This window comes from Gimesia algae, assembly GCF_007746795.1.
GTDB lineage: Bacteria > Planctomycetota > Planctomycetia > Planctomycetales > Planctomycetaceae > Gimesia > Gimesia algae.
On the sequence record NZ_CP036343.1, the window covers coordinates 5,917,171 to 6,032,513 of the forward strand.

Below are 115,343 nucleotides of genomic sequence, written 5' to 3' on the forward strand. Positions count from 1 at the left end.
ATTCTGTTCGTCGGCGGCCAGGCAAATGCTCAGGTTCTTCCTGGTACAGGAACCCGCATCGATGGCGCCTGGGATGACTTTGAAGATGAATCCTGGGAATACATTACCAATCTCCCTAAGAGTAGTACCAACGTCGATAAGGATACACGTTATCCACTGGGACAGTCTTCTAATGGCGTCTGGACTGAGAGCGCAAAACGCGGCCAGCCCGATGTGGTACAACGCGTTCCCACTCCGGAAGGGGGCCTGCCCGGCAGTAAAAGTTCTCTACTGCTGAAATCGCTGCATACCGGTGTTCCCGGACAAGGCAGCCGAGGCTCAAATCAGGATGACCTGATCATGTCGGGAAGCATGGTTTCTGTTGCATACTCCCCCAGCATTATCACGCGCGTCTATCTGCCTCCCTTCGAAGAATGGGAAGATAAAACCGGTACTTCATTCGGTTTTCGTGCCGCTGTCAAAGCGCCCATGAAGTCCAGCTCCAGATCACGCCGACGGTTCTTCCGCAGCAGCCCTTCGACCAAAATAGAGACCATCTACCTGGGTATGTTCATTCAGTTTAACAGCAAAACCGACAGCCCCAATGGTGAAGATTCCGCCATGTTCGTAGTTCGTGCAGACAGCTCAGGTCAGGATTTCATAGGTCCCGAAATCAAACAGACCGGCTGGTGGACATTAGGCATGTCGTTTACTCCCGATGGACGAACCCACTACTACGCGAAACCAGGCGTTGGTCCACTGACTCAGGCCGACCGCTTTGCTTCACATTATCCTTATGGAACCCAGATCCAGTCATTCCACACGGCATTCTTTAATGTCTGCAATCAAGATAACGGAAGGACCTGGTCTACTGAGTGGATCATTGATGATCCGGCAATGTACTACATCAGCCGCTAGTCAAACAGAAGGATCTCAAACAGAAGTTCGTTTGAAACAAATCAGAATATTTCAGCAACGGCATACTCCCTCAGGGTATGCCGTTGCTGTTTTTACGTTTATGATATTTTACGTTCGCCACGGCGTCTGATACCCGTTTAATCTCATCTTTTGTTTTGGATCTGCTGATGTTCGAAAATAAAATCAAAACACTGACTGCTCAAGGTGATGTCGCTTTGGGAGTGGGTATGCCTGACGCTTCAGAAATTCTGGCGAAACTTTCCGTCGACACAGGCGTCGATTTTTTGTGGATTGACCTTGAACATCGTCCCTACGGCATCAATGAAGTCAAGAATCTCCCACTGATTGCCCGTAGAAAAGGTTGCATGCCCATGATCCGCGTACCGGGTCTGGATCCGATGTACTTCAAAAAAGCACTGGATATTGGTGCCAACACCATCATGGTTCCGCAAATCAATAACGCGGAAGAAGCAAAGCTGGCTGTGCAATATGCCAAATACCCTCCTGAAGGCACACGTGGAGTTTCGCCTGACTGGGTCATGTTCCTGGATTACACTTTTGATGATTACCTGCCTTACGCCAATCAGGAAACCACCATCGTCGCTCAAATTGAGTCCCCGGAAGGCATCGAAAATATCGAAGCCATTGCTGCGGTAGACGGGATTGATGTGGTCTTTGCCGGTCCGATGGACCTGTCTGCGTCACTGGGGATCATCGGTCAGATTCATCATCCGGAACTGCAGAAACTATTGGCCGATTTTCCCAAACGGGTTGCCAAAGCAAATAAACCTGCAGGAATCACCTTTGGTGACCTGGACCGTTGTCGGCAGGCCATCGATGAAGGTTATCGATTCGTGAATATCGGCTCAATCGCTTCACTCGGCGCAAATGGAATTAAATCCGTCCTGCCTGAACTGCGAGAACGAGCCCGAAAATAATCGGGGGAACTGCCCTGACTCCTCTGGAACACATAAACACAAGTTGATACAATTGTCTCGAACCACTTGAAGTCTTATGAGGTTTTGCAGGAGAGAGAACGGCATGTTGACGCTCTTGGGACAGGATCACGGTGACGGATCTTTCTGTGATCGATTATCGCGACGCAACTTTCTACAAATCGGCAGCTTGGGGCTTACTGGCCTGACGCTGCCTCGTTTGTTACAGGCCGAAACAGGAAAAACCGCTAAGAAGCGACAGAAGTCGGTCATTATGATCTACCTGGTCGGTGGCCCACCCCACCAGGATATGATCGATCTCAAACCGGAAGCGCCGAAAGAAATTGCCGGTCCCTGGCGACCTATCTCCACGAATGTTCCCGGGATTGAAATCTGTGAAGCATTCCCGCGACTGGCACAATCCATGGATAAGCTGGTTCTTGTCCGTTCGATTGTCGGTTCACAAAGTGGCCACGATGCCATCCAATGCTTCAACGGGCATGACCCCCGCAAACTGACTCCGCAGGGTGGCTGGCCTCAATTTGGTTCCACAGTCGCAAAACTGCAGGGCCCGCATATCGAATCGGCGCCCCCGTTCATCAGCCTCTGCTACCCTTGCACTCACGGTCCTTATAATGAACCGGGACCTGGTTTCCTGGGACTGTCACAATCCCCCTTCCGTCCGATGGGTCCGACCCGTCATGACATGGTTCTGAATGGGATTTCACTGGAACGACTGGCTGCGCGCAAACAACTGCTGCAGAGCATCGATAATTTCAAACGCGAAGCAGATGCATCGGGAATGATGACGGGCCTCGACACATTCACCGAACAGGCCATGGGAGTGCTCACCTCATCTCAACTGGCAGAAGCCCTGGATCTCTCAAAGGAAAATCCCCAGACAGTCGCGCGTTACGGGACGGGTGATCCCACCAAATTCATCGACAGTAACGGCGCTCCCCGTGTCCCGCAGAGTATGCTTGTCGCTCGTCGATTGATTGAAGCTGGTGCCCGGGTGGTCACGCTCAATTACAGTAAATGGGACTGGCACGGCGGCAAAAACAATTCCATCTTCAAACGCGAAGCAGAAGACTTCCCTGTCTTTGACCAGTGTGTGAGTGCGCTGCTGGAAGACCTGCATCAGCGCGGACTGGATCAGGATTGTACAGTCGCCATCTGGGGGGAATTCGGTCGGACCCCCAAAATCAGCTCACGAGTCGGCCGCGATCACTGGCCGCGCGTCAATTCGGCCATTCTGTTTGGTGGCGGCATGAAAACCGGACAGGTCATTGGTGCAACAGACAGACTGGGAGGCGAAGCCGTCGACCGACCAGTCACATTCCCCGAACTGTTTGCCACTCTCTATCACAATCTCGGTATCGAAACACAGCATACGACTGTCGATGACTTCAGTGGACGCCCGCAATATCTGGTCGAAGGAGATGCCAGACCATTACCCGAGCTCATCTGATGTATCTGGCCTGAATCCGATCCACTGGGGCTGTACAGCCGATTAAAACTTGAATCACTGTCTGCGATAACGTTAGAATGGCAGATAGTGCTCTTTCGAGAATACTCCCTCCATTGAAGTGAGGCACAGCGTATACCACAGTGTCTCGACAGGCTTCAGCCAGATCATTACTTGAACACCGTATAAGAAACCAGCGCATGAAGCAGTTTATTCGTATCACATCTCTGGTTTTACTCTTGATCGGTTTGAGTCGTTTTTCGAACTCTGCGGAAAAAGCAAACGAAACAGCGGCTGCAGTCCCCCGCTTTACGAGTGAACAACTCGAATTTTTTGAAAAATCGATTCGCCCTTTACTCTCCGAACATTGTTACGAATGCCACAGCAGCCAGGCCAAACGTCTGGAAGGTGGTTTGAGACTGGATGCCCGTTCGCTGCTGTTGAAGGGAGGCGACTCAGGACCGGCGGCGGAACTGAAACAACCACACGACAGTCTGTTGCTGCAGGCGGTCCGCTATGAATCGTATGAAATGCCACCCGATACACGACTGCAGCCCGAGCAGATCGCGGCGTTATCCCGCTGGGTTGAAATGGGACTTCCCTGGCCTGACGAAAAAACGCCCGCCACGTCTGCAGCGGCGAAAGTATTCGATCTGCAAAAACGCAAACAGGAACACTGGGCCTGGCAGCCTGTGAAGGATCTGAAACCTCCCACAGTCCAACAGAAAAACTGGTCGGCGCATCCCGTCGATCAATTCATCCTGGCGCAACTGGAAGAAAAGCAGCTGCACCCGAGTCAGCCAGCAGACAAAAGAACGGTTCTCCGTCGTCTCTCTTTCGATCTGACTGGACTGCCTCCCACTCCCGAGCAGATTCACAATTACCTTGCGGATTCGTCTCCGAATGCGACGGAGAAAGTCGTCGACCGGTTACTGGCTTCTCCCCGGTTTGGCGAACGCTGGGCACGACACTGGCTCGACCTGATGCGTTATGCAGAATCCCGAGGTCACGAGTTCGATAACGATGCCCCCAATGCCCATCAGTATCGAGACTATGTCATTCGCGCCTTCAACGCTGACCTGCCCTATGATCAGTTTGTCACAGAACACATTGCCGGCGATCTCCTTGAGCAGCCTCGTCTCAATCCTGAATCACAGTTTGATGAATCCGTGCTGGCCACTGCTTTCTGGTACCTCGGTGAATGGGTGCACTCGCCTGTCGATATTCGCAAAGACGAAACAGACCGCTTCGATAACGCGATTGACGTGATGACCAAATCGTTTCTGGGCTTGACGGTTTCGTGTGCCCGATGCCACGATCATAAATTCGATGCGATCTCCACAAAAGATTACTACGCTCTGTACGGTTATCTCCAAAGCAGTAATTACCACCAGGTCAGATTCGAATCAAAGGCACACAATCAGAAAATTGCGAAACAGGTTGAACAACTCGATCAACGGCAACAGGAACTTCTCAAAGCAAAAATCAAACCGGCCTTCAGCGAAGGCATTCAAAACTTCTCGAAATACTACTGGGAAGCCAAAGCGCTGGCAGAGAAAGATCCTGCAGAAAAAACAGCCACCCTGGAAGCGGAACTGCAACAGCAGGCGGTTCAGGGAACACTCTCGCCTCAAATTCTGAAAAGCTGGGTCCGCTTTCTAAAATCAAACCCGGATCAGGGTCAGCTGATGTCAGTCCGTTTTATGCTGGACTCAGGCAATGAGTCAACATTGACGCCCCCTTCACCGTTAGCAAAAAATCAATCCGACAAAACAGATCAACGCGCCATCATCGATTATTCGCAGTCTGCTCCTGAAGAATTCATTACGGATGGATTTATCTTTGGCATGGCACCTCGCTCGCAAGGAACGCTGGTCCTGGATTCGTCTGGTACGCTTCCGGTGCTACTTGCACAAACCGAAGGTGCCGCCCGGCGTGATCCACTCTGGAACGATCTGGTTGACACGAAATCGCCTCAACTGAACCAGAAAAACAAACTGCGGTCCTACCCCCGCGCCGGTAGAACACTCCGTACTCCCACATTCGAAGTCCAGGGAGCAGTCAATTATCGCGTGAAAGGAGACTGCTGGGTTTACGCCTGCGTCGATTCCCATCGACTGCTGTTTGGTCCTTTGCATGGTTCCACACTCAAAAAAGTGCAAGCCAGCCCCCATGGCAAGCCGGTCTGGATCACGCACGATCTGTCCCGCTACAAAGGACATCGCGTCCATCTCGAATTCACTCCCATCGATCAGTCCCCCCTGGAAGTGTATCAGGTCAGACAGGGAGCGTCTTTTCCTGAACCTGACCTGACGACTGTGAGTCTAGCGGGACCCCAGGTGCCGCTAGACTTGGAAACCGCTTTTGACGAATTTGTTTCCGGTAAGTCTGATCCAACATCTCAGTCAGTGGCTCTGGTCAACTGGGTGCTGACACATCCTGATCTGTTCTCTGAACCTCAAAGTCCGGCACGACAAGATCTCAAAGCAGGAATCGATGACTGGCAGCAGCAGCGGAATGCGTTGAAAAAGTCGGTCCGGACCGCATCCCAGACCGCGATGGCAATCATGGATGGCAGCGCCGAAAATGATCATGTCCTGATTCGAGGCAGCCATCAGAATACAGGTCCCCTGGTGGAACGTCGTTTCCTTGAAGCGCTGGGGGGCGCTGCACCCGGGAGCAAAGCAGGCAGCGGTCGCCTGGAACTGGCTGCAGCAATCAATGACCCTGCGAATCCATTAACGCATCGTGTGATCATAAATCGGATCTGGGCTCATCTGTTCGGTCGTGGCATCGTGCCCAGTGTTGATAATTTCGGCGTGCTAGGCGAACGTCCTTCGCATCCTGAACTCCTCGATTTCCTGGCGTTGAAGTTTGTTAAAGAGGGTCGCTCTCTTAAACAGATGATTAAATATCTGGTGCTGACTCAGACCTATCAGCAGTCAAGCAGTACCACTCAGGATATCGCAGACATTGATCCCGATAACATTTTGCTTTATAAAATGCCTTTAAAACGCCTGGAAGGGGAAGCGATCCGAGATGCGCTGCTGCAGATTTCGGGACGTCTTAACAAAACCCTGTATGGACCTTCGATCCCCGTTCATCTGACAAAATTCATGGATGGCCGAGGCAAACCTCCCGTCAACGGTCCTCTGGATGGCGCAGGCAGACGATCCATTTATATTCAGGTCCGCCGTAATTTTCTCTCACCCATGATGCTGGCTTACGATACCCCCAGCCCTTTCAGCACGATGGGCCGCCGCAATGTTTCTAATGTTCCCGCACAGGCGCTGATCATGATGAATGATCCGTTTGTACTTCAGCAGGCGGAACTATGGGGTAAGCGTGTTTTAACCCAATCCGGTTTGCAGACCACTGAGGACCGGATTCGCTGGATGTATGAATCAGCATTAGGCCGACTCCCCACGACGAAAGAACTGCAAACTGCGCAAGAATTTATTGAACAGCAGGCGAAAGTTAATCCTTCCGATTCAGATCAAGCGAGAATCTGGTCTGAACTGGGCCATGTGATCTTCAATCTCAAAGAGTTTATCTACATTTTTTAGACTGTGTCCAGTTTTGCTGTAGCGTCTCCAGGCCCATTTGGGTCGGGTATATTAGATTGACAGACGCTATGGTAAAATGTGAGGCGCTCCAGGTTTCAGAAAGTTGTCAGCATGCACTGTGGAAAGTTTCGACAGCAATATACGCGAAGAGAAATTCTCAAGCAGTGCGCGAACGGTTTCGGTGCAGCCGCGCTCACTGCCCTGCTGCAGGATCGCACCTTCGCCAGTGAAGCGACTGGAAAAACACACTTCCCACCTAAAGCAAAAAATGTAATCTTCCTGTATATGGATGGCGGCCCTTCGCAAGTCGACACCTTCGATCCCAAACCGATGCTGTCGAAATTTAATGGCAAAAGTCCCGGCGATTTTTTTAAAGTCGAAGCCACTCAGTTTGACAACGTCGGCAAAGTGCTGGAAAGTCCCTGGAAGTTCAAACCGTACGGTGAGAGTGGCATCCCGATCAGCGATCTCTTCCCTCACATTGGTACGTGCATTGATGACATGGCCGTCATTCGCTCTGTCGTCTCACAATTTCCCGAACATACATTTGCCAATTACTTCCTGCATACAGGCAGCGGCCTGCAGGGACGCCCCAGCATGGGGGCCTGGGTAAATTATGGACTCGGCAGTGAATGCCAGGACCTGCCCGGCTTTGTCGTGATCAATGGCGGTCTGATCCCTCCAGGGGGACTTGACTGCTTTAACAGTGGTTTTCTCCCCGCCAGCTATCAGGGCTCTGTCTTCAAACCGGGAGGCAGTGGCATTGCCAATGTGGAGCGACAGGAAAAATCCAGCCAAACCCAGATCCAGAAGCTTAAATTGATGCAGCAGCTGGATTTGCTCAAACAACAGCAGACCGGCGTCCATGATGAAATAGAATCCGCGATTTCGAATTATGAACTCGCTTATAAAATGCAGATGGCTATCCCCGACCTGATGACGTTTAACAGTGAAAGCAAAGCAACACTGGACCTGTATGGATTCAATTCCGAGTATGAGCCCACCCGTACTTATGGTGCGGAATGCCTGCTGGCGCGAAGACTGGTCGAACGCGGAGTCCGCTTCGTGGAACTGACGTGCCCGAATGTCAAAGGGGACCGTTGGGATCAGCACAGTAATCTGAAACGGGATCATGAAAATAATGCCCGCGCCGTCGATCAACCGATCGCCGGACTGCTGAAAGACCTGAAGCAGCGAGGACTGCTGGATTCAACACTGGTCATCTGGGGAGGCGAGTTCGGTAGAACTCCTTTCGCGCAAGGTAAGAACGGGCGGGATCATAATCCGTTCGGCTTTACCATGTGGATGGCCGGTGGTGGCGTCAAAGGGGGCATGACCTACGGAGCCACCGATGACTGGGGCTACAAAGTCGTCGAAAATCGTGTCGAAATTCATGACATTCATGCAACCATGCTGCACCTGCTGGGACTGGAACATACCAGATCTACGTTCCGTTTTGGAGGACGTGACATGCGACTGACTGACGTGCATGGTCATGTGATCCATGACGTCATCGCTTGAGCTGTCGACAATAAAATCGGTTGCCCATTATTGAGGAGGCGCTCACATGGTAAAACGCTGGCAAGTTCTCTGTTGTGTGTTCTCGATTTATGTGATCCTCTCTACAGGGCCGCTCCGCGCGGGAGACTGGCCCGCCTTTCGAGGACCACTGGGGAATGGCATCTCACAGGAAACCAAAGTCCCTCTCAAATGGGATGCGAAAGAAAATATTCTCTGGAAAGCACCGCTGCCTGCTTCCGGAAACAGCAGCCCCATCGTTTCGAACGGCAACGTCTTTGTCACCTGTGCTGAAAACGAGGGACGCAAACGCAGCCTGTACTGTTTCGACAGAACCAGCGGCAAGCAGCTCTGGGTTCGCACGGTGAACTATGACAAAGCGATGCAGACCCATAAGACCAATAACTATTGTGGTTCGACTCCTGCCGCTGACGGGAAGCGGGTTGTCGTCTGGCATTCTTCAGCCGGTTTATACTGTTATGACTTTGCAGGAAAAGAACTCTGGCATCGCAACCTGGGTGAATTTGAACATATCTGGGGCTACGGTGCTTCTCCTGTACTGCATGCAGGCAAGATTTTTCTGCATTGCGGACCGGGCAAACGGGTTTTCATGACCGCCCTTGATCTGGAAAGCGGAAAAACGCTCTGGGAAACCGATGAGCCGGTCGCCGGCGATGGTCAATTTAATGAGCAGCGGAAGTATATGGGATCCTGGAGTACTCCGGTCATCGCGAAAGTAAACGGCCGCGAACTGATCATCTGCAGTATGTCATTGCGCGTGAATGCCTATGATCCCGCATCCGGTAAAATTATCTGGAATTGTGCGGGGCTGCACGGAAAAAAAGGGGATCTCGCCTATACATCCCCCGTGCTGGCAAATGAGATTTGTGTGGCCATGGGGGGATTTAATGGTCCCGCGATCGGCTTCCGGATGCAAGGCAGCGGGGAGATTACAGGCTCTCAGCGATTATGGCAGAAAGAGCCAAATCCACAACGGATTTCAACCGGGATCTTTACGAAGGGGCATCTCTTCATGGCCAACGCCGGCCCGAATCTGTTTCAATGCCTGAATCCTGCTACAGGGGAAATCGTCTGGCAGGAGCGTTCCGGTGGAGCCGCCTGCTGGGGTTCCATGGTTTTAGCCAACGAGCATCTGTATGTCACGGACCAGAATGGAACGACTCACGTTTTCAAGCCGAGCACTGCCGGGCTGGAAAAAGTTGCTGAGAATCCGTTGAAGGAACGCAGCAATTCCACGCCCGCGTTTTCTGACGGGCAGGTTTTTATCAGAACGTTTCAGCATCTTTACTGCATCGGCCAGTAACCTGTTAAGAGACGGATTTATAGACAGACCATGCTGCAGCAGGTGGTTTGAACTCCGGGTTTACCAGAGTTCAATTTCCAGTTCGAGTTCGACACCGAACTTTTCTGCGACGGTATTCTGGGCCAGATTAATCAGATCGAGTACATTTTCGGTGGTCGCGTTCTCATCGTTAATAATGAAGTTAGCGTGTCGATCACTGATCTCTGCGCCACCAATCCGCGTCCCTTTCAAACCTGCCTGTTCAATCAATGCGCCAGCGTGCATGCCACGCGGATTCTTGAAGATGCAGCCGGCTGACTGGTGGGTCAAAGGCTGATTCGCCTTTTTCATGATCCAGTTCTTTTTCATCCGGTTCGTGACTTCTTCCGAATCATCGGCGGTCAGTTCGAACACCGCTTCAATAATCGCCAGTTCATTGATACTGCTCTCACGATAGCTGAAGCTCAGTTCATCAGCCGTCCGCACGAATTTTTCTCCTCGTGCGGTCAGAACCGTAACGGAAGTGGTAAACTGGCCTGTATCACCATTATGGCCACCAGCGTTGCCATGCAGTGCGCCGCCGACGGTTCCCGGAATTCCGACCAGGGACTCCAGGCCCGCCAGGCCAGCTTTGACCGTTTCTGAAACCAGATTTGAGAGTAAAGCCCCCGCGCCGGCAGTCACCGTTGTGCCTTCAATGCTGATTTTAGAAAAGTCGCCGGCATGGATGCGGATGACTGCTCCCTGCACGCCGGAATCTTTAATCAGGATATTTGAGGCACCGCCAAAGACGCGTACCGGAATTTCGTTCTCAACACAGCATTTAATCACAGCCTGCAGTTCGTCTGCATTCCGTGGTTCCAGAAAAAACTGTGCTGGCCCCCCTATTTTGAAATAGGAATACTTGGCCAGTGGTTCAGATAGTTTGAGAATCTCTTTGAAGTCTTCGATTGAACTCATGATGGATCCGATTTATTTCGCCCGCTCCCATAGTAATGATGATATCACCAGATTGAGCCTCAGTCTCTAAAGTTGAGAGCATCTGGTCAAGGGAACTGCTGAAACTGACCGAAGCATTATGCAGAAGAATTCGCCTAACCAGCTCTTTTGACGTGTCAACAGGCTCTTCATCGAGCTTTTCGCGGGCTGCATACACGGGCGCAATCAGAACGCGGTCGGCCAGCTGAAAGCTGCGGGCATAATAATCCATCAAAGCCTGTGTACGCGAAACCTGATGCGGTTCATACAGACACCAGATTCTGCGATCCGGATATTCCTGCCTCAACATCTTCAAAGTTGCCTGAATCGCTGTCGGATGATGGGCATAATCATCGAACAGCGTCATTCCTTTATAGGATCCCATCCGCTCATAGCGACGGTGAATCCCGGGAAATTCATAAATGCCATCCCGAATCTGTTCCGCATCGATCCCGGCGGTATGACAGAGAATGGCAGCAACCATCGCATTCGAAACGTTATGTTTTCCCTTTTTCTGTAGAGAAATCTCGGAAAAGTATTCCCCCTGGTGGAACAGTCGAAACCGTAAGCCGAACGCCGTCGATTTAATATCGGTAGCCCACCAGTCTGCCCCCCGCTCCAGTGAAAAAGTAGAGATTTTTGCTTTACAGGCTTCACGCAGTTTCTGTAACCCCATGCAGGTAGAGGGTAATACTAATGATCCCCCTTTGGGAATCCGTGCGACGAACTCGGCATAAGCGGTTGTCATGTCATCCTGATTTTTAAAATAATCAAAATGGTCCGGTTCGATATTTGTGATCGCTGCATAAAACGGGAATAAATTCAGAAAACTACGCTGATATTCACAACTCTCAGCGACAAACAATGAACCTGCGCCTGCCCAGCCATTCAGATTCTGGCTGCACAGTTCAGCACCAATCACCGCTGAAGGTGAAACACCGGCATTTTGCAGGACATACGCCGTTAACGCAGTGGTTGTGCTTTTCCCGTGCGTTCCCGCAATGCAGACTCCCTGCTTCTGACGCATTAGATGGCCCAGCATCTGTGCATAAGAAAACTGGGGAATTCCCATCCGTTGCGCAAATCGACGTTCCGGATTCGCCAGCCCGATCGCGGGGCTGTAAACAAGTGCACTCGTTCCTTCGGGAACAAACCGCTTGTCGTGCCCCAGATGCACCCGGTATCCGCCTGCTCGTAGTGCGGGTTCTGTAGCAAGAGAAGGGCTCAAGTCGGATCCTGTCACACGACAACCGGCACTTGCCAGATATTCCGCCAGGGCCTTCATTCCAGAACCGCAAATGCCAACCAGATGGGCCGAAGCAGGCAAGGCAGATGGCTCCAGTCGCAGTCCGTCTGTTGACTGACTTTGTTGATCAATGTTCGCTTTTGACAGGATCATAATCGCCTTAATGTATATCTGAAGTTCCCGATGATATTTCTCGCAGGGGTCTTCCCAGACAAGTGGCAGGTCTCGGCTGGATCGGTCCGAAATCCTACGTCTCTAACTATCGGGAATCAGCGCGTTCTGAATCCATTGGTTATGACTTTTGTTGCGACTGGATAAACATTATCGAATAGCAAGATCCTGTTGCATCAAGCCGGTCGGCTGGTGAAAATTGATAAGATAGGAAGACTTAATCCGATTTTTACCCGAATCAGTCTGAAATCATTGAGATCCTGCCAATTTTCGTAAGTTCTTATAATTCTTCTCCGGTTGCGATACAATGCATTATGCCTCGAAATGGAATCTGCCTGAAGATCAGTTTTCAGGCATCATTCCCACTCTAACTCGATTCGACAGAAATCTATTGTCAGGATAATCAGCATGCAAACCTCCGATTTTGATATGCAGACCGCCCATCGATTCTTCGCCGCTGATAGTTTCAATAAGACGTGGGAGTTTCTGGAAAAACAGGACCGGGCTCCTACAGAAAACCTGGAGATGATCTCCACCAGTCATGCTTCTTTGTGGCACTGGTCGCAATTTGAAGGACATACAGACGAAAATATTTCAATCGCCTACTGGTTGCTGTCCCGTGTCTACGCCGTCACGAATCAGCCCAGTAATGCATTCAGCTTTGCGATGCTCTGCCTCAAAATCACTCAAGACAAACATTTAAGCCCGTTCTGTCTGGCGTATGCCTATGAAGCACTGGCCCGTGCTGCATCCATATCCAATAAACCGGAAGAAATGTCAACTTACGTCGAACAGGCTAAAAAAATTGCAGAATCGGACCTGAAAGGCGATGAAAAACAGCAATTACTGGATGATCTGAATACAATATAGAAGTCGATTCGCTGCCGGTCTCTTCGATTCTGAGATTCTTTGCTTTCATATCACGATACATTTGCACAAATCTATGGATAAGCTGAAACAACTCCTGGAATCCTATTTCGAGATCCCCGTTGCGGGACCGGGCCAGGGTTCTGCCTGGAATTTACAGTGGAGTTCTCCCTGGCCTGGTTGGCTGCCAGACTGGGCTGTGCTCCTGCTGGGCAGCGGGATAGTTTTTCTATTGATCTATGCGTATCTGAAAGATACCGCTCATCTGAATTTAAAAAAGCGTATCGTCCTGATTGGGATGCGACTGACACTGTTTGCCATTGTCATTCTGTTCCTCACCCGGTTCACATTAACCATTCATAGAACCGGTTTGCCATTCGTTGCCGTCCTGATTGATGATTCTGCCAGTATGGGACTCGAAGATGACTACGCAGAATCCGCTTCCGCCAGCGTGAGCAAACCGTTCCAGCAAGAGAGTCGGGGGAAAAACCGACTGGAACTCGTCAAAGATCTCCTGCTGCAAAACGAAGCCCGGTTTTTGACGGAACTTCAGGATAAACACAAACTGCGACTTTATCATTTTTCCGAAGAATGCCTGCCCCTGGGTGCACAAGGCCTGATCGATCTCCAGGATTATCAGCGGACACAGGAACTCATAAAACAGCTGGAACCGGTGGGAAAAGAAACGCGTCCCTTTCATGCAGTACAAAAAGTTCTTAACGACTTTCGGGGGACTCCACCGACGGCCATCATTGTGCTTAGTGATGGTATATCCAGCACCGGTGACCTGGACCTCCTGTCAAGAGCGGGCGCACTTGCAAAATCCAAACTGGTTCCCATCTTTCCCGTTGGAGTCGGCAGCGAACAACCAGTCAAAGACCTGCAGTTGTATGACCTGCTGGTTGATGATGTCGCTTTTATCAACGACCCGATCACGGTGTCTGCCAAGGTCAAATTCTTCGGCATTCAGTCCGGTAACATGACTGTCAGTCTCAAAGAAGCGCGCACGGGTAGCCCGCTGGCGTCACGGCAGTTCCCGATCAATACCCAGAAAGATTCTCAGAAAATTGAACTGACCTTCACACCCACGAGACCCGGGTTACTCGAATATGTCATCCAGGTAGAACCTGTGAAAGGTGAAGTCAATCTCAAGAATAATCAGCAGACCGGTCAGCTATCTGTACTCGACCAGAAAATCCGTGTCCTGCTGGTCGATTCCGTTCCCCGTTATGAATACCGCTATCTCAAGCATCTGCTGGAACGGGATAAAACAATCGAACTTCGCAGTATACTGCAGGAATCGGATCTGGAATATTCATCAGAGGATGCCACCGCCCTCGATTATTTTCCCGTCAAAAAAGAAGACCTGTACCAATATGATGTCGTCATTGTGGGCGATGCCGATCCTGCCTACTTCAGCCAGGCAGTATTTGAGAACCTGGATCAGTTCGTTCGGGAAAAAGGGGGAGGACTGATCATGGTTGCCGGACCTCGTTTTTCTCCACACGCCTATACAAACACCAGTCTGGAAGAACTGCTTCCAGTCGAGATTTCCAAAAACAGGCAACCAACAGAATACAAACCGGTAATCGAAGGGTTTCAGCCCGAATTGACCACAGAAGGACAGTTCAGCACATCCATCTTTCGGTTTGCAGACAATGCCGAAGAAAGTCAGGCGATCTGGAATAACCTGCCGGAACTTTACTGGTTTTATCCAGCAGATGAGATCAAACCGGGCGCCTCCGTGTTTGCAGTGCATCCCACACAAAAAGGAAAAAATGGTCAGAGAATCCCCATCATCTCGACCCAGCGTGTCGGCGCCGGCAAAGTGATCTTTAATGCTACGGATGACCTGTGGAGGTGGCGGGACCTGGTGGGTGACCTGTACTATTCCCGATTCTGGGTTCAAACGATTCGCTATCTGAGCCGATCCAAACTCTTAAACCAGGAACAGGCTGTGGAACTGGCTCTGGACCGTAAAACTTATCAGCAAGGCGATACCGTACAGTTTCGTGTCAAATTTCTCGATGAGCAGTTAATCCCCTCTGATTCAAAAAAAGTGACGGTCATGCTCGAACGCCAGGGAGAGGCTTCGCGGCCCCTGCAGTTAACGCCTCTGGAAAAATCACCTGTAATTTTTGAGGGCAGCGTGTCAAATATCCAGGAAGGCGCCTACCACACCTGGGTCTCTCAACCCATTCTTCAGGGAAACCCGCCGTCGGTAGATTTTCGTGTCGAAATTTCTCAACGTGAACTGGTCAACCGGGATATGAATCAGAGTGATATGAAAAAAACGGCCCGGGAATCGCGTGGAAAATATTTCCCCATCTTTGCTGCCGAGCAGCTGCCTCAGTCCATACCGGCGGGTCATCCTGTTCCCCTGGAAAATGAAGAACCGATTCCTCTCTGGAACCGCTGGGAATTCCTGATTCTGTTTACTTTACTGATCTCAGCAGAATGGCTGTTAAGAAAACGTTTTCGCTTAGTATAATAAACCATCGTCATTTTTTTGCGTCCCGATGTTCTCCTGAAACCTTGATCATGCAACATTCCATACGCACACAACTGGAACAACTGCATCACAAAATCCGCCAGCTCATCTGGCTGAATGGTTTGTGCTGGGGACTGACGCTTTTTCTTGGACTGGCGGCATTAATCATCAGCCTGGACTGGATGCTGGATATTTCAGATCCCGCCAGCAGACTTTTACTCGGCCTCGCAGCAGGTTCAACAGTGATCTGGATCCTCTGGAAACATCTCATCGTCCCGTTAAAAACTCCGCTGACCGATTTAGACCTCGCACTGAAGATCGAACGTCGCTACCCAATCCTGCGGGACAGTTTTTCCAGCAGCATTCAGTTTGATCACCAGTCAAACACACAGTTTGCCGGCTCTACACAAATGCGTCAGGCTGTGATTGAAGATGCTTTCCAACGGGCCTCTCAGATTAATTTTCTGGAACTGATTGATACACACCCCCTCAGAAAGATTATGTTTTCGGCAACATTCCTCTGTCTCTTAACGGCTTTCTTAACCCTGCTGCATCCACAGGAAGTGATTCTGGGGCTCCATCGTCTGATACTCCCGTTCTCTGCACCGGATTGGCCACAAAGGGTTGAATTGCAGATTCTGGACGAAGACCTGGTCCCCATCGAAACCGGGCCTAATAATCCTTATCAGGTAGTCGAAGGACAGACCTTTCAGTTTTTCGTTGAAAACCGCAATGGGACACCTCCCGAAGATCTCCGTATCGAATATCAGACCCGTCAGAAACAACAGGCTGCAGGTAAAATCTATTCTGACCCCCTGCGAATTGTGTCGGTTCCCGATGCTTCGGGAGTTGCGCACGAACTGGGTACAGGGTCTTTAGTAGTTTCCAATAAACTACTCAAACTGCGCGCTGTTGGCGGTGATGATAAACATATGCCCTGGCTCAATATCGTCTCAGTCCCTCCCACCATGATTCAGCTGGAGCAGGTCAGACTCAGACCACCTGCTTACACTCAACTCTCCGAAGAAATACTTCCTGCCGGCATAGGCAACTTCAAAGTGCTGGTTGGCACACGTGTGGAGTTCAAAGCCAGTTCTAACAAACTATTGAAAACAGTAGCGCTACGAATCAAAAACAGCGAACCAGTCCCGCTTAAATTACAGCCGGATCGAAAACATTTTGCAGGCTCATTTGTTGTGAATGCGCCGGGAACTTATTCCTACTGGTTTGAAGCGGAAAATGATCAGGGCTTTAAGCCTCCCGCACCGGAACATTATGAAATCACAGCGACCAGCGATGGTGTTCCGGAAGTCTTTCTGGAAGTCCCCGATACCGATCTGCAGGTGACGCCCGCTGCTCAAATCCCCCTCATGGTCGTAGTCCATGATGACCTGGGGATTGAAAGTGTCCTCATCCGTTATCAGAAATCTTCCAGCCAGGAGTCACTCTCACGCGCATTGCGTACTGACCGCGAAAATTTTTCATTCCCCCTGCCATTCAGCTCAGAGTCTTCAGCAAACCAGCGGGAAAGCCAGTTGAAAGATCTGACACTGACAGACAACTGGAAACTCGCCGCACTGGCGCTCAAGGAAGGTGATCGGATTATTTTTCGAGCCGAAGCCCGTGATCTATTTCAGGACAGTACCTCAGCAAACTCGCAGGAAGGTCAACCTGTCGACTCCCATACAGGAACCAGTATTTCGCGTGTTTTGACGATTGTCAGCCCTCAGTTTAAAGCCAATGAACTGGCAAACCGCCAGGCAAACCTGCTGGAGGAGCTCGCTCGTATCCTGAAGGACCAGCGTCTGCTGCACACTGAAATCAAAGACGTCCAGCATCAGCTGCAACGGGTAGGCCAGGCACGTACCGAAGAAATCGATACGATTAAACAGGTGGAAATGGATCAGAAGCGAATTGCCTCTCAACTCCACAGCCCCCGTACAGGCCTGGAGCAACGCTCCAGTGAACTACTGCAGGAACTGGAATGGAACCGCATTGAAGACCCGGCCATGCAGCAGCGGCTCGCTGAACTCAACACGGAGCTTTCCCAGTTGAATCAGCAGGTTTTTCCTGAGATTCAGGAACAGATCACACAAGCTCGAAAAAAGATGCTGGCCAAAGTGGATGCCCGCGCTTCCCAGGATCCGGGTATCACATCGGAAAACAAAGAAACAAAGTCCGCTGATGCTGAAGAAAATAAGAGAACAGGAGCAGAGACGTCACCGCTGGAATCACTCACCGTCGCCGGGAAAGGGCAGCAACATGTGATCGAAAGACTGGATAATGTTTTAAAATCACTGGCGCAGTGGCAGAAAACAAGGGATCTGGTTTCCGAGCTGGATGAACAGATTGAGCAACAGCGAGACATTCAGAACCAGACCGAAAAGCTGGCCAGAAAAACCATCACCAAAGCATTTGGCAAACTGAAACTGCAGGAACAGGCAGACCTGGAAAAGCTGGCTCATCGCCAGGAACAACAGGCGGATCACTTCAAGGCGTTCCGCAACCTGCTTGACTCACTGAACGACCAGGATCAGGATATTTCAAATTCCGAACAGCAGCGAAATCAGGAAGGGATCGACTTCCTGCGGAAAAATTCTATTTCCGAAGTCATGAAGCAGACAGCCGACAAATTAAAACAAAATCAGGTAGGACAGGCTTTACAGGAACAGCAGCAACTTCAGGAGTCGATGCAGAAATTAAAAAACATCTTTGAAAATCAACCAGCCAGTTCGACTGGAGAGGTGCTAGACGAACTGATAAAAAGAGAGCAGGAATTAAACCTGATCAAACAGAAACAGGAGGACATATTACAAAAGCTGAAAAAAAGCGGGAATGCACTTAACAATAAAGAACAGCAGGCAGAACTGCTGAAGCTGAGAAAACAGGAACAGGAATTGAAACAGCAGATGCAACAGCTGCAACAGAAACTGCAGCGGCTCAGCCTCAATAAAGCGGCAGATTCGCTGCAGCGAAGTGGTCGGCGATCATCTCAGATCAATGAGGCATTACAGCAGGGTAAGACAGCAGAAGCGCAAGAGCAGCTCCAGGAATCACTTGATGATCTGGAGCAGGCCCAACGGGAACTGGCTGCCCGTCGCAACGAGATGGAGGAATCTCTTGCCTTTGAAGAATTTATCAAGCTGGAATCTGAAATCAAAGGACTGGTTGAACGGCAGAAGGCTGTCATTGAGGAAACCACGCGGCTGGAACAGGAACGCCTTTCACGTGGTCGCTGGTCACGGGGACAGTTAAAATCTCTCAAACTGCTACAGCAGACTGAACAGGACCTGCAACTCAAGTCAGAAAAAGTAGCAGAAAAACTCGCAAAAGCACCCGTTTTCAAACTGGCGATAGAAAAAGCAATCGATCACTTGAAAACGGCAGTCGACCGGCTGGACCAGAGGCTGACGGACGAACTGACACTTGACGCTGAACAGAATGCTGAATCCAGATTCAAAACTCTGTTGCAGGCGCTGAATGAAAAAACGGATCCAGAACAGACGGAAGAGCAGTCAGGCGCGAATCAGCAGATGAGGCCCTCCGATCAGATTCCCATCATTGCACAACTTCGTTTACTCAAGCTCCTGCAGCAGGATATTCTTGATCGGACGACCGCATTCAATGATGCGTTGACACCACAGAAAAATATAACGGCAAAACAGCTTGAATTAAGAAAACAACTTTCAAAAGAACAGGCTGATCTGGCAGAACTCTCACAGGAAATATTAGAACTATTTAATCAACTCCTGCCTGACGACCCGGAACAGAAACTTGAGATCCAATAATGCAGACGAGAAATAGAAAAACAACACGTTTCGTATTACTGCTGGCTATTAGTACGACCATCACTTTCTTTGACTCTGTACCGCCAGTGATAGCAGATGAAAATACCGAAACAAAAGAGCCCAGCAAGACGCAGGCAAAAAAAACAGAACCGGACGAACCTGCCGACAAAGACCAGTCGAACAAACAGATCGAAAAACTTAAAAAGTGGGCTCAAAAAAACCAATTACCCATTGAACCAATTATTAAAGAGATGGAACGCGCCGGGAAACTGATTGAAAATCAGGATACGGGTAAAGAGGTGCAACAGGTTCAGCAACAGGTCGTGAAAGACCTGGAAAAACTGATTCGCCTGGTCGAGCAGGCCCCTAAAACTTCGATGCGTCTGCAAAACCAGAATAACCCGCAGAACCAGGAACAACAGCAAAAGCGACAAGACCGTGAAGGGATGCAGAAGCAGAAAAACGAAAGTCAGCTCTCTCAGGGACCTGCACGGCAGTCGACCGATCGACAGAATGAAGGCCAGGCAACCACAGGCAATCTGAATGACAAACACAATTATGCAAAAGATGCCTGGGGACATCTGCCACCCGCGATGAGGCAGCAGCTATTGAACATCTACACCGAGAATTTTCTGCCCCAGTACGAAGATCAGGTGCGGCGTTACTATGAAGCCCTGGCAGAAAAGAAAAAACGTACTCCCTGACCGTTTCGGGAAAGTCAGAGAAGTACGTTGAGAGAGAGCATATTTGCTATTTGAAATATTTAACCGTGATCAGGGAGCAACAACGTTAAATGTGTCGCTGCGATAAATTGTGGTATCGTAGCTGTTTCCGCTATACAGACGCACGTAATTCCAGCGACGGGCTCCCCGTAATGCAAATCCGGGAGTGGTAGCCAGTTCGGGTGTGCGGTACGCAGAACGGCTTTCAGGACGCGGATAACGTGCAGCGACTTCAGGTGGCATATCATGGCTGTAGTAGGAACGGCTAAACGCCCAGTTCTCTGCTTCTGCACGCTGATTACCACTGCTGATGCTTAAAGCGGCTGTTACGATTCCAAGCATCACTAATCGTGTAGTAGACTTTCCGATTTTTGCAGATTTTTGGAATTTCATAAGACTCACCTCTTCAGAATTTGTTCAACACGTTGAATTTTTGCAACATGCTGATACTGTTTTGAAACGAATGTTGATTTGGATCAACATTCACTCTTCAATTCAGGGGACGAAGAAGTAAGACGCAGATAGTATGCCAGTCGCGAACCATTTCGATCAATCGAGCGGAATACCTGCTTTTTTATAAAGCTCTTCTTTTTTCTTATTATCCTGGAGCACCAGGATTGTTCCGGACTCAGCATCATACCCGTACATTTTGTATGGCGGAAGCTGAGCGAATTCGATGCGATTCTCTTTCATCATCTGCATATATTCCTCATAAGTGGGGAACCGGTCGTTCAGCGCTTTATGAGTTTTGATCGCCTGCTGCATTCCCAAAGTACTGACCTTGGATGCCATAGAGACATAAGCACTGCCTGCCTGAGTGAAGGGGTCGACTCCTTTGATTTTGCCATCCACAACTTCAATAGCCGGGTTTTCCATTGCCTGTTTTGCATCCACCACAACAGCAGTTGTCTTGTGAATAATACTTTTCTTATTGTCATTCGCATTGCCTGCCTGTTCGTCGGCAGCTGCATTTTCTGCTACCGGTTCTTGAGGCGCTTTGTTTTGCGGTTTTTCCTCGATTGTTTCACCCTGTTGACGGGCAATTTCATTAGGATCCTTACATCCATTTCCTGCCAGCATGACCAGCATGACTGCCGACAGCAGGCTCGTTCGCTCAAATATGCTTCGGGTCTTGTCTTTCATCGCTCACACTCGTCCATTTTTGTTCTAAGATCAGATTTCGAAAACGACATAATCCGAACTGAAAGAGTACCATAACCTGGTGAGAGTTTCATCTCGAGCGCATCACATTTAACCATAGCGTCTCGCAATCTATTATACTCGGTCCAAATAGTCCTGGAGTCGCTGTAGAAAAACTGGACACAGTCTCAATCCTGAAGATTCCATCATAGGAAACAACACGACTCCCCACATGGAAAACCCTATGATTCCCGGATTCCAGAGATGAATTCTCGATTTTCGCAATTTTGTATGGTAAATCTCAACGCTTTGAGAACAAGTTTCAATAGGCAATCAGAATTATTTACTTGAAAGAATACTAATCGTATGTATTGTGAATGACATAAGAATTGGCGAAGATTCCCGTTCCAAGGCAAAGTTTGCTTCAATTTAATTTTAATGATCAGCTGATTTCATTATGATTAAACAATTGCAGATTGCCAGAATTTCTTCTGAACGGAGTTCCCGACTTTTATGTCGACTTCCACATCGTCTTTACATTCAGATACCCGGGGGGTGTTTACATCTTTACTGAGTAAAGATCGTTTACGAATTTTCGGTTATATCCGAACACTCGTCCCCAATAATTCAGACGCGGAAGATGTTTATCAGCATGTCTGTTTAACACTTTGGAACAAGTTTGATGAATTCGATCAGGAACGGGATTTTTTCTCCTGGGCCTGTGGAGTCGCTTTTTTTACTGTATGCAATTATCGAAGAAGCATTGGAAGGGATCGACATTTTTTCAATCAGGAACTCATTGAAACAATGTCGCATGAACGGGAAGAACATTTAAACAACCACGACATTCGACTCGATTTTCTTCAGGACTGTCTGGAGAATTTGAGTACCTCAGACCAGCAGTTACTCAAAAATGCCGTATTTGAAAATCAATCGGTGAAAGACATCGCCAGGACTGCTGGAAAAACGATCCAAACTCTTTATAACCGCCTCTCACTACTCAGACGTGAACTGGCGGCTTGTATATCTCGTAAGCTACAAAGTGAGCGTCAGGCATAATGTCGGTACAGGACATCCCACCGAAATTCGAAAAACTGTTGAACCGGCTTCTGGATAGTCCGGAGGGAGAATTTTCAGCTTTAGAGTTCGAAGAATTTCAAACGATTCTGGAGAGCTGCCCGGAGGCGATGCTCCAGTATTTTGAATACATCGATATCAATACCGGTATCAAATCCGATTGTAGCGAACGGCTCAAATCTCTCGAACAGATTGTCACTCGCGAAACTCCTGATACGATTGATAGCCCTCCTCCCGTCACTCAGATCAGCAGGCAGAGTCCGCGACGCGCTTCTGCGATTCACTACGCGCTGGTGGCTGCCGCATCCATCATGTTATTTCTGTTCCTGGAATGGAGTATTACCGGCGGCGGCTTCTGGAATCGGCCCCAGATAGTGAATATCGAACCACAGGTCACAGACCTGCCTTACTTCGCCACACTCACGCGTGCTACCGATTGTGTCTGGGGTGGAGACTCTCCCCCCAAATTTTCCGGACAGAGACTGTTATCACAGGACCTCTTCCTGGAAGAAGGCTATGCAGAATTTCGCTTTGACACCGGAGTTCGCCTTGTGATTGAGGGCCCGACAATAATCAAGATAAATTCTGCCTGCTGTGCGACCGTTTCATCCGGGAAGGTGGTACTGCATGGCTATGAAGCGGCTCCGGAATTTGCATTAGTCACTCCAGAACTCACGTTCCACGATATTGGAACGGAATACGGCGCCAAAATCGACGCCGACGGTGAAGTCGATCTGCATGTGTTCGAAGGATCCGTACGCGTTGATCCCAACCAGGATAATAAACTGTTCGCTGAATCCGTCATCATTACCGAAGGTCAGGCGAAGCACCTCAAAGAGGACCGGATCGACGATATTCAGATCAAACCCGAAGATTTTAAACGGGAAGTCCCTACCAACCCCAAAAATCTTCAGGCGATTCGCGAGGAAACCAGGGCATACGACAGCTTTCATCCCGTCGTCATCAGTGACCCGGCAAGCTTTTCAGACTGGAGAAACGCCGGGATTGGCTGGAAGAACCCCTGGCGAAACAAGGTCAATGGTGGCGATCCCGCGCGGGGTGACAGCCAGCCTCTCAAATCACTGACTGGCTCCGAACTGGCTCAAGACCAATTGGGCCTCGTCGAACTGAGAAAAGGAAATACGGCCTGGCGCACCTTGGAAAGACCAGTCCGCCTGAATAAAGATGCCATCTACTATTTGAGTTTCTATATCCAGAAACAGAATTCAGGGAATGGCGCAGAAAAGCAATACGGCAACCTCTCCCTGCAAACTTCGAACCCGGAAAAATATCAGAGCAGAATTTTACTTGGTATCACTTCACACAATTACTCTACCCTGCAGGCCGGAATGGAAGTCATCGAAAACGCTCCGCCTTTACAGACCGGGAAAACCTATTTCTTTGTCGCGAAGATTGTCGCCAGCGAAAACGCTTCGGATCAGGTCTTCATGCGTGCCTTCGCACCAGAAGAAACGATCCCCAGCCATGAGCCCCCCGTCTGGACTTGTGCTACGGGCCCCTTCAGAGATTCCTTTGTGTATGATCAGGTCAGACTGCACGCCGCCCGTAATGCCGAATTTCTGTTTGACGAACTACGCATTGGCACAACATGGGATTCAGTAATCAATACGCAGTCCCCAGAAATGGCTCCCTGAGATTCAGCCTGACCCAGATTAACCTCGTATTTTTGCTGAACGTACCCCGGGAAGTTTGCCACACGCCCCAAGGTGAATCCCCATTCCCAAAGACACGGCATTAACCTCATATATCGCGATTTCACGATAAATTCATATTTCTGTGTTTTTTAATAGTAGAAAACGAGACTTGAATGACAATCACTCTACAGCAGGCGACCCTTGAATGTAAGCAGGCTTAATTCACCTGAGTAGTCAGGTATTTTATTCAACTAGTCCCTGAACGGTGGGGCTTGAGTTATTTGCTCAAGCCCCATTTTTATTGTTCCTGAGCTTCTGAAACAAGCCCCTGAAACTGCATCCGGATCATCACGCGGGCATGCTCAAGATCTCGATTGCGGATCGCTGCCGCCAGCTCTGAATGCTCCCAGATAATTCGCGCTTTCTGGCCTGAACTGGATTGACCGGTCTCAGAGATGTTTCGAAAATACTTCGCCAGAATCTGCTGCATCCCTGCTACATACATGGAATTTGTCATTTCCAGTACCAGAGAATGAAACGCCAGATCTAGTTCGATTTCCTTCTCCCAATCTTCTCGCTCAAGATATTGCTCCATCTCAACAACGATCTGATCCAGTCGATCCAGTTGATCCACAGTCGCATACTTGACCGCCAGCTCAATGGCACCAATTTCCAACACATAACGCAACATTCCCAACTCACGCTGCTCCTGCTGAGAAACAGCCAACAAGGGAATGCTGTCTGAGAGTAGCTGCATCAAGTCAGGACACTGCACGACCAGCCCTTTACGCTGCCTGACATCCAGAATCCCCAAGGCCCGTAAACGGCTGACCGCCTCTCTCACAATGGGCCTGGAAACCTGGTACTCCTCAGCCAGCTGCCCCTCAGTCATGAAAACATGGCCTTCAGGTAGCTGTTCCTTCATAATCCTCCGACGGATTTTCTCCGCTAAAACTGTCGCCATCGAATTTTGTAGTGGTTCAGCCATATTGCACTTATTATCATACATTTAAGTTATCCCTGTCAATTTCCAAAAGAGTGAATTCACAGCAAATAAACCGTATTAAAAGACTTTACCCAGCATTACCCAATAATTCCCCTATCACACTTGCGGACTTTATTATCATACAATAACGTAATATCCTGAAGTATTCACACTCCTCAATACAGAAACAGGAATGACTCGATGAGAGCCAGCCGTATCAAACACAAGCTCAGCCAGGACGAACCGGTACTGATTACTCAGTTACATCTGCTGGATCCCTCACTCTTCGAACTCACCAGCCTGATGGGCTTCGATGGCATCTGGATGGACATGGAGCACCATACTTATAGCCTGGAGACAGCCACACAACTCATGCGGGCAGCCCGCGTCGGCTCCTCCGATATTCTTGCCCGACCTGCTAATGGAGAATTCATGAGAATCGGTCGCATGCTCGAAGCGGGGGCGCAAGGCATCATGTATCCTCGCTGCAGTAATGCTGCTGAAGCAGCGGAAGTCGTGAAGTGGTCCAAGTTCGCCCCTCTGGGGAAACGAGGTTTCGACGGGTCCGGTGCGGACATGCCTTACTGCACCATGCCTGTCTCTGATTATGTAAACCAGGCCAACGAACACACTTTTATCACCATTCAACTCGAAGAACAGTCCGCCGTCGATCAGGCGGAAGAAATCGCTGCAGTCCCAGGCGTCGATGCCCTGATGCTGGGTCCTGCTGACTTCTCGATTCTTGAAGGTTTTCCCGGGCAGTTCAATCATCCACAAATGCAAGCTGCGATCGAGACGATTGCCACTGCCGCTGCCAATCAGGGTAAACACTGGGGCATGCCTACGTTTAATCTGGAACACGCCCAGGAATTGCTGCAGCGGGGCGCAAGAATGCTGTATCACATGGCTGATATCATCTTCGTCAAAAACGGCCTCGAACAGATGCAGCAGCAATTCAGCCAGATCGGTTTGACATTCGATAATCAGCTGACAGATTCAGCCACACACTACACGCAGGGAAAGAAATCATGACTGAGTTTTTACCCGATGATCAGGAACTGTTTGCCAGCCAGCTCAAAGACTTTGTCCCCCCCGACAGTTTTGATGCCCATGCCCACCTGTATCGGCCACAGGATGCCATTACCAGTCTGCCATCCGCCGCCGAAAACGAACAGGGCTTTTCAGGCTGGAATGAATTCTGTAAGAACCTGGAACTCTGGATGGGCCCCCTCCGCCCTTCTGCGGGACTGTTTTTTGCCATCCCCAAGCCAACCCTGGATCGCAAACCCGCCAATCAGTTCATTCTGAGTGAACTGGCAGATCAGCCCGGCTGTCGTGCACTCCTGCTTGTCACGCCTGAAGATTCACCGGAGGAAGTAGAAGCACAAATCCTCGCTGGCAAATACAGCGGCTTCAAAGTCTACCATGTCTACGCCAATCGAAAAGATACCCTGCAGGCAGAGCCTCAGGAATACATTCCGGAATGGGTCTGGGAACTCTCCCACCGATACAGCCTGGCCATTATGCTGCACATGGTCCGAGCGCGGGCCATCGCAGACCCCATCAATCAGACCTATATCCGCGAGCACTGTCTGCAGTACCCAGATGCGAAACTCATTCTCGCACATGCGGCCCGGGGTTTCTGTGGAAACCACACCACGGAAGGCATTGCATCCCTCCGCGGTCTGGACAACGTCTTCTTCGACACTTCTGCCGTCTGCGAGTCACAGCCTTTTGAAGCCATCTTGCGCGAATTTGGTACCAGTCGCCTGCTGTTCGGAACCGATTTTTCTGTCAGCGAAATTTATGGTCGCTGTGTGAGCATCGGCGACGGTTTCCTCTGGCTGGGCGAACAGAATGTGGAATGGGAATCGTCCACCTTCGCTAAGCCAGTTCGTGTGGGACTGGAATCACTGCTGGCAATCAAACAGGCCTGCCATACACTACGCCTGAATGATGCGGACGTCGAACGCATCTTCTGCCACAACGCCCGTGCCATGCTGGGAATTGAAACAAACTCAACCGCTAATATCACTCAGGACACCTATAAACGGGCCAAACAGTTAATTCCCGGTGGTACCCAGCTACTGAGCAAGCGGCCTGAAATGTTCGCCCCTGACTGCTGGCCCGCCTACTACCGGGAAGCGAATGGCTGTGAAGTCATCGACCTCGATGGAAAAGTTTATCACGACCTGTCCACTTCGGGCATCGGCTCCTGCCTGCTGGGCTACCGTGATCCTGATGTGACCGACGCTGTGGTTCGTCGCGTTCAACTTGGCTCCATGAGTTCTCTGAATTCACCCGAAGAAGTTGAACTTGCCGAACTGTTAACCACCCTGCACCCCTGGTCCGACCAGGCTCGCTTCTGCCGGACCGGCGGAGAATCGATGGCCATCGCCGTCCGCATCGCCCGCGCGAAAACAGGTCGCGACGAAATTGCCTTGTGCGGTTATCATGGCTGGAGCGACTGGTACCTGGCAACAAACCTGCCTCGGAAATCAACAGAGCCCGGAACGTCCCTCGACAAGCATCTTTTGCCCGGTCTGGATCCGGCCGGTGTCCCCGCTGGCTTGTCCGAAACCACACATCCCTTCACCTACAATGACATCGACGGCCTGAGACATATTATCAGAGAACGAGGATCAAAACTGGCAGCGATCGTGATGGAGCCAACGCGTTACATTCACCCTGACCCCGGCTTTCTGGAAGCAGTCCGCGAACTCTGTGATGAATGCGGCGCGGTCTTGGTGATTGATGAAATCACAACGGGCTGGCGTCTCGCTCTGGGCGGCGCTCATCTGCACTATGGAATTGAACCGGACATCGCTGTCTTTGCAAAAGCATTGGGGAACGGGCATCCGGTGGCGGCTATCATCGGCAGACGTTCCGTGATGGATGCAGCCGAAACTTCATTCATCTCCAGTACCTACTGGACCGAAGGCGTGGGCTCCACGGCTGCCCTGGCCACCATTCGGAAAATGCAGACGGTCAATGTCCGCGAACACATCCATCAGATTGGTGAAGCCTTCCGCACAGGCTGGCTGGAACTGGGCCAACAGCATGGAATACCAGTGAAAGCCGTCGGTCATGCCGTCCTGCTGCATCATCAGTTCGACCACCCCCAGGCTGCCGAACTGGGCACACTCTTCACCATTCGTATGCTGGAAAAAGGCTTCCTGACCGGGAGTGGCTTCTATCCCACGCTCGCCCACCAGCCACGTCATATCCGGAATTACTTCGCTGCTGCCGACTCGGTTTTTGCCGAACTCACATCGGCTCTCTCGTCTGGCGATCTTTCCAGCCGTCTTAAAACACCAGTCAGGCACTCCGGCTTCGCCCGACTGACTCCCAGCCCGAAGACATAAATAGTGATGAAACGTTAAGAGCCTGATGACCCCGTATTCACCACGGGCTGTGTATGCCGGTCACTGCATAAGACAACCAGCAGGTTGGAAACCAGTGCTGCGCGTCGATCTTCATTCAATTCCACAATCTTTCCCTCGGACAGGTGTTTCAACGCCATATCCACCATGCCGACAGCGCCTTCTACAATTTTGGTCCGGGCAGCAACGACGGCCTGCGCCTGCTGTCGCTGCAACATTGCGGCGGCAATTTCCTGTGCATAAGCCAGATGACTGATACGAGATTCAATGACTTCCACACCCGCTTTTTCCAGACGCTCCTGAATATCGACCTTCAGTTGATCACAGATATCCTGGGTATTGCCTCTTAGAGAAAGTTCATGATCCTCACTGTCATAAGGATGGCGGCTGGCCAGATTCCGCAACGCCGCTTCGCTCTGCACCGAAACAAAATCCTCGTAATCATCCACTTCAAACATCGCCTCTGCAGTATTCACCACACGCCAGACCACGACCGCTGAAATATCGATCGGATTCCCATCCCGATCATTGACCTTGGATGGCCGCCCCCCTGACCGTATTTTGTGCTGGATGATATTCCCTGCCTGATCCTTCTGCTCCGGCGTAGAAACTGAGCCGGTTTCAAAATTCCGGATCCTTAAGGAAATCTTCTTCTTGGAAAAAAACGGATTGACCCAGAAGAAACCAGACTGCATTACCGAGCCTTTGTATTCTCCAAACAGCAACAACACGCGCGCCTGATTAGGGGCAATCGCCATGCAGCCAAACAGCCCGACCAGACAGGCAGGACCAGCAAGGACGCCCAGCAAGACCAGCGGGACACTCTCTTGAACGGCCCCAAAAACAAACAGGAGCCCTGCTGTCAGCATTCCTACCAGGCAGACGGTCAGCGGAAACCAACCCGGCATCGGATGATAAACACGTTCTTCAGTCATTTTCACTCTCCCGGTTGAGGATGCCTCGATTCAGTGATATATCCAGTGAAACGAACTCTGATCAGATGCGGATTAAACTATTAATAATTTCATCGCTTCTGGCAATTTAAAACAGAAACCCACCGTCACCAGTCAGATTACCGGAATTTCTGCCTCCCGAAGTACCTGAAAACAGGAACATTCACCAGGGAGAGACGGTCGGATCGGTAAAGCCAAATCTACTTCGACTTTTTCAGTTGATCCAGAGAAATGAAATTAGCAGGTTCACCGGAAGAGGAAGGGCAACCAGAGCAGGCCCCCCCGGCGCATCCCGAACGCTGTTTGAAGAAACGAAGACAGCGTCGTACCAGAAACAGAACTGCAGCAGCAATGCAGAGCACTGTCATTACCATTTGCCAGTTGATCTGATTCATCGTGACACCCCTTTTCTATCAGAACGCATTTCCAACCCCGAAACACATCGAAATCAGATTAACAACATGCCGACCTGGTAAGAAACCAGGGCTCCCAGATAGGCCAGTGTCGTCATGTAAGTAAATGAAACCACCGGCCAGAACCAGCTGTTGGTTTCCCGCCGCATCACCATTAATGTAGCAGCACATTGGGCACACAAGGCGAAAAAGACCATGATCGAAATTGCCACAGGAATATTAAATACCTTCCGACCGTCCGGCCAGGTGGCAGCGCGAATGGATCCAATCAGCCCCTCGTCATCTTCTCCCACATCGCCTCCCAGGCTGTAGATCGTACCCAACGTGGAAATGATCACTTCCCGGGCAGGGAACGATGCAATCACTCCCACTCCTATCTTCCAGTCCCAGCCTAATGGCTTCACAACGGGTTCAATCAGGTGACCTGCCTGGCCGAGATAACTGTTTTCGATCAGTTGGCTGCTGACATGATTTTGCCGTTCATACAGCAGCGACTGAGTCGCCTCAAGATTATTCAGCTGGACTTCCAGGTTTTCTACATTTTCCAGAGTATCTTCTTTCGCTGCTGTCAGTTGTGCTTCTGCTTTCTCCACAGAAGCATCTACTGTTTCGATCTGCTCCTGCAACGTGAACTGCTCGCTGTGATCGCCGGGAAAATAACCGGCTGCCCAGACCAGAATCGACGTTGCAAAAATCAGGGTGCCTGCCTTCACGACAAATGACTTACCCCGACTATAGACGCGATAGATCACATTCCGCGGTGATGGCCATTTATACCCGGGCAGTTCCATCACAAACGGTGCCACATCCCCCTTAAAGCAGACGCGTTTCAGAAACCAGGCGACAGGAATGGCGACGACTGCGCCAATGGTTGACATGGCAAACAGCACGATTCCAGGCAGAGTCACCACTGTCACGCTGCCGATTGAGAAGTACACAATATTAGGAATGAATGCGGCGATGAACAGTACATACACGGGCCAGCGTGCAGAGCAACTCATCAGTGGCGCCACCAGAATTGTCGTCAGGCGTTCGTGACGATTTTCGATCACGCGTGTCGCCATGATCCCCGGAACTGCGCATGCATAGGATGACATCAGGGGGATAAACGATTTCCCGCTCAGCCCCAGACTGCGCATCAGCCGATCCATGATAAACGCAGCCCGTGCCATGTAACCGCTGTCTTCCAGTACGGCGATAAAGAAATAGAGAATCACAATCTGTGGCAGGAAGATCAGAACCCCTCCCACCCCGGCAATAACACCATCCACCAGCAGACTCCGCAGGGGACCGGGGGCAATCATCGATTCGACCACTCCTGCAGCCGCCCCTCCCCCATCATCGATGAGATCCATCGCAGGACCAGCCCAGGTGAACACAGACTGAAACACAAAAAACATCAGAAGAAAAAAGAACAGAAAACCAAACGCAGGATGTGTCAGCCAGCGATCGATTTTGTCTGAGGTCGTTTCCTGTTGAACCTCCGGTTGCTGAAGCACTCCCTTTAATAGCTCACGTGTCCAGCCGTAACGCACACGGGCTTCTGTCGCAGGCACCGCACACCCGGATTCCTTCAGGCGTGCACGCGCTTCATGCAGCTGATCAATCAACCCATGATGAGAATGGTGCTCAAAATAAGATTCGACGTATCCACCCACATCCAGTAACAGCCGGTCGATCAGAAAATCAGGAGGACTCTCATCCTGATCAGAAGCCAGTTTTTCCCGCAGCTTTGAACGCTCTGCATAAAATGCATCCGGAAATAACTGCTGAACTTCATGCCGGCTACCGGGATCAATATTTAAAATCGCCGACTTGAGTTCCTGAATTCCTTTGCCGCGATGGGCTTCTGTGCAAACAACAGGTTGCCCCAGTTTTTCTGACAGCGCCTTGGCGTCTATCTCAATACCACGGGACCGTGCCATGTCACACATATTCAATACCAGGACCACAGGTGTGGACAGATCAAGTACCTGGCTGAACAGATACAGGTTCCGTTCCAGGTTCGAGGCATCGGCTATGCAGATAATCGCATCGGGCCGCGGGACCCCTTTCTGCCTGCCCAGCAGCACATCCACTGCCAGCATCTCATCGATCGAGCGGGGCGCCAGACTATAAGTCCCCGGCAGATCAACCAGATCGATCTGCCGCCCGTCCCAGTTCACACTGCCCACTTTTTTTTCGACAGTCACTCCGGGAAAATTACCGATATGGGCATGCCCCCCCGAGAGCAGATTGAACAGTGTGCTCTTTCCCGTATTCGGATTCCCGATAATGGCAATCGTCATCTTCTGTTGTTGCACAGTTTGTTGTTTTGGGACAATGGAAGAGTTGGTCATGGAATTTAAAATCTGAAAGCGCAGCTTTCATCAGGAAGGACAGGCAGAACCCTCTGATTCAGAGGGGGGTTGTTTTATACAATCTCGACTTCAACGCACTTGGCCTCGTTTAAACGCAGGGATAACCGGTAACCTCGCACTGCATACTCCAGCGGGTCACCCAGTGGTGCTTTTCCCAGCAACTGAATCTGCTCTCCATCGATGAGTCCCATTTCCATCAGGCGAATGGAAATGGCGTCTTCACCTTTGATCCGTGTGATTCGTGCAATTTGACCTTTAATAAGTTGATTCAATGTCATCACTGTTTGGAAACTCAACACAAAAGAAGCCGGAGGGAGGAGGTCACCTTGTGAACTTTCAGTAGAGAGTACTCCAATATAAGGAAATTGAGACTCAGTTTCAACTAAGATCTTAACTTTATCAAAGGCTGAAATAGATGTAACCCATTGCCCTGCCGGATCGAATGCGACTTCGAGATAGTCTGGATTCTTTTCAGCTCACAGTGATACGACCTGAGAATGCGATTACTGCAGGACCTGTACACAGTAAAATCCCCTTCAAAATCAGCTACTTCGTGCTAAGCAGATAAAAATGTACATAAAAACATACTTATTATCATGAAATAGAGGGGTTCCATGAAGATATTAAGAATCCTGTCATTGCCTCTCCCCAGCTCAATTCTTAAAATACAGCGTAGCTTTAACCTGTTGCTGAACTTTAATTTGTGTTCAAAACGAACAGATATCAGCGACTCTGATCGCCCTGCTGTTACCTGCAGTTCAACAGGCACGCTCAGCAGCGCGCCGCTCAACGTGCAAAAACAATCTCAAGCAGATTGGACTCGCCTTGCACAACGATCATGACAACTTCCAGATGTTCCCACCGGGGGATGTCCGCAGAACTTATGGCTCAGGTGTGAGTGCCGTCCCAAACAGCAACCTGCGGAAGGAAAAACTTCCTGCCGTCCGCTGTCCCAGCGATTCTTCACATCAGCCGGATGGCAACGATGGCCCCACCATCTGCCTGGCCTGTCGGGGCACAACCATGAACACCGCAAGTGCCCCTGTTACTTTGATCTTCTGGAACAACAGTAACACGAAGATTCGTGAAGTCGGAGATGGGATCACGAATACAATCATGGTTTCAGAAACGTACGCCAGCGCAGAATTCTGCACCGAGCAAACTACTGCATCGAACGGCGTCTGCCCAGCAACCTGTACCAGTTTCAACGGCGGTTTAACAGGCGGACAGCAGGTTTACTCGTGGATGTACGCGTCTTTATATGAAGCCACATATTTCGGAACTGCCTACACCCCAAATAATAAGCAGCCCGACTGTGGTGCCAGCTCAAGCTCGCAGGCAGCACATCTGGCTGCACGCAGTAAGCACACGGGAGGCGCTCATGCGTTGCTCGGTGATGGTTCCGTGCGGTTTGCATCCGACAGCATTGACTCCCAGATCTGGATTAATCTGGGGAATCCCGCTGACGGAAACGTGCTGGGTGAGTGGTAAGCTTATCGCTTAACTCTGCAAAGCAGAAATTTCTGAGCGCCACTTGATTCAATAATCAAGTAGCGTTATTTTTAAAGTAGTGAGATTAAATTATCTCGGATCCAATCAGAAGCGGTTTCTGTGAGATCCCCTCCTTATTCCTCATAGCTCTAAGAATTGGATCAACATGATGCGCTACATTCTATCCATCCTGATGCTGACCTGTGTCACGACGTTTCTACAAGGATGCGGAGGAGAAGAAGCTCCGCCGGAAGAAACGTTCAATGAAATGGATCAACTTGATCCCGCTGAAGAAGCGGCGGCTCAAAAGAAAGCCATGCAGCAAAACTGATTACTCAAGCACTGTCACGCTGATTCAGACTGCAAAGTCTCTGTTACCACAGAATTTTGCAGTCTTTTTTTATCGTGTGTGGATAATAGAATTGATAAAAAGCAAAGAGTGTTCTCAATCTCAGCCCTTTCTAAAGAAGGTTGATTATCGTTCACGTGTAAATCTAGTAAACATAAGCGTTTACAAATATCATTTCCCTCTCCTTTTCGCAGATCATACTGGATTTCTTCCTCTGATTCCTCTATAGTAGAGGTATCTAAATTACTGGTAATTTCATGTATTTTTCACATGAATTTACTCAGGATGTGGCTTCTACCAATTTATTCACATTCTTGTGTTAGCACACAACCCGAAGCCAGAAATCTGTATTCAATACCTCTTAACTCAACTGAAACATTATTGCTGCCCCAGAAACTGACTGTCTGGCAATGCATTTTTACATCTATCGATTTACTCAATGTATTCCTCTGTTTCATTTTTTTTTCAGGAGTTCAAGTTATGGAAAAAGTGTTGCTCACTAAAAAGCGTGGTTTCACGCTCATTGAATTGTTGGTCGTGATTGCCATTATCGCGATCCTGATTGCATTATTATTGCCAGCCGTTCAACAGGCGCGTGAAGCTGCCCGTCGCTCAACTTGTAAAAATAATCTCAAGCAGATTGGTCTCGCTCTGCACAACTATCACGACAACTTCCAGATGTTCCCACCGGGAGATGTCCGCAGAACTTATGGTTCCGGCGTTCAATCCTGGACTACGAGCCAACTGGGTTGGATTCCCCGCATTCTGCCTTTCCTGGACCAGTCGGTGATCTATAACCAGATCAACTTCGAAATGGAGCATGGAGTGAGTGCTGCTCCCAACAACAGTCTTCGCGCAGAAAAACTGCCAGCCGTCCGCTGCCCCAGTGACTCTTCACGCCAACCCTCGTCATCTTACGGTCCCACCAACTATATGGCTTGCCGTGGTAACAATACAACCACGACCAGTAACAAAGGGACTTCGATGTTCTGGAATAACAGTGATGTCCGGATCCGCGATGTCGAAGATGGGACCACCAATACCATGATGGTTTCAGAAACATTCGCGAGTGCCGATTTGTGTACGGAACAGCCATCGGGGGGCGTTTGCCCTGCCACATGTACGAAATATACTGGAGGTGCCCAACAGGGGTATTCCTGGATGTATGCTTCATTATACGAAGCGGCCTATTATGGAACGGTTTATACCCCCAACAATAAACAACCAGACTGTGGCGGTAGTTCCAGTTCACAGTCAGCCCACCTGTCGGCACGCAGTAAGCACACAGGTGGTGCCCATGTTCTGCTCGGCGATGGCTCAGTTCGCTTCGCTGGCGACAACATTGACACAACCATCTGGAGAAATCTGGGGAATCCCGCTGATGGAAATATTCTGGGTGAGTGGTAAGCCTCTGCACTCACACAATGTCTGAATCAGCTAATAATTCAACGCCACCGGGTCTTTCGATCGGGTGGCGTTTTTTTTGAGGGATCTCCCTGCAGTGAAGATCAAACTACCAGCTACTTCCTAGGTCCAATCCCTCCTGCAGTACATTTTCCGGATACATCAGATCGTGTAATGGATAGAAACACCTGTTTTTCAATTTGTTTTTGCAGATTCTTCTGGAAACATGCTTCAGATCAGTTATAGTAAAAATAGCGAATTAATTCGCAACTTCGTGTATTTTCATTGAGAACATAATTTCTCGGCAGCTTCACTTTATCTCATTTTCCCGCGCATTCGCGCAACCCGAAGCTCTGTTAATACATTCGAATTAAAAACCGATCATCTTATTTATTTTCATCCAGCTCTCATATGGTGAAGCCTTAAGCCTCATCGTAATCATTTCGTTGCTCACGATTTTTTTATTTTTTGCAGGGGTTCAAGTTATGGAAAAAGTGTTGCTCACTAGAAAGCGTGGTTTCACGCTCATTGAATTGCTGGTCGTGATTGCCATCATCGCGATCCTGATTGCCTTATTATTGCCAGCCGTTCAACAGGCGCGTGAAGCGGCCCGTCGTTCGCAGTGCAAAAACAATCTCAAGCAGATTGGTCTCGCGTTGCACAACTATCATGATAACTTCAATACGTTTCCTCCCGGTGATGTCAGAAGAACCTACGGTTCAGGCGTTCAATCCTGGACTACTAGTATGCTGGGCTGGATCCCCCGCATCCTTCCCTTCCTGGACCAGTCTGTGATTTACAATAAGATCAACTGGGAGATGGAGAGTGGCGTCAGTGCTGCTCCCAATAACAGTATCCGCAGGGAAAAATTGACGGTTGTCCGTTGTCCCAGTGATTCTTCGCGCCAGCCCTCCTCTACTTACGGACCGACAAACTACATGGCCTGTCGCGGTACGGGTGCCTCATCTACCTCAAATATTGCAGGTTCCATTTTTGCACAAAACAGCAATGTCCGAATTCGTGACATTGAAGATGGTACCACGAATACCATGATGGTCTCGGAAACCTACGCCAGCGCCCCATTCTGCAGCGATCAGCCGTCAAGTGGCGTCTGCCCTGCCAGTTGTCGCGTCACCAGTGGGTTCCCTTCATATACGGGAGGCGCTCAACAGGGTTATTCCTGGTTCTACGCCCAGATTTATGAATCGCATTATTTCGGGACGGTTTATCCACCCAATGATAAATTCCCAGACTGTGGCGCAGGCTCAAGTACAACAGCAGCACTGCTGGCCGCCCGCAGTAAGCATGTGGGTGGAGTCCATGTTCTACTGGCTGACGGATCAGTCCGTTTTGGTTCAGAGAATATTGATCTCTCGATCTGGAAAGACCTGGGACATCCCGCCGATGGTAATATTCTTGGCGAATGGTAAGCCTGGTGTCACTTCATTATATTGAGTTCAAGATCTCGTCACCTGATGGCTCTGTCAGGTGACGAGAGTCTGACTCGAAAGATCCTGTTGAAATGCCACCACACAGTTTTGCTCCGTTCTGGACTATTTTTAGAGTCAGTTCTATTACCGGAATTATTAATCCCATGCTCAAATTGATATACACCACTCTGTTGATCACTTTTCTTTCCGTCCTCTCTACGGGGTGTGGTGAAGAAGCACCGATGGTTGAGGGAGAGTTTGATGAATCTCAGCAGATTGATCCTGCCGCAGAAGCGGAACTGGAAAAGCAGGCTCGAAAGGACATGCAGTAATTTCAGCCTGACACTCTCATTTTCGCTGAACTTATAAGGAAACTGCGGGCAGCTTCAACCGGGTCCGACAGGTATCCAGAATGACGCGTGTGGCACTGGCACCGACGCGGCTCACCCCCAGATCACGAACCTCAAGAAGTTGATCCAGCGTACGGATGCCCCCTGCCGCTTTGATTTGCACCCGGTCGGGACTGTGTGCCCGCATCAACTTCAAGTCATCCAATGTGACGCCTCCCGTGCCATATCCGGTCGAGGTTTTCACCCAGTCCACGCGCAGACTGGCACAAATGCGACACAGCCTGATTTTCTGATCTTCGGTCAAATAACAGTTCTCGAAAATCACTTTGATTTTCTGGCCTGACTGGTGCGCGATTCGGGTGATCGCCCCGATTTCGTTCTCCACATACTTCCAGTCACCACTAAGCACCCGCGAAAGATTGACGACCATGTCCAGTTCTTCACAACCATCCAGAATCGCCTGTTCTGCTTCGCGCTGTTTCATAACCACCGTATGTCCCCCATGCGGAAAGCCAATGGTTGTGCTGGGGTGAACTGTGGAATGTTCCAGAATTTCGGCACATCGCTTGAGGTAAAATGGCATAATACACACACTGGCCACATCATACGCCAACGCCAGTTGACAGCCCGCCTCCAGTTCCGGAACAGTTAATATGGGACTTAACAGGGAGTGATCGATCATTTTTGATATTTTTTTAAACTGATCTTCCATGAGTATTACTCTCGACAGGGAATATAATTTCGCAGGTAAGTATGACACTGTCTCAACGCAGCCAGACACGATTCTGTGGAGCCTTCATAGGCACGATCCTCAACTTCCACACACACCGGTCCCTGGTAACCAATCTCATTCAATTGTGAAAAGAAACTGCCCCAGTCAACCTGACCCAGTCCAGGTAACTTGGGAGTATGATAATCCAGGGGATACGCCATAATTCCTACCTGATCCAGCCGATGCTGATCGACACGCACATCCTTGGCATGCACATGGAATATCCGATCGGCAAAATCACGAATAGGAGCCACATAATCCATCTGCATCCACACCAGATGGGAAGGATCATAATTCAGGCCAAAATATTTACTGGGAATATCCGCATACATCCGCCGCCAGATCGCAGGAGTGCAGGCCAGATTTTTCCCGCCCGGCCATTCGTCCTGGGTAAACGACATCGGACAGTTTTCGATACCGATGCGTACCTGTTGCTGTTCCGCAGATTGAATAATCTCAGGCCAGGTCTGCAGAAAACGAGGCCAGTTCTCATCGACCGACTTTTTCCAGTCCCGGCCGATGAAGGTATTCATGCGATTGATCCCCAGTTTTCCCGATGCGGCGATGACCTTCTGAATATGCTCCATATACTTACCGGCCTCCTCCGGATCGGGACAGAGAGGATTCGGATAATAGCCCAGCGCACTGATCTCGATACCGAATTCATCGGAGAGCTGTGAAATGGTCGCGACATCGGAATCGGTAAACTGTTCAGCAGAAATATGGGTAATTCCCGCATAGCGCCGGGAATCGTTTCCTTCAGGCCAGCACATGACTTCCACACAATCATAGCCGATTTCTGCTGCCGCCTGAAATACACTGCGTAGATCATAATCTGGTAAAATGGCCGTCACAAACCCCAGTTGCATTCTCTAATCCTCCCTGCTGCCGATAGTGTGAGTCTTTCCGGAAAACCTGCTTCCGAGACTGATATCATAAGCAACTAAGAAGAACAGGTCTACAACCCGAAACAGAAACGGTCAAGTTCAAAGCGGCTGTAACATGATGGGGGGAGGCAGTTGTGACTGAATCAAGCAGTCAAACAGCAGGTGGGGTTACCAGATTTCTTTCAGGTTAAATTCGTAAGCCTGCATACGGCGGCCTGCTCCGAATTCTTCCGGGGATTCTGCCAGGACACGCACCCAGACACGCTCGCCTTGGTATTTCCCTTCAATGGAAATATGGCAACCTAACTGATCATCATAATCGACGGGTAATGCCTGCCAGTATAAAGTCTCTACTTCCTCAAATATCTCACCCAGATTGAGGATATTGAAGCAGAACTTGGAAGGCGCCAGGACACCGTCCCACTCGCCACCGACAATCTCGGTATTGGATGCAAACAATGACACTTCCCACTCGTTGCGGCTACTGTTGTGGAAATAATGACATCCGATCGGCGAAAGCATATCGACATCATACATCAGCGATGCCACTTGATTTGCCATTGTTTTCAGCCATGAAGGTGGGGCAGGCATCTGAAGTATTCAATCTAGTAACTGGTCTGGAAGTTGGGTGAATGACTTTATCCGCAGTTAATCAATTTACACTTGAACTCAGGTAACGACAAATGAAGTGTTTTCACACGACAACCTGTTTCCCGGTTTAAATGCAACTAATCTAATCAATGGAAGTGCCTTGCCTGAGGCTACGTTTTATTTAGCCATATTTCTTGCTGCAAGACAGCAATCCAGCGAATATTCGAAAGTGAGTTGTTTCATCGAACTACGTACTCAAACACTCTCGAATGCCCGATTCAGGGATTACTGTCGCAAAAAAAGTGCCAAAGAGAGATTGATAAAAGAATTAGTGACTGACGCCGTTTTGTTAATCAGTAATCGTTAAATATCTCGCTGCCTTAGTTCTGAAAAGCAATTAAACTGAAAGGGATTCTTTCAGAAAATAAGTCGTAGATCGGACAGGTGAGATTGTGTGTAAAAAAATAAACACCTTTGATTCACAGAATGTTCAAAGGTGTTTACATTTTGTTGTTTTCAGGAAACAGCAGCGGCGTTTCTAATCAACTTGTCAGAAGTCCATTGATCATCATAATCGCAGCCGGCCCTACCAGTACCACAAAGATACCAGGGAAAATAAACAGCACCAGTGGGAAGATCATCTTAACGGCTGTCATCGCCGCCTGCTCTTCGGCCAGCTGGCTGCGTTTCACGCGCATACTGTCTGACTGCACACGTAAAGCCTGGGCAATCGACGAACCAAATTTATCAGCCTGAATCAGAATCGCCGCCAATGCCCGCATATCATCCACACCGCTGCGAATACCCAGATCATGCAATACTTCCCGTCGTGGACGCCCCATCTGTAATTGCAGATTACACAAGGCAAACTCACTGCACACATCAGGCGCGGTCTCTTCCAGCTCCTCAGAAACCCGTCGCATGGCGGCATCCAGCCCCAGACCAGCCTCCACGCACACCACCAGCAGATCCAGCGCATCAGGCAGTGACAGAAAAATACGTTCTACCCGCCCCTTAACCAGTAGACGCAGTATAATTTCAGGAAGATAAAAGCCGATTCCCCCGGCAATCACCAGAGAAGTCCAGCCATTTTGAGACATCCCAAAGTTATAAAAGCCATAGCCCGACCCCAGCAACACTCCCAGGAGACCTAACGCAACTTTTAACGAGAGAAAGATGGAAGGAGCCGCTTCTGAATTATAACCGGCATTCGCCAGTCGCACTTTTAACTGATTTTCTTCCAGTTCCGATTTTGGTGTTAAAGCCTTCGAGAGTGCGGGAGCTGCCTTTTCTAACAACGAACTGGTTGAATTCGCATCATCGGGATTATTGCGCAAATGGGGATTTCGTAATTCATCCAGCCGCTCGTTGGCACGTGAATGATCTGAATTCAGTTTGTTGATCAGGGCAATCACCCCCACAATCACCATTCCGAATATAGCCCATGGTATTAATTGAACAAAGTCCATGTTTAATTCTCCAACATACAACGAATGAAATCAGCAGTCATGTTATTTCAGATATCTATTCACCTGGCAAAATCCGACGGATTCCAGTCTGATCAGATTTTGATATTTACAATCTTTTTAATCCACAAGGCGCCCAACACCTGCAGTACGATACCACCGGCAATCATTTTCCGCCCCATTTCATCCGTGAACAGGAGCATCACATAATCGGGATTGAGATAGTAAACAGCAAAGAACAATGCAATCGGCAAAGCCATCAGCACGACTCCACTGATACGACCTTCCCCCGTCAAAGCCTGGACCTGTCCCATGATTTTAAACCGTTGTCTGATGATGTAACCGATTTTGTCCAGAATCTCAGCCAGGTCACCCCCGGCCTGCCTCTGGATGACAACCGCTGTCACAAAGAACTTCAAGTCCAGGTTCGGCATCCGCTTCAGCATGCTTTTCAATGCTGCATCAATGGGAACACCCAGATTCTGTTCTTCATACGCTAACGCAAATTCTGTAGAAATCGGTGGCGGCATTTCCTGAACCACAACGCTGAGCCCGGAGGATAAACTGTGCCCGGAACGTAACGCACGCCCCACCAGTTCCAGTGCATCAGGTAACTGTTGCCCGAATTTTTTGAATCGCCGATTGCGACGGAACAACAGCCACATAAACGGCAAAACCCCAGCTCCCATTGCTGCCACTGGGCAAAAGGGACCAGGTGCATTCGTGAACCAGGCGACAGCAAAACCCAGCGAACCGCAAACTGCGGTCATTAGTAGAAATGTGTCTGCTTTGAACGGCGCTTCAGCCTGCTCCAACAGCAGCTTGATATTTCCAAACTTCTCAAACAGGTGTGCCACCTGATCAGACAGGCTGTTCAAGCCTCCCTTCACAAATTCTTCTTTGAGCAACGAGGCCGACTCTTCCGTTGATTTCTTTTTGCCAGTAATGACGGCCAGACGATCTTCAGCCTTGCTGGATGAAAAATCCTTAATAACGAAGATGACGGCCCCTGCAAAAGCCATCATTCCCAGAAATGCAGCGATGGAGATGATGAGTGTCTGATCCATCTCGGATTACCTTTATCGTTTGAAAAGTCGTGTTTTATATCTGTTAAAAACAGTATTTATTTCAGCCCTGCAAGACGCGATTGGCAAACAGGTTCCCTGGCAGACGAACACCTGCTGCCTCCAGTCGATCCATGAATGCCGGTCGTACTCCGGTTGCTTCAAAATGACCAAAAGCTCTACCGTCAGCATCAATGCCGTCCTGAATGAACAGGAAAATATCCTGCATAATCACAGTGTCCTGTTCCATGTTCAGAACCTCTGTCACGTGGGTTACCTTTCGAGGCCCCCCCTGCAGTCGGTTCACCTGAATAATCAGATCGACGGCGGAAGCGAATTGTTGCCGCAACGCTTTTAGAGGCAGTTCCACTCCCCCCATCGTAATCATGGTTTCCAGACGGGATACAGCATCGCGGGGAGAGTTGGCGTGAATGGTGGTCAGTGAACCTTCGTGACCGGTATTCATCGCCTGTAACATGTCCAGTGATTCACCGCCACGGCATTCCCCGATGATGATCCGGTCCGGTCGCATACGCAATGCGTTTTTCACCAGGTCCGTTGCGGAGATCGCACCTTTGCCTTCAATGTTGGGAGGACGGGTTTCCAGGCGTAAAATATGTTCCTGTTGGAGTTGAAGTTCCGCCGCATCTTCGATCGTAATTACACGGTGGTCACTCTGAATAAATCCCGATAATGTATTTAACAGCGTCGTTTTACCAGAGCCGGTACCACCACTGATGATGGTATTAATGCGTGCTTTAATGGCTCCTTCCAGCAGCATGGCGATTTCCGGAGTAAACGCCCCGAACCGCAGCAGATCTTCCAGCCCCAGCGGATTCGATCCGAATTTACGAATCGTTAACGAGGGACCATCCAGTGCCAGCGGAGGGATGACGGCATTCAATCGCGAGCCATCAGGCAGACGGGCGTCAACCAGCGGAGAAGTTTCATCCACACGTCGTCCGACCTTGGAAACAATCCGGTCGAGGATCTGCAGTAAATGCTGATTATCGCGGAATACGACATTGGAACGTTCAATCCGTCCATTCTTTTCCACGAACACATGCTTGGGACCGTTGATCATGATATCCGCAATATCCTGATCTTTGAGCAGCAGTTCGAGTGGCCCGAAACCAAAGGTCTCGTCCAGAATCTCTTCAATCAACCGCTCCCGTTCAGAACGGTTGAGCAGTGGATTTTCCGTATCACACAAATGCTCGATGACCAGTCGGATTTCCCGACGCAGTGAATCACCTTCCAGATCACCCACACGAGACAGGTCCAGTTTTTCAACCAGCTTGCCATGAATCAGTCGTTTCAGATCATCAAAAGCCATATTGGAATCGGCGTGCGAAAAGCCAGTAGCTGCCATCTTATTCATAACTCCTTGAAGTTGTGTCTTTTATTTCAAAACCAGAATGTTCTGTCCGACATCGACATCCGCGATCACATCAGATTTCCAGAGAGATGTGAGGGTTTTTCAGTTTAAATTTAGTTCATAAAATGACATCAAGTCGGCTTAAGAATAAAATGTGGCTGAAAAGCAGCATCTCTGCATCAGATAAAGCTGGTGTGACTTAACGATTCTGCCGATGATGTCCTCTCTATGCTCTCTGAGGATCAATCCGGTTGATCCCATCGCAATCCTGATGGACCATAAGATTGCTATATTCAGCTGCTTTTCACACCTGCGAGGTGGATTTTCATGAGTGTCACAACAGAAAATCAGATACTTCCAGCATCCCCCCTGCTGCGCTCTGACATACAGCAGCAGTAATCCCTGACGGTATTACCGTTACAATCCAGAAAAGTAAAAACATTGCTGCAATTATCAATCATTATTCCAACTTATTGCGAAGCGGAAAATCTGACGGTACTCATCCCGCGTGTGAACCATGCGCTGACTGATGCCGGACTGGATGCGGAAATCATTGTGGTCGATGACGACAGCCCGGATGGGACAATTCAGGTTTGTAAAGAACTGGCTGAAAACTTTCCCCTCCGATTGATCACACGCAAAAAAGAACGTGGACTCTCCACCGCCGTGATAGCAGGACTGGATGCAGCAACAGGAGACATCCTGCTGGTCATGGATGCAGACCTTTCCCATCCTCCCGAAAAAATTCCGGAACTGGTATCAGCACTTAATCAGCCGCAGACGGACTTTGTGATTGGCAGCCGCTATATCGAGGGAGGCTCTACCGACCAAAGTTGGGGCTGGTTCAGAAAATGGAATTCACGGGTGGCAACCTGGTTATCCCGCCCTTTCACCAAAGCGAGTGACCCCCTGGCCGGTTTCTTTGCACTTAAACGACAGAGCTTTTTGAAGTCTCGCCAGATCCTGAATCCGGTGGGATACAAAATTGGATTGGAACTCATCGTCAAGAGCCGATGTCAAAACGTGACCGAAATCCCGATCGATTTTGCGGATCGAGTGGCGGGGACCAGTAAGCTCTCATTCAAGGAACAGCTGCGCTACCTGAAACATCTCAAACGACTCTTCGATTTCAAATTTCAGAACTATGCCTATTTCCTCCAGTTCGCACTGATTGGGCTTACGGGAGTCTTTGTTAATCTGCAGATGCTTGCCCTGCTCTCAAACTGGATGATTTCTCCAATCGCAGTGGCACTGGCGATCTGGACCTCCATGAGCACAAACTTCCTGCTCAACCGGAATATCACCTTCTCGTATGCGAAGCATGCACCAATACTGAAACAGTATCTGAGATATTGTGGCAGTTGCCTGACAGGGGCCATCTTTAACTGGCTGACGACGATGGTCCTCAGCCGGTCCTTCCAGTTCTTTGAGAAGCGAATCCTGCTGGCGGCATTTATTGGGATTCTTGTCGGCATGGGCTTCAATTTTCTACTCTGCCGATACCTGGTTTTCTCCAAGCACAAACCAGCAGACGAAACAACACTCACCGATAAGGAACTCAGGCATACAGAGTAAATAGCACCTGTAGCGCGTCAGATACTTTCTGTTCCAAACCCTGAACCTGTCAGCCTGGCAGATCATCCTGCTGTGGAGGCTGACGTTTCTGTTGCTGGGCGACTTTTCTTTGAAACTGCTCAAAGGAATGCGTCAATGAATCCAGCAGGCGAGGAATATTCGGCGCGGCCAGATGAACGCGGGCAGACACACACGAACGGGGGAAAAACGTGGTAATGAAATCGAATGAAAATTCCGTCGCCGAGTGTCCAATCCGAACGGCATTCGCATACGCGCCGCACAGCATTTCATCGGGCAGCTTCAATTCATCATACAGTTCTTCTGCTGAAGGTGGTTTCTGGGCAGATTCTACCGGGCTGATCTTGGTTTCTGAAGCCTCCTGATTACCGGATTCTGGAGTTCTTGTCTCTCCGACGACTCCCGCTCCGCCCGCAGCCGCACCCGAAACGGAATCCGCAACCGAAGATGCAGGCTTCTCCGTTTCAGAAGTTTCGATACCTGCTCCGACATTGATGGATTCAGAGGAACCAGTCACCGCGGGAGGCAAAGGCGTAGGGATGACAGGAGTTCCAAACCGATTTTCGTAGTTCGTCAAATTGTCGCGGAGTGCACGTATCATCTGGGGAACCACTCCGATCGGTAGTACGACCCGTGCGACAACCTGCTGAGGCGTGGAAATTCGTAACAGAAAATCGAGAATAAATTCGTGGCCTCCCTGCAGCACGACAGCTCCCGTACTGAAAACGCCACGCGAGACACCTTCCGGTACACGGGCACTGACCTGGGAATGCCTGATCTCCTGCGTATGGCGTTCCGGGTTGAATTCGGGAGAATCATCATTATCTTCTGCTGGCGTCGGATTATCACTCATGGCTACTGTTTCATTCTTTCAGGATTCTCTACGGTCTTGCGACTCTAAGATCTTGGTTTACAATAATCATAGTAGGGTCTCGGACGACACTCAGCAAACCAGGCAGAGCATTTTGATCATTTCCAACGATCTGATACTACGTCTGAATAGCTCGTAATTCTTTGGGGAGGGGAAATCGAACTGATTCCTTGCGGACAATCGCGTTTTCGATTTCTGCCTGATATTGATCTTCCAGGAATTGAATCAGTTCCTGCACAACGACTTCGGGGGCACTGGCACCCGCTGTGATCAGAACCGTTTCTGCCTGCTCGAACCATTCCGGTAGTACTTCTTCTACTCCATCGATCAGAAAGGCGGGCTTGCCGGCAGTCTTACCAATTTCCATTAATCGCTTGCTGTTGGAACTGTTCTGACTTCCGAGGACGAGTACCAGGTCCACTCGTGATACCAGTTCAGAGACTGCTTCCTGACGATTTGTGGTGGCATAACAGATATCTTCCTTCGGTGGACTTTCGATGGAAGGATATTTTTCCTTGAGACTGCGAATCACGCGGCCCGCTTCTTCCACACTTAAAGTGGTCTGTGTCAGAAAAGCCAGTCGCGCCCCGTCAGGAAATTTCAACGCAGCGACTTCCTCCGGTGTTTCGATCAGAGTAATGCTTTCGGGAGCTTCCCCCATTGTGCCAATGACTTCGTCGTGTCCCTCATGACCAATCAAAATGATATGATAACCAGCGTCCGCATACTTGATGGCTTCGGTATGCACCTTGGTCACCAGCGGGCAGGTTGCATCGATCGTGCGAATTTTGCGTTCACGTGCTTCGTTTCGAATCACCGGGGACACACCATGCGCGCTGAAAACCAGAATAGAATTTTCCGGTACTTCACTCACCGCATTGACAAAAGTGACCCCCTGATCCGTAAAACGATTCACGACATATTTATTATGTACGATCTCATGATAGACATAGACATTGCTGCCAAAAATGCGAATGACTTCTTCAAGACATTCGATTGCCATATTCACACCCGCGCAGAAACCGCGGGGATTCGCCAGAATTACTTTCATTGATTTTGTTCCAGTAGCACAGAAATTCGATTTCTTATTTCTGTTGAGGGGCGTCGTGTCCCAATCCCCAAATATTGGCAGAGGTGAAGTCCCGTCTGCAATGATGTGAAGCGTCAACGCTATCAGAAGCAATCCCTCTGACTGCCTCAGCTTCTATTCTATGCTGATCACGAAGCGAAACCAGATCCGGGAAGTTGATTTTTCCCACTTTCAACAAAGGAAAACCGGTTTTTTGCTTATTTCGGGCGAGAAACAGATGCTTTCACCAACTGCTGGCAGACTGACACGCGCAGCGACACACCATGTCGGGTCCAGATCAGTAAGTGATTTTCTGAAAATCAGTCTTATTCTACCGTCACACTTTTTGCCAGATTACGTGGTCGGTCGACATTACACCCACGCTGGAGCGCAATATGGTAGGAGAGCAGTTGTAAAGGAATTGCCGTGACGAGAGGCTGAAGAAAATCATCGACATCGGGAACATAAATCACATCGTCGGCAATATCAGCAATCTTATCATCTCCTTCGCAGGCGATGGCAATGACCGGTCCTTTCCGTGCTTTGACCTCTTCCAGATTGCTCATGACTTTGGGGTAAATCTGTCCGCGGGGTACGATAAACACACTGGGAGTAACTTCATCCACGAGCGCAATCGGACCATGCTTCATTTCAGCAGCCGGATATCCCTCTGCATGAATATAACTGATCTCTTTGAGCTTCAGCGCCCCTTCCAGGGCACCAGGGAAATTATACAGGCGTCCCAGATACAAAAAGTTATTGAAGTTACTGTACTTCAATGCGATGTCCTTCACCTGATCATTGCATTCCAGACATTTACGGATCTGATCGGGTACCTGATGGAGAGCATCAATAATTCGTTGCCCGGCAGGATGGGAGAGATGCCGCATCCGTCCCAGAAACAACGCCAATTGAATCAAAACCATCACCTGTGAAGTGAATGCTTTGGTCGAAGCGACCCCCACTTCCTGACCGGCGTGCAGGTAGATTCCGCCATCAGCTTCACGTGCAATGGTGGACCCGACTACGTTACAGATCGCCAGAGTCGGATGCCCTTTCCGTTTACATTCGCGCATTGCTGCCAGCGTATCCGCAGTTTCACCGCTCTGCGTGATGGCAAAAATCATCGTGCTGTTAGACATCGGAGGATTGCGATAGCGTAGCTCACTCGCATACTCAACCTCAGTCGGAATCCGGGCAAACTCTTCCAGCAGATATTCTCCCACCAGGCCGGAGTGCCAACTGGTGCCACAGGCAGTCAGTACGATGCGATCAATTTTTCTCAACTGTTGTGCAGACAGATTCAAACCACCAAATTTCGCAGTCGCTTCATCTTCATCCAGACGACCACGCATGGCGTTTTCTAAAGCCTGGGGCTGTTCGAAGATTTCCTTCAGCATGTAATGCTCAAAGTCACCCAGTTCTGAATCAACACTCACCTGATCGAGAGTCTGAATCGAAAGTTTCTGCTGACCTTCATCACGGTGAAAGATTTCAATCTCATCACGGGTGAGAACAGCCATCTCGTGATCGGAGAGGTAAATGACTTCGTCGGTATAGCCAGCCAGGGGGGTCGCATCACTGGCAATAAAATGTTCGCCTTTACCGACGCCAATCACCAGCGGACTCCCCAGTCGCGCGGCGATCATCGTGTCCGGGAGGTCCCGAAACATGACAACCAGGCCATAAGTTCCCGTGAGTTTTGTCAGGGTGATTTCCACCGCTTTCAGATAGGTGGCCAACTCTTCCGGGTCAGAACCAAATTTGATTTGTTCTTCCAGATGATGTGACAGCAGATGTGCTACAGACTCGGTATCCGTCGTCGTGCGAAAAACGTATCCCAGCCCCTGCAGTTGTGACCGCAGCGAGGTATAATTTTCAATCACTCCATTATGAACGATGACCACATCCTCATTCCCTCCCAGATGGGGATGCGAATTCTGATCGTTGGTTTCTCCATGCGTGGCCCAACGGGTGTGGCCGATACCTGCCGTACCGGAAACCGGACTCGACTTGTAGAGGGACGCCATCTCAAGGACGCGTCCTTTTTTCTTGCGAATCTGGATTGAAGAACCATCATGAACAGCAACACCGGCGCTATCATAGCCTCGATATTCCAGTTTCTGCAGACCCTTGATCAGAATAGGCCCGGCCTGTCGATGCCCGATATATCCGACTATTCCACACATGTTTCGCGCTCCATCGCTGGATGAGGGAAATTAAATATTTTGAGGACTCAGCGCATTCCCCCATCAGTCTGATAGCCTGTCATCCTTGTTCAAGTTACCAGATCGCAGAAATGAAAGTGGGAAGCTCTTAAGTCTTTAAATTGCCTGCTGCTAACAGCTAGATCGCATCACAGTTAACCATCGCGACTCTCAATCTAACATACTCGGTCCAAATGGCCCTGGAGTCGCTACAGTAAAACTGGACACAGCCTAGAAGTGCGGGAAGATAGCACAAGATTCGAAAACAAGTCAACCACGATTCCGCAAAGTTTCGCTGAACATCTGATCTCACCTGATTAGTTAAAATACTGTAAGAGATAAACTTACAGAAATGCTCCCTCAATCGGGCTGATCGACTTCTGTGGAGAACTGAACTCGTTCTGCCGCCAGTCGCGCGACCGCAAAGGCACAGGCAGAATCTGAAATAGATCGGTCAAATATCTCAGCGACATTAGTGATCATCGCCTGAGCGAGTTGCGGATGAGAACGAACTATTTTTTCCGCGAGAAACACGGAACTGCCACTGATCAAGATCGTCTGGGGAAGGTCATCCATTCGGCTCAGAACCTGATTCAGCGCCTCGGTGACCTGGTCCTGCTGTCGCGTTGCCAGCCAGCCAGCAACCTCAAGCGCCTCTGTCTCACTGAACTCTGTTGTATCACAACAGACAGAACGGGCAATTCGAGCAAACGCGTTTGCCCGTGTCGCAGGTCTTCCATCCGCCGTGTCGACATCCTCTGGAACTTCTGGCATATTTTCGAGCAGCAAATAGAGATCTGCTGACGTCGCAAAACATTCCGCCGCCAGAGGACAGTTCTGCCCGCGCAACGGGACACTTTTCTCCAGCATCGCCAGCGGAGTCCGACGACCACCGGTATAAACCAGTTCCCCCGACAGTAATCGTTCGACATCGGTTAATCCCTCGGAAACCGGTAACCCGTTCTTGAGAGGAATCAGATCGGTGGTCGTTGAGCCGATATCGATCAAGAGGCCACTCTGATCAGGAATCATCCGCCCCAACCAGGTTGCCAGCGCATGCCAGTTGGCAGCAGCAGCCAATAAAGGGAATTCGCGCGCGATCTCTGGGGTCAGAAATTCTGCACCGGTCTGCCAGACCAGCACAGGCACACCTGGCACAGCCTGTTCAACGGCCGTCAGGATATGATCGACCCCGTCCGCTTTCGTCTGAAAACAGTCTGCCAGCTCACCGGTCATCGTCACCGCGATCAGGTTGGGGCGCTGGTAAGAGGTCAGTATTTCTTTTAAGGCTGACTGTAATAACAGGGGAGTTTTCCAGAGTTCAAACGACATCGCCCTGGCAGCGCCATCGCTGTCTGCTGACTTAATGTTCGCGCCGCCAATATCCAGCCCAATGACATACATGTTAAGTTTCTCGATTAAGATTGCGGTAGCAGTGAAGAACTTCCATCAGTTCGAAACCGGACCGTTTCTCCCTGATTCCATTCGATGTGGGGGAACTCTGCATTCGTATCAATAATCCGCGCCGCCAGATTATCATGTGTCAGCCTGCGATAACCAGTGTAACTGGTCGTCAGTCTCGTATTGATTTCCACCAGCACGGGTTCGTTCGGAGCATCATCTGGCATGAGAATATCAAAGCCCACATATCCCGCAAGTCCCGGCAGTAAATCACAGACTCGATTCAGTAAATCATGAATATTCTGTAACGCACTGACATCAACCTCCACAGGGATGATCCCCCCCTGATACTCAAAACCCAGCTCCCAGCTGATCTGCTGCTCACCCACGGGAAAAAACTCGCGATGCCCTGCTCTGATCAGCGCCACAGTCGAAAGTGCTCTTCCTGTCAGGAAAGGCTGTAGTAGAAACTGCTCCTCTGCAGATCTCAGCTGATTCCATCGTTTCTGTAAATCATCCTCAGTTTCAAACGTTTCTAGTCCGAGACCTCCTGCTCCACAACGATGTTTGATCAGACAGGGAAGCGAAACCATTGAGCGAGGCAGTTTTTCCGACAGTAACTGAGTTGGAATCACGGGAATCGAATGCGCTTGCATTAATTGATATAACTGCCACTTGTCTGCTGTTAGCCGGATCGTGTGGAGATCAGAGCCGATGACTGTCGTTCCACAATCCACAGCCTGCTGCGTTCGGCGGAACAGCAGATCCTCAAACTCTGGTGCGATGATAAGCACACAATCGGCCATTCGACAGGCTGCCTTGAAGTTCTCACCTGCCTCCCCCGGTGTATTGGCACGGAAGATTTGTAACCGTTCCCCACGGTTCGCTTCTTCCAAGGTCGGAGATGTAAGTGAGAGTGTCTGCTGCAAGCCTGTCATCACCCGAGAGTGTGGAAGCGCAAGCAGATCAGTAATGACCGCTTCCAGCATCGCAAATCCCTCTTCGAGTAATCCGGATTCTGCCTCGGTCAGTTCACAGGCACCACTACAGAGATATTCTGTCACAAAGATATTCAAAGCCGGTCCTTGCCACGTTTTTTATTTCCGAAACAGGCTCAATTGAACCCGCCCTTCAGTGTAACATTCAGTACAGCTGGCATTAATCATACGATACTAAAAGCAGCTTCAGTCTAGAAACTCAACTCTGCTTTGTTAATTGCCCTGACTGATCTTCTCCAGGTTTTTAGTCTGTTTTTCATAAGCTTCCTGTTTCAAACCATCGAGACCGATTCTGGCGAAAGAATTGCACTAATCACTGTTACAAATCACAAAGTCACCGTAATCGAGACATCGATGATAAACACATGATTTACATATAGATTCGCGCAATTACTATTATCAATTTCCTGTATATCTCTCCCTGTCACACTCAAGTTTTCGTGATAAACTTTCAGTGTATCGTTTTGTTTTTAACCAACAGGGATTTCCTATGCCGGGTAGCAGAATTCGGCCCTTATCAGGAGCCGTATCAATCCTACTGTTGCTGTTGACACTCTCGACAGCAGCCTGCTCTGCCCTTGCGCCCAGTCAACGTTCTTCCTGGAAACTGACTGATCCGCCTCCACTGGATCCCCAGAACCAGCCATTGAACAGCCCTGTACCTCAAACGGCTCCCCAGTCACGTGAAACGCAACGCGTCAATCCCCAGACGATTCCACAAAGACAGCCGACTGCCCCTCAACCCCAGGAAGATCTGTTTGCGGTACCGGAATCGCTCAACCGAAATCAGCCTCCTCAACCGCGCGACCTGCCCGATCAGGTCATGCCTCGTCCCCAGTTGAGAGCGCCCGATATCCAAAGTAGATCGAAGCCGGAGTCTTTGCCAAAGCAACCATCAGGCCCTATGATGACAGCACCTGCGACAGCAGGACCGCTGGAGATGACAGTTGACGTCATTCCCAAACGCCAGCTGGGAAGTGGCGCCACATTCTATCTGATCATCAAAAACACGAGTGATCGCTCCGTCAGAAATGTACTGCTGGAATGTGAGTTTGATGCCGCGCTGATGTTCCCGGGTCGCCGCGAAAAGAAAATCGGACAGCGTCTGGGAACATTGCAACCCGGCGAATCAAAAGAGATCTCACTGACACTCTACAGTGACATTCTGGGGAGTCACTGCTGCCGTTTCCGGGCATTGGCCGACGGTGATGAACTGGTCTGGAAATCGGTTTGTGTCGAATATGAAAAGAAACAACTGGACCTGTCTGTCATCGGCCCTTCTTCGCGTAGTATCGGCAGTCGGGCAGAGTACATCGTGAAACTTTCCAATGTTGCAAATATCGATCTGAATAACATCCAGGTCGCCATCTCTTACGATTCCGCATTGATCCCGCGCGAAGCATCCATTGGTTCCACTCGGGAACCCGATCAGTTGACATGGTCGCTGGATACGATTCGTAGTGGAGAAGGTGTGCAACTCCAGGTGGAATTTGAATGCGAAGTCGCCGCCGAACATGCCTGCATGCGCGTGAACGTCACCAGCCCGGAACTCCCCAACGAACAGGTTTCGGCCTGCCTGAAAGTCACCCCTGCTCAAGGCGTGCTGGATGTGCAGGTCCGCGATACCAAAGACCCGATTGCCCGCGGCGAAGAGACGGTTTATGAAGTCAGCATCGAGAACCGAGGTCTGCAACCGGCCAGAGACATCGTGCTTCAGGCAAAAATCCCGCGTATGTTTCGCGTTGTTTCTGTCGAAGCGCACCAGGGAAATCAGAAGCTCAATCTCAGACCGGAAGTGAATCAGGACATCCTGCGTGTCTCTCCCGTTCGTGAACTTCCCGCCGATGCCTTTCTGCGCTATACGATCCTGGTCAAAGCAATTGGCTCTGGTGACGGCGAATTTAACGTCACGATAACCGGAGCAGATGCGGAAAAGCTGGAAACACAAGTGACTGAAATCACTACTGTGAATCGTTGATCGTCTCTGCCGCTTAGACTGTGTCCAGTTTTACTGTAGCGTCTCCAAGGCCATTTGGACCGAGTATACTAGATTGAGAGACGCTATGGTTAAATGTGATGCGCTCTAGAAGCCCTGGCGATTAATCCTGCTTGACATGTTCCGGAAAATCGCGTTCATAACGTTTCACCAGCGCATCCATATCAGCGGGAACGAGATAGATCTTCCCGCGAATGGTTTTTGTCTCTCCCGGCTGCAGTCCTCCCAGGCGAAAATCGGCGTGCAGACAGCGAATCACGCCCTGGAACAGTTCCTGGTACGGCTCAAACGCGGTTGCAAATATCCACTGACGATCGCCGCTGTAACATCCAATCAAGCCGTTACTGGGTATCTCACTGCTTAACGGTCGAGGGTTCACATCGGTGCGAGGCACATTCTGCGGACACCAGACCTGTCCGGGAATATAGCGTGCTTCTGTCGCCCAGTTGCGGGTCGGCATGAAGGCCGGCTTCCCATCCAGAAAGACAAACGATTTTTTGATATAGGCGTATTTATCATCAGTCGTGGAAGCTCCCAGGCCCGCAAATTCACCCACGCGGATACAGGGTTGTGCCCAGTGGGCTTCGGAGCGTTGTCCGGTCGGATTGTGCGCCACCAGTTGAAAGTCAACCTCATCCCCTTTCGCGGTAATCGTATGCAGTACAGTCACACCATCGGCTACCGTGCATTTCAGTTTCAGAACGGTCTGGTCTTCGTTCAGGGAAAGGGTCTGTGTTTCATGTTTGATCACCGTATGTTTGCCCCAGTCGGCATCAGTCGAATTTGCGCGACAGTAGGCTTCCAGATAATTGATGGGGATCTTTCCCCCTGGTATATGATCGCCGTGAATATACAGCATGTTTTTTTCGCGGGAGAGTGTCAGACGCGGTTTCCCTTTTTCCAGGCTTGTTGACTTTTCATTCCCCTGGCAGACGGAATCAGCAAAACACAGGCAGGAACCAATTAGAACTCCCAGCAGCAAAAGCGAATTCGCGAGCGACTTCATCACTTCCTCCGGTTTCAAATTTCAATGTGTAGTACTGTCAGATCATCTTTTTAATATGACTATATAAAAACAACCGAAGTGCAAACCACACTCCGGTTGTAGATTCAAATTCGATTGTCGGCCACTTTTATACGAATGGAGTCACACCGGGCGTCGCCACTTTGGGTTCGGGAAGAGACATGGTCATGTCGTATTTCTCGGGAGACAGGTCTTCCTTGGAATTCATGGCCTGTTCCCAGGTGAGCGTCTTTCCTGTGTATGCTGACATGCGGGCGATAATGCCCATCATGGAGCTGTTCGCCATGTAATCACCGTTATTGATGACTTCGCCATTTCTGAGGGCCTTGTACATCGCATCGTGTTCCAGTTGATGCATATTGGCACGACGGCGGGCGCCTTTCCAGGGGTTCTTACCTTCGATCTGGTATTTCATCAGCGTGGCAGTTCCTTCGGTGCCCGACACAGTATCAACAAACAGGGAACTGCATCCCTGCTGATGTCGAGTGGACGCGACAAATTTCGCTCCATTGGCATACTCGTACACAGTACTGAAGTGGTCAAAGATCTGACCGTAGTCTTCACCGGTTCGTGTCTGACGTCCGCCTGTACTGTAGCAGCGGACAGGATATTCTCCCATTACCCACGACTACTTATCCAGTTCATGCACGAACTGCTCGGTGTTGAAGTCGCCCGACAGCCAGGTGTAGTAATACCAGTTACGCATCTGGTATTCCATATCTGACCATTCCGGCTTGCGTTTCACCATTTTGGCAACACCACCCAGATAGCGGGTGCTGTGCAGGGCCACAATATCACCAATTCCACCTTCATGAATTTTATCGACCATCTGCTGCATACCAGGCTCATAACGCCAGCAGAGACCGGAAACGATCGTCAGATTTTTCTTTTTGGCTTCGGCAGTTGTTTTCAGTACAGAGCGAATCCCCGGTGCATCGACGGCAACCGGTTTTTCACAGAACACATGCTTGTCAGCATCGATGCAGGCCTGCAACTGCTGGGGTCGGAAATGAGGGGGCGTCGCCAAAATCACCAGATCTACACCAGAATCAATCAGTTTCTGAAAGGCGTCAAACCCGACAAACTTATGATCGGCGTCAACTTTGACGCGATCCTGAACCTCAGTCTTCTTCAGGTTCTGATAACTCTGTTCGAGATGATCACCAAACGCATCCGCCATTGCAACCAGTTCAACATTTGAATCAGCTCGTAGCGTCTGGGCAGCAGCCCCGGTTCCTCGACCGCCACAGCCAACCAGCCCGACTTTGATCAATTCGGTACTGGCAGCAAAGGCACCAGAAGTTAACGCCGGATTTACAACCAGCCCCGTTGTCGCCAGCGTGGCCAAAGACTGTTTCATAAATTTACGGCGGCTCTGGTTCGACTGTGGTTCAGATGCATTTTCGGACATGGAAAAGACCTTTCATTCGGTTGGTAGACAGTTTCAGACTCTGTATCTACTACGCAATTAATAGTTGAAAAACTAACTACAGGCAGGATTATTTGAAGATGGTCATCAACCAGCACGGCTTTATAAATGACCTGTATTTATTATCAGCCGTATTTCAGGCAAGATCAAGTGCACGATCCATGCGATCCGAAATATCCTGCAATCTTTGACGATCGCCTCCTTTGACTTCGGCAGTCGCCCAGCCTTGCGTGTAACCGATGTCATTCAAAGCTTTACGCACTGCAGGCCAGTTGCAGTCACCTTCATTAATCTCGACCTGAAACCCTTTCCAGAGCCCTTCATCTTTCTGTTTCTTGCGACTGTATTCTTTAATGTCAAGCTTTACGATGCGGGGACCAAGAATCCGAATCCACTGTTCGGGCCAGCCGAACCTTACTACATTTCCAACATCGAAATAAACGCCCGCCGCAGGGCTCTCCAGTTCATCGATGAAACGTGCCATTTCCAGCGGACTCAACAGAAAATTATTCCAGACATTCTCTACCAGCAGTTTAATGCCCTGCTGCTCTGCATAAGGCAAATGCTTGCGCAGCTTGGCCTGCTGTTGTTGATATACCACATCATACGGGTGCTTGTCATCGACACGCCCCGCCACGACCAGAACACTTGTGCCGCCGTAATATTTTGCCTGATCGATGGAATCTTTCAGCTCATCGCGGCTGCTGTTCAGAAACCCGTGAACCTGCACTCCCGTTGCATCAATGGCGCGCCTTACTTCTTTGGGATCCACTTTGGAGCGATAATGAATTTCCGTCCCCTCAAAGCCAAGGTCCTTCAGCATTTTGAATTTATCGAGCACTGAAACGGGTTCCGTAATCATCTGATACTTCACCGCTTTTTTGATACCGGTTTTTGGCTTTGCCGGCTCAGTCTCAGCAGCAAGTGAAACGCCTGTTTGCGACAATGTCCCTGCCAGCAATGCAGCCGAACCCTGTTTCAGAAACATTCTGCGCGAGGCCTGATGCGACAATCGCCGGTTTTCCAACTCCTGTTTTAACATGTTGCTGCTCCTCTGTTTTGAATTCAAGCTGCTGATCACGCTGATACTGAGAATATCGGTCCTGTCTGCAGTGCACAACTCTGTTTACTTTTCCGATTCATCTCCCGCGATTGGCTTTGACTTTTGCAGCAGCGTGACTTCGACTGCTCCGCTGTTATCTGCCAGTGCATTCCAGGCATCGTTCAAGCGGAAATAAACGGTCCCGCTCACGGGAGCCATCCAGCTGGTATTTGCACCAACCGGGTATTCTTTCATGATCGCATTGGGATAGGTCAGCTTCATGTCGAGATCCGGCTGAAGCATTATGATCAATCGCCCCAATGGCTGTCCGTTGAAATACTGAAAACTGATCCCTTCAGCGGTACTCTCCCAGGGCTTTGGCTCTTGCGCCAGAGTAAAGCGGCCAGTAGCGCTGATTTCATATACAACTCCCTGCGTCACACGAACGCCACTCGACTGCCAGCCCTGTTGGCTGTTTACCGTTGCTGTTGCACTCGTCTCAGGTGGCAAAGAAATACCGGTAGAGAATGTGACCGCTGCGTTTTGGGAATCGTAACCCGGTTGCAGATTCCGCGCAAACAACATCCAGGCATCATTCACTTTGGCATAATCATCGCCCAGCATGGCCTGGATTTTTTTCGGGAACTCGCTCCCCTGCATGTGATGGGCCAGTTCACGAAATGGTTTCGCATAGACAGGGTGCTTGTCAAAAAACTGACATAACGCCCAGGACCAGGCATACGCTTCATTGTTAAATATATAATCAGCCGGATGAGACCGCATGACTTCCTGTATCAGTTTCGGAGGTGCCTGTGCTACGGCTTCTTCAATCAGTGTAATTCGTCCCAGTCCCCCAAAGTCATTTTTGTTATGAGGCATCACGTTAAACTGAATCTTACCGTCTGAGTCCATGGTATGCGTCGCCATTGATTCCGCAATTCCCTCCAGATACCACACCGGAGCACTTATCTCGCCCATGATCATGCTGTAACAGTGCGTATACTCATGCAGCATCAGATGTCTGAGGTAATAAGGCTGACTCTGAGCGTCCATCCAGAACTGCGCCCCCTGATGCCGACCATTCACAATCGCCGGCAGCGAATCCAGAATCACGCCGGCTTCTTTGAACAGGGCTCGGTTCTGCATAATATAACCGGTAACCTGGAACTCGGTCCCTTCACGATCCGGAGGCAGCGGACCAAAATAGTCAGCCAGCGCGGTATAAGCCTGATCGATCACGGGCGGTAATGTGACTGCAATCTGGGGATCAATATCCGTGTACAATTTCAATCGCGGAGATTCATAACAGCGAATGCCTAACAGTTCCAGTCGTTGATTGTTGTGTACGGGTCTCTGATCACTGGGACGATATCTCGCCTTGTCCGGTTTCTGAAAATCGGGACTTGAGGTCGATGTAGTAGCGGGTGCGCTGTCCGGTTGAGGAGAAGCCAGTTTAACTGGTTGTGGCGCAACCGAGTCCTCTTTTTCTGTGCGCATCATTGGTTCACTTGCCTCAACCACCACATTTTCATCGACAGCAACTGAAGGCTCTTTTTCAGAGCTACAGGCTGCGAGCACACAGCCGGCCAAAGCCAGCCAGAAATAGAATGGTCCTCTGATACAATCCAACATGGAAGCAAGTCTATTCATATTATCTACAGTGTTCAGTTCAGGTAACGGATTTGAATCAACGCTGATCGATCTCTCCATTGTGACTGATTATGAGACTGGAGTCGAGGAACCTGTTCCAGGTGTGCCTGAGTTGATCAATTCGATCAATTATTGCAGAATGAGCAGAACAGTTCCTGATGGTTGAAACATAACTGTATCTTATCTTACGTAAGTTCAGTGCCGAATGGTGTATTGTTTCTACGTTTTTCTTACAGAGGATCCCCCCATGAGTGCTTTCCGTTACAGTCTGAATGCCAGTACAATCCGCACCACTCCTCTACTTGAAAAAATCCGCGTTACGACAGAAGCCGGCTATGAGGGGATTGAACTCTGGTTTGATGAAGTCGAAGCATACCTGGCCGCGGGTGGAAAACTGGAGACAATTTCGGCTGCCATTCAAGAATCCGGCCTGTCGATTCCCACGATGATCATGCTGCGAGACTGGTGGTCTGCCTCAGAAGAAGAATATCCGGCGGTCTTTGAAACCTGTCTGGAACGCATCAAAATCGCTGCCCAACTGGGGGTGGAATATGTCATTGCCTGCCCGCATCGTGAAGTTCCTGACTACGATCTCGGTGGATTACGATATCGGGAACTGCTCGATGCCGGTATGGAAGCGGGGGCAAAACCAGCAGTTGAATTTCTGGGATTTGTAGAAGCGGTTACTAAAATCGAAGATGCACTGCAGGTCGTCGAAAAATCAGGGCATCCCCAGGGGACTCTGGTTCTTGATCCGTTTCATGTATTCCGCGGCGGTGGAACCATGGAAACGATCGCGCAACTGAAGCCAACACAGATCGCCATCTCCCATTTCAACGACGCCGTCGACACGATTCCCCGGGAACAGCAAATGGACCCGGACCGTGTTTTACCCGGCGACGGGCACCTCGACCTGACTCACTACTGCCGGCTCTTAAAACAGATCGGTTACGACGGCTGGCTCTCACTGGAACTGTTTCGCGACGATCTCTGGCAGCAGGATCCACTCAGTGTCGCCAGACTTGGCCTGGAACGCATGCGGTCGATTGCAGAAAACGCCTGATCTGTCTCGCTACTCCATTTCACGATACGACTTGATTAGTCCTTTTGTTTTGCAGCGACAAAATCGGCCAGTGTACTCAGATTCTGGATGAAGACGCGTGTATCAATCGTACGCAGATTCTTTTTACCCGATGCTTTGAGATCGCCTTGTTTCAGCCAGGCACCTTCGGAGTTCAGGGAATCGATGGCTGATTTTGCCTTTGCCGTCAAAGAGGGAGTCAAGCGAACCCGACGTGTGGGAAACCGCATGGACGCCAGTTTCTCAGGTGAATCATCCAGCAGTCTACGATAACGGCCTTCCAGCGAATCGACACTGGAGTTAACGATGAAACCATAATGCGTGGGCAGATCATTGTCCTGATAGGTCAATTGATACTTTTTCGTAAAATACAGAGGACGATTGGTTTTTAACTCATAAAACCGGGCCAGCTTTCCGTCAGGCAGTTCTGACTTCTTTAAATACGCCAGCGCCGGTGGAATCGGTTTCAGATATTTTTTATCACCAGTATAAATATAAATCTGTATCAGGGTCTTGATGATACCTTGTGACTCGCCACCGGTCACGGCAGGGGGTTCGAACCTCCGGGCCCAGGCAGGTTGCATCTGGCTGTTATACTGCTGTGCCCAGGCAGGTTGTGGCTCGGGCATTTGTGCCAGAATAATGAAGTCTCCCGCTTTCAGAGCGGCCCGTTGATAGCGTTCATCCTGATACACATGATGTGCCAGAAACATCACTCCCACCAGATCTTCAATCAAATTGTCGTTGAACGTGTAGTAATCGAGATACTTTTCCTTACGAAACTCGCGCGGCCAGCTTTCCGGATAATTTGCTTTGATCACCGGATAATCTTTGGGATCAGGCGGACTGTCGAAACGTTGCGGCCAGCCTCCATTGGGATACTGGGCCTTCAGTAACGCGTTTAATGCATACATTGCTGCTTCATGAATTGATTGATCCTGAAATTTCAGTTCCTGGTCGATCAGAATCAAAAACTGTAATGCGGCCTGTGTCGTATTATCATCCAGTGTGGTTGTATTGCGTGCTTTGGGACCGCCGCCATTTACTCGATACTGATACGATTTGCGATCTTCGAAATCGATATAATAGTTCCAGCCCCCTGATTTCAGTTGTCCATTGACCAGGGCATATGCGGTTGCTTTCGCTGCTTTCAATAAATAAGGTTCTCTCGTTTTCTGATACGCTCTCAGATAAGCTTCGCCTACACTTGGTGTGCCCGGAGGCTGGACCCAGACACGAGAAGCAGGGGCCTGATTTTCCCCTTCCCGATCTTTGAGATCCTGACTGTACTTCCAGAGATAGCCGCCTTCGGTAGCAACCTGGCTCGTAAAATAATCAGTCGCCTGCTGCATCGCCTTGCGGGCAGCCGCGTCTGTCACTTCTGCACTCTGAAGATCTTCGGCGAAGCCAAAAAGGAAAACGGAACTGAGACAGGACAGCAAATACATTCTCATAGTTTGGCGCGTTTCAAACATGAACCAATTTCCTTTTCTCTATAGCTGTTGGACAGGCAGGAAAGAATTATCCTACAGCAAACAGAAATTAAACGGAAGCAATCCATTTCTTAATTTCCTTCAGTAATACGGCTCCCATTTCTACGGCGCGGTGGGTTGCGTCATAGTTCAATCTTTGTAATGCTCATAAACACTCGAAATATTTGCTTAAGATTTTTCCGGAGAAGCGCTTATGTTGGAAAACTATCCTTTTGTGATACTTGGCATCGGGATTGCCATTGTCATCGGCATGATTATTTTTCTGAAGATCAATGCGTTTCTGGCGCTGATCACAGCCGCAATGGCCGTCAGTCTGCTCGGGCCCGAATCTGCCGAGGGAATTAATCGCATAAAACGCGTCGCGATTGCCTTTGGTGACTCAGTTTCCGGAATTGGAATCGTGATCGCGCTGGCAGCGATTATCGGAAAGTGCATGATGGACAGCGGTGCCGCGGACAGAATCGTCCGCACATTCCTGAATGCACTGGGTGAAAAGAACGCCTCGTTTGCGTTGATGGGCAGTGGCTTCGTCCTCGCGGTGCCGGTTTTTTTTGATACAGTCTTCTATCTGTTGATTCCTTTAGCGCGTTCGCTGTATCGCAGCACGCAACGTAACTACCTGCTGTATATCATGGCGATTGCCGCCGGAGGAGCGATTACCCACACCCTCGTCCCCCCGACTCCCGGTCCGCTGGCAATGGCAGATTACCTGGGTGTTGACCTGGGAAAAATGATTTTTGTCGGCGTACTGGTCGCTTTACCGGCCGCTTTTGTCGGCATCCTGTATGCGAAGTTTGCCAATCATCTGATGGATATACCCATGCGGGACGTCGCCGAACATAAAGACCCCGATCCCCTCGAAGAACATAAGCTCCCCTCTCTGATTGTTTCGTTGCTCCCGATTGTACTCCCGGTGTTGATGATCACATCCAACACACTTGTCAATTCCCTGGTAGATGCCCAGATTGGACCTCAGAAGATTCTAACCAGCATTGGCCCCTATACGTCTATCATAGGTGATGCCAACTTCGCACTGTTGGTTGCCACAGCAATCTCTTTGATCATTCTGTTGCGGCAGCGCGGTATGACACTGTTACAGTTAAGTGCCACCGTTGAGCAGGCTTTAATGAGTGGAGGTGTGATTATTCTGATTACTGCGGGCGGAGGTGCCTTCGGGAAAATGCTGACGGTTGCCAAAATTGGCCCTGCTATTCAGGAGATGTTCAGCAAAGACTCTGATGGAACCGGAATGACCTTTCTGTTTCTGGGCTTTGGAATCGCCGCCCTGCTGAAAGTGGCACAAGGCTCAAGTACTGTCGCGATGATTACGACCTCTGCGATGCTGTCTGCCATGCTCACTACGACGAACCTTGATTTAAACCCGCTTGGTTTTGATCCGGTGTATCTGGCAACGGCGATTGGTGCCGGCTCATTGATTGGTTCCTGGATGAATGACAGTGGTTTCTGGATTTTCTGTAAGATGAGCGGCCTGACCGAAGCCGAAGCCCTTAAATCCTGGACGCCACTACTGTTTGTGATGGGATGCACGAGTATGGCGACTACCATCCTGCTCTCCATCATCTGGCCGATGACATGACGCGATTCTGACAGTCAGCTTTACATTGCTGAAATCAAGGTCTACTCTGAATGGAAGTCCCGATAATTTCAGACTCATGATTGCCGCTTGAGAGGAGTCCGTAGATGAGCGCCCTGTTTCCGCAATGCGGGATTGTTCCCCAACCCGATTCTCAATTCTCGTTTCGCATTCAGGGAAAGGAACGGTTGCGCTGGCATCATGCGTCCCATTATTCCCGCCCTTTTTTCTATCCCTTGACCGGTCCCGCGGGCGTCCCGTTAACCAGGATCGGACATCCCGGGGCTCCCAATCACGACCATCATCGATCGGTCTGGTTTGCACACCATCAGGTCCTGGGAATCAACTTCTGGGCTGAAAACACCAGCTCCAGCATCACGCAGAAGCGCTGGCTTTCCCTCGATGAATCCGACGACGAAGCGATTCTGGCGGTGGAACTGGAATGGCGGGACGGACATGATCCCGAGCCTCTGCTGCGTCAGGAACTGATCTCCGCAATACGTACGAATGAAAAACAGGAACTGTTTCTGGAACTACAGACGACATTTTATCCAACAGCGGAATCTCTGGAGTTTCAGAAAACAAATTTTGGTTTTCTGGCAGTGCGTGTCGCGAAATCAATTTCCAGTTATTTTGGCGCGGGGAATATCACAAACAGTCGACAGCAGACGGGTGAAAAAAACATCTTCGGAAAACCGGCGGAATGGATGGACTATTCAGGCCCTGTCACCCCTGAACTCACGGAAGGGATCACTTATTTTTATCATGCCGAAAACCCCGTCGCTGCAAGTGAAGGGCCTGTCTTGTGGCATGTACGCGAAGATGGCTGGATGGGAGCAGCTCCCTGCATGCACGGATCTCTGGAAACGACGCGAAAGCAACCATTGACATTCCGGTTTCTGCTGCATGCTCATGCAGGAGCGATCAACCATGATCAGGCAAACAGCATCTATCAACAGTTTTCAGAGAGTCTGCCTTATCAGTTGCGGAAGCCGGAAAAGCGGCACACCAGCGCAACTGTCAGTCGAAGACTTTCTCAGTAAACCCGCTTACCAGATGAATTCAAGGCCAGCAGTAATACCATCAGCTGAGAATTTGGAATGCTGCTGACGGACTTTGGTACCAGTTGCCGGATTTGTAGCGGTTCGGTCTTCATTGTAGTCAATAATATCGTAGGCACGTGAGATCTGACCAATAAACAGGTAATCGTAACCGACAAAACAGCGAATATGCTCGTTGACATTCAACTTGGCATAAACTGAAACCTGAAAAGTCGGGGAGAATTCATTGTTTTTCTGAACAGATACAATCGTCGGGTCAGTAGCTACAAACAGCTGATCCGTTCTCACCTGATCGGTATCGCGGTTGAACCCGAAGGTAAACTTGGGCTCGGCACCAATTGTAAAACGACTGTGCCTGTATTCTGCTCGAGCACCAATACTGGGACCGAACACACGGTTTTCAACTTTCGAATAAATGGTTGTCGTACGAGGTGTCCCGATTCCTCCGCCCGAATCCACGCCTACCTGGTTCATCGTTTCCCGCAGACTGATGAAACGAAATCCAAACAGAGGCTGCATCCGAAATCCTTCTCCCGGAAGATAGGGGTCCAGAACATAATTCACACCAGTACCAAACATTTCGGTATCGAGATTCACGTTAAAACTCGTATCGTACACATTCGTATTCGAGGCCAGATTTCCATTGACATTGAAGTTGGTAACTACGACCAGATCATCATCGGGAATCGAATTCGACTGAGTTCCATAGATGGATTCCGTGGGACGTGTCGAGTCATTTTTGAAAATCCCCCAGGCATTCCACTCGATCGACGCGTCTTCTACGGGGAACGCTAAAGTAGCCCGCATCCCGTTCGTCTCCATTGTGCGATCGATATAATTCACAGCGACACCATCACCGCGTGCAATACCAGTGGACCGGTCAAAGACAGCTGTGGGTTGAGTCGGATCTGGATCTCCCAGAATCGGTGCGCTCAATAAAATGTTATCAGGTCCTTCGAGTGACCAGTGCAGATATTCCAGTTTGAGAGAGCTCGAACGAAACATACCCTTGATCGACTTATCAATCGGAGAATCGTAGGTCCAACCACGGTCAACGGGCAACTGCCGAACCAGTGATCTGGAATAGGTGTTGACTCCCGAAAACAGTCCGGAATTATCAACAATTTCTTCATCCACCACATCGGCATCGCCGTGCATGACAAATTCGGTCGTGCCATCATCGGCTGCTGCTACTTTATGCATCCCGACAGGTAAGCCGGTCGAGCACAGCAACACCAGTAGTGCACTCAGTCTGAATGGAGTAATCATCATTACTTTCCAGGATGTGCGACTCATCGATTAAAACCTTACAATATTTGGATCAAAACACACCAGAGTGTTATTTAAACGAGACATTCTATTTGTTGACTATGGGAGCAGGAAGCCATTCAGGCTAATCTGGCCATCAAAGGTACCGCCACCAGGATTGAATAACAGGAAGCTGTTATTATTCCCGACAGAAGTGATATTCACGATATTATTAACACCGGTTCCCAATGTCAGAGGACCGTTTGTCATCGCATTGAAGCCTACAGCCGTATCGATGAAGAAATCGCCATCGAAAAGTCCAATCTGGTTGTTATCAATGATCACTGAAGATGAGGTGGCATCGATCAGATCAAAGAAGATTCCACGAGCACTCAGCCCGGTCATATTGATCAGGTTGGAATCAATTTGCACATTGGAGTTTGCAGCCAGATCAAGAAAACGTATCCCGTAGGAATCCGAGCCGCCCATGAGAAACCCCTGGGCGTTGTTCCCGGCGATCAGGATATTTGAGGGACCTTCAGTCGAAACTTCCATACCTCTACTGACGGTACCTGCGAAGGTAAAGGAGTTATTATTTGTTACGGTCAGCGTCATCAGGTCTGCAAGATCAGTGCTTGTCGCGTCAATTTCGATACCAATATTATTGGTGGCTCCAGTTCCCACAAAATTGTTGGCGTCATTGATAAACAGGCTCATTGGACCTTCCCAGTTGACATTCAGGTTCGACGTATTAGAAGTACTGTTCGTAACCGTATTCCGTTCCATGACGTAGCTTAACAGGGAATCATCGAGCAGACCGCCTGACTGAATGACAATCGCATCCGAACTGTCATCCGTAATCGTGTTGTCTTGCAGGATGATACTGAAGGCATCGTTGTTCGTATCATCAAGTTCGATATTCGCCGTGTATTCAAACGAATGTTCGGTGTTAGCGGTACCGTTATCCAGGAGTTCGGATTGGGACATCTGGAATGTACGTCCGTTGACAACTCGGATACCGTAGCCGAGTGAGTCTTCAACACGTACGCGTGTCAGGTTTACCTCGGGGCCGTCTACAACAGTTGTTTCATGCCATTCGATACCCGATGTCAGCGGAATCTGTATTTCCAGACCATCGATATTCACACGCCCGATATCTTCCATCCAGACACCATGCTGGGCATCAAGAATCGTTCCACCGGAATCAATCGTATTTCCATCCCCGGTAATCCCGAACAACCCGGGAGTTCGCACGAGGCGGATACCGGCACTGTTCAGATAAAACTCGGCATCACCGGCTGCACCTCCGGCGGTCAGGGGAGGCCCCGAGGTATTACTAGCAGTCACCGATGTCAGATTCAGAGAAATATTAGAGTCTTCAATATCAATCGCGGCAGCATCCGTAACGACAATATTTCCGCTGGTGGAACTGATTGTTCCCAAGTTATTATTGGCAATCAAAGCCAGGTTGTCGAACGCCGTAATGTTTAAAACACCAAAAGCCACATTCCCCGGGTTATCATGCACATAGACACCCACAGCTGGATTAGCGATGCCAGTATAGATTGCACTGTCCGCATTCACATTCAGCGAGGAAAAGCTGATCGCTGCGGTCGAATTAAGAATGTCGACAACCGGTGCATCCATAGCAAAGGTTCCGTTGGCAGTTGTATTGCCGAAGGATACAGTGCCGACAGTTCCCCCCTGGCCTGCATTATCGAGCAATAGAACAGAATTGGCTAAGCTGTTGTTCGAAAGTACTGTCGTGCCCATGCGGATCAGGGGACTGTCGTTGAGTACAATAAAGGCTTCATTTGCTGTTCCAGAAATCGTCGTCGTACCAGATACACTGAAGGTACCCGTGTTACCGCCATTATCGAACGAGATCCCCTGGCCGGAACTTCCCGTGATTCCCAGACTTCCGCCGAACGAGATATTCCCGGAAGTATTATTGATATCAATACCATGATCTGTGGCCGCTGAAGCACCATCGGTGATCGTTGTATTGCCAACCACCGCCATATTCCCTGTCAGATTTTCCACCAGGATACCGGCTCCATCTCGGTTCAGGATACTGATATCCTGCATTTGGTACACACCCGCGTAATCTTCGATAAAGATGCTGGGACCGACGGCCCCGTCAATCACTGTCGCGGCCTGGGCAGTATTCCTGAAGGTAATCACTGCATCCGCTGTTCCACCAGTCACGTAGATTCCGTCATTTGCCGTCGTAGGAACATATGTCCCATCTGTTTTCGTAATCGTCACGTTATCTAACACAGCACCACCGCCGAGATTATTGATCAGAATCCCCTGACTGTCCGTATCAGTGATTGAGGATTCCGTCATATTAATCGACCCACCGGTAGTATTCTGAATCAGCACGGCTCGCCCTGCTTCTGTGTTCGTGATGGAACCTCCCTGGAAGCGGAGCAGTGGATCACCGCCATCGACGACAAAAGCATCTCCTGCGGCGTTGGTAACATTTGTGGTATCAAAGGCCAGGCTGCCTGAGGTACTATTCAGGTAGATCCCCTCGTCAACAGCGTTGTTGACATCAACATAATTCACAGTCGTTTCTGAAACTCCAATACCGACCACACCGCGAGCACTGGGATCATTCAGGATGAAACCGGAAAACTCACTGTCGGATGCCAGGATGACACCATCGCCCACGGTATCGTTAAAGGTAGGTCTGACGAGACTGTCAGGCCTGAGAGGACTCCCATAGAGCGGAGAATTCGGTAATAGTTTTGGTCCGAATCCCTGAATATTGAAGTAGTGTTCCACCCCTTGACCTTCACCGAGGATTCGGTCACCGGCGGTCATAGTGATTGGTGCAGCATTATTATATACGCTGCCAGCATGAGTAAAGATAATGTCTCTGTCAGGTCCAGCCTGTGCATCCGGGATTGTCTGATAAGGGTCCAGTACAGAACCGGTTCCTCCTACACCTGCGTAGGAATCCACATGCGAAATCGTCCAGGGCAGGCCGGTTGCCGGGTTGATTGCAACCAGTCCGATATCAACGACTTTTTTCTGTTCGATCACAACATTGTAGTTTTTGCGAACCCGTTCAGCCATGCGATACATCTGGGTGGATTTTTCCATCTCGTTCCACTCAGGACGACCGGCAAAGGTCCAGGTAACATTAAAAAAGACGTTGGTATTAAATGTATCATCGCTGGTAATACTGAGTTCTGTCAGAACATTGGGTAATGGATTTGCCTGCAGCCGACCGCGCCAACCCCAGACATCCTCACTGCCGGACGCCTGGAATCCATAAGTACCTGCATAAGCACGTGCTTGGAAATTTTGAGCCAGCTGCCCCCAGATGGGAACCCCGACTTCCGCATCAAAACCACGCATCGCGGTTCCGATGGTTCGCGTTTGATCATACAGCACATTAAAATCAGAGAATCTCTGACTGCCCTCATTAAACTCCAGGTTCAACTGCTGCTGACGATTGCCAATGGGCAGATAAAAGTTACCGTTTGCATCCCAGTAACGCCCCATGGTTTCCACATTCAATGCCAGCTGCTGGAAAACTTTATTTGTCGAATCGTCCCGGTCATAGTAAAGACTGGCACCAAAGATCCGGTCAGAATCATAATTGTAGAAACGATAGCCCAGACCCGCGCCACCACCAAGGTTACCGCGATTCGTTCGCCACAAGCGAAAGTTCCCAAACATCATCCCGGCATCATCCGGGTTTTTTGTATGAGTAAACAGATAAGGCATGGCTTCAATGTGAGAGATGGATTCGTCCAGACCAACGGTTTTACCTGCCTGATGGCCTGCCCGAAAGAGTGTTCCCATTCCGTTACCCGGCACGACCGAAGAAATGCCATCCAGCGTATCCGTTGTTTCTGATCCGTCGGCGATGATCGTCGAAAACTCGACTTCTTCCTCGGCTAATAACGTTCCTGACATGGCGGATATCGCCAGAACGATTACGCCGGCAATCAGGCGAAATGCAATTTTCATAAATCGTCCAGAATAGCTTGATGTCAACACAGGCATCTGTTTCACCTCGGCAAAGCACGCTGAGTGCATTTTGGCGTTTTTGTCCCGGTCTGTTGTATTTTGATCTGTCATGAATTTGTTTTGATCTATGACAATATTTTCAGGAAAATCCATGAGATTATCTCAACTAGTAATCTTCTGAATTCGGGAATGAGCCAGGGAGATTCCTCCACAGACTCGATTTATCAAGTCGTATTTACGCTACACACGCACATTCAATGACAGATGATTCCACCACAGGCAGAAACAGTCCCCCTGCGGAAACAAGTCTGTTATTGAAGGTCTATCTTAAATTGATTGGTTTACAGGAGTGGGTTCAGTTCGACCGGTGAATCAAGATCAAGAGAGAGGCTGTGATCATGACTGTTTCCTCAAATGAGGCACTGGTCATCCTGATTTTGGATATGTTGTGACACAATCCGGGAAAAATCAGCTTTTTCACGGAAACGTGTTACGGTTATTTGATTAGTTAACGAGTTGTTTTTAATGTGAATTGTGACTCGGAAGAATCGTTGAACTGACTGAAGATCAGACAGATCCGGTTTGACAGTAAAATAAGTGAGTTCCGAATGGTTTACTTGTTTTATAGTCTGGAGAGAGAATGATTCTTTGAGTTTTAGAGATGTTGGGCGGGAACATATTCTAAATTCTGATCCGGTGAAAGACGAATTTGACATTTCCCATCAGAATTTTATGACAATTTTCAAAATAGCCCGCAAAAAACCGCTTCAAATTCCTGCCTGTCATCTGTCATTTCCGCTTAAGGCCTGCAAATAGTTATGAATCACCAGCCCTATTTACTGAAATTAGCACTTCGCCTGGCGGAAGGTCTGGAGAAGAGGCCCAAGGCATCTCTGCAGAAACACCGCCAGTTTATTTTATCGCAACAACAGCCTGATGGCGGTTTTTCCGGCAGAGAGGGAGAGTCAGACCTCTATTATACAGGCTTTGCGGTGCGTAGCCTGGGAATATTAGGCGGAGTGAAACCTGACGAATGTGAGAAGATCAGCGATTATCTCAGGCAGTTTCAAATTGAAAAACTGTCTACCATTGACCTGTTAAGCTGGCTCTACTGCGCATTAATTATTCAGGCTTCAGGTGGAGAGGACCTGCTGCAAACTGCTCCTGAAAACTGGAATTCAGAAATATCCAGTTCGCTGGAACGGCTCCGAACCGCAGATGGAGGTTATGCGAAATCGGAACAGGGAGCACTGGGAAGTACTTACCATAGCTTTCTTGTTGTGCTGATTTATCAGCTGATCGGCCTGGATCTCCCTGAACAGAACAATTTGATTCAATTCCTCTATGATAGACAGCGTGACGATGGCGGTTTTGTCGAAATTTCTCCGATGAAGCGGAGTGGCACAAACCCCACAGCAGCGGCAGTAGCGACATTGATTATTCTGAACAGCATGGATGACGAACTCAAAAGTGATGTCCAGGACTTCCTGAAACAGGTCAAAAGTTCCGAAGGGGGTTTTCAGGCCAATACCCGGATCCCTTTTGCAGATGGTTTATCTACATTTACAGGCTTGTTGACAGCACAGGACCTGGAACTGCAGTCATTGATCGACCTGGATCAGGTACAGAAATTCATGACCGAATGGCTGGAATTTCCCACAGGTGGATTTCGGGGAGCCAGCTGGGATGAGCAGGCAGACGTAGAATACACGTTTTATGGACTGGGTGTTCTGGCTCTGCTGGGGCACTGAGCTGACTGAAGAGGACAGACCAGCCTGGCCTGTGATTATTCGGAAGTCTCTTCGATATACAGCAGACGTCCACAAGACTTACAGAAAACCAGTCGCCCCGAGTTCAATTCAACGCGTAACTGCGGCTCAATCATGACATTACAGGCTGAGCAGAATTTGCCAGCAACATAAGCCAGGGCACCGGCTCCATGCGATCGTACCAGTCGTTCAAACTGGACTTTGATGCTTTCAGGAATGATCTGTTCTGCTTCCGAGATCGCCGCATTACACTCTTTGATCTCTTCATCAAGAGAATCGCGCATCGCCTCAAAATCTTTTTCCATTTTTTGCGCATCGGCGTGCGCTGTGTCTTTTTTCTTGACCCACTCCTGAACTTCCGTTTCAGTGGCGTCTATCTTATCCATCAGTTCCAGAATCTCATCTTCCAACACACTGTTGGCCATCTGGTCAGCCTCAATCTGACTTTTGATAATGTCAAATTCTTTGTTGGATGAAGCTGTATTCAGTTTTCCTTTGAGGCTCAGGATTTTTGCTTCATTGGTCTGCAAATCCAGATTCTTCTGGTGGACCTGCTTCTTCAGCTGGATGACCTGATCCTGCACCGCTTTGAGCTTGTCATCCTGCACCAATGCGAACTGTTCCTTCAGTTTAATTCGCTTGGGCCCCTGTTCTAATTTCTGATTCACATCATGCAGTCTCAGATACAAATGATGTAAAGCTTTCAAACTGGCAGCAGTCGTCGACATGTTAAAGAACTCCAGAAACGCTCATTTTTGAGGCTATTTAGTCAGCGCCTCAGTGCTTTTACCTTGTTATAAAGATTTTTGTACGAAATAGCCAGACATACGCTGTAAAACTGATCGATCTTCTGAGCCTCACCCGGGAAATCGAGTTTTCAGTACAATTCTGAATAAAAAAAAACGCCGATCAGAATTGATCGGCGTTTGAAGTTCAAATACTGGCTGATGCAGTGGCATCCGCCGTCTCTTCTTCGGTCTCGGCCTGTCCCCATTCAGGAACAAGACCTTCTATGAAGCCCTGCAACTGTTTGCTGCGAACAGGATGCTGTAATTTTCTGACCGCTTTGGCTTCGATCTGACGCACACGCTCACGGGTCACTTTAAAAATCCGACCGACTTCTTCCAGAGTATAAGTGTAACCATCCCCCAGACCGAATCGAAGTTTAATGATTTCACGTTCACGATAGGTCAGTGTCTTAAGGACATGATCAATTTTGTCCTTGAGCATTTCCTGGCTGGCTGTATTCACCGGGCTGTCGGAATCAGAATCTTCAATGAAATCACCGAAGTAACTGTCTTCGCTTTCTCCCACAGGTCGATCCAGACTGATGGGATGTCGCGAAATCTTAAGCACACGTCGCGTTTCTTCCAGGCTGATTCCAGCGACTTCAGCTGTTTCTTCCATCGTAGGTTCTCTGCCGTTTTCCTGCAGGAGCTGTTTACTGACCTTTCGCAATTTCGACATGGTCTCGATCATATGCACTGGAATTCGGATCGTACGAGCCTGATCGGCAATCGCACGCGTAATCGCCTGACGAATCCACCAGGTTGCGTAGGTCGAGAACTTATAACCACGCCGATACTCATACTTATCAACAGCACGCATCAGACCGGTATTTCCCTCCTGAATCAGATCCAGAAAGCTTAAGCCCCGATTACGATATTTCTTGGCAATCGAAACGACCAGTCGCAGGTTACCGCCGGAAAGTTCACGCATTGCAGTCTCGTAATCCAGATAACGCTGCTTGACTGCTTTGATACGTTCCCGCAGAGTTTCGGGAGTTTCCATGGTCATTGCCACCAGATCCTGCAGTTCGCGCTCCAGGTTGGCTCGGTCATCTTTGGAGTTTTTGATTCGCAGATCACCCATATCGCGAATCTGATCTTCCAGTTCCGTCATCCGATGGGAAATCTGCTCCAGGCGTTTCATACCAATCTGCAGGCGTTGTGTCCGCAGGCTTAATTCTTCAATCAGAGTGGCCATCTTGCGACGACGTTTCTGTAGGGAAGCATAAGCTTTCGTTCGTTCGCTCTTGCTCAGTTCCGGATTCACGAACTGCTGAAAATCACTTGCGTTTTTATGACTCAGATATTCGAGTGTCTTGAGATTGTGAGGCATCCGCCCCAGAATCTGATTCTTTTCCAGCCCTTCTGTCACGGAAACTTTGATCGTCCTGTCGAAAGGCAGTTCTGATTTATGAACTTTATCCAGGATCTCAATGGCCTGACGCATCGCATAGTCGCTGCTCAATAATTCACGACGAAAGCGACGGCGGGTGATTTCAATTTTCTTCGCCAGACGAATTTCTTCATCTCGTGTCAGCAGGGGAATTTCCCCCATCTGCGTCAGATACATCCGCACGGGATCATCAATCCGACGGGAAAGATCATCTGTAGACCGGGAGCGTCCTTTGGGCTTTTCCGGCTGTAAGATCGTAATAATCTGATCCGGAATGATGTCTAACTCTATCTCCTCGATCGTCAGCAGGAGATTATCCAGCTTCTCGGGATTCAGCGCTTCATCAGGCAGGTAGGCACTCACCTGATCGTAGGTCAGGTAACCCTGCTTTTTGCCGTTTTCAATTAGTTCATTCAATCGGGCGTCGAGTCGGTGCACGTTGCTTCTCCCAATCAGTCTGGTTAGAGTCTCTAGTGAATTTTTTTAATGTTTCGTTTTTGATGAAATTCTGATGCTTTTCTTAACAGATCTTTCGCATCAGAATTCAAACTCTTATTCTGGGCATTCTGGAACAGCAGCCCTTTGGTTTTTTCGTGGTGTTCCCGTTCTTCCCGCCATTGGATATTCTTGATGGAATGCTTCAAAAAATGCGGAATTCCCTCAAGCGGAGTCGGATCATTCAACAGCTTGTCGTGAACTGCTTTTTCTCGGGCATGGGCGTCAATTTTGACAACCAGCTGCTTGAGATCTGGATCAGTAATTCGATCCAGGATGCGATTGAGATCCGGTAGAACCCCCTCTTCAGTCAAATCGATACTTAACTGAAACAGGGAACGTAACTGGGGGTTTTTCAAGTTTTCGGGGGAGATATGCTGCAGGATCCGGGAGACACACTCGGGATACACAAAAATAATTTCAAGAAGTTCGCTCTCAAGTTGATTATCTTTCGTTGAATTGTCTGCTTCCTGGTGATATCCGGAAGTGTCGGTCGTTCTCGGAGTCGAGTCGGATTCGTTGGAGGAGAGATTCGTATTAAGACTCGTGCTTTTTTTTTGTTTGACTTCACTCAGTCGTTTTCGGACAACTGATTCGTTTAAACCCAGTCTATCTGCCAACTTTCTTAATATGATGTCTTCACGAATTTTGCCGGTTAGGTTAGGGCTTGACGCCAGTAACTCCAGCATCTCCTCTAAAATTCGGTGTTGACCGTCAATTGACTCCAGTCCAAATTTCTGGACACAAACATTCAATTTAAAATTCCAGGCTTCAGGAGCCTGCGCGATCAACTGCTTCAACTGCTCTGCTCCCTGTTCTTCTAAAAAATCGGCAGGATCTTTACCTGCAGGCAGTGTTAAAATTCGTAAATCAACTTCCTGAGCGATAAATTTTGCTAAAGATCGCTCCGCGGCCTGTTGGCCTGCATTATCCCCGTCAAAGACTAATACGACTTTTCGCGCCAATCGTTTGAGATAGGAAACATGAGTTTCCGTCAATGCGGTTCCTAACGTGGCCACCGCATTCGTCACGCCAAACTGGTGTGCGGTGATGCAATCAGTGTACCCTTCGACCACAACGACCGTTTCCGTTTCTCGAATGGTCTGGCGAGATTCATCCAAGCCAAACAACAGCTTACTTTTAGTAAAAATAATGCTTTCAGGACTGTTGAAGTATTTGGCAATTCCCTCTGCCCCCGAGCCCGGCAGGATTCGTCCCCCAAACGCAACAACGCGTTTCCGCTCGTCGCGAACCGGAAACATGACCCGATTGACGAAATAATCGGAATAGCGGGACTGACCTTCCTTCTTAAAGATCAGCCTGGCTTCCGCCAGCAGGCTCTCCGGATAGTGCCCCCGGGACCGATTCACCAGCCATTGCCAGTCATTCGGATGAAAGCCGAGTTGGAACTGCTGTATTGTTTCTTCTGTATAGCCCCGGTCTTCCATCAGATATCGACGGGCCATTTCTCCTTCACGGGTATTCACCAGGCAGTCATGAAACTGCTGTTCCGCCCATTTCATCACATCGAATAATGAGGTCTTCTCAACAATATTAGATCGAGGGGCATTATTTGACTGCTGAGAAAACTGAGGCATTTCCAGATGAGCACGCTCGGCCAGGATCTTCAATGCTTCAAAAAAGCCGACGTCGTCGTATTTCTCGACCCATCCAAAACAGTCTCCCCCGGTATTACAGACCCAGCAGCGCCAGGTTTCTCGATCCGGGTACACGACCAGTGAAGGATTGTGATCACTGTGAAAAGGGCAGAGACACTTGAAATCACGGCCGCTGGGAATCAGCTGGACTGACTCGGATACCAACTCGACCAGGTTCGTTCTCTGGCGGACCAGTTCTTTGAAATTTTGATCAAATCCTGGTGACACCAGTTTCTCCTGAACAGTTCAAAAAGCGGCCCCTGATGTCACTTTTCCGTCAAACAATGGAAAGTGAACATACAAACATGTCACAAGAGTGCTTCCCTGCTCAGCTTTGCTTACTTAATTCTACTCCATAGATTGAGTCGGTCAAGAATTTCCCTTTCACGATTTCCAACTCTGATCGTCTCTTAAGCTCAAAAATTGTATAATGTTACAGAAACACCTAACCCTTCAGGTGACTATAAAAGCATAAACCAAACCACGCTTTTGTCACTTGCTTAATCGGAATTCTCCGTGTCTGTTATCTGATGCATGCAGACAAGGCTAGACAGTTGGTTTATATGAATTAAACATATTATAGCTGTCAACTCATACTCTGCAATCATTGCGCAACAAATTTCCCGCTAAGAGCGCAGCCGTCGTCTGTTTTCACGATTGAGGAAACGCTGTTCGTGGCCGCTATTCGGCGACAGCTTCTGCAGGAACTTCTGTTTTCACGAGCTGATAGAGTGAGATGTTGCCGAATTTTTCATTGCATTTCGGGCATTTGGTTTTGGCAATCGCCTTACCGGCCTTCCCCCCAATTCGCTCTTTCTTGCGGGAATCTTCACTGACAATCAACTGACATCCCTGGCATTGTCTGCCTGCCAGAGTCAGTTCGATTTCGGGATCTGCTTCGTAAAATTCCAGATTTTCATTATCCAGAACTTCGAACGATTCCTCGCTGTAATGGCAGGTCACCTGTTGCATCTGATCCGTCAGCGGAATTCCTGAATCCTGTCCCAGTTGATCGATGCCAAAGAATTCTGAAAGCGCTTCAGTCAGTTTGCGATATTCGCTCAAAGAGAATGTCAGATACTGATTTTCCTTTGAATCCTGCTGTTTCGGCAAGGCGATCGCAATGCGACCTTTACCAAACACAGGAACTCCCGCAAACACGGATTCATGATCGTACATCGTCGGAAAGACCACACGCAGCTTGGAAATCTGTTCGGCTGTGACCGTTTGCACGCTGACTGCCGGAATTTCCGCTTCATCTTTCTCTTCGCGAAGATGAGCTGCGATTTCTGCTCTGGCTTTCTCCAGTTTGTCTTTGGATCCACTGCCGAGTAGACCGGCTTTAGCTACAACCAGAACCAGCATCTTTTCCGGAGAAATCGCCAGATCGACGTTCGTAAACGTCTTTTCCAGACTGTTCGGTTTCAATTTCAGCTTGGTCGGGTCAATCGCATGCAGTTTGATTCCTTCGAGCCAATGCGTGTAGGCCCCCGCATTGAAGCCTTCAGAACTCTCTGCTTCCGTCTGGGCATCTGCCGTTGCTGTCTGTTCTGCTTCCTGCTCACTGGGAACCGTCTGGGGGACCAGATACATGACATTGCACGCCGGACATTTTCCTGCAGCACCTCGATATTCTTCACGAACTCGAATGCGATGACCGTTCGGGCAATATACAACGATACCACCTTCGACTTTGCCACCTCTGCGCCGTCGACGACGTCCGCCCCCTTTACGTCGTTTTTTCTCTTCTTTTTCTTCTTCCAGGGCAACGTTGAACAGTACATCACCCCCGGTTGCTACAGAATGATCTTCTGCAGGAGCTTTATCGATCTGTTTCGCTTTGTCTTCTGAGGCAGGTGCCTCTGATTCCACATCCGAGTCTGCATGCTGCCTGGCTTCTACCTCGGATTCTTCACGCGCCAGCGGAATTGTCGTTTGCTGATCCTGGCTGGAATCCGTATCGTCGTTCAGTTGGAAATCATCATCACTGGCTTCATATTCGGTGACCGCAATACTTTGATCCAGTTCGAAGTCGTCGTCATCCGAGTTGGAATAACCCGTCATCGTCGCTGTTGTACTTGGGAACTCCTGCTCTTCCGAATGCTCCGTTTCTTCAGGCAACGGGCTGAAGATCATAGGAGCTGGATTCTCCTGCATTTTCCGATAGGCTTCTGCTATGTCTTCCCGCATGAAGGAACCACAATTCCAACATCGGACCAGTCCTGTACGAACCATTTCATTACACAGCGGACACGGTATTTCCGAAGGATTATTATTCTGCTCATCCGGAGTTATGCCATTTGACATAATAAATCCCTGTTTGGATAAATAATGACGAGAAAGTGAGATTAGAAAACGTATAAAATGTTTAGTGCTTCAGCAAATGAATTATGATCAGTATTCGCAGAGATTAAGATTTATCAGAAGCACATTGCAGGTCTGGAAAAATGATAATGAGAAAGTATAGTAAATCTGATGTTAGAGCTTAGAAAGAAGCCCATACTACAGGTTAACAGAGCCACAGGCTAATTGCAGTAATGTTTTCCGCTTTTAGCAATATTATGTATTACCGGCCTCCAGACCACCCCTTTTCGAAAATAAGGGTCGCTGTCATATTAAGAACGGATATCATAAACCTAGTTTATTCCATCCCGAAATCAAGATGAAGATCCTGTTTCCAGTTATCAGATTGATTAATTACCATAACCAATTCGAATAGTATGTTCAAGAGTATATATAATTGACCTAACTAATTCCTGTAACACAATTAATCGATTCAGTGTCAACTCAAACGCCGGATCAGCCAGCAACACGTCACTACCAGATAACAATTCTTCTTTGTAACCCTCATCTGCCTGAGATCGCCCCCCATGCCAAATGCGGAACAATACCTCAAACCGGAAGTCATTCAGACGGTGGCGCGGCTGGATCTGAGAGCCAAATTCATCGTCGAAGGATTTCTGAGTGGCCTGCATGCCAGCCCGTATCATGGTTTCAGCGTCGAATTCAGCGAACATCGTCGCTATTCACAGGGAGATGACCCACGTGATATTGACTGGCAGGTCTATGCCAAAACGGATCGGTTCTACATCAAGAAATATCAGGCCGAAACCAATCTGACCGGATATCTGATTCTCGACCTTTCTGAGAGCATGGCTTATACCTATCGCCAGCAGCTTTCCAAGTTTGATTATGGGATCTGCCTGGCAGCCTCGCTGGCTTATATGATGATCCATCAACAGGATCCGGTCGGCCTGATCACATTTGGAGACCGGATTAAAAATTTTCTGCCCGCCCGCAGTAAACGGGGCCAGCTGGGTAATATTCTGGCAATGCTGGCCAATTCACACCCGAGCGGAACTACCGAAATCGGACAGAATATTCAGCAGATTGCTTCCATGGTCAAACACCGCAGCCTGTTGATGATTTTTTCAGACCTGCTCACTGATCAGAAAAGTGTTCTCGACAATCTGCAGAGATTGAGATATGCAGGTCATGATGTCATCCTGTTTCATATTCTGGATGAAGCAGAAGTCTATTTTCCCTTTGAAGGCATGGTCGACCTGAAAGAGCCTGAAGGAGGCGACTCTCTGGTTCTCGACGCGGAAGGTATGAAAGCCGACTATCTGGAAGCCGTGAATGAACTCCGACAGACCTATCAGGAAAAACTGCGCGCCATGGGCGTTGATTATGTCCCCCTCGATACCAGCATGCCCTTCGACAAAGCTCTGATCGAATATCTCTCCCAGCGCAAAGCCCGTTTCTGAATAGAATTGTGTTGCTCACTCTACTTCCAGATGTCCTTCCCGCCCCGAGGTAGACCATTCATCTATTCGCATGAACACAAAGCGTTGTCATTTGTAACCGCCCCCACCCCTGGTTGAGGTTAAGTTATACGGATTCGTAGTCGTATACAGGTTGCAGTGACCACGTTCTTGAAATCTTAACCCAGTATGCCGCTCTAATAGCTTGCAAGAGCTGCTCCGCAATTTTAGAGTGTTATTCACTTTGGATCATTGTTTTCGAATGGATTCCTGAGCTTCTGGCCCCTGTCATGGATGCTGGCCACGCATTGATCTGCTGACTGCTCTGTTTTTTCATTTCCTCGTCAGGAAATTGAAATTTTTACCAACGGAGCTCAAATACAAATCGTAGTAAACCCGCAGATTTTCTAGCGTTAGTTTTTGTTAGTTCTTTTTTAGGACTGAGAAACCGTTCTTATACTGGTCATAATCTAACTACAATAGTGGAGCTGAGAACCGCCAATGGACAATGAGTCAGTCATTCAGATTAGCAATCTGACAAAGATCTACCGTGATTTCTGGGGCCGCAAAAAAGTTCGTGCACTCAATTCATTAAGCCTGGAAGTTAAAAAGGGAGAGATCTTTGGTCTTTTGGGCCCGAATGGCTCTGGTAAAACCACCACATTGAAACTACTCCTGGGCCTGCTTTTCCCTTCGGAAGGGGAAATTAAAGTCCTCGGCCAGCCTGCTTCCAATGTGGAAAAGAACGAACGCATTGGATACCTGCCTGAAGAATCCTATCTGTACCGCTTCCTGAATGCGGAAGAAACTCTCGATTTCTATGGACGTCTCTTCAAGATGTCGGCCAAGGAACGCCGCGAGAGATCAGCTGAACTGATTGAAAAAGTCGGCCTGGGTCACGCCAAGCGACGCCAGTTGAAAGAATACTCCAAGGGGATGACCCGGCGTATTGGTCTGGCTCAGGCGTTGATCAACAATCCCGACCTGGTCATGCTGGACGAACCAACCAGTGGTCTCGACCCGCTGGGAACAGACGATATGAAGCGCATGATTGTGGAGCTCAAGGAACAGGGGAAAACCGTTCTGATGTGCAGCCACCTGCTGGCAGATGTTCAAGACGTCTGTGACCGCATTGCGATTCTGTACGGCGGCGAACTCAAGGTGATGGGACGCGTGGATGACCTCCTTAAAGAACAGGAAGAAACACAAATCCTGACATCGAAACTGAGCGATGAAGCCATCAAAGAAATTGAACAGGTCGTCGCCAAACACCATGGAACGGTTGATACGATTGACCATCCTACGGCGACGCTGGAATCTCTGTTCCTGAAAACGGTACAGGAAAGTAAAGACCGGCCCGGTCAACGTTTCGTTCCCGAAACGGAAGAGAAAAAAACAGCCGAGTAAGCAGGATGCATTTTGAGCATGATGCTACTCACGATCATTGACTCTGGCTCTGCTGCGTTATTTAGCAGACATCATTTCCGCTGAGATGTTATTCACAGAAGTAAATCATTATGTCTTTTGATCCGATTCCTTATGACACGTTTGGAGCTTTCATACATTTTCTGAGTGTATTCGGAAGCGCCATGCTGCTCGCGTTGATTGTCTGTCTGATTGTGGGGGTGATCACCCGGGGTACCAAAGGGGTTGCCGACGTCTTTCTGGCAATCGGCGATTTCTTTGTCCAGATGATTCACCTTTCCTGTCGGCGCATCTGGTCGCTGAGTGTACTCACCATTCGCGAGTCACTCCGTCAGAAAATCCTATATGTCTTCATTGTCTTCGCAGTCCTGTTCATGTTTGCCGGCTGGTTCCTCTCTGGAACGGCAGATAGACCTGACCTGCAGGTACAGTCCTATATCGACTTCGTTCTGAAAGCCATCAGCTGGCTCGTCATCCCCATCATGCTGCTGCTGTCCTGCTGGTCTTTACCCGAAGACATTCGTTTGCGAACCATTCATACCGTGGTAACCAAACCTGTCCACCGTATCGAAATTGTGCTCGGACGGATGCTGGGCTTTACTCTGCTGGGAACTGTCATTCTGCTGGTGATGGGGACTGTCGGATATATCTGGATCAATCGTCAGGTCCCGGACATAGTAAAATATCAGCCGATGCCATCTGCAGTTGAGCAGTTGGAATCAGAAGAGAACTCGTCAGATGATAAGACGGAAGAAGAAAAGAAATTGGAACTAGAAGACTCTCTCCTGGTTTCCAAAGTCCCCTTATACGGCGAGATCTCTTTCACTGATCGTGAAGGAGCCCCCACAAAATTGGGGATTAATGTCGGCGACGTCTGGATGCACCGCAGCTATATTGAAGGAGCTACGAAAGCCAGCGCCATCTATAAGTTCAAAGGAGTCGACGAAAGTGATGCGATCAAAGGCGATCTGGTTCTGCAGTCGTCATTCGAAGCATTTCGAACCCATAAGGGAAATATGGAAATGGGAGGAATTCTTTTCCAGCTTACCTTCGTGAATGAAGACACCGGTTTGCGTGTGGAATCCCCGGCATTTGTGAATAAAGAATATTCTGACAACAGGATGGTTTTCAACCGTAAAATTTTACAGAAAAAATACGATGGCTCAGAAGATGTGGAAGTAGATATTTTTGATGAGCTGGTTGATAAAGAAGGAAACCTGACAGTCGAAGTTCACTGTCAGGAAGCAGGTCAATTACTCGGAATGGCCCGTTCCGATCTCTTCATCCGTACGCCCGACCGTCCGTTTTACGTAGGCTACTCAAAAGCAGTATTCGGAATCTGGATGCCTATGGTGCTGGTCATCATGCTCGGCGTGACCATCAGTTGCTTCGTGAAAGGCCCCGTCGCCATTCTCACCACGTTAACTGTCGTTCTGGTTGGATTCATGTCAAAAGAGTACATGAATGAAATATTAAGCGGCAAAATGGAAGCATCAGGAGCGATTGAAGCCTGGTATCGGCTGATTACTCACATGAATTCTCAAACAGAATTACCCCCTGGTCCCGTAAAGGGAATAATCGGAGTGGTCGATGCCGGTATCATCAACTTCCTCTGGCTCTGCCAACAGGTAATCCCCAACTTTGGAATCTTCTCCAACATGCGTGAATACGTCATCAAAGGTTTTGATATTTCCTGGAGTGCCGCCCTGCTGCCTGGTATCGTTACGACTGCGGCTTATATTCTTCCTTGTTTAATTGTTTCATTCTATAGCTTGAAACTTCGCGAATTGGAGGCGAAATGAACAACCTCTCTTCCAAACATCGTAAGCTGGCATACGTGATTGCCATTATTGTCCTGCTGATCCCTGTGATCTGGCTGGGCATGCCTTCCACGGGTGAAGAAGGTTCTGGTGGTAAGCTGGCTCAGTTGCGTGTCAAACATGAACTGGGGGAAAGCACCCTGGGTGACGTTGATCCCTCGAGTGCCTCCTTGAACTTCGTCCTGCTGGGACTGCGTGGCATTGCGACCAACATGCTCTGGATTGATGCCAATGAATATCAGAAGAAAAAGGAATGGGGGAAGCTCGATTCGACCGTTCATTCCATTACCCTGCTCCAGCCTCACTACATGAAAGTCTGGGATTTCCAGGGCTGGAATCTGGCCTATAACGTTTCTGCTGAGTGGGATGCTGTTGAAGACCGCTATTTCTGGGTCAAACAGGGCATTAAATTCCTGAATGAAGGCGTTACCCGTAACGAGCGATTTCCGGAACTGGACTGGAAAGTCGGCAACCTGCATGGTCAGAAAGTGGGGCGCTCGGATGAATGGCGTCAGTTCCGGCGTTTCTATAAAGTGGACCCCAATACAGCTCTCTACAAAGGGGGCCCGGATCCGGAAATTAACCCGGAACGCCTCGATAATTACCAGGTGGCCAAAGAACATTTCCTGATCGCCAACGACAAAGAACTCAAACATAAACAACACCTGCAGATGCGAATGCTGTTTCGGGGCTCTCCCTGGCATGCTCAATTCGACTACGCAAACGCCATGCAGCGCGAAGGTGTCTTCGGCAAACAGCGCACCGATGCCTGGAAACAGGGTTTCGATGAATGGACCGAGATTTACGGCCGTGAAGAGTTCATCACGCCCAAAGGTCCGATCGTACTGGAATGGACTGATGATGATATCAAAGCTCTGGCGGCTCGAGATGAATCCATCACCGAACAAGATGTGCGTAATTGGACTGGTCGCTACCAGGATACCTCCAACTATCGCTTCTGGCGGACGCGGGCACTATCAGAATCTCAACCTGATACGATCAAGGCTCACAAGTTACTGTATGAGGGTGAGAAACTCATATTTGACTATAAATTGGATGAAGCGAAAGAGAAACTGGAACAAGGAATGGCTTTGTATCAATCCGTTCTGAATCAGTATCCCAGCCTGTTGTCAGAAGACCTGGCTATTGAAGAAGGACTCAAGGCAGTAATTCTCTGGCGTTACATCCATGAGCTCAAAGGACTGCAGGTGCCCGCCAGTTTCTCACTCAAACAATTGTGGCTGAAAGAACAGGGGCGGGTTCCGGAACTTGAAAACGAACTGCGTCGTACTCACGGAATTCAGTAAACGCCTTCCTGTGAATGAGAGAAACGACAAGAGCCATCTGATGATTTCAGATGGCTCTTTTTTTGTCACCGTCGTGATTCTGATCAGTCCGCAGTAAACGCTTTCTGAACCTCATCCGCGGACAAGGCACGTCGATAGAGTTTGACGTCCTTCATTTTCCCATTAAAGTAATCATGCGCACCAAAGCCGATCTTTAATGGTTCTGAGTTAGTTAAATCATACTCTGCCGGATTAAACTCAGTAGAGGTCGCAACCAGCTTACCATCAACATACAGCTTGAGTCGATTTGTTTCTTTCACCGCGACAATCTGCCGCCAGCCCGGCTTGAGCGCCGTGTCATACGTCACGTTCTTCCCGGCTTCGATGGAATGCACACGTCCTGCCGGTAAGGTTCCTGCAAACAGTCTCCCTTGAAATACCGCCATCGACCACACGCGTCGATACCTCACATCCGGAGTCAAATCGAGCCGCCCTGTATTTGTCCAGTCGACTCCGCCGTTATAACGATAGACTTCGGCCAGAGGTAATGAGCCGGAATACATGGCCCCGTTATAAACAGCCAGTGGCATACTCTCTTTCTCCTCACCCAGCCGCCCCGCCAGGTTCCACAGATTCTTCCCCGCGTAACGGTACACCTCTGCGTGCGGCCACTCACTCACATACAAGTCTCCCTCGTAAACGGTGAAGCCATAGGTCTGTGTCGACTCTCCCACCTTACCGGCAGGGGACCAGTTCGTTCCGTCAAAGCGATAGACGGCTCCTTCATCATAACCCGAGGCATACAGGTCGCCGTTATAAACGGCCAGCGATTCGACACGTTTCCCGTCAGGCACTCCGCACGACGTCCATTTTTGATCACCGTCGTAACGGTAAAAGGCAGCCGGTTTATACATGGAGGAGGCATACAGTTTCCCTCGATAAACGACCATGCCGTTAATCGCTTCTACATCAGGCAGCTTGCCGCAGTGTTCCCACTTGCCGTCTCCCTCATACCGATAAACATTGCCTCCCAGATGTGGATTATCTGACTCCGAAAGCGATGAACCTTTCAACCGATACTTGCCCGTCCCCGCGTACAACTTTCCCTGGTAAACCGCCAGTGAAGAAACCGCATTGCACAAATCGGGCGCACCACAGTCGATCCATTTTTGTTCTTTATCAAAGCGATACACGCGACCGGCAGCAGATTCACCGGGCACACAGGTTCCGGCAAACAGATTCCCGTCGAAAACTGCCATGCTGTAAATCAGGACGGCATTCCCCAGTTGACCATGATCGGTCCACTCTGCATCGATTTTGCCATTGTCGATTCCAAACTGCAGATGCCGATCATTCGACTGACTGCTGGTGACGCCTGCATGATTCTTGATGCTCAACTGAAATCCACGCCGCGTCCGCCGATCGTATTTACTGAGTAATGTTCCCAGCACATCATCCAGTTCTGCACTGGTATGCACGGTCAGCGAAACCGAAAACTCCCCGGTCCCCAGCGATAACGCCTCGGTGTGTGGTACTTCCAGAAATGCTTTTCTTCCATCAAATACTGCCGGCTGATCTGCTTTCAACTTAACCCCCTGATTGACCGTTTTCAGCTGCAATGAACTCCGGTCCTTTGAGTCCCCCTGCAACCGCCAGTCACCCAGCAAAGCAGCGTCCTCTGCTTTCAGAGTCGTGCAATCAAACCACGTCATACTTCCGAGCATAATCATCAGCAAATAAATTCCAGGTCGTATCATCATCTTTCACCTTCTTATTACAGACTAAGAGAACAGACTCTACACAGATCCATTCTTAACAAATCTAACAAATTCGACGTTTAAAAAAAACATTCCGTTTAATCAGAGTGAAGCCGCAGCGGTATGCCTGTTGTAAGCGATTAATCCACGTACAGGAATTCACTGGTATTGAAAATCGCCAGGCACAGATCCGTTAAAGCGGCACCGGCATAAAGATTTTGAACCGCAGTCTCCCCGAGCGGCAACAGTAACTGATCGCCGGTACGTTTTTCATTCGCCAGCAATTCCTGCTGTGTACTTAAAAATTGTGTGAGCTCAAGCAATTCCTTTTCAGTCGGCGTGCGTCCCAGGGCACGGCGAAACATCAACATTATCTGTTGTCCCTTATTTTCTCCAACCTGATCCCAAATCAGTCCTGCCAGTTCCTGCGCACACTTCAGGGAACTCTCCGAGTTCAACATCAACAGCGACTGAGGTGCCGTCGTCGAGTTGCCGCGACGGGAACAACTCGTATTCGCATCCGGACGGTCAAACACATCAAATAACGGATACCGCAAATTCCGTCGGGCGAAGACATAAATACTCCGCCGTGAATGATCTTCGACGTTTGCGCTGGTCTTCCACTGATCTTTAAGCAAAGTCGCTCGTAACTCGCGTGGCAGTGGTGGCATCACGCCGCGGCCTCCAGTTTTTTCTGAGAGCTTACCGCTGACTGACAGCATCGCATCACGAATCACTTCCGCATCCAGCCGCTGACGCGGAAAACGGGATAACAATGCAACATCCGGGTCTTCCTTGAGAGAACGTTTCCAGGCGACCGCTGATGCCTGAGTACCGTCAGACTGCCCCGCCTGTCGATACACGCTTGAGGTCAGAATCAGACGATGCAGTGATTTCATTTTCCAGCCAGACGACACCAGTTCGTCAGCCAGCCAGTCCAGCAGTTCCGGATGTGTCGGCAGATCGCCCATCACACCAAAATCGCTGGGAGTGGCAGACAGGCCTCGCCCAAAATGATGCTGCCAGATACGATTCACAATCACTCGCGAGGTCAACGGATGCTCTTTCTGAGTCAGCCAATGGGCAAATTCGCGCCGCTGCTGCCGTGAGTCATCGGCGTCAACAGCCTGTTCCTGCAGATTTGCGACTCGTAAAAAAGCAGGTTGCACGCGTGGACCCGGTTGCCGCCAGTCACCGCGAATCATCACGCGACTGGGTGCCACCGGTTTTCCGAGGGAAGCCAGCATGGTGACCGATCTGTTTTTGACCGGTTTGACTGCGGGCTCAAAAAAGGCGCGCATCCGATAGAAATCAATGGTACTGATCGGATCGTATTTATGATCATGACACTGGGCACATCCCATCTGCAGCGCCATGAAGGCAGAGCCGACGGTGGATGTTATTTCATTCAGCAGCGTATGCTTGCGTTCTTCCTGGGAATTGATATCAGGCATATCGGGACCGGACAGACAGAAGGCGGTCGCAATTTTCGCCTCCGGATTCTCAGGCGCGATCACATCTCCCGCCAGTTGCCAGCGGACAAACTGATCGTAAGGCATATCCTCATTCAACGCTTTGATGACCCAGTCTCGATACTTCCAGGCATCGGGGCGGACCTTATCATGTTCGTAACCATCGGTCTCCGCAAAGCGGGCCAGATCCAACCAGTGTTGAGACCAGCGTTCTCCATAATGCTTCGAAGACAGCAGGCGATCCACGAGCTTTCCGTAAGCATCAGGACTGTCATCTGCCAGAAACGCATCCACGTCTTGAGGTAAAGGCGGCAGTCCGGTCACATCAAAATAAAGTCGGCGAATCAACGTAGTGCGACTTGCCTCTGCCGCGGGTTGCAATTCTGCTGACTCCAGTTCAGCCAGAATGAATTGATCAATGGGAGTGCGCGACCATTTCGTATTCTTAACGACAGGCAATGCTGGTCGTTGAATCGGCTGAAACGACCAGTGCTCCCGGTCCGCTGCGGTGATGGGCTCCTCAGAAAGTTTCTTTCCTTCCTCTGCGTTCACCAAAGACGAACAGAGTGTGAACATCAGAGAAAGTGATACGACCAGGAATTTGAAATTAAGTGAATTCATGTGAGCAGTCCTTTCACAATCTTCACTTCGGCAGGTCCTGTCAGACGTTCATCCAGACCGTTATGAAAATAGGTCAGTGATTCATGATCCAGCCCCATCAGATGCAGCAGTGAGGCATGAAATTCATTGACGTGTACTTTGTCCTCTACCGCACGCAGACCAATGGCATCGGTGGCTCCGTAAGATCGTCCCCCGGTAATCCCGGCTCCCGCCAGCCAGCCGGAATACCCCCACGGGTTGTGATCGCGGCCCCTGCCCTGCTCACTCATCGGCATACGACCAAATTCACCACACCAGACCACCAGCGTGTCTTCCAGCAGCCCCCGCTGTTTGAGGTCTTTCAGCAGAGCAGCAACAGGCTGATCGGTTTTTTTACAATAGGCGGTATGATTTTTAGTCACATCGCTATGTGCATCCCAGCCGACCGTATCGCCAGAATAGAGTTGCACGAAGCGTACGCCCCGTTCGATCATCCGCCGCGCGAGCAGACAACGCTCTCCAAAGTCCCGCGTCTTTGGATCATTGAGCCCATACATCGTATGCGTGTCCTGTGTCTCCTGGGTGAGATCCACAATTTCCGGAGCGGCAGTCTGCATACGGAACGCAAGCTCGTAGGCAGAAATCCGCGCCGCCAGTTCGTCATCCCGGTCGCGCGCTTCCAGATGGCGGCGGTTCATGGATTGAATCAGATCCAGAGTCGCCCGTTGCTGTTTTGATGAAATTGATGCAGGTGGTTTTAAGTTCAAGATCGGCGTCTCTCCGGCGCGCATCGTGGTTCCCTGAAATGTCGCGGGCAGATAGCCACTGCCCCACGCGGGAGGACCGCCTTTGATGCCGCCTCCAGGGTCAGGCATCACCACAAACGCCGGCATGTCTGCATTCTCAGACCCCAGACCATAGGCAACCCAGCTGCCCACACTCGGGTGCCCCATCAAAGTGCTGCCGGTATTCATCTGATAGACTGACTGTGGATGATTCACGCTGTCACCATGCAGCGAACGGACGACACACAGATCGTCAACCAGTGCACCGGTATGCGGGAGAAAATCACTGACTTCGAGTCCCGATTCCCCCCGTTTGCGAAACGGTTTGATCGGCGCGAGCAGTGGATTTTTTGCGACCTTGCGCCGCGTCATGACTTCGCCAAAACTGTCAGGCAACGGTTTCCCGGAGTACTTGACCAGATCAGGTTTAGGATCCCACAGATCCACGTGACTTGGACCGCCGTGCATAAACAGCCAGATCATGCGTTTGGCGCGCGGTTGAAAATCAGGCGTTTTCGGCGTTAAGGAGTCAGAAGCTGCGTGAGCAACTTTATCTGCATTCAATAGCGAATTGAGGGCCATCATTCCAATTCCGCCACCAGCAGTCTGCAGCATTTCGCGGCGATTGAACAGACCGTCCCCCCAGTTACCCAAAATCGTATCGTGGTTGGATCGATTCGCCTGCATGTTGCATTCTCTCCCTGAAGTCTTATTCGGAATGACCTTAATATATCAGGGACAGGTAGTCAGCTCGACTGAATTCATCAACGTTTTTTGATTTGTCTGAAATTGACAGAAATGCGTCCCAGGAGTCTGGATGGTCATCGAAGATAAGAATTCAATCTGCCGCATTCAGAAAGAGTTTTTGAATGGTGCGAAATTATTCAAGCAGCAGAAATGCAGCGAAGAGCAACACAGAAATATTATGTCTCTAGCGCAGTTTCTTTGATGATATTAATCAAACCCTGACACTACTGATTCGTTCCGAATTTTTTTCTGATTTATATTCCAGTGATTCATTTTTTCTCGTTCATTTTTTCTGCTTTCTGAAACCACACTTCTACAGCTTGAGTATGTTTCCCGCGGGGTTAACTACATGGTTTTGAATGAGGCCATGCGATGTTTCTTTTTGACAACATGTTGCCTGCGAACATCGTTTCCCGGTCCATTGCACTGTCAGAAAAGAGGAGTTCCCGGATATTTTGTTTTTTCTAAAAAGCATTTCCGACGACTCATCAAAACTAAGCTATATGAATAGTGACCAGCGCAATACCAGGTCGAGAAACTTCAGAAAAGGCAAGATGTGAATCACGAGAGACCGTTTTCACAATCTCAGAAAAAAGATGGGGAGATCAATGACTGCTACTTCACAGAACTATTTGAAAGGATTCATCGTCCTCACAGTCGGAGCCTGTTTCATTCTGCAACCAGGCATCAGCAATGCACAGCAGCCTGGTAGCATCATGCAACAGAAGCTGCCACAGAAACTGACACAGAAAAACTTATCGCCGCGGGCATTGGAAAGCCTGGTCACCGGAATTGCCTTCTATCCTGATGACCTGGTCGAAACGATTCTGGAAGCATCGCAACATCCACTGGCAATCCGCCAGGCTTCTGACAAACCGGTCGTTCGTATTGGCGGCGGTCGCTTTGCAAAACGCGTGCAGCAGTTCAACAAAGCAGTCGACCCGAATGTCGACAAGCTGAAACAGTATCCCGAAATTCTGGCACAACTGAGTGACAACATTGCCACCACCACCTTACTGGGACGGGCTTACCAGTCCCAGCCCGATGACGTGTGGCGGGCCATTGACAAACTCCGCGCCGAAGTCGACGCGGCTCTGCAGCAGCAGCCCGAACAGTTTGTGGATGACAGTGGCGTTCCGCTGACAGGCCAGGCCGCATACGTGGCCGCCGCCGGTTATGTCGCCGGTCGATACTTCGTTCCTGCGACCGTTTCCGAACTCTACACCGCATACGCGTATCCGCATCAGACGACAACGACGACCACCTATCATGGTGAAAACGTAAATGGCGCTGCGACGCAAACCACCACCACGGGTCCCTACGGCCACACAACAGCATCCACAGGCAGCAGCGCAACAACTTACACGGGTCCCAACGGAAATACGGTGACCGGAGCCACACAGGGAGGCAGCGTTGTCTACCAGAATGGCGCTACCACTGTCGGTGCGGGCGCAGCAACCACGACGCTCACAGGTCCCCAGGGGAATTCGGCCACTGCGACGGGAGCCGGTATTGCCGGTACGACGACCGCCGGCGATACGACTTACTTCGGCGCAGCCGGCGGCGGAACCGTCAACACATCCAATGGACTCTCGGCGGCCGGCGCAGGACAGGTCACCGGTTCTGTTCAACAGACACAGACCGGAGCCAACTACAACACCCAGGCGAGTGGCTCTGTCGCGACGAATACCGGCGTTAACGCCTATGGCAGCAGAAACACCAACGGCAGTGTGAACCAGAACGCCGACGGTTCTGTCAGCGGCGTTCGTTCGTCCTCCACTTCCGTACAAGGAACCAGGGGTTATGCTGATGTGCAGCACAACAGTTCCGGCACGGTGACCGGAAATGGGAACGGGACCTACAACGGATCCACCACCGTCGATTCCAGCAAAGGCTCTGCCTCGGTCGATACAACAGCCGGGAATGGGCAGGTTACTTCAACTGTCACCACACAAAATGGTTCCACAACGGGAACACTCGGCGATGGTCAGGTCGGGCAGAGCTCTTCTTCGGCCAGCAGTCGACAGTCCACAGGCAGCCAGCAGGCCGCCCGCAGCAGCAGCCAGAAAGGTTCATACCGTTCCAGCCGCCAGGCGACTGCCTCAAATTCCCGTTACAGTCAATCATCGAGTCAGCAGATTTCTTCCGGCCTGCAAAGCATGCAGAAAAACTGGGGACAGCTCAACCAGCAGATGAATCGTTCGTCCCAGGGTTCAGCAAATTCTCAAGCCGGCAGACGTTCTTCAACACAACAACGACCTTCAACCGGTTCACAGTACCGCTCGCATTACTCGAACGGCGTGTCCACCTTTTCAGGAAGCAAATCGCCTTCCTATTCGCGAGGCAGTTCCGGTTACTCGCGTGGCAGTTCCTCACGGGGCAGCAGCAGTCGTGGCTCTTCAGGACGCTCCGGTGGCGGACGAGGCGGGCGGAGATAAACTCGCTGCAATTCTTAAGAATAACACATTCAAACAGGCCTCTTTTCGTAATCGAATGAGGCCTGTTTTTTATCATGTACAAAATACGGTAAATTTCATTCCTGTCGTCAGTGAACTTTGCGAAATTGTTTTATTATTTCTTCAATCTCTTCTGCCTTGCATAAGGCATAAATCGCCATGCCAATCAGGATCAGTCCTGCAACAAAGGTCAGCAGTCGATGTACTTGAGTCAGCCAGTGGCTTTGTGGCTGATATTTCGTGTGAGTTTTTTTCGCGAAGTCTTTTCGACAACTCATGTAAATCGCCAGCACTCCCCCCACTGTCGATATCAGAATGTAGACGGCAAAAACCAGATACAGGTAATAATCTGAGTTCATTCTTTTCTTCCCGTACCAGGCATTTACTTTAAGAGCGATGCGAAACGCCACTCTTCTTATGATATTTATGCTGGCTCGTAAGGATCTTCAGGCGACTGTGAGGAAAGTGATAACTGATTCCTGATCAGTTCGACGGCTTGAACCTGACTGAGTTGAGTATTTGTAAATGACCAGAAGACGGCTTTGATTTTGGGGTCCCTGCGCCGCCATATCTTCAATGGACTGAATCGTTCGTATGCTTCGTCTGTCAGAAAAAAGATCAGGTCCGTGCGCTCATTATTTTTACTGGCATTCGTATCCACATTCAGAATCTCTGCCGCTTCGATTCTGAGCAGCTTCTTCTTTGGAAAGAAATAGGAATACAACTCGAGAAAATCAGAGCCAACGACCAGCAACGGCTCTTTTGTCAGCGCCAGACAGATCGCCCAGATCCCAACAGGAAGAACGAATAAAAAGACAAAGCTTGAAAATCCCAGGACGGCACCGAGCGACCAGCCCTCGAAGCCCTGTGGCCTCAGTGCCAGATTAAAGAAAGTTACGATGAAAATGCTGCAGATCGCAGCGGCTGCCAGATGGACCCAGGTACTGCGATAAACGGGCTGCGGTTCCTGCATTTGTATTTGTTCCAGGAGACAGGTTAATAACGGGTTAACTATCGATAATTCGTTATCCAGTGTAGCGTGTCCGTCTCGAAAGAATATATTTTCTTTTACTCATCAGGATATTTCGTTTAGAATGAAGTTGAGAAGAAACCGATTTCATACCATCTTTTCACAAGGCAAATAAAGAAACATGCTCCGCTACTTTATCGCAACTAACTTCTGGTTAGCCTTTACGATCTTACTGCTGGTTTCCTCAACGCCCCGCTACCAGATAGTGGGAAACGCCTCGCAGAAACATTACGGCGTCTATGGCTATGCGGTATTCGGATTGGGAAATATGTCCTCTTTTTTTTACTGGACCATGATTAGTCTCTCTGTCCTTGCTGTACTGATCTGTTTTCGCGCCTGGAAAAAAACGGAAAGTATCTCTGTGAATTCATCATGAAAATCTTGAAAAACAACGCGATCAGCACGATTGAGATTCTGGTCATCCTGATGATCAGCGCGATTCTTGCAATTCTGTTGTTTCCCGAAGTACAACAGGGCAGAACCAGTGCCCGCCGCGAATTCTTTCGCAGTCAGATGAAACAGATTGGACTGGCACTCCACCAGTATCAAGCAGACTATGGTTGTCTGCCTCCCCCGGTGGTGAAGAATGAGCAGGGTGTCGCACTACACAGTTGGCGGGCTTTGCTGCTGCCTTACTTGAAGTCTGCCCGCCATCTCAAAAACCGCCAACTGGATTATCATTTTGATGAACCCTGGAACAGCCCTCATAATCAAGAACTCGCTGCGAAGAACAGAGATCTATATCAACTCGACTGGCCGCCTCAAACAGGGACGCGACGAAGATCAAAGCTGGTAGCGGTCGTTGATGATTCAACTTTCTGGAGTGATTCATCTCAATGTCGCAAGTTGCCCGACGAAATTGATCGCGAGCATCACATCTTACTCATTGAAATCCCAGGGAATACCCCGAGCTGGAATACTCCAACGGATATCACGCTGGATGAATTACTGGCGTGGAGCAGACAGGATTTATTTGACGACTATGGCCCCCTGGCATTATTTGCCGATAGACATATCGAGTGGCTTTCTCCCAAAGAACTGCAAGGAGGCAACTTATGGAAAAAACTACAGCGTACTGATGCAAAGTAAACACGCTGTCACCAGCGAAATGAAGAGAACGATTCAGGGAGTAGTCTGTTCTTCGTTTTATTAAAGAGTTTGCTGGAGAATGTGAACCGCGCGATTTAGAACGAGAGCCTCTATCCTGGATAGTGTTGCATTCCAGGTGAACTTTGTGGGCCTGCGTGATTTCTATTCTCAATAAGCGACCTTATCAGTATTTTTCCAGAGATTAAATGCGTCCAGTGAATTATCAGTTGTCGCCTGAAATACTCGGAACCCATTACGCTCACGTTCCCGATAAGGCGTTGCCAGTTCCTGATAGAGATCCAGGTCAGAAAAATCAACGCCAGGTTCAGCTGCATCAAAACGTGTTGCTGAAAAAACGATTGTGTCAATGCGTGCCCAACGAATCGCAGCATAGCACATCGGGCATGGCTCGCAGCTGCTGTAAATTTCACAATGCGATGTGAGCCCCGGCTGAGGCAACTTGAGCCGAGTATCATCACGGCGGATCTGTCCCAGGTTGAACACTCCTAACTCCCTGGCAACGTTACGAACCGCAGTCACTTCGGCGTGTGCAGTCGGATCGACATGCCTGGTCACCTGATTGCGACACCGCCAGTAGCGGATCACGTGATTAGTTTCATCATCGACTTGAACGATGACAGCTCCAAATGGCCCGTCTCCCGCTTTGACAGATTGATGCGCTTCATCACAGGCCATGCGAATCCAGCGATTGCTTTCTACCTCGATCCCCTTGTATTTGTCATGCTGCTTAATGTTATGTAGTTGGCAAGGATATTGTTGACGTTTTGCAGCTTTGTCGGTGGAACAATGTGGGCAAGCGTTTTTTGCCACCGACGTCAATTGACCCGGTTTGGCCAGCGGGGGAACACCCTCGTAATCTGTTTCATTAATCAACTCAATGTACGATTTCGACTGAGGCGCGACAGTCACCGGGGAACCGGATTCATCCGCGACCCAGAAGAAGGCCGTGATTACGATTGCTGCGCCAAGCGAAATGGTTGTCATTAATTGAGTCATAATAATTTACTTCTTGCCAGTCTATTACATTTGTTATCATTGAAACCGACGGGGATCCAGGAAAAAGTACCTCACAAACAGACCAGGCCCTTGTTTTCAAGTCGAGGAACATCGAGATTCAGGGCAAGCGCTCCTAATATGGCGATTATCCCGGTTAAGTTCATTACAGTTTGATCACAAAGTTACAACGACATGAAATTCCCACTGCACACATTCGAAGTCAGCAGTCCGTCTGAGAAAGCTTTTATTCGACTGCTGCAGAAAGCCTTAGACAGGCTGCCAGCTATTGTGGAACAGGAAATATCAGGTGCAGACCGCTTACGTTTTCGACTGATACTGGAAGATTATGTCGTCGGACTGTTAAAAGACATGCAGGCAAGTCAGCATCTCTCACGCAATTGGACCCCGTCCGATTATCTGATCATTGTGCAGTTTGAAAAAACACAGGGCACCATCTGCTTCAACGGGCAGCAGCAAGTCATTCCTTTTACAACATAAATATCTGGAAGAGTCGAAAAATCTGAAGGCAAACCATGAACTCGGAAGGAGTCAGGTCATGTTTCATTCAAAAGTCACGTTTTACCTTGTTCTCATTCTGGCAGGACTGATTGTGTTCTCCTCATCTGAAAACAACCAGGCTGCCAACCCCAAAGTTGACCCAACGCAAGTCATTCTACGTTCGATTCAGCCAGCCGAGGGGCCTCAACTGGAAATTCGAATCGGCCATTTAGTCTGCAAAACAAAAGAACTGAATTTTCAGCGGAAAGAAGGCCCGGAATACAATGTGCAGCCAGTCGGCGGGAAAGTGCAAGTCAAAAGCGACAAGCAACGTATTGTTTCACAGCAGATGGAATATTCGCTCCCCTGGTTAACAGGAGAGCGCTGATTCAGGAAACTTAAGTTGTGGGATTTCCGCCAGCATCTACGACTCCGAACGGGATGATATTATCGTGATCGCATGCTGTTCGCGATTCAATGACGGAGCTTCACACCGGTTTAAAAATATCGACCCGTGGATTATTTTGAATTCGCATATATACATATTTCCCCTACCTGATATACTCTATCTAGATCTAATCGCATTTTAGCATCGCATCTCGCGTACTATGATGCTCGGCCCAATAGCCTCGGGAGACACTACAGTAAAACGGGACACAGTCTAAAAGTACCCGATTCAGATTGACGGGGGAAGATTGATATGCAATTCTCGCGTATAGGCAAGTGGCTTCTAATTCCAGTATTAACCGCCTATGTACTCTGGCTCATAATGTACTCGGAAAAACAGAAGATCGAATTCGCCAAACAACGGCTGCGTTCCCAAGGATTATATATTCAGGAAATCTATCGCTTTCATCCCATCCGGGAGTCAACCTTCAAACTGGAATATGTATTTGACACAGAAGCGCTCAGCATTTCCCAGATCAATTCTTCTGACTCTCGCAGGGCATCTGAGTTTATTGAGGATCTAAAAAAACTGGCACCCTCAATTAGAAGTGTGGATATCGAAGGTGCCGTCTTCACTGACCAGGATGTAATCGCTTTGGGTCAAATGCCAAAGTTAGGATATGTAAGTCTGAACGGTTCTGAATTGACGGATTCAGGAATCGAGGCTTTATCAAAGATCAAAGAACTTGGAACGCTTGCCATTTATGATCTTCAGTTACCAGACAGCAAGGTCATCTGGTTGCAGAACTGCACGGAATTGTGGAAACTGACTCTCCACAATTGTGAACTCAGTCCTGAAACGTACCAGCAATTGGCAGCCCTGGAACAACTTGAAAAGCTTAATCTGCTCAACTCCAACATTCGTTCATCAGACCTGCAATCTCTCGCAAATCTTTCAAGTTTAGATGAGCTTATCCTTGAAGGAACACGGGTGGACGATCAGGCGGGTCCCTACCTGAATAGACTGAAAACGCTTCAACGACTGGATCTTGGTAGAACAAAGGTCGGAGCGGAAGTATGTAAACAGCTTTCAAAAATTAACTTAAAAGAACTCATACTCAGAAAGACACCAGTAGACGACCGGGCGGCACCTTACCTGAAGAACATGAAAGCAATACAGCGATTGAATCTCAGCAGAACGAACGTGGGAGACGAAGTATGCCTTCAGGTTGCGAAAATTGACAGTTTGATATCCTTAAATCTAAATCAGACCCCCATTACTGACAGCGGCGTTCAGGCACTGCTTCAGGGATGCCTTAACGTCAAAGGACTTTATCTCGACCGATGCCAGATTTCCAGCAACGCGTTTTCGGCATCAAAACAGTGGCCAGCAAACCTAATTGGTCTGACGCTCAAAGGCACTAATCTGTCTGGACCAGAGTTTCTACAAATCTATCGAGATCATGATTCCTTAATCTGGACTTCGTTCGACTGGGAAGACGATACAGATCTGACTTATCAAAAGTATCTCAAAATGGAAAGATCACGCATCTTGAGCGTTCGAAAAAATGAAAAAGAGAATAGCTAGAGCGCATCACATATAACCATAGCGTCTCTCAATCTATGATACTCGGTCCAAATGGTACTGGAGACGCTATAGTAAAACTGGACACAGTCTAACCTGGGTATCTCACCAGATTTGATCAAGCCTGCGGTGTTTCCTTGTATCCTGGTTCAGAAGAAGAATCAGTCAGGAATTCCATCTTGCCGCTTTTTACGTCGTAGAGCGCGCCGACAACCATGACCTTGCCGGCATCCACCAGATCACGAATCACTTCACTGCGGGACTTTATTTCGTGAACGCTGCGATAGACGTTACGTCGTGCAGTTTCGTCGACAAACCGTTCTTTTTCTTCCTCGCTCATCCGAGGCACTTCCGAACAGGATTCATCATCGACACAGGGGGCGATTTCATTGACAATCGAATCCAGGTGCGAGCAGCCTGTCACTTGCGATGCATCATTATCCTCGCACATCATTTCTACTGTAGATGTGACGGCACCGCAACGGGTATGCCCCAGCACCAGCACCAGTTTCACCCCGACCACCACGACACCATATTCAATGCTGCCCAGCGACTTGTTTCCGATTACATTCCCGGCAACACGCACGCTGAAAATGTCTCCTATTCCCAGGTCCAGTACCAGTTCCGCCGGCACACGGGAATCGATACAACTCAGGACTACCGCCAGGGGATTCTGTTCGCCGGCAGTGGCATTGACCTGACGTCCCAGGTCGCGTGAGAGTCGGTTGTGCGTGTAGAACCGCTCGTTCCCTTCACGTAAAATCTGCAGGACCTGGTCTGGTGTGATCCGGTCTTTCAGTTCTCGCGTGGAATAGTCGGCGAACTGAATTTCATCGTTCAACTGGTACTTTTTCCGGAAGCCGCGCAAACTGACTTTCATCCCCCGTGCAGGGCCGATTTTATCCTTGAACTCCTGAATCAGACTCAGAATATCAGGGTCGATGTAGTCTGTACTGGTAGCATCAATCAGCATGTTTGTACCGGGAGTTGCGTCGTTAAATACTTGATCCAGCGCGGCCCGGTTTAGAAAGCTGACCTGGTTTGCCAGTTCGATATGCAGTACGTCTCCTCCGGCGTGTGTCTCCACAATTCGGCGGATGGGCTGCCGCAGGCTACTGTTCAGGATAAACAGCAGACTCACACCAAGACCAATCAGGATCCCGACTAACAGGTCGGTAAACACGATCGAGAGCAACGTAATCAGGAACGGCAGAAACTGATAGCGTCCCTCACTCCACATCTGTCGAAACAGGGAGGGGCTGGCCAGTTTGAAACCGGTCACCAGCAGTATCGCTGCCAGCGCCGCCAGGGGAATCATATTCATATACACCGGGATTAACGCGACTGCGATCAACAGCAGGATGCCGTGAAATATACACGAGAGCTTGGTCTTCGCTCCCGCGTTCACATTCACAGAACCACGCACAATCACCGATGTCACAGGCAGACCACCAATCAGGCCGGCAGTGATGTTACCCACTCCCTGCGCAATCAATTCACGACTGGGGGGAGAATTGCGGTTTTCGGGATCAAGCTTGTCGACGGCTTCCAGGTTCAACAGAGTTTCCAGTGAAGCGACAATCGCGATTGTCACGGCTGCGACATAGATGGCAGGATTGGCCCACTGAGAAAAATCAGGGAACTTCAGGAAGGTCAGCAGATCGCCGGCTGTTTCCGCAACAGGAATCTGCACCAGGTGGCTGGTTTGAATCGACCAGGGGCCGCCCAGGCGTTGAAACAACATATGCAGGCTCACACCCAGCAGCACCACCATCAGCGGGCCGGGAATCACCGAATTTTTCAACAGCTTGATCCGGTTCCAGAACACCAGTAGTGCAATCGAAGAGATCCCCACGACAGCGGCACCATAATGGATATCGCCTTCAAAGACCGTCAGAATCTCAGAAAATGTGTTCTGTTTGTCTGGCTGCGTGAATGACATTTCCCCTTCCGGGTCGGAATCGTGTCCCACAACATGGGGAATCTGTTTCAGAATCAGAATCACCCCGATGGCCGCCAGCAGACCTTTGATCACACTGGAAGGAAAAAATGCAGACAGTGAACCGGCACGGACTATGCCCAGGACAATCTGGATTACCCCACCCAGCATGACCGCCAGCAGGAAGGCCTCAAAAGAACCTAAAGTGGCAATTTGCGCGATGACAATTGCTGTCAAACCGGCGGCCGGGCCGCTCACACTGGTACTCGATCCACTGATCGATCCCACCACAATTCCGCCGATAATCCCCGATACTAATCCAGAGAATAGCGGAGCACCGGAAGCCAGGGCAATTCCCAGGCAGAGAGGAAGTGCTACAAGAAACACCACCAGACCTGATGTCAGGTCGCGTGGCAGGTAGGTAAGGGGATAGCCCGAAAGACGTGCGTCGTTCATGTCTATTCACTCATTCTTAATTTTAAGTTTGGCGGGTAATTCACAGAAACTGGAAACCGAATCTGATCTCTAAAGGAGTCACACATCGGAACTGTGTCTGCACTTATATCAGGGTCTGAGGACTTGGAGTACCTGAATCATCTGATTTATCAGACAGCTCTTATGGATTCGTTCTTAAGCATCCAGACCCGCGGCACAGTATTATAAAATCACATCTCGTTTTACAATCAGCTTTTACAAATATTTTTATGATATTGATTACTGATCTAGATTTTTCTACTTTAAAAAATGCACCTGTGACTATAACCCATCAGGGGAAATCAGCAAACAGTTTTTGCCATTCCTACTGGACACCTTCAAACTACGAGAACAGCTGACATTTCCAGACCTGTAGATCTATTTGTACTGATAATACCCACCAGTGCCACACAGCTTGCTGCGTGGACAAACGAAAGAGGGTTTCCATGCCATCCCATCTCCCCTTCAAGCTGGCGAGCTTGATTCTCGGATTAATACCTGCTGTGATTCTCTCAGCAGCCCCCGGGCCATCGGACTGGTCACAATGGCGAGGACCAAACCGTGATGGTGTTATCAAAGCCACAGAATTTCCGGATAGCCTGTCTGAACAATCTCTGACCCAGGTCTGGAAAATCCCGCTCGGTCCCGGTTACTCGGGCCCCATCGTCACTGCGGATCGTGTGTTCGTGACGGAAACCGTCGATAAGAAAACCGAAGTCGTGCGCGCCTTCGATCGCGCGACTGGCAAACTCATCTGGAAACAGGAATGGCCCGGCTCGATGAGTGTCCCCTTCTTTGCCAAAGCCAACGGAGACTGGATTCGAGCGACCCCCGCTTACGATGGCGAACGACTTTACGTTGCCGGTATTCGTGATGTACTCGTCTGCCTGAATGCAGAGAATGGCGAAGTGCTCTGGCGTCTTGACTTCGTGGAAAAACTGAAAACACCTCCCCCTGCTTTCGGGTTTGCTTCTTCACCGCTCATCGTCGGCGATGCGCTGTATGTCCAGGCAGGCGGCGGATTGTGTAAGGTCAATAAGTTGACCGGCGAAATTGAATGGCGGGCACTTGAAGATGGGGGCGGTATGTTTGGTAGCGCCTTCTCTTCACCTTATTACGCCACCCTGAATGGGGTTCCGCAGTTAATCGTCCAGACCCGCACCACGCTGACGGGCATCAATCCGGAAGATGGATCGGTTTACTGGAAACAGGACATCCCCGCCTTCCGAGGTATGAATATTCTGACTCCCACTGTGCACGAGAATGCTGTATTCACCAGCAGCTACGGCGGCAAGTCTTTTCTTTATACTCCTGACAAGTCAGGCGAATCGGCAGCCCCACAGGAAATCTGGACCAACAAAGCCCAGGGATATATGTCGTCTCCGCTGATCATTAACGGTTCCATTTACCTGCATCTGCGGAATCAGCGTTTTACCTGCATCGATCTCCAGACAGGCGAAACCCGCTGGACCACGACCCCCTACGGAAAATACTGGAGCATGGTGACCGATGGTAATAAGATACTGGCACTCGATCAGAACGGCGACCTGCTGTTGATCAACGCGAACCCGGAAAAGTTTGAACTGCTCGACCGACGTAAAGTGGCCGACGATTCCTGGGCACACATTGCGATCAGCGGCAATGAACTCTTCATCCGCGCCCTGGACCATCTGGCCGTTTATCGCTGGAACACTTCTGATACCGAAAAATAACCGATTCCCATGACAGTTCCAGAAATCCGCATTCGCGAACTCAACCAGTGCTCACTGCAACAGGACGGCGATTTTGTTCTGTACTGGATGATCGCCAATCGACGAACCCGCTATAATTACAGTCTGCAGCGAGCGGTGGACCTCAGTAAAGAACTCAATAAGCCTCTGCTTGTGTTCGAAGCGCTTCGCTGCGGCTACGAGTGGGCCAGCGACCGTCTGCATCGATTCATCCTGCAGGGAATGGCCGACAACCGGGACAGTTTGCTGGACAGCCCCGTGGGTTACTACTGTTATGTAGAACCCAAAGCCGGTCATGGCTCGGGACTGCTGTCGGCTTTGGCAACAAAGGCCTGCGCGGTCGTCACCGATGACTTCCCCTGTTTCTTCATTCCCCAGATGTTGAAGTCAGTCGCGTCGCGTTTAACAGTCCGGCTGGAAGCCATCGATTCCAACGGTCTCCTGCCGTTGCGAGCCGCTTCGCAGATTTATCCGACCGCCTACGCGTTTCGCCGCTTTCTGCACAAAACGCTGCCAGACCATCTGGATCAGAGCCCTAAAATTAACCCGCAGTCGCACATCGAACTTTCCGCATTCTCATCAGTACCAGATGAGATTCTGGAACGCTGGCCGATGGCATCGGAGCAACTCTTACAGGCGACTCCCGAAGTCCTGGCGGACCTGCCCCTTGATCATCAGGTCGGCCCGGCTGACTTTGATGGGGGGATGCAGGCTGCGAGTAAAACGCTCAAACAGTTTCTTGACGTGCGGTTTGAACGGTATGCAGAGGAACGCAATCTACCGGAAGAAGAGGTCACCAGTGGACTCTCGCCTTACCTGCACTTCGGTCATATCTCAGCCCATGAAGTGTTCAAGCGCGTCGCCGACCGGGAAGACTGGAACTTTGCAAAAGTAATGGATCAGAAAGCGACTGGCAAACGGGCCGGCTGGTGGCAAATGAGTGAAACCGCCGAGGGATTTCTGGACGAATTGATCACCTGGCGCGAACTGGGTTATAACATGTGCTGGCAGCGTGACGATTACGATCAGTATGCATCACTACCCGACTGGGCGCGAACGACACTCGAAGAACACGCCGCTGATAAACGCGATCCCTGCTACACGCTGGAAGAATTCGAACAGGCCCGTACCCACGATGAACTCTGGAATGCCGCCCAGACACAACTGGTTACGGAAGGTCGACTGCATAATTACATGCGGATGCTCTGGGGCAAGAAAATTCTGCACTGGTCTGAATCTCCGCAGGCGGCGCTGGAGATCATGATGCACCTCAACAACAAATACGCGGTCGATGGTCGGAACCCGAATTCCTATTCGGGCATCTTCTGGTGCTTAGGCCGTTATGATCGTGCCTGGGGCCCCGAGCGACCGATCTTCGGAAAAATCCGCTACATGACCTGCGAAAACACGGCCCGTAAATTCAGCGTGGACGGTTACCTGGAACGTTTCAGCAAAGAAAAGCGGCAAGGCTCTCTGTTCGATTGAAGTCACATCGCTGGAACGTTTAAACTGACTCTCCAGTAATAATGTATCCAGGTGACGGTCGGCTTAACGGGAACTTCGGTTTTGAACAGACATCTATTCGAGGGAACGGTACCCTACTACGCGCGTTACCGCGTTCCCTATCCACAGGCACTTCTGTCACAGGTCTGCGAACAGGCGCGATTGGCCAACAGAGGCCGACTGCTGGACCTGGGCTGTGGCACGGGGGAACTCGCGATCCGCCTGGCGCCCCGCTTTCAGGACGTGATCGCCGTCGATCCTGATACGGAAATGCTGGCAGCCGCACAACAGAAAGCTCAGAATCAGCGGGTCACCAACATTCAATGGCTTCATCAGAGTGCCGAGCAGTTGACCGCGGAACCGAATTCTTTCGAGTTGATCACGATCGGTGCCGCCTTCCACTGGATGGACCGTCCCATCATGGCGCCGCGCATCCGCAGTTGGCTCCAGCCGCAGCAGCCCCTGGTCATTTTGGGTTACACCAGCATCTGGAGCGGCAACGCCGACTGGCATCCCCTGGTCCGCACTGTCTTAAAACGCTGGCTGGGCGAAAAACGACGCGCGGGTTCCGGTGAATTCAACAATCTCGCGGCTCCGCATGAACTGGTCTTAATCGACGCCGGTTACCAACTGGAAGAAATAAAATACGAGCATCCGCAGACCTGGACTTTGGACGACCTGCTGGGCAACCTGTATTCGACGTCCTTCGCCTCCCCCGCCGTTCTGGGCGAGAAGCAAGCGGACTTCGAAGCCGACCTGCGAGCCACCCTGCTCGACTTTAACCCCAGCGGCGTCTATGAGGAACAGATGACGTTTTATGCGCTGCTTGCGCGGCACGAGTAAAAAACGACCTTCAGGTTGAGAATCTGGAAGTGTTGAGATTTTTTTATGCGGGCGGAAAAAAAAAGTAATCAGTGGCTACTGGATACCGGCAGTGACGCGATGAACTCGTCGAAGACGCGGCGGTACTCTTCCGGTTGAGGATCGTTATGCCCTGCTCCCGGGATGACGATAAACTGTTTCGGCCCCCCGGCTGCGTCGAAGAGTTTCCGTCCCAGTTCGATTGGGATCAATAGATCTTTGTCGCCATGACTTTGCAGCAAGGGTCCCGAATAGTTCCCGATCTTTCCGGCTGAGTTCAATCGCTGAGTCATATTCAGGCTCGGAAAAATCCACGGCATATGGTGAGCCGCGGCATCGGGAAGCGATGAGAATGTGCTGGCAAGAACCAGCCCCCGCGCGCCGTCTTGTGCCGCCAGATCCACGGCGACCGCTCCTCCCAGCGAACGGCCCATGAGTACGATTTCCGTTTCCTCAACACCAGCACGCGAAGCCAGCCAGGCGCGGGCCGCACGCGCATCCTGCAAGATACCGCGTTCGCTCGGTTTGCCTTCACTCTTGCCGTATCCCCGGTAATCAAAAGTCATGATCGCGAGGCCATGACGCTCCTGCAGGATCTTTAATGTTTCGCCTCGACTGACGATGTTCCCCGCGTTGCCATGACAGAACAGCGCCACCGCACGTGGTTTCGGGTGTCCCAGAAACCAGCCATGCAGCCGCGTCCCGTCCTCTGTTTCGAACCAGGCATCTTCGAAAGGAAGATTCTCTGGAAGCGAATCCGATTCGGGAAATGGCCGAGGCTGATAAACCAGCGCACGTTCCACGGGAACCAGCGGCGACAGCGGCCCCAGGGAGGCACAACCCACCAGCAGGAAAAGCAGCCCCCACACGAGTTGATAAGATAGGCGCATGAACATCTCCGGGAGAAAGAAGCGACGGAGAGTAAACGATCGGCAGCCAGCAAGTCAATGTTGATCTTGCTGAAAGCGTCTGATGGCATTCCTGAGGAATCAGCAGGAAACATACAACCGAATCATTCAAGGGTGTCTGATACACCAGCGACCTCAACGGAAGTTATGACTTCCCCCATAGCTGAAACAGATTTGATCCACTAAAATCAAACGTGCGTTCCGCTGCTGGAGAGTTCCAGATCCGGAACTCATTAACACGCTCAAGTGATTCGTATCTACTGTAATGAACAGGTACCTGATGACTCCTCCGGATAACAACTCTCTCACCTGGTATCAGCTCGACCTCAATCAAGTCGCGGAACGGCTGCAATCACCTGATCAGGGGCTGACGCTTTCTGAAGTGGAAACCCGCCGTGCGGAAGTTGGACTGAATGAACTGATCGAAAAACAGCGTAAATCCATCTGGATGATGTTTCTGGATCAGTTCAAGGATTTTATGATTCTGGTTCTGATCGCCGCCGCGATCATTTCCGGGGTGATCGGAGAAGTGGCCGACACCATCGCGATTACAGTCATCGTACTGCTCAATGCCATTCTGGGCTTCATCCAGGAATACCGGGCAGAGAAAGCCATGGCGGCTTTGAAAAAAATGGCGGCTCCTTCTGCAAACGTCGTGCGAGACGACAAAATCGAGACCGTTCCGGTAGGGCAACTCGTCCCCGGTGACCGGGTCCTGCTGGAGGCAGGCAACATTGTGCCCGCAGACTTGCGACTGACAGAAGCGGTTCAGTTACAGATCAATGAAGCTGCCTTAACGGGTGAATCGTTGACCGTCGAAAAGGTCACACAGGCCCTTCCCGAAGCAGACCTCCCCCTCGGCGACCGGAAAAACCTTGCCTTTAAAGGCACCTTGATCACCAAAGGTCGCGGCCAGGGAATTGTGACCGAAACGGGCATGCAGACACAACTGGGACAGATCGCCACGTTGCTCCAGGATCAGGAAGAAGGACGCACACCCCTGCAGAAACGCCTGGCCACGTTCGGCAAGAAACTCGCGTATGTGATACTGGCGATCTGCGCGATTGTCTTTATCGCGGGTCTGTCCAGGGGGGAACCGCCGCTGCTGATGTTGCTGACGTCGATCTCCCTGGCGGTCGCTGCGATCCCGGAAGCACTACCCGCGGTGATTACGATTTCACTGGCGCTGGGGGCACGTAAGCTCGTCAAGCAACAGGCGCTCATCCGCAAACTTCCTGCCGTCGAAACGCTGGGGTCAGTCTCTTATATCTGCACCGATAAAACCGGAACCCTTACACAGAACCGGATGACCGTCGAACAGGTTTATCTCAACGGCGAACTCGTCGCTCCGGACGAACTCCCTGTGACAGTTGAGGAATCCCAGACTGACCAGAGTCTCGCAGAGCGATCCCATCCCGAATTGCTGCTCTGTGCGCTGGCACTCTGTAACGACACCCGACTGGACGGCGACGATGAGGCCATCGGCGATCCGACTGAAACGGCTCTGTTTGAACTGGCGCGGGAGAAAGGCTTTCTGCGCGAGTCACTGGAAAAAACATTTCCCCGTCTGGCCGAGATCCCCTTCGATGCCGAACGCAAGCTGATGACCACCTTTCATCCCTGGAGTGAGGGCCAGGTTGTTTCCATTACAAAAGGGGCCGCTGAAGAAATCGTAGCCCGCTCGACTCATGAGTATTCCCCGGCGGAGCAGATCGAGATCAACCAGGAACAGGTCCAGAGCACTGCAGAACAGATTGCCGGAGAAGGTTTGAGAACCCTGGGCTTCGGACTGCGGATCTGGAACGCTGTCCCGGAAACACTCATACCGGAAGAGGTGGAATCCGCATTGACCCTGGCCGGGCTGATCGGAATGCTGGATCCTCCCCGGCCGGAAGTAGCGGAATCGGTGGCTCTCTGTCGCTCGGCCGGCATCCATCCGGTGATGATTACCGGCGATCATCCCCTGACCGCGGAGATGATTGCCCGGCGGGTGGGGATTCTCGATGAACAGGAGAAAGGCGTCGTGCTTACAGGTCGGCAGCTCGAACAGATGTCCCTGGAAGCATTGGAATGCCAGGTTGAAAAAGTTCAGGTCTATGCCCGTGTCTCTCCGCAACAGAAATTGAAAATCGTGCAGGCTCTGCAGGATCGGGGACACTTTGTCGCAATGACGGGGGACGGCGTGAATGATGCGCCGGCATTGAAACGGGCCGACATCGGAGTGGCGATGGGCATTACCGGCACTGACGTCTCCCGGGAAGCAGCGCATATGATTCTGCTGGATGACAATTTTGCCACGATCGTCAAGACCGTCAGGGAAGGCCGTCGGATCTTCGATAACATTCGCAAATTTATCAAATACACAATGACCAGTAACCTGGGTGAGATCTGGACGATCTTCCTGGCGCCGCTGCTGGGTCTGCCGATCCCGCTGCTGCCGATTCATATTTTATGGATCAATCTCGTCACCGACGGTGTTCCCGGCCTGGCCCTCACGGCTGAACCCGGAGAAAAAAACCTGATGCAGCGGCCGCCCCGCGATCCGAAAGAGAATATTTTCGCCCATGGCCTGGGCACGCATATCATCTGGGTCGGCCTGCTGATGGGAGCGGTCTCGGTGGTGACGCAGGCCTGGTTCATTGACCACAGCCAGGCGCACTGGCAGACCATGGTCTTCACGGTTCTCTGTCTGAGCCAGATGGGACACGTTCTGGCCATCCGCTCGGAACGGGAATCGTTCTTCTCTCAAGGACCGTTTACGAATAAACCACTGCTGGCAGCCGTGCTGCTGACTTTCATACTGCAGATGGCCACCATCTATGTTCCCGTTCTGAACCGCATTTTCAAAACCGTCCCCCTGACAGCGGGCGAACTTGCCATCACCCTTGCCCTCTCATCAATCGTATTCATCGCCGTCGAAGTCGAAAAAGCCTGCAAACGAATGCGGCAGCAGGATTAATCACACTCAAATATTTCAGGACTGACGTTCGGGTATAAAGTAAATGCCGGGGTTGAAAGGACCCCGTTGCTGAGAGACAATCATCCTGATAAATATTAAACAGATTCAAAAGTCTGGTGATCAATTGTTCGACAAAGTAACATTCCAACCGTTCAGGCGGTGTCGTGATGAAAATCGTCGGGTACATTCTGCTGGTATCTCTTTCCCTGCTGATCGTGCTGCTCGGCATGCCTAATGTCGAGCAAGGCCGCCTGGAATATCGCAATCAGTATGCCTTCCATCTGGCTCAACAAATCAAGACCGGAGCATTACCTCCCGATACGTTAGATCCGTGGGGTCAGAAATTCGAAATTGAACACACGCCAGCGAATGTGATGGTCGTCACTTCGCACGGCTCAAACGGGGTCTCACCAGCAGACGGCTACGATTCGGACGACATTTCCACTTCCATGTCGAATCCGCCTCACAAGAGGACGATGACTCGCAAGCAGACACAGATTTTCGCCACGCTTGCTTTGTCCCTTTGTCCCTGGCTGATAGTGTTGGCAGTTCGGTTTCATAGACGTGCTGCCTCTCCACTGGAAAGTGAGAGACTCTGAAGGGGGCTCATTTTTTTATTACCGAATTGAGGCAAAGGGGGCGGCCCCTGAATTTGCTTTCATCGTTTATTTTACTTCGGTGGGTCCGTGTCAGGGGGTAAGGGGAGCTTAGAGAAATCGATTTCGGGAACCTTCACAGGTTCAAGATTCTGCAGGAATTCCTTCGCTCGGTAGTCAGGATCAATAAAGTCGATGAGTCGGTACGAAAACACTTTGCCTCCACCAACCTGTCCATTCGCGATCTGCTCCACCAACACAAACCGTGAAATTTTTGCATGTTCGTTTTCCAGGTCGAATGTGTAGAACAGATCATGGCCTGCTTCTGTTGGCTGGATACGACAGCGGAGTAGGGGCCCCTGCTCTCCGTCTACTTCGAGCCTGCCTGTGCGAATGAAAGGAAACCGAGGATCGACCACAGCGGGGTCAGCCTTCGTGCTGACACAAATAGTGAAGCGGGTCGTGTTCTTATCGAGCGCCTGCATAGTGACGCCTTTACTGCCTGCAAGCTCTGGAGTCACGTCGATGTGTAACGTAATAGCGGACGCGGTCTGGGTGAAGCACGCAAGAACGAATGCGAAGAACAGTGGTCGCAGCATATCAATTCTCCATTTTGGGGTACGGTAAGCGGTCGTGTACTGAGAAGACGCGGCAGAAAAAGTTTTGTTCCACTCAATTTCAATTTCTGTCAGATCATGACCGAGATTACCGGGCTGATGGACCAGCGATGCACTTTTCTACACAAATGCATTGGCAACGAAAGTAGCAGCTCTGTAAAATCGAAAGGTGAGCCGAATCCCTTTAAGTGATTTAATTTATGGCGTTTTCGTTGAGAACTTAAAAGGGACAGCCCCCGAGCCTCTCTTCCCCATCGTTCGCTTTTAACTATAGAACAGTCCTGATTAGCCGCAGGGCGTTAGAGCCGGTTTTTATACCCGGATTTGCATGAACCGCGGCTAACGCCTTTCGGCTGATGCTGGATAATCAAAAGTGGTCAGCCCTCCGAATCCACTTACTTTTTATACATATGGCGAATGGAATCGACTATAAGAAGGCCAGCTTGTACACAATTGCTGCCATTGCAACAAAGAAAGCCATGCGAGCAATTTTTTCGAATGTTTCAGGTGGGTATTTTCTTTTCAAAATAATACTAAGTCCCAACCCGAGAAACCCTGCCAAGACCAGGATAAAGAAGGGGTAGCGATCCAGCCAATTGCCACCAGAAATAATCGGGGACACCGCATGCGTGATAAAAACCCCTAACACACCGAACATCATCGTATAATTTAAACAGTTGTAGAAAACGAATTTATTTTGTAACCGAAAACCAATTCGTAATCCTAATAGAGACCAGACAACAACAGTACAAATTAAGAATGTAAGTTGACCAGGCAGGAAAGCTCCCCCGACCATTCCAGCAAGAACGATCAGCAATACTACCAAATCGATAATGTAGTTTCTCATCTTCAATACCCAATCCTGGTACAAGTTATGATCTTCGTTTCCCAGCGAAAGCATACACACCTCACACTCACGGATGCCATAGTGCTTTGCCTTTGTATTTTGTGCCGATGGGGTAGCGGGTGTCGGGGACTGCGGCTGTGTTCATGATCTCTGCGATTCGCTGGACCACCTGGGGATGGTTGGCGGCGACGTCTCTGGATTCGCTCAGGTCCTGGTCTAAATTGTAAAGGGCGATTTCTCCCTGCTGGCCATGGCGGATGCCTTTCCAGTGGTTCCAGCGCACTGCCTGATCGTAGCGGGCGCGGCAGTGGCCGTAGTCCCAGTAGAGATAGTCGTGTTTGACTTTGAGAGGCTTACCTCGCAAGGCCGGCAGTATGGAGACGCCATCGAGATTCGCGGGAGCTTCGGCGCCTGCGAGTTCGGCAAAGGTGGGCAGCATGTCCTGGAAGGCGATGACTTCGTCGCTCACTTTGCCTGCGGGAATGGTGCCGGTCCAGCGTGCGATGAAGGGGACACGGATGCCCCCTTCGGTGAGATCGCGTTTAAAACCGCGCAGGGGGCCGTTCGTGCGGAGTTGCGCGGGAACGCCTCTGTGGCCGCCGTTATCGCTGGTGAACATGATCAGCGTGCGCTCGCTTAGCTGAAGCTCATTCACCAGAGACATGATCCGTCCCACATCGCGGTCCAGCCTGTGAATCATCGCGGCATATTTTTTCGATTTCGCATCCCAGTCCCGGTCTGAATAAGGTTCTGTGTCGGGTACCGCCAGACCGTGCGGGTCTTCTGCTTTCGCGGAAAAGTGAGGCAGCGTATAAGCCGCGTACAGAAAGAAAGGCTGGGCCGCGGAATCGCGAATGAATGTCAACGCACGGTCGGTCAGTAGATCATGACTGTATTGCTGCCGGGATTGGGTGTTCCCCGTCAGTTCCAAGCGGCCCTCATTGTCGTCCAGATACTCGGTAAAGTAATAATGCGCGTGGTCCTGATTCAGATAGCCGAACCACATGTCGAACCCCTGGTTGGTGGCCCGTCCGACCGTGCCTGCATCGCCCAGCGACCATTTACCCACGCCGCCACAGCGGTAATCAGATTTTTGCAGGACCTCGGCGATGGTCAGATCACGTTCCTGCAGATAGGTCGGGTAATGCGGGATGTTGTCCCGTGCGGGAGCGTGCCCGTTGTGGAGTCCGGTCAGCAGCACGGCCCGCGAAGCCGTACAGACGGAACCGCCCGCATAGGCTTGTGTGAACCGCGTTCCCTGGGCGGCTAACTGGTCGATGTGCGGGGTTTTCATCAGCTTCTGACCGTAACAGCCCAGGTCTCCATAACCCAGATCGTCGGCCATAATGAAAATGATATTCGGTCGCCCCCCTTTCGCGGCCTGCACCGAAGTTGGCAGACAGATCAGGCAGGCAATCAACCAGAACACTCGTGAACCTGAAATCAAATGCAGTCCGTTTCCGATTTCACTTACTGATTTTCTTCGCGCTGGTGTCGACATCTTCTTCCCATTCCTTCAAAGCCTGACTCATTGAATTCACGATTTCCGGGTGCTTCGCTGCCCGATTCTGCTGTTCCCCTAGATCCGTTTTCAAATGATACAGTTCACTGCGGTTGTTTTTGAGACAGAGCTTCCACTGCCCGCGACGCACAGCGCGGTTGTTTCCCATCCGCCAGAACAGGTCGCGGTCTGCTAAAGAACGTCCCGTTTGCCAGAGCGGTGACAGGTCAAGACCGTCGGTCTGGATATCGGCTTCAGGGACACCTGCTGCCTGCGCCAGGGTGGGCAGCAAATCCACCGAATGGGCGGTCTGGTCGGTCACGCCGGCGGTGATGATTCCCGGCCAGGCAATCAGGCAGGGCACACGATGACCGCCTTCATACAGGGTTGCTTTCTGTCCGCGCAAAGGACCATTGCTGGAGATGTTTTGAAAGTTTTTTCCATAGTTGAGATAACCGCCATTGTCTGAGGTGAAAATCACCAGCGTGTTCTGCTCCAGTTCCAGACGCCGCAGGGTAGACAGAATTTCCCCCACGCTCTGATCGAGCGACTCAATCATGGCTCTGGTATGAGGACTGACATTATTTGGGTCGGGAATGATACCCCATTTGTCAGCGTGATAGTCCTGCCCTGCTTTGCGGTGCGGCGGATCGTGGGGTCCCTGCCAGGGGAAGTGAATCGCCAGGTGCGGCACATAGAGAAAGAAAGGACGTGCGCGGTTGGCTTCCATAAATGCCGCGCTGTATTTGCTCAACAGATCGGCGGTGTATCCTTTTTCCATCTTGACTGTATTATTCAGCCACCAGTCCTGGTTACCGGAACGATCGACGTGAGTGTGGTGGTCGCCGTCTCCCGAGGTCAGGCCGCGAAACAGATCAAAGCCCTGGCTGGTGGGCAGCCAGGGAGGCTGGTAGCCCAGATGCCACTTCCCGAAACAGGCGGTCGCGTAGCCCTGTTGTTTGAGCAGTTCCGCCATCGTCACCGCCTGATGCGGCAGTCCGATATCGTGATTTGATTTCCCTGACAGAGCCGACTCGAACTGTGGCCCGAAACGCTGCTGGTACTGCCCCGTGAGCATCGCGGCCCGGGTAGGCGTGCACATCGCGCCGGCGGAATGAAAGTCGTTAAACTTCAGGCTGGCGGCAGACAGCCGATCAATGTGGGGCGTTTTAACATGTTTGTTTCCATAACAGCCCAGGTCGCCGTACCCGAGGTCGTCCGCCATGATGAGGACAATGTTCGGCGGTTGTTGTTCAGCAGCCGCGGAGGGCGACCACGCCAGCAGGCAACTAACGGTGATCAGCAGAGAAAACATAAGGGGACGCATGAGGGCCTGTGATTCCATGAAAAGAGAGCGCTGGTAGATGTTCAACTCTTTTCACTATAGCCGGTAGAAGCAGTCGATCACAACTTAAAATACGATAGAGAGCGGCGGTCTTTCGATGCCGCGCCCTGTGGTACAGATTCAGTCAGCTAAGTATGCCGGAATTCAGGCGGTAAACCATATCCCAGAGCCTGTCGATCTCACCATGTTCTATGACCTCGACCGGCTTTCGTGATTGAAACGCTTCATTGGGAGTATAAAACCAGTCACCGAGACAATCTGGGGTCACCACTTCACTCAATGCCTGGCACAGTCGCTTCACTTCAATGTAGTTACGCTGAAGTTTTTCTACTTTCTCTTTATTAGACTCGACCTTGGCGATTGCACGCACAGAAACATTGACAAGACGGGAAAACTTGTCTCTTGGTAGACCTAACATATGACGGAGTTCGAGTTTGGATTCATTTTGAAATACGATCACGCGAATGCCAAACAACCCAGGAATATTATAGTATTGTTTTTTTGGTGCTTTTTTTGATCTGGTAGTCATCAAATTACCTCTTCCCTTGCTCAAACAGCTCTAAAGCTATTATATCGTTACCCGAGAACCTGACAAGCACTTTTGCATGCATTTTTGCAAGATCATGGCCAGCCAGAGGGGTGAGGTGGTAAATCATCTTCTGCAATTAACCTGATATAATTCGGAGAAACGACGGCATCAGGATAAATAACAACATTTTGTCCCTCGCGATCTTGTGCAGATGGTACGAGCAATCCCTGAAAACCCGAAAGATACGCACCACGACCAATTGCCTGCGTCCATGATTCCTCTCCCTGGTCTTGAATCGCCTGCCAATCTTCTTCCAGTAACTCGGTAAGCGAAAATCCAAGTTTTCGACGCACGGAATACTCAGTCAGGTCTAAGAGAGACTTCGCTTTAAATTCGAAACCAGCGATGACACGAGGGCGAATGAAATGTTTATCGAATCCATATCTGCGAAACGCCTGGTAGCTCTCCCTGACCGCTGTTTATATGCTCAGAGATCCATAGATTGTTCTCAAGCCTGGGGGATTCCATCTTCCACCAAAGTAACTTGCACCATTACCAGAAATGAGATCATTTTTATTCGCATACTTAACCCCGGCCGAGCGAAAAGCGACTTCTTTTATCGCAATCGCATGGGGATGTATTTTTTCAATACGATCGAATAAATCCTGTACCCCGGGTGCATCTTCAGACAAAGTTGTCTGCCTCCCTGTAAAAAACCGGTTTCACAGTGCGGTTTAATCTAACGACTGTCCGTCATGGAATCGCGCTGGTTGACAGCCGACATGCGTTTCTGATTGAACTCCAGCATACGGAGACAGGTATTCCATCTCAATCATGAAGCTGTGAGAGAGAGCGGCGGTTTATCGGTGTCGCGCCCCGTGGTATAGATTCAGCAGGCGATACTTCTCTTCGGATTCCTGGTAATCGGCTTTTAGACGTTCCCAGGCTGCTTCGAGTTTTTTTGAAATGGTGAAGGCTCCGTCCGCAGCGGCGAGCTTTTTGTTTTCCTGCGGAGTTTCAGGATTGAAATATTCGTGTACGGTATTCAACTGGCGGCGCATCCGGTCGTAGAACTGGCTGGCATCGTATGACTCATAGAAGGGCAGAAGCGGGGCAGACTGTGCCTGAAAGAGCAAGCTGGCGTCCACTTCTGTCCGTTCGCGGGTTGTTTCAGCGGTCTGTTGTTCGGGAATGTGGATCAGCGGTTTAACGACGGCAGCCGGGACGGACATATCGAACGCATCCAGTTTGTAGATACTTTCGTATCCCTCAGTCGCATTGAGAAGGGTGCAACTAAAGCCCCACAAAACGAGTGCACAGAACAGTCGCTGCATGAATGAACTCCTTTCAAATAGAATCTGATTTATTGTGTATGATCAGCGACGATTCGAATTTAAGCCGTCACTTCAGAATTACAGAACCTGTAATCTGATCACATGACTGAACTGTCAGCGTTTTCCCGTCATCAGCCATTGCAACTCCAGCCGGGGTCGCGGCCACAGGAGATTCGGATCTGACTTTGCTGAGGGGCGGACCACGGGCGTAAACGGAAGCGACTGAGTCAGAAAGATTTGAGCAGGTTCCCGGATCTCAGTTTGATCCAGTTTCAGAGCTGTTTCGTCGACGAGATAAGACACATTTTCAGACGGAACCAGGGGCTCTATGACCGATGTGAGAACGGGAGTCTCGAAGGAATCCATTTCGTAAACGCTTTGCTGTCCGTCATCTGCGAACAGAGATGCGCATGCACAACAGAAAACGACTGTGAAACACGGTTTGAGCATCGTAAGCCTCCTGAAATCATCGGGCCGGAAAGAAGAACGTTGTTCAGAGCCGTGATGTAACAGAAAACCTGAAATGTGTCGAGACGATTTGTACCCTATTTAACCAGCTCAGACTGTGTCTCATTTTACTGTAACGTCTCGAGGGTCTTTTGGACCGGGTATAATAGATTGAGAGATGCTATGGTTGTTTTTGAGACGCTCTGGAAATCAATGCGCCTCCATGCAGTGGGAGTTGGTTTTGCTTTCGCGACTGGCGTCGGTCGTATTCTGCTGATCTATTAATCTCTCGACGCAATGCCGACCAGGCCCGAGGACAACGATATTGAAAATCGGGAGCATAGCCTATGGAGCTGCGGACTTGAGATTTCTGCCGGGACGATGGAAAGGTAAAGGTCTGCACGGGTACCTTGTGGCTCTCTTTCCCGGATCGCGGAGATTTTTCCCCATTGAATTTCTTTGTTACAACGGGTTGATCAATCACTTTCAACTCCGAAATCTGGATCGAATTTCTGTGTAACTTTGCTTTCACTCCTTGCCTGATGACCTCGTCTGCCACAAGAGATGGAGTGACATAACTGAGAACCATGAAAATTGCAAAGAGTCGGGCGATCATCATCTCTCTCCTGTGAAATGTGCATCCACGAACAGATACCGTTTTTCAGAATCAGTATAGCAGCAAATCTGGAGGCCGTCGAGAAGAATCGATCGAAACTCAATAGAGGGGTAAGCTGCCCAAGTTTTTAAATTCAGTAGAACCATCTAATTATAGAAACGGAGATAGTAGCTCACACATTCAATCCAGACAGATGCAACTATTACTGTTTCTCACAGAGGATGAGGAACCCTCTGAACCACAGGAGTGCGAACCCTGCCATTTCCTGTTGCCTGCGGCAATCCCGAATTACATTCGGGACCACCCACGGAAAGTTTCATCAGAATTGAAATCGAATTTCATTGAAAGATCTTTGATATCCAATCAGCTGATCTCAATAAATAGGCCAGATGCCGGGGGTGGCGAGTTCGAGGACGTGATTGTCGGGGTCGCGGAAGTAGAGGCTTTCTCCGCCGCGCGGCCAGCTGACGCGAC

89 protein-coding genes and 1 pseudogene (2 of these 90 only partly in view) are annotated in these 115,343 nt (G+C 49.9%); 40 read left to right on the top strand and 50 right to left on the bottom strand.

Going from position 1 to position 115,343, the window contains the following annotated elements:
* The 6 genes from Pan161_RS22035 to Pan161_RS22060 form a co-directional block, all read left to right on the top strand.
* Positions 1 to 897 carry the 3' portion of a hypothetical protein gene (locus Pan161_RS22035; RefSeq protein WP_145230895.1) on the top strand. 63 nt of this gene lie to the left of the window's left edge, so only the last 897 of its 960 coding nucleotides appear in the window; its start codon lies beyond the left edge, outside the window; it ends in the stop codon at positions 895 to 897.
* Positions 898 to 1,064: 167 nt separating this feature from the next.
* Positions 1,065 to 1,835, top strand: coding sequence for an HpcH/HpaI aldolase family protein (locus Pan161_RS22040; RefSeq protein WP_145230897.1), 771 nt, complete (start codon positions 1,065 to 1,067; stop codon positions 1,833 to 1,835).
* A gap of 103 nt (positions 1,836 to 1,938) precedes the next feature.
* Positions 1,939 to 3,303: a DUF1501 domain-containing protein gene (locus Pan161_RS22045; protein WP_145230899.1), complete on the top strand. Its 1,365-nt coding sequence runs from the start codon at positions 1,939 to 1,941 to the stop codon at positions 3,301 to 3,303.
* Between the two features lie 197 nt (positions 3,304 to 3,500).
* Complete coding sequence (locus Pan161_RS22050; RefSeq protein ID WP_145230901.1) at positions 3,501 to 6,866, top strand: PSD1 and planctomycete cytochrome C domain-containing protein; 3,366 nt, start codon at positions 3,501 to 3,503, stop codon at positions 6,864 to 6,866.
* Between the two features lie 111 nt (positions 6,867 to 6,977).
* A complete protein-coding gene (locus Pan161_RS22055; protein WP_145230903.1) occupies positions 6,978 to 8,387 on the top strand; it encodes a DUF1501 domain-containing protein in 1,410 nt (469 codons plus the stop codon).
* A 46-nt stretch (positions 8,388 to 8,433) separates the two neighbouring features.
* Entirely contained in the window at positions 8,434 to 9,708 is a 1,275-nt protein-coding gene (locus Pan161_RS22060) for a PQQ-like beta-propeller repeat protein (RefSeq protein WP_145230905.1), read from the top strand.
* Positions 9,709 to 9,768: 60 nt separating this feature from the next.
* On the opposite strand, the gene murB is transcribed toward Pan161_RS22060, so the two are convergent.
* Complete coding sequence (gene murB / locus Pan161_RS22065) at positions 9,769 to 10,647, bottom strand: UDP-N-acetylmuramate dehydrogenase (protein ID WP_145230907.1); 879 nt, start codon at positions 10,645 to 10,647, stop codon at positions 9,769 to 9,771.
* The gene (gene murC, locus Pan161_RS22070) at positions 10,604 to 12,064 is read right to left on the bottom strand and encodes a UDP-N-acetylmuramate--L-alanine ligase (RefSeq protein ID WP_145230909.1); all 1,461 of its coding nucleotides are present in this window, start codon (positions 12,062 to 12,064) and stop codon (positions 10,604 to 10,606) included. The genes murB and murC overlap by 44 nt, the downstream gene beginning before the upstream one ends.
* Before the next feature lie 426 nt (positions 12,065 to 12,490).
* On the opposite strand from murC, the gene Pan161_RS22075 reads away from it, so the two are divergent.
* The 4 genes from Pan161_RS22075 (at position 12,491) to Pan161_RS22090 (ending at position 19,932) form a co-directional block, all read left to right on the top strand.
* Positions 12,491 to 12,952 carry a hypothetical protein gene (locus Pan161_RS22075; protein ID WP_145230911.1) on the top strand — a complete coding sequence of 154 codons (462 nt, stop codon included), beginning with the start codon at positions 12,491 to 12,493 and terminating at the stop codon, positions 12,950 to 12,952.
* 73 nt (positions 12,953 to 13,025) lie between these two features.
* Positions 13,026 to 15,440, top strand: coding sequence for a VWA domain-containing protein (locus tag Pan161_RS22080; protein ID WP_145230913.1), 2,415 nt, complete (start codon positions 13,026 to 13,028; stop codon positions 15,438 to 15,440).
* Between the two features lie 50 nt (positions 15,441 to 15,490).
* Positions 15,491 to 19,228 carry a coiled-coil domain-containing protein gene (locus Pan161_RS22085; RefSeq protein ID WP_145230915.1) on the top strand — a complete coding sequence of 1,246 codons (3,738 nt, stop codon included), beginning with the start codon at positions 15,491 to 15,493 and terminating at the stop codon, positions 19,226 to 19,228.
* On the top strand, positions 19,228 to 19,932 hold the full coding sequence (locus tag Pan161_RS22090) for a hypothetical protein (RefSeq protein WP_145230918.1): 705 nt from the start codon (positions 19,228 to 19,230) through the stop codon (positions 19,930 to 19,932). The genes Pan161_RS22085 and Pan161_RS22090 overlap by 1 nt, the downstream gene beginning before the upstream one ends.
* A 69-nt stretch (positions 19,933 to 20,001) precedes the next feature.
* Here Pan161_RS22090 and Pan161_RS22095 read toward each other — a convergent pair whose 3' ends face one another.
* Positions 20,002 to 20,343: a hypothetical protein gene (locus Pan161_RS22095; protein ID WP_145230920.1), complete on the bottom strand. Its 342-nt coding sequence runs from the start codon at positions 20,341 to 20,343 to the stop codon at positions 20,002 to 20,004.
* 156 nt (positions 20,344 to 20,499) lie between these two features.
* Positions 20,500 to 21,093 carry a hypothetical protein gene (locus Pan161_RS22100; RefSeq protein ID WP_145230922.1) on the bottom strand — a complete coding sequence of 198 codons (594 nt, stop codon included), beginning with the start codon at positions 21,091 to 21,093 and terminating at the stop codon, positions 20,500 to 20,502.
* Between the two features lie 552 nt (positions 21,094 to 21,645).
* On the opposite strand from Pan161_RS22100, the gene Pan161_RS22105 reads away from it, so the two are divergent.
* Together Pan161_RS22105 and Pan161_RS22110 are read left to right on the top strand one after the other, a co-directional pair.
* Entirely contained in the window at positions 21,646 to 22,149 is a 504-nt protein-coding gene (locus tag Pan161_RS22105) for a sigma-70 family RNA polymerase sigma factor (RefSeq protein WP_145230923.1), read from the top strand.
* Positions 22,149 to 23,822: an anti-sigma factor gene (locus tag Pan161_RS22110; RefSeq protein WP_145230924.1), complete on the top strand. Its 1,674-nt coding sequence runs from the start codon at positions 22,149 to 22,151 to the stop codon at positions 23,820 to 23,822. The genes Pan161_RS22105 and Pan161_RS22110 overlap by 1 nt, the downstream gene beginning before the upstream one ends.
* Before the next feature lie 298 nt (positions 23,823 to 24,120).
* Here the strand turns inward: Pan161_RS22110 and Pan161_RS22115 are convergent, their stop codons facing one another.
* Complete coding sequence (locus Pan161_RS22115) at positions 24,121 to 24,831, bottom strand: FadR/GntR family transcriptional regulator (RefSeq protein WP_145230925.1); 711 nt, start codon at positions 24,829 to 24,831, stop codon at positions 24,121 to 24,123.
* A 177-nt stretch (positions 24,832 to 25,008) separates the two neighbouring features.
* Here Pan161_RS22115 and Pan161_RS22120 point away from each other — a divergent pair, with 177 nt between their 5' ends.
* Both Pan161_RS22120 and Pan161_RS22125 read left to right on the top strand, forming a co-directional pair.
* On the top strand, positions 25,009 to 25,839 hold the full coding sequence (locus tag Pan161_RS22120; protein ID WP_145230926.1) for an HpcH/HpaI aldolase family protein: 831 nt from the start codon (positions 25,009 to 25,011) through the stop codon (positions 25,837 to 25,839).
* Positions 25,836 to 28,172 carry an aminotransferase class III-fold pyridoxal phosphate-dependent enzyme gene (locus Pan161_RS22125; RefSeq protein ID WP_145230927.1) on the top strand — a complete coding sequence of 779 codons (2,337 nt, stop codon included), beginning with the start codon at positions 25,836 to 25,838 and terminating at the stop codon, positions 28,170 to 28,172. The genes Pan161_RS22120 and Pan161_RS22125 overlap by 4 nt, the downstream gene beginning before the upstream one ends.
* A 14-nt stretch (positions 28,173 to 28,186) precedes the next feature.
* Here Pan161_RS22125 and Pan161_RS22130 read toward each other — a convergent pair whose 3' ends face one another.
* The 4 genes from Pan161_RS22130 to Pan161_RS22145 all read right to left on the bottom strand — a co-directional run bounded on the left by Pan161_RS22130 (position 28,187) and on the right by Pan161_RS22145 (position 32,194).
* Positions 28,187 to 29,125 (bottom strand): SPFH domain-containing protein, encoded by a 939-nt coding sequence (locus Pan161_RS22130; RefSeq protein WP_145230928.1) that lies wholly within the window; start codon positions 29,123 to 29,125, stop codon positions 28,187 to 28,189.
* A gap of 218 nt (positions 29,126 to 29,343) precedes the next feature.
* Positions 29,344 to 29,538, bottom strand: coding sequence for a hypothetical protein (locus tag Pan161_RS22135; RefSeq protein WP_145230930.1), 195 nt, complete (start codon positions 29,536 to 29,538; stop codon positions 29,344 to 29,346).
* 53 nt (positions 29,539 to 29,591) lie between these two features.
* On the bottom strand, positions 29,592 to 31,895 hold the full coding sequence (gene feoB, locus Pan161_RS22140; protein ID WP_145230932.1) for a ferrous iron transport protein B: 2,304 nt from the start codon (positions 31,893 to 31,895) through the stop codon (positions 29,592 to 29,594).
* Between the two features lie 74 nt (positions 31,896 to 31,969).
* Positions 31,970 to 32,194 (bottom strand): FeoA family protein, encoded by a 225-nt coding sequence (locus Pan161_RS22145; protein ID WP_145230934.1) that lies wholly within the window; start codon positions 32,192 to 32,194, stop codon positions 31,970 to 31,972.
* Between the two features lie 535 nt (positions 32,195 to 32,729).
* On the opposite strand from Pan161_RS22145, the gene Pan161_RS22150 reads away from it, so the two are divergent.
* From Pan161_RS22150 to Pan161_RS30700, 5 genes are all read left to right on the top strand, one after another.
* Positions 32,730 to 33,407: a DUF1559 family PulG-like putative transporter gene (locus Pan161_RS22150; protein WP_449267340.1), complete on the top strand. Its 678-nt coding sequence runs from the start codon at positions 32,730 to 32,732 to the stop codon at positions 33,405 to 33,407.
* Positions 33,408 to 33,573: 166 nt separating this feature from the next.
* The gene (locus Pan161_RS30695) at positions 33,574 to 33,738 is read left to right on the top strand and encodes a hypothetical protein (protein WP_197995463.1); all 165 of its coding nucleotides are present in this window, start codon (positions 33,574 to 33,576) and stop codon (positions 33,736 to 33,738) included.
* Between the two features lie 498 nt (positions 33,739 to 34,236).
* Positions 34,237 to 35,163 (top strand): DUF1559 domain-containing protein, encoded by a 927-nt coding sequence (locus Pan161_RS22155; RefSeq protein ID WP_145230938.1) that lies wholly within the window; start codon positions 34,237 to 34,239, stop codon positions 35,161 to 35,163.
* A 482-nt stretch (positions 35,164 to 35,645) separates the two neighbouring features.
* Positions 35,646 to 36,590 (top strand): DUF1559 family PulG-like putative transporter, encoded by a 945-nt coding sequence (locus Pan161_RS22160; RefSeq protein WP_145230940.1) that lies wholly within the window; start codon positions 35,646 to 35,648, stop codon positions 36,588 to 36,590.
* 164 nt (positions 36,591 to 36,754) lie between these two features.
* A complete protein-coding gene (locus Pan161_RS30700) occupies positions 36,755 to 36,922 on the top strand; it encodes a hypothetical protein (RefSeq protein WP_197995464.1) in 168 nt (55 codons plus the stop codon).
* 31 nt (positions 36,923 to 36,953) lie between these two features.
* On the opposite strand, the gene deoC is transcribed toward Pan161_RS30700, so the two are convergent.
* The 6 genes from deoC to Pan161_RS22190 form a co-directional block, all read right to left on the bottom strand.
* A complete protein-coding gene (gene deoC / locus Pan161_RS22165; protein WP_145230942.1) occupies positions 36,954 to 37,652 on the bottom strand; it encodes a deoxyribose-phosphate aldolase in 699 nt (232 codons plus the stop codon).
* 5 nt (positions 37,653 to 37,657) lie between these two features.
* The gene (locus tag Pan161_RS22170) at positions 37,658 to 38,581 is read right to left on the bottom strand and encodes a sugar phosphate isomerase/epimerase family protein (RefSeq protein ID WP_145230944.1); all 924 of its coding nucleotides are present in this window, start codon (positions 38,579 to 38,581) and stop codon (positions 37,658 to 37,660) included.
* Positions 38,582 to 38,767: 186 nt separating this feature from the next.
* A complete protein-coding gene (locus tag Pan161_RS22175) occupies positions 38,768 to 39,160 on the bottom strand; it encodes a hypothetical protein (RefSeq protein ID WP_145230946.1) in 393 nt (130 codons plus the stop codon).
* A gap of 572 nt (positions 39,161 to 39,732) precedes the next feature.
* Positions 39,733 to 40,659 carry a type II secretion system F family protein gene (locus Pan161_RS22180; RefSeq protein WP_145230947.1) on the bottom strand — a complete coding sequence of 309 codons (927 nt, stop codon included), beginning with the start codon at positions 40,657 to 40,659 and terminating at the stop codon, positions 39,733 to 39,735.
* Between the two features lie 92 nt (positions 40,660 to 40,751).
* Positions 40,752 to 41,723 carry a type II secretion system F family protein gene (locus tag Pan161_RS22185; protein WP_145230948.1) on the bottom strand — a complete coding sequence of 324 codons (972 nt, stop codon included), beginning with the start codon at positions 41,721 to 41,723 and terminating at the stop codon, positions 40,752 to 40,754.
* A gap of 61 nt (positions 41,724 to 41,784) precedes the next feature.
* Positions 41,785 to 43,101: a CpaF family protein gene (locus Pan161_RS22190; RefSeq protein WP_145230949.1), complete on the bottom strand. Its 1,317-nt coding sequence runs from the start codon at positions 43,099 to 43,101 to the stop codon at positions 41,785 to 41,787.
* Positions 43,102 to 43,539: 438 nt separating this feature from the next.
* On the opposite strand from Pan161_RS22190, the gene Pan161_RS22195 reads away from it, so the two are divergent.
* The gene (locus tag Pan161_RS22195; RefSeq protein ID WP_145230950.1) at positions 43,540 to 44,673 is read left to right on the top strand and encodes a glycosyltransferase; all 1,134 of its coding nucleotides are present in this window, start codon (positions 43,540 to 43,542) and stop codon (positions 44,671 to 44,673) included.
* Between the two features lie 49 nt (positions 44,674 to 44,722).
* Here Pan161_RS22195 and Pan161_RS22200 read toward each other — a convergent pair whose 3' ends face one another.
* From Pan161_RS22200 to Pan161_RS22220, 5 genes are all read right to left on the bottom strand, one after another.
* A complete protein-coding gene (locus Pan161_RS22200; protein ID WP_197995465.1) occupies positions 44,723 to 45,544 on the bottom strand; it encodes a DUF3467 domain-containing protein in 822 nt (273 codons plus the stop codon).
* Between the two features lie 136 nt (positions 45,545 to 45,680).
* Complete coding sequence (gene ispH, locus Pan161_RS22205; protein ID WP_145230951.1) at positions 45,681 to 46,613, bottom strand: 4-hydroxy-3-methylbut-2-enyl diphosphate reductase; 933 nt, start codon at positions 46,611 to 46,613, stop codon at positions 45,681 to 45,683.
* 344 nt (positions 46,614 to 46,957) lie between these two features.
* On the bottom strand, positions 46,958 to 48,820 hold the full coding sequence (glmS, locus tag Pan161_RS22210) for a glutamine--fructose-6-phosphate transaminase (isomerizing) (protein ID WP_145230952.1): 1,863 nt from the start codon (positions 48,818 to 48,820) through the stop codon (positions 46,958 to 46,960).
* A 378-nt stretch (positions 48,821 to 49,198) separates the two neighbouring features.
* Positions 49,199 to 50,242 (bottom strand): hydantoinase/oxoprolinase family protein, encoded by a 1,044-nt coding sequence (locus tag Pan161_RS22215; RefSeq protein WP_145230953.1) that lies wholly within the window; start codon positions 50,240 to 50,242, stop codon positions 49,199 to 49,201.
* Between the two features lie 14 nt (positions 50,243 to 50,256).
* A complete protein-coding gene (locus tag Pan161_RS22220; RefSeq protein ID WP_145230954.1) occupies positions 50,257 to 51,315 on the bottom strand; it encodes an ATP-grasp domain-containing protein in 1,059 nt (352 codons plus the stop codon).
* A gap of 412 nt (positions 51,316 to 51,727) precedes the next feature.
* Here Pan161_RS22220 and Pan161_RS22225 point away from each other — a divergent pair, with 412 nt between their 5' ends.
* Positions 51,728 to 53,215 carry a COG1361 family protein gene (locus tag Pan161_RS22225; RefSeq protein ID WP_145230955.1) on the top strand — a complete coding sequence of 496 codons (1,488 nt, stop codon included), beginning with the start codon at positions 51,728 to 51,730 and terminating at the stop codon, positions 53,213 to 53,215.
* Positions 53,216 to 53,336: 121 nt separating this feature from the next.
* Here the strand turns inward: Pan161_RS22225 and Pan161_RS22230 are convergent, their stop codons facing one another.
* From Pan161_RS22230 to Pan161_RS22245, 5 genes are all read right to left on the bottom strand, one after another.
* Positions 53,337 to 54,239, bottom strand: coding sequence for a hypothetical protein (locus Pan161_RS22230; RefSeq protein WP_232103410.1), 903 nt, complete (start codon positions 54,237 to 54,239; stop codon positions 53,337 to 53,339).
* Positions 54,240 to 54,366: 127 nt separating this feature from the next.
* Complete coding sequence (locus Pan161_RS31070; protein WP_232103411.1) at positions 54,367 to 54,876, bottom strand: Gfo/Idh/MocA family oxidoreductase; 510 nt, start codon at positions 54,874 to 54,876, stop codon at positions 54,367 to 54,369.
* 9 nt (positions 54,877 to 54,885) lie between these two features.
* Positions 54,886 to 55,668 carry a Gfo/Idh/MocA family protein gene (locus Pan161_RS31075; protein ID WP_232103412.1) on the bottom strand — a complete coding sequence of 261 codons (783 nt, stop codon included), beginning with the start codon at positions 55,666 to 55,668 and terminating at the stop codon, positions 54,886 to 54,888.
* Between the two features lie 154 nt (positions 55,669 to 55,822).
* Complete coding sequence (locus Pan161_RS22240; RefSeq protein WP_145230957.1) at positions 55,823 to 56,728, bottom strand: sugar phosphate isomerase/epimerase family protein; 906 nt, start codon at positions 56,726 to 56,728, stop codon at positions 55,823 to 55,825.
* A gap of 84 nt (positions 56,729 to 56,812) precedes the next feature.
* On the bottom strand, positions 56,813 to 58,378 hold the full coding sequence (locus tag Pan161_RS22245; RefSeq protein WP_197995466.1) for a hypothetical protein: 1,566 nt from the start codon (positions 58,376 to 58,378) through the stop codon (positions 56,813 to 56,815).
* Positions 58,379 to 58,625: 247 nt separating this feature from the next.
* Here Pan161_RS22245 and Pan161_RS22250 point away from each other — a divergent pair, with 247 nt between their 5' ends.
* Positions 58,626 to 59,441: a sugar phosphate isomerase/epimerase family protein gene (locus Pan161_RS22250; protein WP_145230959.1), complete on the top strand. Its 816-nt coding sequence runs from the start codon at positions 58,626 to 58,628 to the stop codon at positions 59,439 to 59,441.
* 35 nt (positions 59,442 to 59,476) lie between these two features.
* Here Pan161_RS22250 and Pan161_RS22255 read toward each other — a convergent pair whose 3' ends face one another.
* Positions 59,477 to 60,934: a pectate lyase gene (locus Pan161_RS22255; protein ID WP_145230960.1), complete on the bottom strand. Its 1,458-nt coding sequence runs from the start codon at positions 60,932 to 60,934 to the stop codon at positions 59,477 to 59,479.
* Between the two features lie 211 nt (positions 60,935 to 61,145).
* On the opposite strand from Pan161_RS22255, the gene Pan161_RS22260 reads away from it, so the two are divergent.
* Positions 61,146 to 62,549: a GntP family permease gene (locus Pan161_RS22260; protein WP_232103413.1), complete on the top strand. Its 1,404-nt coding sequence runs from the start codon at positions 61,146 to 61,148 to the stop codon at positions 62,547 to 62,549.
* 104 nt (positions 62,550 to 62,653) lie between these two features.
* Positions 62,654 to 63,589: a DUF6807 domain-containing protein gene (locus Pan161_RS22265; protein ID WP_145230961.1), complete on the top strand. Its 936-nt coding sequence runs from the start codon at positions 62,654 to 62,656 to the stop codon at positions 63,587 to 63,589.
* Between the two features lie 6 nt (positions 63,590 to 63,595).
* On the opposite strand, the gene Pan161_RS22270 is transcribed toward Pan161_RS22265, so the two are convergent.
* Complete coding sequence (locus Pan161_RS22270; protein ID WP_145230962.1) at positions 63,596 to 64,903, bottom strand: BBP7 family outer membrane beta-barrel protein; 1,308 nt, start codon at positions 64,901 to 64,903, stop codon at positions 63,596 to 63,598.
* Between the two features lie 72 nt (positions 64,904 to 64,975).
* The gene (locus Pan161_RS22275; RefSeq protein WP_145230963.1) at positions 64,976 to 68,842 is read right to left on the bottom strand and encodes a beta strand repeat-containing protein; all 3,867 of its coding nucleotides are present in this window, start codon (positions 68,840 to 68,842) and stop codon (positions 64,976 to 64,978) included.
* An 818-nt stretch (positions 68,843 to 69,660) separates the two neighbouring features.
* Between Pan161_RS22275 and Pan161_RS22280 the strand changes: the two genes are divergently transcribed.
* Complete coding sequence (locus Pan161_RS22280; protein WP_145230964.1) at positions 69,661 to 70,593, top strand: prenyltransferase/squalene oxidase repeat-containing protein; 933 nt, start codon at positions 69,661 to 69,663, stop codon at positions 70,591 to 70,593.
* A 35-nt stretch (positions 70,594 to 70,628) separates the two neighbouring features.
* Here Pan161_RS22280 and Pan161_RS22285 read toward each other — a convergent pair whose 3' ends face one another.
* From Pan161_RS22285 to Pan161_RS22300, 4 genes are all read right to left on the bottom strand, one after another.
* On the bottom strand, positions 70,629 to 71,339 hold the full coding sequence (locus Pan161_RS22285) for a zinc ribbon domain-containing protein (protein ID WP_145230965.1): 711 nt from the start codon (positions 71,337 to 71,339) through the stop codon (positions 70,629 to 70,631).
* 205 nt (positions 71,340 to 71,544) lie between these two features.
* Positions 71,545 to 73,230, bottom strand: a complete 1,686-nt coding sequence (gene rpoD / locus Pan161_RS31295; RefSeq protein WP_145230966.1) for an RNA polymerase sigma factor RpoD — start codon at positions 73,228 to 73,230, stop codon at positions 71,545 to 71,547.
* Between the two features lie 32 nt (positions 73,231 to 73,262).
* Positions 73,263 to 75,173 carry a DNA primase gene (dnaG, locus tag Pan161_RS22295; protein WP_197995467.1) on the bottom strand — a complete coding sequence of 637 codons (1,911 nt, stop codon included), beginning with the start codon at positions 75,171 to 75,173 and terminating at the stop codon, positions 73,263 to 73,265.
* Positions 75,174 to 75,626: 453 nt separating this feature from the next.
* On the bottom strand, positions 75,627 to 77,252 hold the full coding sequence (locus Pan161_RS22300; protein WP_145230968.1) for a hypothetical protein: 1,626 nt from the start codon (positions 77,250 to 77,252) through the stop codon (positions 75,627 to 75,629).
* Between the two features lie 563 nt (positions 77,253 to 77,815).
* On the opposite strand from Pan161_RS22300, the gene Pan161_RS22305 reads away from it, so the two are divergent.
* The 4 genes from Pan161_RS22305 (at position 77,816) to Pan161_RS22320 (ending at position 83,261) form a co-directional block, all read left to right on the top strand.
* Complete coding sequence (locus Pan161_RS22305) at positions 77,816 to 78,712, top strand: DUF58 domain-containing protein (RefSeq protein WP_145230969.1); 897 nt, start codon at positions 77,816 to 77,818, stop codon at positions 78,710 to 78,712.
* 498 nt (positions 78,713 to 79,210) lie between these two features.
* Positions 79,211 to 80,116, top strand: a complete 906-nt coding sequence (locus tag Pan161_RS22310) for an ABC transporter ATP-binding protein (protein ID WP_145230970.1) — start codon at positions 79,211 to 79,213, stop codon at positions 80,114 to 80,116.
* A 110-nt stretch (positions 80,117 to 80,226) separates the two neighbouring features.
* Positions 80,227 to 81,936 (top strand): ABC transporter permease, encoded by a 1,710-nt coding sequence (locus tag Pan161_RS22315; RefSeq protein ID WP_145230971.1) that lies wholly within the window; start codon positions 80,227 to 80,229, stop codon positions 81,934 to 81,936.
* A complete protein-coding gene (locus Pan161_RS22320) occupies positions 81,933 to 83,261 on the top strand; it encodes a hypothetical protein (protein WP_145230972.1) in 1,329 nt (442 codons plus the stop codon). Before Pan161_RS22315 ends, Pan161_RS22320 begins: the two co-directional genes overlap by 4 nt.
* Before the next feature lie 83 nt (positions 83,262 to 83,344).
* Here the strand turns inward: Pan161_RS22320 and Pan161_RS22325 are convergent, their stop codons facing one another.
* The 3 genes from Pan161_RS22325 to Pan161_RS22335 form a co-directional block, all read right to left on the bottom strand.
* On the bottom strand, positions 83,345 to 85,000 hold the full coding sequence (locus tag Pan161_RS22325; RefSeq protein ID WP_145230973.1) for a LamG domain-containing protein: 1,656 nt from the start codon (positions 84,998 to 85,000) through the stop codon (positions 83,345 to 83,347).
* Between the two features lie 137 nt (positions 85,001 to 85,137).
* Positions 85,138 to 87,090: a DUF1549 and DUF1553 domain-containing protein gene (locus tag Pan161_RS22330; protein ID WP_145230974.1), complete on the bottom strand. Its 1,953-nt coding sequence runs from the start codon at positions 87,088 to 87,090 to the stop codon at positions 85,138 to 85,140.
* Positions 87,087 to 88,541 (bottom strand): DUF1501 domain-containing protein, encoded by a 1,455-nt coding sequence (locus Pan161_RS22335; RefSeq protein ID WP_145230975.1) that lies wholly within the window; start codon positions 88,539 to 88,541, stop codon positions 87,087 to 87,089. The genes Pan161_RS22330 and Pan161_RS22335 overlap by 4 nt, the downstream gene beginning before the upstream one ends.
* 668 nt (positions 88,542 to 89,209) lie before the next feature.
* Here Pan161_RS22335 and Pan161_RS22340 point away from each other — a divergent pair.
* On the top strand, positions 89,210 to 91,039 hold the full coding sequence (locus Pan161_RS22340; RefSeq protein ID WP_197995468.1) for a DUF3300 domain-containing protein: 1,830 nt from the start codon (positions 89,210 to 89,212) through the stop codon (positions 91,037 to 91,039).
* Between the two features lie 107 nt (positions 91,040 to 91,146).
* Here the strand turns inward: Pan161_RS22340 and Pan161_RS22345 are convergent, their stop codons facing one another.
* Entirely contained in the window at positions 91,147 to 91,416 is a 270-nt protein-coding gene (locus Pan161_RS22345; RefSeq protein ID WP_145230977.1) for a hypothetical protein, read from the bottom strand.
* 65 nt (positions 91,417 to 91,481) lie between these two features.
* Positions 91,482 to 92,030 (bottom strand): hypothetical protein, encoded by a 549-nt coding sequence (locus Pan161_RS22350; RefSeq protein ID WP_145230978.1) that lies wholly within the window; start codon positions 92,028 to 92,030, stop codon positions 91,482 to 91,484.
* Positions 92,031 to 92,208: 178 nt separating this feature from the next.
* Here Pan161_RS22350 and Pan161_RS22355 point away from each other — a divergent pair, with 178 nt between their 5' ends.
* Complete coding sequence (locus tag Pan161_RS22355) at positions 92,209 to 92,463, top strand: hypothetical protein (RefSeq protein ID WP_145230979.1); 255 nt, start codon at positions 92,209 to 92,211, stop codon at positions 92,461 to 92,463.
* Complete coding sequence (locus Pan161_RS22360) at positions 92,460 to 93,176, top strand: DUF1559 family PulG-like putative transporter (RefSeq protein ID WP_145230980.1); 717 nt, start codon at positions 92,460 to 92,462, stop codon at positions 93,174 to 93,176. The genes Pan161_RS22355 and Pan161_RS22360 overlap by 4 nt, the downstream gene beginning before the upstream one ends.
* Before the next feature lie 168 nt (positions 93,177 to 93,344).
* Here the strand turns inward: Pan161_RS22360 and Pan161_RS30705 are convergent, their stop codons facing one another.
* Entirely contained in the window at positions 93,345 to 94,193 is an 849-nt protein-coding gene (locus Pan161_RS30705) for a nucleoside deaminase (protein WP_197995469.1), read from the bottom strand.
* A 192-nt stretch (positions 94,194 to 94,385) separates the two neighbouring features.
* Here Pan161_RS30705 and Pan161_RS22370 point away from each other — a divergent pair, with 192 nt between their 5' ends.
* The 3 genes from Pan161_RS22370 (at position 94,386) to Pan161_RS22380 (ending at position 96,666) form a co-directional block, all read left to right on the top strand.
* Complete coding sequence (locus Pan161_RS22370) at positions 94,386 to 94,691, top strand: hypothetical protein (protein WP_145230981.1); 306 nt, start codon at positions 94,386 to 94,388, stop codon at positions 94,689 to 94,691.
* 58 nt (positions 94,692 to 94,749) lie between these two features.
* Positions 94,750 to 95,079, top strand: a complete 330-nt coding sequence (locus Pan161_RS22375) for a hypothetical protein (protein WP_145230982.1) — start codon at positions 94,750 to 94,752, stop codon at positions 95,077 to 95,079.
* Between the two features lie 312 nt (positions 95,080 to 95,391).
* Positions 95,392 to 96,666: a leucine-rich repeat domain-containing protein gene (locus tag Pan161_RS22380; protein ID WP_145230983.1), complete on the top strand. Its 1,275-nt coding sequence runs from the start codon at positions 95,392 to 95,394 to the stop codon at positions 96,664 to 96,666.
* Between the two features lie 115 nt (positions 96,667 to 96,781).
* Here the strand turns inward: Pan161_RS22380 and Pan161_RS22385 are convergent, their stop codons facing one another.
* Positions 96,782 to 99,058, bottom strand: coding sequence for a bifunctional SulP family inorganic anion transporter/carbonic anhydrase (locus Pan161_RS22385; protein ID WP_197995470.1), 2,277 nt, complete (start codon positions 99,056 to 99,058; stop codon positions 96,782 to 96,784).
* 464 nt (positions 99,059 to 99,522) lie between these two features.
* On the opposite strand from Pan161_RS22385, the gene Pan161_RS22390 reads away from it, so the two are divergent.
* From Pan161_RS22390 to Pan161_RS22400, 3 genes are all read left to right on the top strand, one after another.
* On the top strand, positions 99,523 to 100,788 hold the full coding sequence (locus Pan161_RS22390) for a PQQ-binding-like beta-propeller repeat protein (protein ID WP_145230985.1): 1,266 nt from the start codon (positions 99,523 to 99,525) through the stop codon (positions 100,786 to 100,788).
* A gap of 9 nt (positions 100,789 to 100,797) precedes the next feature.
* Positions 100,798 to 102,291, top strand: a complete 1,494-nt coding sequence (locus tag Pan161_RS22395) for a cryptochrome/DNA photolyase family protein (protein WP_145230986.1) — start codon at positions 100,798 to 100,800, stop codon at positions 102,289 to 102,291.
* A gap of 81 nt (positions 102,292 to 102,372) precedes the next feature.
* Complete coding sequence (locus tag Pan161_RS22400) at positions 102,373 to 103,152, top strand: class I SAM-dependent methyltransferase (RefSeq protein WP_197995471.1); 780 nt, start codon at positions 102,373 to 102,375, stop codon at positions 103,150 to 103,152.
* 68 nt (positions 103,153 to 103,220) lie between these two features.
* Here the strand turns inward: Pan161_RS22400 and Pan161_RS22405 are convergent, their stop codons facing one another.
* Positions 103,221 to 104,060 (bottom strand): alpha/beta hydrolase, encoded by an 840-nt coding sequence (locus Pan161_RS22405; RefSeq protein WP_145230988.1) that lies wholly within the window; start codon positions 104,058 to 104,060, stop codon positions 103,221 to 103,223.
* Between the two features lie 298 nt (positions 104,061 to 104,358).
* Here Pan161_RS22405 and Pan161_RS22410 point away from each other — a divergent pair, with 298 nt between their 5' ends.
* Together Pan161_RS22410 and Pan161_RS22415 are read left to right on the top strand one after the other, a co-directional pair.
* On the top strand, positions 104,359 to 107,037 hold the full coding sequence (locus tag Pan161_RS22410; RefSeq protein WP_232103414.1) for a cation-translocating P-type ATPase: 2,679 nt from the start codon (positions 104,359 to 104,361) through the stop codon (positions 107,035 to 107,037).
* Positions 107,038 to 107,204: 167 nt separating this feature from the next.
* The gene (locus Pan161_RS22415; protein ID WP_145230990.1) at positions 107,205 to 107,636 is read left to right on the top strand and encodes a hypothetical protein; all 432 of its coding nucleotides are present in this window, start codon (positions 107,205 to 107,207) and stop codon (positions 107,634 to 107,636) included.
* Between the two features lie 71 nt (positions 107,637 to 107,707).
* On the opposite strand, the gene Pan161_RS22420 is transcribed toward Pan161_RS22415, so the two are convergent.
* From Pan161_RS22420 to Pan161_RS22465, 10 genes and pseudogenes are all read right to left on the bottom strand, one after another.
* Complete coding sequence (locus Pan161_RS22420) at positions 107,708 to 108,232, bottom strand: hypothetical protein (RefSeq protein ID WP_145230991.1); 525 nt, start codon at positions 108,230 to 108,232, stop codon at positions 107,708 to 107,710.
* Positions 108,233 to 108,677: 445 nt separating this feature from the next.
* Entirely contained in the window at positions 108,678 to 109,097 is a 420-nt protein-coding gene (locus Pan161_RS22425) for a hypothetical protein (RefSeq protein WP_145230992.1), read from the bottom strand.
* Between the two features lie 67 nt (positions 109,098 to 109,164).
* Positions 109,165 to 110,598 carry an arylsulfatase gene (locus tag Pan161_RS22430; RefSeq protein WP_232103415.1) on the bottom strand — a complete coding sequence of 478 codons (1,434 nt, stop codon included), beginning with the start codon at positions 110,596 to 110,598 and terminating at the stop codon, positions 109,165 to 109,167.
* The gene (locus Pan161_RS22435) at positions 110,564 to 111,925 is read right to left on the bottom strand and encodes a sulfatase-like hydrolase/transferase (RefSeq protein ID WP_197995472.1); all 1,362 of its coding nucleotides are present in this window, start codon (positions 111,923 to 111,925) and stop codon (positions 110,564 to 110,566) included. Before Pan161_RS22435 ends, Pan161_RS22430 begins: the two co-directional genes overlap by 35 nt.
* Before the next feature lie 142 nt (positions 111,926 to 112,067).
* The gene (locus tag Pan161_RS22440; RefSeq protein ID WP_145230994.1) at positions 112,068 to 112,472 is read right to left on the bottom strand and encodes a hypothetical protein; all 405 of its coding nucleotides are present in this window, start codon (positions 112,470 to 112,472) and stop codon (positions 112,068 to 112,070) included.
* Between the two features lie 92 nt (positions 112,473 to 112,564).
* Positions 112,565 to 113,164: pseudogene (locus tag Pan161_RS31455) on the bottom strand (RES family NAD+ phosphorylase).
* Between the two features lie 168 nt (positions 113,165 to 113,332).
* Positions 113,333 to 113,806 (bottom strand): hypothetical protein, encoded by a 474-nt coding sequence (locus Pan161_RS22450; RefSeq protein ID WP_145230996.1) that lies wholly within the window; start codon positions 113,804 to 113,806, stop codon positions 113,333 to 113,335.
* Positions 113,807 to 113,920: 114 nt separating this feature from the next.
* Entirely contained in the window at positions 113,921 to 114,256 is a 336-nt protein-coding gene (locus tag Pan161_RS22455) for a hypothetical protein (protein ID WP_145230997.1), read from the bottom strand.
* Between the two features lie 178 nt (positions 114,257 to 114,434).
* Positions 114,435 to 114,872, bottom strand: coding sequence for a hypothetical protein (locus Pan161_RS22460; RefSeq protein ID WP_145230998.1), 438 nt, complete (start codon positions 114,870 to 114,872; stop codon positions 114,435 to 114,437).
* Positions 114,873 to 115,242: 370 nt separating this feature from the next.
* Positions 115,243 to 115,343: the 3' portion of a VOC family protein gene (locus Pan161_RS22465; RefSeq protein WP_145230999.1), read on the bottom strand. The gene runs 310 nt beyond the window's last position; only the last 101 of its 411 coding nucleotides appear in the window; its start codon lies beyond the right edge, outside the window; its stop codon occupies positions 115,243 to 115,245.

Bases quoted from the DNA above. Each gene is read 5' to 3' on its own strand.
- Pan161_RS22040 (WP_145230897.1), top strand. From the start codon at position 1,065: ATGTTCGAAAATAAAATCAAAACACTGACTGCTCAAGGTGATGTCGCT.
- Pan161_RS22045 (WP_145230899.1), top strand. From the start codon at position 1,939: ATGTTGACGCTCTTGGGACAGGATCACGGTGACGGATCTTTCTGTGAT.
- Pan161_RS22050 (WP_145230901.1), top strand. From the start codon at position 3,501: ATGAAGCAGTTTATTCGTATCACATCTCTGGTTTTACTCTTGATCGGT.
- Pan161_RS22055 (WP_145230903.1), top strand. From the start codon at position 6,978: ATGCACTGTGGAAAGTTTCGACAGCAATATACGCGAAGAGAAATTCTC.
- Pan161_RS22060 (WP_145230905.1), top strand. From the start codon at position 8,434: ATGGTAAAACGCTGGCAAGTTCTCTGTTGTGTGTTCTCGATTTATGTG.
- murB (WP_145230907.1), bottom strand. From the start codon at position 10,647: ATGAGTTCAATCGAAGACTTCAAAGAGATTCTCAAACTATCTGAACCA.
- murC (WP_145230909.1), bottom strand. From the start codon at position 12,064: ATGATCCTGTCAAAAGCGAACATTGATCAACAAAGTCAGTCAACAGAC.
- Pan161_RS22075 (WP_145230911.1), top strand. From the start codon at position 12,491: ATGCAAACCTCCGATTTTGATATGCAGACCGCCCATCGATTCTTCGCC.
- Pan161_RS22080 (WP_145230913.1), top strand. From the start codon at position 13,026: ATGGATAAGCTGAAACAACTCCTGGAATCCTATTTCGAGATCCCCGTT.
- Pan161_RS22085 (WP_145230915.1), top strand. From the start codon at position 15,491: ATGCAACATTCCATACGCACACAACTGGAACAACTGCATCACAAAATC.
- Pan161_RS22090 (WP_145230918.1), top strand. From the start codon at position 19,228: ATGCAGACGAGAAATAGAAAAACAACACGTTTCGTATTACTGCTGGCT.
- Pan161_RS22095 (WP_145230920.1), bottom strand. From the start codon at position 20,343: ATGAAATTCCAAAAATCTGCAAAAATCGGAAAGTCTACTACACGATTA.
- Pan161_RS22100 (WP_145230922.1), bottom strand. From the start codon at position 21,093: ATGAAAGACAAGACCCGAAGCATATTTGAGCGAACGAGCCTGCTGTCG.
- Pan161_RS22110 (WP_145230924.1), top strand. From the start codon at position 22,149: ATGTCGGTACAGGACATCCCACCGAAATTCGAAAAACTGTTGAACCGG.
- Pan161_RS22115 (WP_145230925.1), bottom strand. From the start codon at position 24,831: ATGTATGATAATAAGTGCAATATGGCTGAACCACTACAAAATTCGATG.
- Pan161_RS22120 (WP_145230926.1), top strand. From the start codon at position 25,009: ATGAGAGCCAGCCGTATCAAACACAAGCTCAGCCAGGACGAACCGGTA.
- Pan161_RS22125 (WP_145230927.1), top strand. From the start codon at position 25,836: ATGACTGAGTTTTTACCCGATGATCAGGAACTGTTTGCCAGCCAGCTC.
- Pan161_RS22130 (WP_145230928.1), bottom strand. From the start codon at position 29,125: ATGACTGAAGAACGTGTTTATCATCCGATGCCGGGTTGGTTTCCGCTG.
- Pan161_RS22135 (WP_145230930.1), bottom strand. From the start codon at position 29,538: ATGAATCAGATCAACTGGCAAATGGTAATGACAGTGCTCTGCATTGCT.
- feoB (WP_145230932.1), bottom strand. From the start codon at position 31,895: ATGACCAACTCTTCCATTGTCCCAAAACAACAAACTGTGCAACAACAG.
- Pan161_RS22145 (WP_145230934.1), bottom strand. From the start codon at position 32,194: ATGACATTGAATCAACTTATTAAAGGTCAAATTGCACGAATCACACGG.
- Pan161_RS30695 (WP_197995463.1), top strand. From the start codon at position 33,574: ATGATGCGCTACATTCTATCCATCCTGATGCTGACCTGTGTCACGACG.
- Pan161_RS22155 (WP_145230938.1), top strand. From the start codon at position 34,237: ATGGAAAAAGTGTTGCTCACTAAAAAGCGTGGTTTCACGCTCATTGAA.
- Pan161_RS22160 (WP_145230940.1), top strand. From the start codon at position 35,646: ATGGAAAAAGTGTTGCTCACTAGAAAGCGTGGTTTCACGCTCATTGAA.
- Pan161_RS30700 (WP_197995464.1), top strand. From the start codon at position 36,755: ATGCTCAAATTGATATACACCACTCTGTTGATCACTTTTCTTTCCGTC.
- deoC (WP_145230942.1), bottom strand. From the start codon at position 37,652: ATGGAAGATCAGTTTAAAAAAATATCAAAAATGATCGATCACTCCCTG.
- Pan161_RS22170 (WP_145230944.1), bottom strand. From the start codon at position 38,581: ATGCAACTGGGGTTTGTGACGGCCATTTTACCAGATTATGATCTACGC.
- Pan161_RS22175 (WP_145230946.1), bottom strand. From the start codon at position 39,160: ATGGCAAATCAAGTGGCATCGCTGATGTATGATGTCGATATGCTTTCG.
- Pan161_RS22180 (WP_145230947.1), bottom strand. From the start codon at position 40,659: ATGGACTTTGTTCAATTAATACCATGGGCTATATTCGGAATGGTGATT.
- Pan161_RS22185 (WP_145230948.1), bottom strand. From the start codon at position 41,723: ATGGATCAGACACTCATCATCTCCATCGCTGCATTTCTGGGAATGATG.
- Pan161_RS22190 (WP_145230949.1), bottom strand. From the start codon at position 43,101: ATGAATAAGATGGCAGCTACTGGCTTTTCGCACGCCGATTCCAATATG.
- Pan161_RS22200 (WP_197995465.1), bottom strand. From the start codon at position 45,544: ATGAGTGATAATCCGACGCCAGCAGAAGATAATGATGATTCTCCCGAA.
- ispH (WP_145230951.1), bottom strand. From the start codon at position 46,613: ATGAAAGTAATTCTGGCGAATCCCCGCGGTTTCTGCGCGGGTGTGAAT.
- glmS (WP_145230952.1), bottom strand. From the start codon at position 48,820: ATGTGTGGAATAGTCGGATATATCGGGCATCGACAGGCCGGGCCTATT.
- Pan161_RS22215 (WP_145230953.1), bottom strand. From the start codon at position 50,242: ATGTATGTCATTGGGCTGGATATTGGCGGCGCGAACATTAAGTCAGCA.
- Pan161_RS22225 (WP_145230955.1), top strand. From the start codon at position 51,728: ATGCCGGGTAGCAGAATTCGGCCCTTATCAGGAGCCGTATCAATCCTA.
- Pan161_RS22230 (WP_232103410.1), bottom strand. From the start codon at position 54,239: ATGAAGTCGCTCGCGAATTCGCTTTTGCTGCTGGGAGTTCTAATTGGT.
- Pan161_RS31070 (WP_232103411.1), bottom strand. From the start codon at position 54,876: ATGGGAGAATATCCTGTCCGCTGCTACAGTACAGGCGGACGTCAGACA.
- Pan161_RS31075 (WP_232103412.1), bottom strand. From the start codon at position 55,668: ATGTCCGAAAATGCATCTGAACCACAGTCGAACCAGAGCCGCCGTAAA.
- Pan161_RS22240 (WP_145230957.1), bottom strand. From the start codon at position 56,728: ATGTTAAAACAGGAGTTGGAAAACCGGCGATTGTCGCATCAGGCCTCG.
- Pan161_RS22245 (WP_197995466.1), bottom strand. From the start codon at position 58,378: ATGAATAGACTTGCTTCCATGTTGGATTGTATCAGAGGACCATTCTAT.
- Pan161_RS22250 (WP_145230959.1), top strand. From the start codon at position 58,626: ATGAGTGCTTTCCGTTACAGTCTGAATGCCAGTACAATCCGCACCACT.
- Pan161_RS22255 (WP_145230960.1), bottom strand. From the start codon at position 60,934: ATGTTTGAAACGCGCCAAACTATGAGAATGTATTTGCTGTCCTGTCTC.
- Pan161_RS22260 (WP_232103413.1), top strand. From the start codon at position 61,146: ATGTTGGAAAACTATCCTTTTGTGATACTTGGCATCGGGATTGCCATT.
- Pan161_RS22265 (WP_145230961.1), top strand. From the start codon at position 62,654: ATGAGCGCCCTGTTTCCGCAATGCGGGATTGTTCCCCAACCCGATTCT.
- Pan161_RS22270 (WP_145230962.1), bottom strand. From the start codon at position 64,903: ATGAGTCGCACATCCTGGAAAGTAATGATGATTACTCCATTCAGACTG.
- Pan161_RS22275 (WP_145230963.1), bottom strand. From the start codon at position 68,842: ATGAAAATTGCATTTCGCCTGATTGCCGGCGTAATCGTTCTGGCGATA.
- Pan161_RS22280 (WP_145230964.1), top strand. From the start codon at position 69,661: ATGAATCACCAGCCCTATTTACTGAAATTAGCACTTCGCCTGGCGGAA.
- Pan161_RS22285 (WP_145230965.1), bottom strand. From the start codon at position 71,339: ATGTCGACGACTGCTGCCAGTTTGAAAGCTTTACATCATTTGTATCTG.
- Pan161_RS22300 (WP_145230968.1), bottom strand. From the start codon at position 77,252: ATGTCAAATGGCATAACTCCGGATGAGCAGAATAATAATCCTTCGGAA.
- Pan161_RS22305 (WP_145230969.1), top strand. From the start codon at position 77,816: ATGCCAAATGCGGAACAATACCTCAAACCGGAAGTCATTCAGACGGTG.
- Pan161_RS22310 (WP_145230970.1), top strand. From the start codon at position 79,211: ATGGACAATGAGTCAGTCATTCAGATTAGCAATCTGACAAAGATCTAC.
- Pan161_RS22315 (WP_145230971.1), top strand. From the start codon at position 80,227: ATGTCTTTTGATCCGATTCCTTATGACACGTTTGGAGCTTTCATACAT.
- Pan161_RS22320 (WP_145230972.1), top strand. From the start codon at position 81,933: ATGAACAACCTCTCTTCCAAACATCGTAAGCTGGCATACGTGATTGCC.
- Pan161_RS22325 (WP_145230973.1), bottom strand. From the start codon at position 85,000: ATGATGATACGACCTGGAATTTATTTGCTGATGATTATGCTCGGAAGT.
- Pan161_RS22330 (WP_145230974.1), bottom strand. From the start codon at position 87,090: ATGAATTCACTTAATTTCAAATTCCTGGTCGTATCACTTTCTCTGATG.
- Pan161_RS22335 (WP_145230975.1), bottom strand. From the start codon at position 88,541: ATGCAGGCGAATCGATCCAACCACGATACGATTTTGGGTAACTGGGGG.
- Pan161_RS22340 (WP_197995468.1), top strand. From the start codon at position 89,210: ATGACTGCTACTTCACAGAACTATTTGAAAGGATTCATCGTCCTCACA.
- Pan161_RS22345 (WP_145230977.1), bottom strand. From the start codon at position 91,416: ATGAACTCAGATTATTACCTGTATCTGGTTTTTGCCGTCTACATTCTG.
- Pan161_RS22350 (WP_145230978.1), bottom strand. From the start codon at position 92,030: ATGCAGGAACCGCAGCCCGTTTATCGCAGTACCTGGGTCCATCTGGCA.
- Pan161_RS22355 (WP_145230979.1), top strand. From the start codon at position 92,209: ATGCTCCGCTACTTTATCGCAACTAACTTCTGGTTAGCCTTTACGATC.
- Pan161_RS22360 (WP_145230980.1), top strand. From the start codon at position 92,460: ATGAAAATCTTGAAAAACAACGCGATCAGCACGATTGAGATTCTGGTC.
- Pan161_RS30705 (WP_197995469.1), bottom strand. From the start codon at position 94,193: ATGACTCAATTAATGACAACCATTTCGCTTGGCGCAGCAATCGTAATC.
- Pan161_RS22370 (WP_145230981.1), top strand. From the start codon at position 94,386: ATGAAATTCCCACTGCACACATTCGAAGTCAGCAGTCCGTCTGAGAAA.
- Pan161_RS22375 (WP_145230982.1), top strand. From the start codon at position 94,750: ATGTTTCATTCAAAAGTCACGTTTTACCTTGTTCTCATTCTGGCAGGA.
- Pan161_RS22380 (WP_145230983.1), top strand. From the start codon at position 95,392: ATGCAATTCTCGCGTATAGGCAAGTGGCTTCTAATTCCAGTATTAACC.
- Pan161_RS22385 (WP_197995470.1), bottom strand. From the start codon at position 99,058: ATGAACGACGCACGTCTTTCGGGCTATCCCCTTACCTACCTGCCACGC.
- Pan161_RS22390 (WP_145230985.1), top strand. From the start codon at position 99,523: ATGCCATCCCATCTCCCCTTCAAGCTGGCGAGCTTGATTCTCGGATTA.
- Pan161_RS22395 (WP_145230986.1), top strand. From the start codon at position 100,798: ATGACAGTTCCAGAAATCCGCATTCGCGAACTCAACCAGTGCTCACTG.
- Pan161_RS22405 (WP_145230988.1), bottom strand. From the start codon at position 104,060: ATGCGCCTATCTTATCAACTCGTGTGGGGGCTGCTTTTCCTGCTGGTG.
- Pan161_RS22410 (WP_232103414.1), top strand. From the start codon at position 104,359: ATGACTCCTCCGGATAACAACTCTCTCACCTGGTATCAGCTCGACCTC.
- Pan161_RS22415 (WP_145230990.1), top strand. From the start codon at position 107,205: ATGAAAATCGTCGGGTACATTCTGCTGGTATCTCTTTCCCTGCTGATC.
- Pan161_RS22420 (WP_145230991.1), bottom strand. From the start codon at position 108,232: ATGCTGCGACCACTGTTCTTCGCATTCGTTCTTGCGTGCTTCACCCAG.
- Pan161_RS22425 (WP_145230992.1), bottom strand. From the start codon at position 109,097: ATGAGAAACTACATTATCGATTTGGTAGTATTGCTGATCGTTCTTGCT.
- Pan161_RS22430 (WP_232103415.1), bottom strand. From the start codon at position 110,598: ATGTCGACACCAGCGCGAAGAAAATCAGTAAGTGAAATCGGAAACGGA.
- Pan161_RS22435 (WP_197995472.1), bottom strand. From the start codon at position 111,925: ATGCGTCCCCTTATGTTTTCTCTGCTGATCACCGTTAGTTGCCTGCTG.
- Pan161_RS22440 (WP_145230994.1), bottom strand. From the start codon at position 112,472: ATGACTACCAGATCAAAAAAAGCACCAAAAAAACAATACTATAATATT.
- Pan161_RS22450 (WP_145230996.1), bottom strand. From the start codon at position 113,806: ATGCAGCGACTGTTCTGTGCACTCGTTTTGTGGGGCTTTAGTTGCACC.
- Pan161_RS22455 (WP_145230997.1), bottom strand. From the start codon at position 114,256: ATGCTCAAACCGTGTTTCACAGTCGTTTTCTGTTGTGCATGCGCATCT.
- Pan161_RS22460 (WP_145230998.1), bottom strand. From the start codon at position 114,872: ATGATGATCGCCCGACTCTTTGCAATTTTCATGGTTCTCAGTTATGTC.